Genomic DNA, 113,440 nt, shown 5'->3' on the forward strand with positions numbered 1-113,440 from the left:
CTGTCGTTCACGACGGCGGTGACGGTCGCGGTCGATCGCGGCATCGACGTGTACCCGTATCGCTGGCGTGACGAGTCCGCCGTCGGCTACGCCGAGCGGTACGGCGCGACGCTGGCGGTCGGGCGTTCCGCGGCTGGACCGGACGGCGTGAGTCTGTCGCCGGCGTCGATCCGGCGAGTGACCGGAATCACCAAGCTGGTGCTGCCGTCGCCGAACGGATCGACGATCGCGAAGCAGCTGAGTGATACCGGCGCGACGGTCGTCGCGGTGTCGTTGCGTAACCGGCGGGCCGCCGCGGACTGGGTCGCCGAACAGATCGCGCACGGCGCGGACCGGCGGCCCAGAGTGGTGGCGATCGCCGCGGGGGAGAGGTGGCGCGACGGGTCGCTCCGGCCGGCGGTCGAGGATCTCTGGGGCGCCGGCGGGTTCCTCAGCGCGCTGGGTGCCGACGGTCTCTCCCCGGAGGCGCGAGCGGCTGTGGCGGCGTACGACGCGGTCGCGGACGAGCTGACCGCCCTCTTGCACGAGTGCGCCGGCGGCCGGGAGCTCACGCAGTACGGCTTCGCCGAGGACGTGGCGATCGCGGCCGAGGTGGACACGAGCGATGTAGTGCCGGTGCTGGTGGACGGTAGACTGTTCCGGTCAACCTGAACCACACGAGGTTTCTGCCCGTTGACAGTGCCGACAAGCGGCGAGCGTCCCCGCTTCTTGTCGAACATGGACGGTTCTAGGCGGACGGACAGACCGGCGAAGCTGGACGCCCACGGTCGGGTCCCCGCCCCTTCGGGCAGCGGAAGGTCACACCGTGCCGGCTCTCACCGGACGGATCGGCGCGCCCACTTACGCAGCGGTACTGCGTACTCCCGGCGCCTGGAAGTTCTATTTCGCGGCGGCCCCGGCCCGGATCGGGATCGCGATGACGGGCCTCGGCATCGTCTGGCTGGTGCACGGATCGACCGGCTCGTACGCCGCGGCCGGCAGCGTCACCGGCGGCTTCGCCGTCGCCGAGGCGGTCGCCGGACCACAGGTCGCCCGGTTGATCGACCGATTCGGTCAGACCCGGATGCTGCCGTTCACCTTGCTCGCGCACGCGACGACGATGGCGCTGCTCATCACCCTCACGGTCACCGGCGCACCCCTGTGGGCGCTGGTCCTGACAGGTGTCCTCGCCGGTGGCTCACTGCCGCAGGTGAGCGCGCAGACGGGTGCCCGCTGGGCGTACGCGCTCCGCGAGACACCGCTGCTGTCGTCGGCGTTCGCACTGGAAGCCCTGAGCGTCGGTGTGGCGTTCATGGTCGGTCCCGGGCTGGTCGGCATCGTGAGTTCGTCGGCAACGCCGGCGGCCGGGTCGATGCTCGCCACGGGCCTGCTGCTGGCCGGTGGATTCCTGCTGGCGATGCAACGGGGTACCGCGCCACCGCCGACCACAGCGGGTCAGCACGAGGGAGCCAAGCGCCTGCTGCACAAGCGGTTTGCCGGCCTGGTGGGTACGAATGTCGGCATCGGCCTGTTCTTCGGCAGCATGCAGGTGTCCGTGACAGCTTTCGCGGTCTCCCGGGGGACACCCGGACTGGCCGGTCCCCTCTACAGCATCACCAGTCTGGTCAGCCTGTTCGCAGGATTCGCTTACGGTGCAAGGCGTTGGCGCACGGCCCCGGAGACGCAGTTCGTGATCGCGTTCGTCTGGCTTGCGGTCAGCTGCGTGCCATTGCTCGCGGTGCACACGCCACTGGCGGCTGCGCTCGCGTTGGCCCTGCCTGGCTTGGCCATCGCGCCGTTCCAGACGCTGTCCGCGGTGCTGACCGAGTCGGCGGTCGAGCCGGCGATCCTCACGCAGGCGTTCACCTGGATCAACTCGGGTGGTGCGGCCGGCATCGCGCTCGGGTCCGCGTTCGCCGGATGGGTCGTCGACGGCCACAGCGCGCAGTACGGGTTCCTGGTCGCGTTGGCGGCGGCAACCAGTGCGTTGGTGATGGCGTTGACGGTGAAGCTCAGCGGTAGGTGACCTGGCGTTCGGCGGCGGCGCGGGCCGCGTACTCCGCCGGCGTGAGGCCGATCTGCTGCTTGAACTCCTTGGAGAAGTGAGCCTGGTCGAAGTAGCCGAGCGACGCGGACAGCTCCGCGAGCTCGGCGACCTCGCCGTTGGCCAGCAGTTCCGCGCCGTCGTGCAGCCGGTACCGGCGGAGCACCCACTTGGGGCCGACCCCGACGTACCGCCGGAACAGCCGCTGCAGGGTGCGGATCGGTACGTCGAACCGCTCGGTGATCTCGTCGACGCGGGCCACCGAACGGTCGGCCGCCATCGTCGACACGATCTCCCGGACCAGCTCGTACGACGGGTCCGGCGGGGCCAGGTGGTCGCGTAGGAACGCCTCGAACACCGCGCGCCGCCGGACGTCGGACTCGGCCTCGAACACCAGGTCCGCGAGCCGGTCGCCGTCCGGGAAGACCGCGGTCAACGGCAGCACCTCGTCGCGGAACGAGCCGACGTCCAGCCCGGTGATCGCGCCGAACCCGCCGGCCCAGAACTTCACCCCGAACGCCCGCCCGCGCCCGGACAGCTCGCGCTCGAACTTCCGCGTGCAGACACCGTTCACGAACGCGCCGCCCGGCTGCTCGAACGTCACGTTCACCGCCGGGAACGGCAGCACCTCGGCCGTGTACGGCGCGTCCAGGTCCCACTCGACGATCCAGTACCACTCCACGAACCGCCCGGCCTCCGGCCCCGCCGCGAGCCGGCTGAGCGAACGATGCCGGGCCTGCTCGCGGGGGTGCAGGATGCCTCTCTCGCTGTCGGCTGGATGGGTCAAGGCTCCCTGTCGCTTTCTTACAAGACCGGCACGGCACCCAGCGCGTTGACTGGGAACATGACGAACACGGTAAACCCCATCCCCGACGGTTATCACTCGCTGGCGCCGTACCTCGCGGTCGCGGACGGTGCGAAGGCGATCGAGTTCTACCAGGAGGTGTTCGGCGCCGAGGTGGTCAGCCGGCAGGACATGCCGGACGGGCGGGTCGGGCAGGCCGAGTTGCGGTTCGGCAACTCGATGCTGCAACTCAGCGACGAGATGCCGCAGATCGGGCTGCGGGCGCCGAACGGCGAGTGGGTGCACTCGTCGCTGGTGCACTACGTGCCGGACGTGGACGCGACGTACACGAAGGCGATCGAGGCCGGGGCGAAGTCGGTGGCGGAGGTGCAGACGTTCATGACCGGGGACCGGTTCGGGACGGTGATCGACCCGTTCGGGCATCGCTGGGCGATCCTGACGAAGGTGGAGGACGTGACACCGGAGGAAGCCGACCGGCGGGTCAAGGAGTGGCTGGCGAGCAACCCGCAGGAACTCAAGGAATGAGCCTGTCTTCCTCGACAACAAGGAAGCGGCCCGCCGGAACCGTCCCCTGCGGCAGTTTCGGCGGGCCGCTGACTAAGAGTGTGCACGTGATCACGCTAAATGGCAACCCGTCAGTTGAGTGAACAGTGATTCCGGAGGTTGTGGACAAGCCCGAAACTCGGCACCCGCGGTCCGGTAGGCTTTGGTCGCAAGAGCCTGGATGCGTCGCCGGATGAATGTCCGGTGAACGTCTCCGGGCTTCACCGTTTCCAGTACCGGCCGCCACGGGGTGTGAGGCCGGTGCGTGATGAGGAGGGCTGAGATGCCCGCAATCGTGCTCGTCGGCGCCCAGTGGGGCGATGAGGGCAAAGGCAAGGCGACCGATCTGCTCGGCAACACGGGCGAGGTCATCGACTACGTGGTGAAGTTCAACGGCGGCAACAACGCCGGCCACACGGTCGTGATCGGGTCCGAGAAGTACGCGCTGCACCTGCTCCCGAGCGGCATCCTCACACCGGGTGTGACCCCGGTGATCGGCAACGGGGTCGTGGTCGACCTCAGCGTGCTGTTCGAGGAGCTCGACGCGCTGCAGGCGCGCGGAGTGGACCCGTCGCGGCTGGTGGTCAGCGCGAGCGCGCACGTGATCCCGCCGTACAACCGGACCCTCGACAAGGTCGCCGAGCGGTTCCTCGGCAGCCGCAAGATCGGTACGACGGGGCGCGGGATCGGCCCGACGTACGCCGACAAGATGAACCGGATCGGGATCCGGATCCAGGACCTCTACGACGAGAAGATCCTCGAGCAGAAGGTCACCGGTGCGCTGGAGCAGAAGAACCAGCTGCTGGTGAAGGTGTACAACCGGCGCGCGGTCGAGATCCATGAGGTGCTCGACGAGCTGCTCGGGTACGCGGACCGCCTGAAGCCGATGGTCGCGGACACCGGCCTGCTGCTGAACCAGGCCCTCGACGACGGCAAGACCGTGCTGATGGAGGCCGGTCAGGCGACCCTGCTGGACGTCGACCACGGCACTTACCCGTTCGTCACCTCGTCGAACGCGATCTCCGCCGGCGCCTGCACCGGCACGGGCATCCCGCCGACCCGGATCGACCGCGTGATGGCGGTCGTCAAGGCCTACACCACCCGCGTCGGCGAGGGCCCGTTCCCGACCGAGCTGCTGGACGCGGACGGCGAATGGCTGCGTACCCAGGGCGCCGAGTTCGGCGTCACCACCGGCCGGCCGCGGCGCTGCGGCTGGTACGACTCGGTGATCGCCCGGTACGCCGCCCGTGTGAACGGTGTCTCGGACTTCGTGCTGACCAAGCTCGACACACTCACCGGCCGCGAGCGGATCCCGGTCTGCGTCGCGTACGACGTGAACGGGGTGCGGCACGACGAAATGCCGATGACCCAGACCGACTTCCACCACGCGGCCCCGGTCTACGAAGAGTTCGACGGCTGGTCGGACGACATCACGGGCTGCCGTTCCTTCGAGGACCTGCCGAAGGAGGCGCAGACCTACGTGCGCGCGGTCGAGTCGCTCAGCGGGGCCCGGATCTCCGCGATCGGCGTCGGCCCGGAGCGCAGCCAGATCGTCCAGCTGTGAGCCTCGGCCTCCCCGTCGTCAGTTGCCGATGACGGGGAGGTCGCGGATGAACGGTGCGTTGCGGAGGTCGCCGAGCGACGGGCGGTGGATGTTCGGGGTCGCGATCGGCTTCCGCGCCCACGCGGCGCCCTGACCCTGCGTGGCCTGGTAGAACGTGAAGGCACCGATCGCCAGCAGTACGACGGCCATCAGCCCGGAGAACCAGTGCGCCCGGAACGTGTTCCGGGCCGTGATATGCGCGCCGCGGCGCAGCGAGCTGCCACCGGGGCCCCACCAGGAGCAGAACAGCCCGGTCAGAGCCGCCGTACCGAAGCCGATCGCCGACAGCGGCTGCCAGTCGAGTCCGTGCGCCGAGGCAGCGATGCCGGTGACGATGCCGCCGACGACGATCGCCGTGAGCAGCGGCAGGATCAGGCAGGGCAGCGTGATCAGTACGGCGGTGGCGAGCTGCAGCGGGCTGGCCGCGGCTGCGACGACACCGTCGGACCTGCCGGACCGGCCGCGCACCTGACGGCGTCGCATCAGCGCGGTACTCGACCGGTCGACCGTTCGCGCCAGGACCAGCAGGATGATCGCGACTGCCGTGCCGAAGCCGGGCGTGAACGCGATCAGCCCGGTCAGCGCGACCATGAAGCCGATGACGACCGCCGAACGGCGACCGGTCGGCGGTGACTTGACCGGCTTCTCAGGCTGCGGCTGCGACGGCTGCACCGGGCCAGGCTGTGACGGCTGCACAGGCATCAGCTGTGACGGCTGCTGGTACGGGACCGGCGGGCCGCTCTGGTACGGCGCCGGAGCGTACGGCCCAGGACCGTAAGACCCAGCACCGTAGGCCCCCGCGCTGTAAGGGTCCGGGGCGTACGGTGCGGCGGCATACGGTGCCGGCTCGGCGAGCGGAGGCTTGGCAGAGACCTCGCGAAGCTTGTCCCGGATCGGCGCGAACGCGGACAGCGGCGGGATCACCGAGGGCACGAGTTGGGCAACCTGAGTCGGCGTTGGCTCTTCGGCCGGCGGGGCCTCGGTCGGCATGAGCTTCGTGACCAGTCTCGTCGGCGGTACGGCGGCCACCGTCGGATCGGCATCGCCCTCCGCACGGGGCAGGAGCGCGTCGCGGCCCTCGGCGTACCGGCTGAGGCCCGTCATGATCTCGTCCTGCGTCGGACGGTCGGCCTTGTCGGGGGAGAGCGCGGCCGCGAGCAGGGGCTTCAGCCGCGGGTCCAGGCCATCCAGGTCGGCCTGTCCGGAGTGCACACGCGCCAGCACGGCCTCGAACGGGCCCTTGCCGAACGGGCGGCGTCCGGTCGCCGCGAACGCCACGGTGGCTGCCCAGCCCCACCAGTCGGCGGACTGCGACACCATCTCGCCCTCGATGAGCTCAGGCGCCAGATAGCCCGGCGTACCGATCACAAGACCGGTCTGGGTGAGCCGTAGGTCGTCGGCGGCCTGGGCGATGCCGAAGTCGATCATCACCGGCTTGCCGTTGCACATCATCACGTTGCCGGGCTTGAGGTCGCGGTGGATCACACCAGCCGCGTGGATCGCCTGCAGCGACTCAGCCAGGCAACCGGCGAGCGGGAGCCACTTACGCGGGGTCAGCGGACCACGGTCGTCCACCTGCTCGTCCAGCGGACGCCCAGGCACGAAACGGGTGACCAGGTAGGGCTGCTGGCCCTCCAGGTCGTGGTCGAGGATGCCGGCCACGCCAGGGTGGTTGACCTTCTGCAGTGTGGTCGCTTCGCGCTGCAAGCGGGCCCGTGCGATCGGGTCGTGCGCCACGTGCGATCGCAGTACCTTCAGCGCCACCTCCTGGCGCTCCGGGCCTTCGGCCAGATACACGACACCCATGCCGCCCTGTCCGAGCCGCCGGATCAACCGGTACGGCCCGACCCGCTCCTCCACCTCCTCTTCACGGGTGGAAGGCGGTCCCCCTGAGACTGACATGGCATCTACGGTACGTCCCCGGCAGACCAGACCGTCCTGATGACCTCAGAGGTAATCGTCCGGATTCAGTCTGTGCCCGAAGCTGGAGGCATGGGACAGAAATCGAAGGCTTACGCGATCGCCTACCTGCGCAACGTCCGGATGGGCGACGCCATCGTCGAGTACCTCGAGCGGATCGACGAGACGCTCGCGCCGTACGACGGTCATTTCATCGTGCACGGCGCCGCGCCCGAGCGGATCGAGGGCGACTGGGACGGTGCCCCGATCGTGATCGAGTTCCCGGACTACGACCACCTCAAGGACTGGTACGAGTCCCCCGACTACCGCGAGATCCTCCCGCTGCGAACCGGCAACTCCGACGGCGTGGTGATCTTCGTCGAGGGCGTCGACCGCACCCACCGCGCTACCGACGTACTAGGGCATGTCTCCTGATCCCACGCCTACTGCGGGGCACTCGGCACGGCACCTCGCCGCACGGGTGCAAAGGGAACGATGCTCCGCATCGACCCCTTCGCCCCCGCGCGCCGAGCTACCGCACCGAGCACCTCCTCGCTACGACGTGGGATCAGGAGACATGCCCTAGTGTCCTGAACCAGCCGAGGATCTGCGGATAGGCGAGCTCCGCGGTGCTGTTGTGGTCGACCGGGCCGACGTCGGTGATCGTGCTGGGGACGCCGAGCTTCGCGCGGCAGTTGACCGAATTGGCCGGCGGTACGTCGTGGTCCGCGGCGCCCGTGAAGAACCGGATCGGGACGCGCGGCGTCCAGTCGGTGCAGATCGTGTCGGCGGTGCGGAGCCGCTCACCGAGAGCTCCGGTGGGATGGGCGAGGCTCCGCAGGAACTCCGGGCGAACCAGCTTGCCCGGGTCGGCCGGGAGTGCGGCGGCGATCTCCTGCACGGTGTGGTCGCCGTCGAAGAGCGCGTCGACGACCTTGTCGTACGGTGGCAGGAATACCTCGGACGGGTCCTTGTACAGGTCCATCAGCCGGCTCCAGGACGTCAGAAAGTAGCCGAGGTACAGCGTCGCGACGAACGGGCTGACCCGGCCGTCGACCAGTGCCGGCAGTTCGACGCCGAGCAGGTCGAGCGGTCCGGCGACCGGCGCCATCGCGCGCAGTCCGAAGCCGGCGACCTGTCCGCGTTGCAGCGCCCGGCCGAGGCCGAGGGTGATCCGGCCGCCTTCGGAGAATCCGGTGACCAGTACGTCGGGCCGCACCGATCGGCCGCGGAGCGCGGTGAGTGTGCGAGCCGCGAGCAACTGGTCGGCGGCGGCGCTGACCTCGGACGCGGTGTCGCCGTACGGATGCCGGCCGGGGCCGACCCCGAGACCGAGCAGGTCGGGCGCGGCGACCGCGAACCCGGCACCGGCGAACATCAGGCTGCGCACGCGATCGGGTGCGGTGCGCAGTACCGAGGCGGTGGTGTTGCGGGTCGCGTTCGTACCGTGCAGGAACGTCACGAGATCCAGCCGCCGGCTGCCGTTCCGTGGCAGTGCGACGAGGCCGCTCGCCGTCGTCGGCTGACCTTGCGGCGTGATCGTGCGGTAGACGACCCGATACGCGTCGACACCGTACTTGGCCGGACCCGGCTTCATCCCTGTCGTCTGCAGGTACTGCGTCAACTCCGGCGCAGACAGGTGCTCCACAGGAGTCACGGACACGACCGAGCCGCGCCGGGCGTGCCCAGGCGGCTCGACAGCGGTGGCGGGCGTCGTCGTACCGGCGACCAGGACGGAGGCGCAGGCGCCCAGGGCTGTGAGCTTGGCGAGGTTCATTGATCCAGCGAACCGCTCTCCGTCGGCCGCCACGATGGTGCTACTTCCACCTCGGTGGTGGTGCTGGCATCCGCGACGGTGCTGGAGTTGACCGCTCAGGCAAGGTGGCCAGATCTTGATGCACAGAGGCTTTCCGGCCACTGGTCGGTCGAGCGTCCAGGCCGGTTGGCTAGGGGTATGCGAATCGAGATCTTGGTGTTCGACGGTGTGGACGAGATGGACGTGATGGGGCCGTTCGAGGTGTGGAGCCATGCTTCGCGGCGGCCTGGGTTCCACGTGGCGCTGGTGGGGCTGGACGGGCCGGCTGAGGTGACCGGGCAGCACGGGCTGCGGTTCAAGGCGCCGGAGGGGCTGGGGCGGCCGGACGCGTTGTTCGTGCCTGGCGGCGGATGGATGAATCGTGCGGAGAAGGGCAGTTGGGCCGAAGCGCGGCGGGGTGTGATGACGGCCCGGATCGCCGCACTGGCGCCGTCATTGCGGTGGATCGGCTCAGTCTGTACGGGGTCGATGCTGCTCGCCGAGGCCGGCCTCGTGGCGGGCCGGCCAGCCACGACGAACCGCGGCGCCTGGTCCGAGCTGGAGGCTTTCGGCGCTGCTCTGAAGACCAGCCGGGTCGTCGACGACGGCACGCTGATCACCGCGGGCGGCATCACGTCAGGGATCGACCTGGCGCTGTACGTCGTGGAACGTGAACTCGGCGCGGATGTCGCCGACGGGATCGCGGGCGCGATGGAGTACACCCGCGATCGGGACGTGTGGACCTCAGCCGGCGAGCTCCGGGTACGCCGCAGTTAGGTCCATCGCGGCGGCCGCCTTCGCGGTGCGGGCAGTGTCGTCTGCGAGGACCTCGTACGCGCCGCTCTCGATGCCGTCCAGCGCGGCCTTCGCGATGTCCTCCGGGCGGGACTTCGGCGCGGTCACGGCCGTCGTCATGTCGGTGTCGACGTACCCCATGTGCAGGCCGGTGACGCCGATGCCACGGTTCAGCAGTTCCAGGCGGATGGCGTTGGTCTGCAGCCAGAGCGCGGCCTTGGTGGCGGAGTACGCGCCGTGCCGGGCGATCCAGGACAGGGCCGAGTGCGCGTTGAGGATGTGGCCTCCGCCGTTCCGCTCGATGATCGGGACGAACGCCCGGGTGAGCTGCAGCGGGCCGAAGAAGTTCGCGTCGAAGACCGCGCGGATGTCGTCGATCGAGCTGTCCAGGTAGTTGTCCGGCGCGCCGGCGCCGGCGTTGTTGATCAGCACCGTGACGTCCGGCGCGGCCGCCGCGAGCGCGTCGACGGACGCTTGGTCGGTGACTTCGAGCGGCAGCGGGACGACCCGCGGGTCGCTGCTCGGCTTCGGCGCGCGGGCGGTCGCGTACACCTTTGCAACGCCGCGGGTCAGCAGGTCGTCGACGATCGCGCGGCCGATCCCGCGCTGCCCGCCGGTGACCAGGACGACGGCGCCTTCGAGTGATGTCATGGGGAACTCCTCAATGGAAACTGATCTGTTTCTAGCACCGTAAACCGATCGGTTTATGGATTCAAATTCAGCCGGTACCCTCGAAGGCATGAGCACTTCCGCGACTCCCCGTGAACGGCTGCTGGACGCCGCGGGCGAACTCTTCTACCGCGACGGCGTCAACATCGGAGTGGACGCGCTCTGCAAGGCGGCCGGGGTGTCGAAGAAGTCGATGTACCAGCTGTTCCGTTCGAAGGACGAGCTGATCGCGGAGAGTCTCGCGAGCCGCGGTCCGGGCTACCAGACGCTGCTCCGGCCGGGCGCGGAGGACGACCGGTCGCCGCGGGAGCGGATCCTCACCGTGTTCGAGCGCCAGGACGCGATGGTGGCTGAAGGCAACTACCTCGGCTGCCCGTACGTGAGCACCGCGGTGGAGCTGAAGAATCCGGAGCACCCGGGGTCCGTGGTGGCGCGGTACTTCAAGCAGCAGCTGACCGACTTCTTCCACCGCGAGCTGGCGCAGGCCGGCGCGGAGGACCCGGCCACGCTGGCGATCCAGCTGACGATGATCTTCGACGGCGCCAGCGCCCGGGCCGTGGTCCGCGCGCAGCCACTCGGCGGCATCGGCGCCGCAACCGCGGCCGCCCTACTGGACGCGGCCGGCGTGCGCGCGCCGGAGTTGGCTCTGCACTGATCCTGCGTGGAGTGGGACAAAAGCGCCTTTTGTTCCAGTGAGTTCCGGTACCGGCGGGGTCTTGACCCTGGCCGTCGTACGTCGTGAAACTGCCGTGGAAACCGCTGTCCTACCGCCCCCGAAGACAGGACACCGCCCATGCGAAAGCTCTCCCTCGTCCTGGCCGCCGCATTGCTGGCCGGGACCCTCAGCAGCCCGTCCGCCCAGGCCGCGGACGCGCCGGCAACGTTCACTCATCCCGGTGTCGGCGTCAGCCAGGCCCAGCTCGACTTCGTGCGCACCAAGGTGCAGGCCGGCGCCCAGCCGTGGACCGACGCCTTCAACCAGGCCAAGAGCAGCTCGTACGCATCCCTCTCCCGTACGCCGAAACCACGCGCGATCGTGGAGTGCGGTCCGTACTCGAACCCGAACTACGGCTGCACCGACGAACGTGAGGACGCGATCGCGGCGTACACCGATGCGCTGCTCTGGTACCTCACCAGGGACGACCGCTACGCGCAGAAGTCCATCCAGCTGATGGATGCGTGGTCGGCGACCATCCAGGACCACACGAACAGCAACGCTCCCCTGCAGACCGCCTGGGCCGGGTCGTCGTGGCCGAAGGCCGCGGAGATCATCAAGTACGAGTACGGCAACTGGCCGAACGCCGGACGCTTCGCCACCATGCTCCGGAACGTCTACGTGCCGAAGATCATCAACGGCTCGAACTCCAACGGCAACTGGGAGTTGAGCATGACCGAGGCGCTGCAGGGCATTGGTGTGTTCCTGGAGGACAAGGCGATCTACGACAAGGCGATCGCGCTCTACCGGCTGCGGGTGCCGGCGTACGTGTACTTGGAGTCGGACGGTGCGCTGCCGAAGACCGTGCCGAGCCAGAACCTCAACACCCGCGACAAGATCGTCAGCTACTGGCAGGGCCAGGGGACGTTCGTCACCGGTCTCACGCAGGAGACGTGCCGCGACTTCACCCACACCGGCTACGGCATCTCGTCGATCTCACACGTGCTGGAGACGGCCCGCATCCAGGGCGTCGACATGTACCCGGAGTTCGGTGAGCGGCTGCGGCAGGCGCTCGGCTTCCAGTCCAAGTGGGAGCGGAACCTGGAGCCCGTGCCGTCCTGGCTGTGCAAGGGCACGCTGAACCGGGGCCTCGGTCCGATCACCGAGGTGGGCTACAACGCACTGCACACGCGCCTGGGCATTGCGATGACGAACACCCAGGCCCTGACTGAGTCACGTCGCCCGGCTGGTTCCAACAACCTGTTCGTTGCCTGGGAGACCCTGACCCACGCGGAGAACCCGTCCTAGCAGTGCGCTTCGCCGCGCTTCCAGTAGCCCTGGAACGAGATGGCCGACTTCGGCATCCCGACCGCGTTCACGAGGTGGCGGCGTACCTCTTTGATCATCGACGATTCACCGGCGACCCAGGCGTAGTCCGGGTCGAACGGCAGAGCTGCTGACTTCACTGCGTCCACAAGGGATCCCTCAGTGACCCACGTGACGTCAGCAGCACCTGCCAACGGCCGTACGTCGGCCGCGTCGGGTACGGCGACGAACACCGTGGCATGTACGGCGGCAGGCAGCTCCTCCAGGATCCCGGCCAGTGCGGGGAGCGCGGTCTCGTCCGCTACGAGCAACCGGCGGACACTGGTCGCCGGTGGGACGTAGTCGACGCCGGAGTGCAGTAGACCCTTCGTGCTGGTCGTGTCGACCGCGAACGGCAGCAGCAGGCCTACCTGATCGCCCAGCTCGGCTTCACTCACCCAGGCCGAGGCGGGCCCGTTCACGCCGTGCAGGACGAACTCCACGTCCAGCTCGGCCACCTCAGGGCGCAATGCGCGCACGGTGTAGGTCCGCATGACGAAACGCTCGTCGACGGGCTGCGCGCACCAGTCGGCGTACCACTCGGGCCCGGCGGGTAGCCGGATCGCGCTGCCGTTCGGCGGGGAGAGCAGGACCTTGATGCGCTGGTCCGGGCCGGCGCTGACCGCCTCCGCGATCCGCGGTGCGACGAACGTCACGCGGCGCAGGTGCGGGCTCAGGTCGTCGACGGCCGCCACGGTGGCCAGGATCGAATCGAACACGATCGGTCGCTCGAGCACAGTCGTCATGGCTTGGGGTTTCTCCATAAACTTCGCAGGGGAGGAACGTGCGGACCCGAGGGCGGCCGGGTTATGGTGAGTCGTCTAGAGGTTAGCCTTACCTAAGAGGATCCCGAAAGTCCAATGCCCCCGCCCACTGCCACGGCCGACTCCGGCCCGGAGACCGCTGCCCCCTCGCGCCCTCGGCGGACCCGGCGGACCCGGCGGACCCGGCGGACCCGGCGGACCACTCTGGTCGCCGGCCTGCTCGGCTGCGCGGTCCTGCTGGTGCTCGTCTGTCTGCTCAGCATCGCGATCGGCTCCAAGCAGATTCCGCTGTCCACGGTGCTCGACGCGCTGCGGCACTACGACGAGACGAACACCGATCAGGTGATTGTCCGCTCGCTGCGCGTACCGCGGACCCTGATCGGCCTGCTGGTCGGCGCCGCGCTCGGGCTGTCCGGCGCGCTGATGCAGGGCGTGACCAGGAACCCGCTGGCCGATCCGGGCATCCTCGGCGTGAACGGCGGTGCCGCGTTGTTCGTTGTCGGCGGCATCTACTGGTTCGGGATGTCCTCGCTGACGTCGTACGTCTGGCTCGCGTTCCTCGGGGCGGCCGCCGCGTCGGTCGCCGTCTATCTGCTCGGCTCGATGGGCCGGGAGGGTGCTACGCCGGTGAAGCTGGCGCTCGCCGGTGCGGCGCTGACCGCGATGCTCGGGTCGTTGACGACGGCGTTGCTGATCGGCGACGTCGACACGTTCGACCAGTTCCGGTTCTGGTCGGTGGGGTCGTTCGCCGGTCGCGGCCCGGACATCGCGAAGCAGGTGGCGCCGTTCATCCTGGTCGGGATCGTGCTGGCGTTGTTCTGCGGGCGGGTGCTGAACGCGTTGTCGCTGGGGGACGACGTGGCGAAGTCGCTCGGCCAGCGGGTCGGACTCGCCCGCGCCTTCGTCGCGGTGGTCGTCGTACTGCTCGCCGGCGCGGCGACCGCGGCGGCCGGACCGATCGGATTCGTCGGACTGACCATCCCGCACGTGGCGCGGCTGGTGACCGGCCCGGACTACCGGTGGATCCTGCCGTACTCCGCTCTGTTGGCGCCGATCCTGCTGCTCGGGTCCGACGTGATCGGCCGCGTCGTCGCGCTGCCGGGCGAACTGCAGGTCGGCATCGTGACTGCAGTCCTCGGAGCACCCTTCTTCATCATCCTCGTACGCCGTCGGAAACTGGCCGACCTGTGACGGCCGAAGCAGTACAGGTCGTCGCCAGGGCTCGCGTAGCTCGGCAGGCTCGATCGGCGCTCGTCATCGCCGTACTCGCGGTCGTGGTGTTCGCGGTGTTCTGCGTCTCGTTGTCGCTCGGGGACTTCAAGATCCCGGTGGTCGACGTCGTGAAGACGCTCTTCGGCGGCGGCGACCACGCGACCGAGTTCATCGTGAACAAGCTTCGGTTGCCCAGAGCACTGACCGGACTGCTGGTCGGCGCGGCGCTCGGGCTGTCCGGTGCGATCTTCCAGAACATCGCCCGGAACCCGCTGGCCAGCCCCGACATCATCGGTGTGACGTACGGCGCCAGCGCGTTCGCCGTGCTCGGCATCGTGACGCTCGGACTGACGGGTGTCGCGGTGTCGGCGCTCGCGATCGCGGGTGCGGTGCTGACCGCGTTCCTGATGTACGTGCTCGCCTGGCGGCACGGGGTGTCGAGCTACCGGCTGATCCTGATCGGGATCGGCATCGGCGCGATCGCGACCAGCATCACGTCGTACCTGCTGACGAAGGCCCGGGTGGAGATCGCGCAGCAAGCGCTGGTCTGGCTGACCGGGAGCCTGAACGGGCGGGACTGGTCGAACGTACGGTCGCTGGCGATCACGTTCGTGGTCCTGCTGCCGTGCATCGTGTTCCTGGTGCAGCAGTTGCGGATCCTGCAGCTCGGCGACGAGACGGCGTACGGGCTGGGGCTGCGGGTCGAGGCGTCGCGGCTCGGGCTGATCGTGATCGCCGTACTGCTCGCCGCGGTGGCGACGGCGGCGGCCGGGCCGATCGGGTTCGTGGCGTTCGTGGCGCCGCCGATCGCGCGCCGGCTGACCCGGTCGCCCGGGCCGGCGATGATCACGTCCGGTCTGCTCGGAGCGCTGGTCGTGTCGGTGTCGGACCTGGTCGCGCAGCACGCGTTCGGCGACACCCAGTTGCCGGTCGGGGTGGTGACGGGTGTGGTCGGTGCGCCGTACCTGATGTTCCTGCTGGCCCGGGCCAATCGGGTCGGGAGTGGTGGCTGAGAATGGAGGAGAAGTCCGTGGAACACAGCTTGGCCGCCGACGGTCTAGCGGTCGGTTACGACCAGCGGGAGATCATCCACGACCTGTCGGTGCGGATCCCGACCGGGAAGATCACGGTCATCGTCGGCGCCAACGCGTGCGGCAAGTCGACGTTGCTGAAGACGCTGGCGCGGTTGCTGAAGCCGTCGCGCGGATCGGTGCTGCTGGACGGGAAGAGCATCCAGCAGATCCCGACCCGCGAGGTGGCGACCAAGCTCGGGCTGCTGCCGCAGTCGCCGACCGCGCCGGAGGGGATCACGGTCGCGGACCTGGTCGGCCGTGGGCGGTACCCACGGACCCGCTGGATCCGGCAGTGGTCCCGCGCCGACGACGAGGCGGTCGCGGCCGCGATGACCGCGACCGACGTGCTGTCGATCGCGGACCGGCCGATCGACGAGCTGTCCGGTGGCCAGCGGCAGCGGGTGTGGATCGCGATGGCACTCGCGCAGGAGACCGACATCCTGCTGCTGGACGAGCCGACGACGTTCCTGGACCTGACCCACCAGTTCGACGTCCTGGATCTGCTGGCCGACCTGAACAGGTCCGACGACCGGACGATCGTGCTGGTGCTGCACGACCTCAACCAGGCCTGCCGGTTCGGCGACCACCTGATCGCGATGAAGGACGGCGCGATCGTTGCCGAGGGCAACCCGTCGGAGGTGATCACCGAGGCCGTCGTCCAGGATGTGTTCGGCCTGGCCGTCAAGGTCGTCCCGGACCCGGTCGCCGGCACCCCGATGGTGGTCCCGATCGGTCGCCACACGACCCGTTCCGCCGTCGCGAGCCCGGCGGCCGCCGCCCTCGCCGCCAGCGCGGCCGCGAACGGAGTGTGCCGCCCCACCGATCGCTGAGGTTGTCCACAGACCGGCGGAAGGGCTCGGTTTCTGTCCGTCCGGCTGGTTATGGTTGCGGGCATGTTGTCAGCGCTCGGTTATCACCGGTCCGTCCTGGCGGTCGTCCGCCGGGTCGACGAGCGTGCGTGGACGGCGTTGCACGGCGGTCCGGAGGAGTCGCTCGACGACGTGCTGCTGCGGAACGCGTACCGCTTGGAGGCCGACGTGCATCCGGACGTCTTCCGTGCGGGTGAGCGGGCCGCGCGGGCGCTCGAGCTGGACGCGGGCGTCGACTACTACCAGGTGAGCGGCGAGCCGAATGCGTCCTACCTGCATCAGGCGGGCAAGGCAGTGGTCCTGTTCCAGGGTGCGTTGCTCGACCGGCTGGACGAGGACGAGTTGGCCGCGGTGATCGGGCACGAGTTGGCGCACCGGTTGTTGTGGCAGGCCGACGACGGTGCGTACCTCGCGGTCGATCGGCTGCTCGACGCGGCGGCCGGTGACGCCCGTACGCCGTCGCAGTACCTGGAGACGCACCGGCGGTGGTCGCTCGCGACGGAGCTGTTCGCGGACCGGGGTGCGTTGACGGCGTGCGGTGACCTGCGTACGGCCATCCGTGCGCTGCTGAAGCTGGAGACCGGACTGAGTACGGCGGACCCGGACGCGTACCTGCGTCAGGCGGAGTCGCTCGACCTCCGATCGGGCAGCCGCGGTACGTCGCATCCCGAGGCGGTCGGGCGTGCCTGGGCGTTGAAGAACTGGCTGGCCGGCGAGGACGTCGAGGCATTGGTGACGGGACCGCTCGACGTGGATGCGCCGGACCTGCTGGACGCGGGGCTGTTGCGGGAGTTGAGCCGGGACTTCGCCGCGGCGATCGCGCAGACCGAGGGCCTGCGGACGGACACGATCGCGACCGCGGCCGCCGGATTCGCGGATCCGCCGGGGCCGCTCGGCGTACCGGGGGGCGCGGTGCGCTTCGACGAGCCGTTGGCGATGCGTCCGGTGGACGGCGCGCCCTTGCCGCGGCCCAGACCGTTGGCTGCCTCAACGATCCGCTATCTGTGCTACCTGCTGCTGGATCTCGCAACCGCCGATCCGGACCTCGGCGACGCCGGCCTGGTCGCGTCCCTGGTCGTCGCCCGCCGTTCGGGTCTCAGCGGGTACGTCGATGTCGCCGACGACGAGCTCGGCTGGAGCGACAAGCACCGCGTGCGACTCGTCCAGGCAGCCGCGGAGGTGGTCGGATGAGCGCCGAGGATCTCGTCGCACTGGCCGTCTCGCAAGGTGGACTGGGCAACGACGCGCTGCTGGCGGCGGTGCTGCCGTTGTTCCACCAGACCGCCGCCGTGCACGAGCGCGGGCTGGTGGCGCCCTTGCGCGGGCTGGATCGGATCACGATCGACGAGCAGAGCCGGCTCGGGTTCGCGGCCGAGGACGCAGGGCGTCCGACGCTCGCGACGCAGCAGATCGACGCCCTGCAAGGGAAACGGCCGACCGCGGTCGAGGTGGTGGCGCATCGGCAGTCCGATCTCGACCTCGGCGCGGACGGCGGGCGCGCGCGGACCGTCGTACCCGAGACAATTGCCGCGCCGACGTTGGTGGCCGGCTGGCAGAGCTGGGAGCACGTGGTCGGGCACCACGATCAGCTCACCGACATCTTCAGCCTCGGACAGTTGCTGCTCGCGCTCGGATGCGGTCTGGATCTGTCCAGGGCCGCGGACGTCGCGACCCTGATCGATGCCCGGGGCAACCTGTATCAGCTGGACCCGGACCTGCATCCGGTGATCGTCTCGGTGGCCGCGCAGATGGCGGAGCCCGACCGGCACCGGCGGGCGCAGGACCTGCGGTCGCTGATCGAGCAGCTCGAGAACTACCGCGACCAGCCGCTGGACTTCGACGTCGAGGCGGTCGTCCGCGGCGTCGCGGACCGGCGTACCGCCGTGCTCGGTGCGCTCCGCGACCGGCTCTTCGACCTCTCCCGGCGCAATCGGCTGATCAACTTCCGCCCGACCGCGCAGACGCTGAACCTCACCGAGGTGTCGGTGCCGCTGATGCTCGACGTCCGGAACATCCGCCCCGAGCAGCTGTTCACCTGGCGCGACGACCTGGCCGGGCAGCTGTTGAAGAAGGCGCAGCCGCTCGGCAAGTGGATCCGGTACGACGAGGCGCCGTACGCCGCGAACACCCTGGACAAGCTGATCTCGACGGCGCGCCGGGACAAGGCCGACTACGGGTTGGACCAGTTGCGGCTGGTGCCGGCGTTCCTGCGCTGGCACGACCTGAAGAACGACCGCGACACCCGGCTCGCGTCGCCGCTGGTGCTGGCGAAGGTGGAGCTGACGAAGAAGCGCGGCGTCCGGGATTCGTACACGCTGCGGATCTCCGATCCGATCGCCGAGGTGAACCCGACGCTGCGGCACAGTCTGCGGCAGCTGTACGGGATCTCGCTGCCGGAGACCGTCGACCTGTCGGCGCCGGGCGCCCTCCGGGAGCTGCACGAGCGGTTGGCGAAGGAGATCCAGGCGACCGAGCCGGGACTGCGGCTGCACCTGCGGGAGAAGCCGCGGATCGATCTGGTGCGGCAGCGCGCGGTGACGCGATTGCGGACGTACAACCGGCGCCGGCATGGGAACCTGCCGACCGGGTTCGGCGGGAGGCAATACCCGTACTCGTACCGCCGGTCCGACTACCAGCCGCTCGGCGTGCAGATCTTCCGGACGCAGATCGCGCACCAGACGCTGCCGCTCGGGGTCGCGCTCGGCGAGGAGCCGCGGCGGCCGACGGCGATCGAGACCGACACGTACTCGCTCGACACCGACGGCGGGCCGTACTCCTGGGACGTCGACCTGTGCGCGGTCTCGTTGGCGAACTTCAACTACCGCACGCTCGGGCTGGTCCGGGACTACGACGAGCTGCTGACGGGTGCGGAGTCGGCGCCGTCGTTCGACCAGCTGTTCTCGGACCGGCCGCGGCCGGTGGGGAGCGAGCTGCCGGAGCTGCCGCCCGGCGAGCGGTATCTGGTGGTGCCGGCGGACGGGTCGCAGGTGGCGGCGATCGCGCGGGCGCGGCGGGGCGAGAGCTTCGTGATCCAGGGCCCGCCCGGGACCGGGAAGTCGCAGACGATCACGAACCTGATCGCGGACTTCGTCGCGCGCGGGAAGCGGGTGCTGTTCGTCTGCCAGAAACGGGCTGCGCTCGATGTTGTGCATGCCCGGCTGGCGAGTCGGCGGCTGGACGGGTTGTGCGCGCTGATCCACGACTCCCAGGGCGACAAGAAGGCGTTCGTTCACGGGCTGCGAGAGACGTACGACGCGTGGCTGCCGGCGAAGGACGATCTGGACGCGTTGACGGAGCGGCGTACGGCGTTGGTCGCTCGCGTTGAACGACTACTGGCGACGGTGGACGAGTTCGAAAGGCAACTGGCTGACGGCGAGCCCCGCCTCCGAGAGGTAGTCGACCGACTCGCCGAGCTAAGTCAGCACGCCTGGGATGCGAACGCCCGCTCCACCGACTCGATCGCGGGGCGGAACGTGCCTGCCTCGCATCTCCTCCCTTCTGTTGGGGAGTGGTGGGTGGCTCGTGCTGCGGTGCATGAGGTGGCGCAGGCCCTGGCTGCGGCTGAGCCGGCCAGCGGTGGCGTGCTGGCGCGGAGTTCTCTGGCGTACCTGGCGCGGTGGGACGAGGCGGATGTGGCGGGGGCGGCGCGGCGGCTGCGAGAGAAGTGGGATGCGGTCTCCGCGGCGTGGGAGCTAGAGGACGTCGCCGTACGGGAAACGCTGGAATTGGCACAGCTCGGGCGGCTGTTGGAGCCGTTGGCGCGGCTCGACAAGGAGGAGGCGATCGTTCCGCGGTCGACCGCGGCGCGGGCGTTGGCGGACGCGGCGGACGAGCGGGCGCGGCTGGTCAAGGCCGAGCGTGCCGCCTGGAAGGAGGCCGCCGGCTGGCGGGAGCCGCTCGACCCGGCCGATGCCCGCTCCGCACTGAAGGTTGCCCAAAGCAAGGAAGGTGGTGCGTTCTCGTTCCTCAGCGGCGACTGGCGACGGGTGAAACACCTGGTCCGGGACCGCTTCGACGCCACGACGCGCACCGTCCAGCCTTCCGTCACCGAGATCCTCACCGATCTCGTCGCCGCCCAGTCCGCCACCGCGGCCGTCGCCGAACACGCCGAGCAGACCCGCCACGACTGGGCCACCGACGCTCCGCGCGACCTGATCGACCAGCTCGCGGCAGCCCGCAAGGCCGTCCCCGACTGGCGCGCCGTCCTCGACGACACCGCTCGCCTCGCCCGCCTGGCCGACGTCCTCGACGACGCCACCGCCGCCGCTCGGGACCTGCTGGCCGACCACTGGGACACGCTGACCGTCGACGAGCTCCGCGACCTGGCGGATCGCCTGGCCGCCGAGAGTCCCGTCGTACGGGCGATCGGCCCGAAACTTCGGGACCTGGCCACGGCGCCGACGTCCGTGCTCACCGCCGTACGCCGGCTCGACGGCACGCCTGACCAGCTCGAGTACGCCGTGTGTGCGGCGGAGTGGGAACACGCCCGCTCCGCCGCCCCGTTGCAGCTCTCGTCGGCGCGCGTCGACGCGATCGTCGGCGAGCTGAGCATGGTGTACGACGACCTCGCCGACCTGAACGCGCAGGTCGTGGTCGCACAGGTCCGGCGCCGCTTCCTCGCCGAGGTCGCGCACTCCGAGCAGAGCGTCACCGGGATGTCGGCGGAGGACCGCGAACGCAAGAAGACGTTCGCGACCGGGCGCCGCGAGCTCGAGCACGAGTTCGGCAAGGTGATGCGCTACCGGTCGATCCGCGACCTGGCCTCCGGCCCGCCCGGAGAGGTGGTCGCGATGCTCCGGCCGGTGTGGCTGATGAGCCCGTCGTCGGTGTCCGACACGTTGCCGCTGACAGCTTCCTTCGACGTCGTGGTGTACGACGAGGCCAGCCAGATCCCCGTGGAGGAGGCGATTCCGGCGCTGCACCGGGCGCCGCAGCTGATCGTTGTCGGCGACCAGATGCAGCTGCCGCCGACGCAGTACTTCCGGGTGCAGAGCGACGACGCGGACGAGGAGCAGCTCGGCATCGCCCTGACCGAGGACAGCTTCCTCTCGATCAGTGCGCTCCGGCTGGCGTCGACGATGCTGACCTGGCACTACCGGAGCCGGTCCGAGGCGTTGATCTCGTTCAGCAACGCGGCGTTCTACCAAGGCAAGCTGGCGACCGTGCCGGACCGGTTGCCGCCGCACACCGCGCCGCCGTGGACACTGCGCTCGGACTCTCCCGCGTCGGACGTCTGCGAGAGCATCCTCGCCGGCAGCATCACTGCGGTGCGGCTCGTCGACGGTGTGTACGTGCGGCGCACCAACCCGGCCGAGGCGCGCTGGATCGCGTCGCTGGTGCGGGAGTTGCTGGTCCGCGAGACCGGGAAGAGCATCGGCATCGTGGCGTTCTCGGAAGCGCAGCAGGGGGAGATCGAGCGGGCGCTGGCCGAGCTGGCCGAGGGCGATCCGGAGTTCGCCGACCTGTACGAGGCGGAGCAGGTGCGGACACAGGGCGAGCAAGACGCCGGGCTGTTCGTGAAGAACCTGGAGAACGTGCAGGGCGACGAGCGGGACATCATCCTGATGAGCGTCTGCTATGCGGCCGGCCCGGACGGGCGGATGCTGATGAACTTCGGCCCGATCAACACCTCGGGTGGCGAGAAGCGGCTGAACGTGATCTTCAGCCGGGCCCGCGAGCACATGGTGATCGTGAGCAGTATCGAGCCTGACGCGATCACCAACACCTACAACGACGGCGCGAACACGCTGCGAAGGTTCCTCGGGTACGCAGCGGCCGTGTCGCGCGGAGACCAGCAGGCCGTGAAGGCCGCACTCGCTTCGTACAACCTCAGGACCGTCGGCGGGAAACGGCAGGCGACTCCGGTGGTCGAGCAGCTCGCGGCCGCGCTGGAAGCACGCGGCGTGGAGGTCGACGTGGCGGTGGGGGAGTCGGTGTTCCGGTGCGACCTCGCGCTGAAGCTTCCCGAGGACAGCGGGTACCGGCTCGCGGTTCTTGTGGACACGCCGGATCGCGTCGCGGCCGACACGTTGCTCGAGCGCCTCACCACGCACCCGAGCGCGTTGACGACCACCGGCTGGCGGGTCCACCACGTGCTCACCACGGACTGGACCCGTTCGCCGGAGGCCGTCGTCTCACAGCTGCTCGACGAACTTCATCGCCCGGTCGACTGAGCGTTCTCGATCAGGAGCTTGGCGGCCACTGTCGCGCCGTCGGTCTTGATGAGCCCGCTCACCTCGCGGGCTTGCTGGGTGGCGGCGAGTGCCGTGCCGAGCGCCGACGACAGCGAGTCGACGGTCGGTGCCTTGTCCGCGGCGCCGATGCCCAACGCGGCAACACGGGAGGCCCAGTACGGCTGGTCGGCGATCAGCGGCACAACAACCTGCGGTACGCCGGCCCGCGCGGCCGTGGTCGTCGTACCGGCGCCGCCGTGGTGCACGACCGCCGCAACTCGGGGGAACAGGGCCTGTTGGTTGACCTCGCCGATGACGAAGCTGTCGTCCGCGTCGAGTTCCGCCCAGCCGCGGCTGAGCAGTACGCGGCGACCGTGGGCGCGGGCTGCCTCGATCGTGGTCCGGGCGATGTCCTTCGGCGCGTACGACGCCATGCTGCCGAAACCGACGTACACCGGTGGCTCACCGGCGTCCAGGAAGGCCTGCAGGTCGTCCGGGAGCGGACGGTCGTCGGGCAGGATCCAGGCGCCGGTTTGGACGACGTCGAGGTCGGTCATGCCTGCCGACGGGCACAGGGTCGGGTCGGCGGCGAGCCAGGGGTGTTCGGTGAACACGTAGTCGCGGACGTTCGCGACCGGTGGCAGCCCGATCGCGGCCCGCTGCTCGTTGAGGGCCGGGCCGTACAGCTCGTTCACGCGGCGGGCGTCGTACTCCCACTGCTCACGTCGGTCGGTGACGTCGTCCGGGGTCGGCGTACCGGGTCGTGCTCCCGGTGCGTGGTGCTGGGACGGGATCCCGCCCAGGTGGAAGCCCGCCAGTACGTAGCCGATGCCGAGCTTCTCGGCGACGTCCCGCGCACCGGCCGGCATCAGCCCGGTCGCCACGATCGCGTCAGCGCCCGGTGCGACCCGCCCGAGCGTCTCGAACCGCGCCGCGACGAGCCGGGCGGCCATCTCGAAAGCAGGATGCTTCCCTGACGTCGATTTCGGCGCGGTGACCACCGAACGCACCGAGGGGCCGAGCGGCTCGATCGGTACGCCGGCCCGGGCCAGCAGCTCCTCGAAGTCACCTTCCGGTGGTGCACAGACTGTTGCCTCGGCCCCCAATTCCTGGAGCGCCACCGCAAGCCCCGCCAACGGCTCGACGTCCCCGCGGGATCCCCAGGTTGCCAGCACAAAACGCACGCGTTCATTCCTCTCGTAGGCCGACCAGCCCATCATTCTCCGAGAACGACCGGGGCTTGCGGCAAGTCCCCCGGCCCGCTATACGTTGGAAGTAGAGGGTGACGATCAGCCCGGCGAGGAGCGCGCCGAGGATGCCGAGGATCAGGTCGCCCAGGGTGTCGGTGTAGGCGGTCCGGAGCTCGGGAGAGGTGCGGACGAAGGCGGCGTACTCGCCCACCTCCCACACGACCGCGGCGGTGGTGCCGAAGCCGAGCGCGACGAAGACCGTGACGGCGCGGGAGAGATCGCGTGGCGCGAACGCCAGCAGGACGCCGGCGGTGAGGAACGCCCAGAGGACGAAGTGCATCGCGTCGTCCCACCAGTCGACGGTGTCGAACAGGTCGAGCCGGTTGCCGAGCAGGTCGATCGTCCACGGCAGCGTCATCAGCAGGTCTGCCGCCCACGGGAACGCGCGCCTGCCGCGTGCCCACCAGTACAGCGGCAGCGCGATCCCGCCGATCGGGTAGACGACCAGCCGCGCGGTCGAGGCCTTTCCCTTGATACCGCTCAGCTCCGGCCAGATCAGTGCCGCGAGCAACAATGCGAACAGCAGCACCTTCACCGCCAGAGCAGCCTTCTTCGTCATGCCCCACAGTCAACCGGTCCGCCGGCCTGGGCGGATGAGTACAACTACCGGACATGAATCAGCCGGCGGCGACCGTCGTGGTCGCCGCCGGCTGTCTGTTCGGGGTTCAGCTGACGCTGATCAGGTCCACCACGAAGATCAGGGTCTCCCCGGGCTTGATCGCGTTGCCCGCGCCGCGGTCGCCGTAGCCCAGGTGCGGCGGGATGACCAGCTTGCGCCGGCCGCCGACCTTCATACCCTGGACACCGGTGTCCCAGCCCTGGATGACCTGGCCGACGCCGAGCTGGAACGCCAGCGGGGCGCCGCGGTTGTACGACGCGTCGAACTCCTCGCCGGTGGAGTGCGCGACGCCCACGTAGTGCACGTTCACCCGGGAACCGGCCTTGGCCTCGGCGCCGTCACCCTCGGTGATGTCGGTGATCTCGAGATCCGCCGGCGGCGGCCCGTCCGGAAAGTCGATCTCTGGCTTCTCAGTCATGTCTCCAGCTAAGCAGAAAGTGCGGGGAAAGTTCCGATCGGGTTCCTGTTGGAGGTGATCGGGACGGTCTAGGCTCTCGAACACGAGGTCGACCAATGGGGGTGGGCCGAGGCGACGAGGAGTCCGACCATGCCCGAGCCGGTGACCCAGACTCTCGACGTACCTGGAGCGACGCTGACGTACGACGTCCGCGGCGACCTCGCGAACCGGCCGGTGCTGCTGATCATCGGCTCGCCGATGGCAGCCAGCGGCTTCCCGACGCTGGCCTCGCACTTCGAGGACCGGACCGTCGTCACGTACGACCCGCGCGGCGTCGAGCGGAGCGTCCGCACCGGCGAGCTGACCGAACTCTCGCCGGAGGACCACGCCTCGGACCTCGCCGCACTGATCGAACACCTGGACGTCGGCCCGGTCGACCTGTTCGCGAGCAGCGGTGGCGCGGTGAACGCCCTGGCCCTGACTGCCCGCCGCCCCGACCTGATCCGGCGCGTGGTCCCGCACGAGCCGCCGCTGGCCGGCATCCTCCCGGACCACGAGGCCGCCACGGCCGCGGTCGAGGACATCTACGCGACGTACCAGCGCGACGGCCTGGGACCCGGGATGGCGAAGTTCATCACGCTGGTGATGTACGACGGGGAGATCTCCGCCGACTACTCCCGGCAGCCTGCCCCGGACCCGGCGATGTTCGGCCTGCCGACCGAGGACGACGGCAAGCGCGACGACGCCCTGATCGGGCAGAACCTGCGCGGCTGTACGTCGTACCAGCCGGACTTCGAGGCGCTGGCGAAGGCGAAGGACCGGATCGTCATCGGTGTCGGCGAGGAATCGGAGAACGCTCTCGCGGGCCGCGGCGGCAAGGCGGTGGCCGAACGGCTCGGTCTGACACCGGTCGTGTTCCCGAGCGGCCACGGCGGCTTCCTCGGCAACGAATACGGCCAGCCCGGCAAACCGCTCGAGTTCGCAGCCAAGCTCCGCGAGGTCCTTGGGTAACCTAGCTCTCTGTGATCAAAGCCCTGGTTTTGGTGATCGGCCTGCTGACGTCTCCTACCCCCGAAACCTATGCGCAGTATTCCTTGATGTTCGAGAAGTCCGCGGGCCAGTACTTCGCGGGCGACACCGCAGCGGGCCAATGGGCCTGGACGCCGCTGTCGGCCACCGAGTCCGACATCTCGTGGGGTGATCCCAAGTCCTGGCCGCCTGCCTCCGCCGAACACTTCATCCACGACGGCGACTGGGTCCTCCTCGACGGCTACAACGACGGCGCCGGCCGGCCGCTCACGCAGGTCCAGCGCGTCACCTCCGAGAAGATCGGCGACGCCAACTGCACCAACCTGCAGCCGATCCCCTCCGCAGGCGGCCGCCAGCACTACGTGAAATGGACCATCCCCAGCACCGGCTACTGCCTGGACGCCACCGGCACCATCAAACCCCCGAACGGCTCCACCACAGTCAACTTCCGCCACCTGCAGAAGTGGTCGCCCCCGCACGCCTGCTCCAATCCCTACTTCACCGGCCAGACCTGCATCACCCAGTTCGAGCAGTGGTGGGACGACAACCAACACCCCTACTCCCTCCAGCTCTCCCGCACCCTGGAGCTCGCGAAGGGCCTAGGCATGTCCTTCACCAACCACACCACAGTCCCCCTGGAGTGGAACGCAACCGGCCGCTACTACTGGCACTACTGAATACCTAGGCACCGAACGCGAATCGGCCGCGATACCGTTGAGCGTGCGCATGACCGACGTCTTGTCGACCGAAGATATTGATCGCATCGCCGCTGAGGCGAGCGAGAGCGAGACGCCTGAGACGCTGGCGGCAGTCTTGGTCGCTGCGGTGGACGATGGCCGGTTGGCCGACGCCGCGGACGCCGGGTATGCGCTGAGTGTGGCGGCTGAAATCGCCACGGACACCGACGAGCCGGAGACCGCGATGGCGCTCGCGGAGCGCGCCATCGAGGCCTGCGAGCGATCCGGGGACAAATCGATCAGCTACCCGTTGGCCACTCGTGCGGACGCGCTTTCCTCGCCGGCCGTGACGAGGAGGCGGTGACACAGCTCGCTGCCCTGCGTGAACGGCTGACCGAGGACCCCGATGCAGCGATGCTCGTCGGTGAGGTTCTCGTCGCGAACGGGCACGCGGAGGTCGCGGAGGAATGGCTGACCGAGGCGCTCGACGTTGTTCTCCGGCGTCAGGACGAACTGGAGTCAAAGCCTTCGGATCCGGCGTACGACCATGTCGCGATGGTGTCGTTCGAAGTGCTGCAGGCCCGGCACGGTGTGCGGCATGAGCTCGGGCTTCCCCATGATGAGTACGACGATCTCGCGGACGAGCTGATGGAGGAGTTGGAGGACTCGCTGGACGACGGCGCGGTGGTCCTCTTCTTGCCGCAGCCCGAGTACGACGAAGCTCTACGCAGCTGGCCGGACCTCGCGGCCGATCACGGCGCAACCTGGGACGAGCATCGAGCAACCACAGAGCAAGAGCTCCGGATGCGAGCCGAGCACAGCGCAGGTGGCTTGGGCGTAATTCCCGGCACGGCCGACGCCCTGGCAGAGTTCGCGAGAACGGCCGGTAGCGAGCAGATCAACGCCGCCACGATCCAGGCCCACCGCGACTCCTTGGTCGACTCAGGCATCGCCCCAATACCTTGGCCGCCAGGCCGAAACGACCCCTGCTGGTGCGGCTCGGAGAGCAAGTACAAGAAGTGCTGCCTGCCACGCGTGTAGTGACGAGACGCGTCTAGCTGGAGCGGAGCGGCAGCCGCTCGCCGCTACCAGGCTGACTAGGTCGCTGTGCGAGCAGAAGACCGGCTCTCTCCCTCCTCAGAGCCGGTCTCCTGGCACTCGGGCTATTTCGACAACTTGCCCTCGAAGTGGCTGCCCTCGTAGTCCCAGCCCGGGGCGATCTCGAGCTGCAGCGTCGAGCTCGCGTTGGCCTTCGGGATCGCAAAGCCGTACCGGGCGGTCTTCTTCTTGCCGGGCAGGATCGAGCCTTCGAAGCCACCGCCGAGGTTCTGATCGGTGTCGAACACCGATTCGGCCTGGTCCCCGTTCGGCCCACTCGCGAGCTTCACGTCGACGAGCCCGGTGTCGAACGTGTTGCTGGAACCGTTCTGAAGAGTGACCGTGACGATGACGCCGACGTCCCCAGGCTTACCTCCGGCGGCATACTGGCCGATCCGGAACCGCTTCAGGCTGGTCACCTGAACCTTCATCCCGTCGCTGTACTCGAACCACTGCGTCGCCCCCACCTTCGCAACGCGATCGTCATCCGTCGGGGTAGCTGTCGGCTCCGCGCTCGCCGGTGGCTCGGTCGCTGCCGCGGAGGTCTGAGACACTGACGGCGACGAAGCCGTAGCGGGTGCCTCGGCCTTGGTAGCCGTGCTCTCCTTCGTCGCCTCGCCAAGACCATTCGCCAGTACGGCGGCGCAGCCGCCCACGAACACGACGAATGCCACCGCCACCACGATCACGACGTTGCGCAAGGCCCGACGCTTCTTAACAGGCGGCCCAGGCTGATATTGCGAGTTTTGCTGGTACTGAGACATTCGTGTCCCCCCAAATGTGCTGGATTGTTGATATCGGAAGCGCTAGCGGCTTGCCCGCATCGCGGCGAGCCCGGCGACCGTCGAGTGCAGATGTCGCAGTTCAGAGATCGTGGGCGAGAGTTCGTACGAGTGGTGGTGGCAGGCCTGGCTCAAGGCAGTCCACGCATACTCCGCCGTTCGGCTGAAGCCGGTCTCATCAAGCGCCTTCAGTACTGAGAGCCTCGATCGCATCCGGACCGGGAACGGCATAGGGGCGACGAGCTGTTCGCAATGGGCCTCGATCTCGTCCTCAAGCGCCTGCCTGGTAAGGAACGCGGCGATCCTGATCCGACGTGGAGTCGCTGCCTGCTCGCCGGCCAGGATCGCCCCGGCGTACTCCAGTTCGCTCGTCACTTCCGCTGCCCGAGGATGTCGTCGACCGTCCGGCGAAGATCCTCGATCGCGCCGTCGACAGAACCAGTCAACCCTTCGTGCACCGCCTTGCGGCAGATTCCCAGGGTCCGGTTGCGGTAGGCGGTTCGCTGCCAACCGTTCAAGCCGAAGGACTTGTCGCCGAACACCGCGAGGGCGACCTTGTTGCTTGTCGTCGACGCCGAGTCCCAAGTGGCTTCGACCTTGTGTCTGGACGTGCCCTTGCTGAGCTGTTTGAAGAAGTGCACCTCGTGCGCTGCGGCCTCGACCGCCAGCCGCACGTACCCCGGAAACGCCTTGGTGATCACCGTCTGAGGGACCGCTTTGTCCTTCAGCAGTTCCTGGGCGTCCTCGATGTAACGACGGGCTGGCGACTGACAGGGGACGACCTGGACCATGGAGTCGACGCCCCGTTCGACGTTGACGATCCTGGCCTCTGGCGCTGTACGGCGTACCGCCTGGGTCAACCGGTCATCATGCGAGAACACGATCACCTGTCGATCCTTCGCGTACTCGACCAGGATCTCGGCCAAGCCGTCTACCTTTGCCGGATCCATCGCCTGGACCGGGTCGTCCAGCACGACGAACCGCAGAGGACTCGCGGGCATAGCTGCCCTGGGCAGGAACAACGCCATCGCGATGGCGTTGAGTTCTCCCTGGCTCATCACTGGCAGTGCGTCGGCCGGCTCACCGTCGACACGGGCCGCGAGCTTGACTGTGCCACGGTTTCGCTGGCCCGACAGGGTGATCGCGTCGAGGTCGATGTTGCTTTCCTTGCGGAGATGGCTCCAGACCCACTTGGCCTTCTCTGCGAGTGGCTCGAGTCGCTGGTTGCGCAACTGCTCGGCGTTGGTCTTCAGCCAGCTCTGTGAGGCCCTCGCGTCGTGCAAGTCCTGGGCGCTCGCCTCGGCGGCGCCGCGAAGCTTGACCCACTCCAGTACATCCCCGACGAGGTCCCGCCAGGTATCGTCCCGCTCGCTGAGCGCGGCTGTCGCTTCGTCGCGAAGCCGGGTGAGGACGTCTACCACCGACGTGACTCTTACCGCCAGGTGCCGTGCAAACTCCGCATCTGCCTCGGGCGCTTCCCGCCACGCCTTCAGAACTGCTCGTGCCTCGGTGAGCGTCGGGAGGCCCAGTTCACCGTCCGCGGAGGACAGTTCCGGTACGTCGACCAGCGCGCGAGCGGCAGCGCGCCGTGCAGCGAGGTCTTCGCGGGCGGAACGAAGGGCGACGACAGACGCGCGATCCGCGGCCAAGTCGGCCTGAGCCCTTTCGTGCCAGTCGTTGTCCAGCACGTTGCCGCTGCAGACAGGGCAGACCTGGTCTCCGTGCTGGCTGTGGAACTGCAGCGCCATTTCGAGCAGCCGGCTCCGGGACTCTGTGTGGGTCGACGCGTCGTCGGCCAGCTCTGTCAACTGTTGCACAGCCCTCAGGAGCTCGTCGGACGCGGACTCGACGGCGTGCCTGTCCGGCACCGACATGTTCGTGATGCCGCGAAGCTGCTCACCGATCCCATCAGTCGCCGCGTCGCCGAGCGTCAGGTTTTTCACGAGGTCGAGGTCAGGCTTCTGCTTGCCGAGCTGACCAACTACGGCCTGCGCCCGGGCGTCGTCGACGTGCTCCAGCCTGCGCTTGAGAGCGCTTTTGGATGCGCTAGCCTTGTCCGAGGCGACCTTCAGGTGCTTGACCTGTGTGTTGAGCCGGTCGATTCCGTCGGCGATCCGGTCGAGTCCGAGAATGCTCTCCAGAGAGCGGTACAGGTCGGTCTGCGTTCCCTCCAGGCGCTGGCTGAGTTCGTCGTACGAGAGGATGGGGCGATACAGCTCGAGGGCTGTTCCCCAGCCGAGTGCGCCAACGCCCGACGTCCGGGTTTTGCCGTGCCGCTGCGTCCAAATCTTCGCGTCGTGCAGGCCGTCGTCCGTCGCCCACTCGACGCCGATCTCTGTACGGCCGTGGACCTCCTCGGCAAGCGCGATCCGGACCCGTGCGCTCTGTACGTGATGCAGGTTGCGCCATGAGTTCGTCCAGAACGCCTTCTTGCCTTTCCAGCGGTAGCTCTCACCCGTGAGTGCGAACTCGAGGGCTTCGGAGAAGCTCGACTTCCCGGAGCCGTTGCGTCCGGCCACGACGGTCAAGCCCGGACCGGGGTGCAGGTCGAGGCGCGCCTCCGCGCCGATCCCGCGAAACCCCGACACCGTGATGGATGTCAGGAACGCCCTAACAGGCTCCGCGTCCGTGCTCGCTGTCTTCGCCGATTTGCCCGTGGTGCTCGACTCGCCGTCGGTGCCGAACTCATCCGAGAGAGCCTCGTCACTGTCCATCGCAGCGAGAACGAGCATCTTCTGACGCTCGGTCAACGCTGGGTCCCGATCGGCCAAGGCCACGACGGTGTCAACCACCGACTCGTCGTCCCCCGGTGCAGCCTGCTGACCATCGGCCGTTCCGTCCGTCATCCTCGCAACCCCCTCGTCTTCGTGAACGGCACTATGACAGCATTGCCTGTGAACGATGTCAACAGACAATTTTCGATGGTGTGTGTACACGAGCCGTCTTCTCGACTAGGCTCATGCACGTAAACGGGACCAGGAGGTGGCGATGGAGCGACCGGATGCCGAGGGTGCTGAGGGCGCAGGCACTGTGTCGTCGGTTGGCATTGCGCGTCTTGCGGGCGTCGGTCGGGCCGCGGTGAGCAATTGGCGTCGGCGATATGCCGACTTCCCGGAGCCCGTCGGTGGAACGCCTACCAGTCCGTCGTTCGACCTCGCGGCGGTCGAGCGGTGGCTGATGGCGCAAGGCAAGTTGCCGGAGGTAAGCGCGCCCGACCGTGCGTGGCGGGAGATTGCGGCTGCGTCCGGTGGACCCGACCTTGGTGGGGCGCTCTGGCTAGCGGGCTTGATGCTGTTCCATCGATCGATCGCGGGTGATGCGTGGAGTGCTGTTCCGCCACCGAGTTCGCTCGCTGCATCGGCCGGCATGGTGAACCGTGAGGCCGAAGTGCTGTTTCGTGGCGAGTTGCCCGATGCCTGGCTGCCTCGACACTTGGTCGTGCTCTCTGCCGCCGCTGGAGTGGCTGGTGACCCAGCGGAGATCTTCGAACACTTCTACGCCTTGTATCTCAGGGCGAGAGGCGCGACCTCTGACTATGTGACGCCGGTAAGTGTTGCACGCCTGATGCTGTCCTTGACCGATGCTGCCAACAGCACCTCGGACCCGGCCCGACCAGTTGCAGATGTCATGGACCTCGCGTGTGGGATGGGATCGCTGCTGGTGGAGGCGGCCCGCGCCCATCACGACGTACGGATCCTCGGCCAGGATCTCGATCCGACTGCAGCCTGTATCGCGCAAGTCCGGCTCTTGTTCACATCGAAGGAGCAATCAGCCGTCATCCGGGTTGGGGATTCGCTGCGGACGGACGCGTTCCCGGGGGAGCGTGTCGATCTCGTCGTTTCGAATCCACCGTTCGGCCTGCACGACTGGGCTGACGACCAACTGACCTTTGATCCGCGCTGGGAGTACGGCGGTCTTCCACCGAGGACTGAACCCGAATTGGCGTGGGTGCAGGATGCGCTAGCTCATCTGCGCCCTGGTGGCCAAGCTGTCCTACTGATGCCGCCAGTAGCAGCGTGGCGTTCTGCCGGTCGCCGGATTCGCGGCGAGTTGTTACGCCGCGGCGTCGTTCGGGCCGTGGTCGCCTTGCCGTCGGGCCTTCTTCCCGCGACCTCGGTCGGGTTGCACCTCTGGGTGCTTCGGCGACCGGCGGATAGCCAGGTCACCGATCGTGTGCTAATGATCGACGCCTCTCGGCTGGAACAGCCAACAGCGGAGGCAGTGATCGAGCTCGCGGTTCCGGCCTGGCGGTCATACGAGCGTGAGCCCGCGTCGGTCAACGAACAGGCTGGGCTCGTGAAGCTTGTCCCGGTGATCGACCTGCTGGACGAGGAGGTCGACCTCACGCCTGCTCGACACCTAACGGTTGCCGAGGATGAACAACGTGATCCGACCGAGTTGTTGGCCTCAGGCGAACAGGTACTCAAGCGCCTGCGCGAAGTCGCCGAAAATATGCCGACTCTCATGCCTGCCATGCCGCCTGCATTGTCCGAGATTCGGGGGCTATCACTGGATGAGCTCGTGCGCACCGGAACCGTTGAGGTCGTTCGTGGGTACTCCCGGGTCAGTGTTGATGCCGAGAGCGCATCCGAGCCCGGCGTGACCGGCGGAGACGTTGTTCGCGGCAGTGGGCCGAGTGGCCGGGCGCCGGGGACGGCAATACGGATCGAGTCGGGCGACGTCCTCGTGCCGGCACTCGGGGCGTCTGTCGTCGCGCGGGTGGCGACGGCTGAACAGATCGGCGTACGGATCGGCCAGAATGTCAGCCTCATCCGAGTTGATGCGGAGAGGGTCGACCCGTGGTTCCTGGCGGGCATGCTGACCGCGCCGACCAACCGCCGCGAGGCAACGCGCCAGTCGTCCGGCACCAGCATCGTCCGGGTCAACCTGAAACGGCTCCAGGTCCCGCTATTGCCGGTCGAGCAGCAACGACGGTACGGCGAGGCCTTCAGGCGGCTGATCGAGTTCGACGCGATGGTGGAGCGGGCGGCCGGCGAAACCCACCGACTGGTGCAGGAACTTTCCATGGCGCTGACCCGCGGGAGCCTTGTTCCCGAGTGCGGTGCATGAGATGACAATGTGTAGTCGACGCACGTTCCGTTGTAACAGTGCGAAGCGTGTGGACGATCGAGTCGATGAGACGAAAGACCGGGGAGAGGGAATCCGTTGAGCGACACCACGCCGAAGAATCTGGCGAACTTCATCTGGCAGGTCGCAGACCTGCTGCGGGGGGACTACAAACGCTCCGACTACGGCAAGGTCATCCTGCCGTTCACCGTCCTCCGCCGCCTCGAGTGCGTCCTGGAACCGACGCGTGAGGCCGTCCTCAAAGAAGCCGGGAAGTGGGCCGATCGCAATGTCGATCTTGCTCGGTTCCTGACCAGGCAGTCAGGTCAAAGCTTCTACAACCTCACGAAGCTGTCGCTGACGTCGGTCGCGAACGCGCCCGACGATGCTGTCGCCAACCTGAATGCCTACGTCAATGGATTCTCGGCAAACGCGCAGGCCGTCTTCGAAAAGTTCCGGTTCGCCGAGCAGGTTGCCTATCTGGCGGAGGCCGGCCTTCTCCACTTGGTCGTTGCGCGCTTCGCCGACGTCGATCTGCACCCGAACGGCGTCTCGAACCACGAGATGGGCTACGTGTTCGAGGAGTTGATCCGGAAGTTCGCTGAAGACTCGAACGAGACCGCCGGTGAGCACTTCACACCCCGTGAGGTCATCAAGTTGATGGCCGGCCTTCTGATTGCCCCCGACCTCACCGATCTGCAGGTTCCCGGCATGAGCCGCAAGGTCTATGACCCGGCCTGTGGAACGGGCGGCATGCTGACTGCGGCGGAGGAGTTCATCCTGTCGCACAACTCGCAGGGGCAGGTCTTCTCGTTCGGTCAAGAGCTCAACCCGGAGTCCTGGGCTATCTGTCGCTCCGACCTGATGATCAAGAACCAGGATCCGGACAACATCAAGCTCGGCAACTCGTTCACCAACGACCAGCTGCAGCACGAGAAGTTCGACTACATGCTGTCCAACCCACCGTTTGGTGTGGAGTGGAAGAAGGCCCAAGCCGAGATAGTCGACGAGGCCAACGACCTCGGCATGCGCGGCCGCTTCGGCGCCGGCCTCCCGCGCATCAACGACGGGTCGTTGCTGTTCCTCCAACACATGATCTCGAAAATGCGCCCCGTAGGCGAGGGCGGCAGCCGACTCGCAATCGTCTTCAACGGCTCGCCACTCTTCACCGGCGCCGCAGAGTCCGGCGAGTCGAAGATCCGTCAATGGATCCTCGAGAACGACTGGCTCGAAGCGATCGTCGCGCTGCCGGACCAACTCTTCTACAACACCGGAATCTCGACCTACTTCTGGATCCTCACCAACCGCAAGGCCCCTGCCCACCGCGGCAAAGTCGTCCTACTCGACGCCCGCGATCACTGGGCCAAGATGCGGAAGTCGCTCGGTGACAAGCGCAAGTACATCACCGACGAGCAGATCGAGGAGATCCACCGCCTGTACGCCGACGCACTGTCGGTCGCCGACAACCCAGACCACGAGCTGCACGGAAAGGTGAAGGTCTTCCGCAACGAGGACTTCGGCTACCACCGCATCACCGTCGAGCGCCCCCTCAAGCTCCGCTTCGAGGTCACGGAAGAGGCACTCACCGACCTCGAACTCACCCTGAAGTCCGGCAAAACCACCTCGAAGTACGGCGATCGCGACGCCCTACTCGCCGCCCTCAAGACCCTCGTCGGCAACGAACCATCGTTCAATAAGACCGAATTCGCCGCCACCCTCCGATCCGCCCTATCCGACCTGAGCAAGTTGCCGGCACCCGTCGACAAGGCCGTATGGAACGCAGTGTCTGTCCGAGACCGAGAGGGCCAGATCCAACTCAAGAAGGGCCAACCCGAGCCCGACCCAGACCTCCGCGACTACGAGAACGTGCCCCTCGAGGAAGACATCGGCGCCTACCTGGAACGCGAGGTCCTCCCACACGTCCCCGACGCCTGGATCGACCACACCAAAACCAAGATCGGCTACGAAATCCCCTTCACTCGCCACTTCTACGTCTACACTCCACCCCGCCCCCTAGCAGAAATCGACGCCGAACTCCGCGAACTCGAATCCGAGATCCAAGAACTCCTGGGAGAGGTGACGTCGTGACGTCTGCCTGGAGCATCTTCGAGGGTTCGACTGACCTTCCTGCTGGTTGGGATCTGGTACGTATACGTGACGTGGCCTCGTTGACGAACGGTTACCCGTTCTCCTCCGACGACTTTGCGCCGAGTGGTGATCTGCCATTAGTTCGGATACGCGACCTGTTAACGAACTCCTTTGAAACGTTCGTCAGCGGCGAGTCTCCAAGAGATGCACGGATCGACGACGGCGACCTCATCATCGGTATGGATGGCGACTTCAATGTGCGACTTTGGAAGCGCGGTCCTGCCGCGTTAAATCAGCGACTTTGTTGTTTGCGTCCGAGGCAAGGAACCGATATCCGATTCCTCGCGTATGCCCTTCCGAGGGCTCTGTCTGTAATCAACGATCTGACGTTCTCGACAACGGTTAAGCATCTATCGTCTTCCCAGGTTCTCAGTGAGCGAATTCCGTGGCCCCAAGTGGAGGAGCAGCAGCGCATCGCTGACTTCCTCGATGACCGTATCTCTGAGATCGACAGATTGATGGCAGTTAAGGAGGCGACAGTCGCAAGACTGGATGAGCGACGGGTTGCTCTCATCAGCCAAAGATGTTTCAGGGGCGTTCACGGAGAGCCTCTGCGAGCCAGCGGCATCGGCCCGATCGGTGACATTCCCGAGAGTTGGCATGTTGCCCGGAACAAGCTCATCTTGCGAGAGATGGCTGACCTTTCGCGGCATGGCGACGAGGAACTGCTGAGTGTCTCGCATATTACAGGCATAACGCCTCGTAGCGAAAAGAATGTTTACATGTTCCTGGCGGAGTCGATGGAAGGGTACAAGAGGGTCAGGCCAGCCGACCTGGTCATCAACACTCTGTGGGCATGGATGGGGGCTCTCGGGGTCAGCAAGTTCTCAGGTATTGTCAGCCCCGCTTACGGAGTGTATGAATTCACGACGCAGGATGCTGTTCCCGAATATTTCGACCTACTCTATCGAACCCCAGAGTATGTGTGCGAGATGACCCGCTATTCAAAGGGCGTGTGGACTTCTCGCCTGCGTCTCTATCCTGAGGCGTTCTTGAGTTTGCGGGTTCCGTTGCCTTCACGAGCGGAGCAAATTGAGATCGTCACAACGATTGAGAAAGAGCTCGAGCCAGACAGGCACTTACGGGATGCGATCCTTCGCTCGATTAGGCTCCTGGAGGAGCGTCGGTCGGCGCTCATATCGGCTGCAGTCACGGGGCAGATTGATGTGACTACGGCGAGGGGAGTTGGGGTGGCGTGAGTCGGGGACATTCGGAGTTGGCGTTTGAGGAGGCTGTGGAGGGGGCTCTGCTTGCCTCTGGCTGGGTGAAGGGGTGGGCTGATACCTACGACCCGGAGCTTGGGCTCGATCCGGGGCAATTGTTGCCGTTTGTGCAGACGGTGCAGCCGGATGTGTGGGAGCAGCTGGTGCAATTCGCCGGCGGTCACCTCGATGTGGCTGAGAGAGACTTGGTCACGGTCGTCGCGAAGGCACTCGATCAGCGCGGTGTTCTTGATGTGTTGCGGAATGGGATCAAGGACCGTGGCGTCCGGATCCGGCTTGCCTACTTCCGGCCGGCCCATACCGTTGCCGATGATGCGCTTGTCGAGTACCAGCAGAACCGTCTGTCAGTTACCCGACAGCTGCGGTACAGCGCCGACTCGACCAAGGCGCTCGACCTCGGGTTGTTCGTCAACGGGATCCCGGTTGCTACGGCCGAGCTGAAGAACCCGCTCACCGGGCAGACTGTTGAGGACGCCAAGGACCAGTATCGGAGCGACCGCGACCCGAAGGAGTTGCTCTTCGCGCGGCGTGCGTTGGTGCACTTCGCCGTCGATCCTGAGTTGGTGTTCGTCACGACTCGCCTGCGCGGCAAGGACACCGTGTTCCTCCCGTTCAACCAGGGCACGGGCGGACCGGGGAACGTCGGTGGTGCGGGGAACCCAGTTGTCGAGGAGGACGGCTCCGGCTACAGGACGGCGTACCTGTGGGAAGAGACGTGGCAGTTCGACAACTGGCTCGATTTGCTCAAGCGGTTCCTTCATATTGAAGACCCGAGTACCTCGCGTTCACGAGGTCGAGCGAACGGTCGGAGCAGTGTTCATGACCGTCCGCTGATTTTCCCGCGCTATCACCAGTGGCATGCGGTACGTCGGCTCACCGAGCATGCCGCTCGTCACGGCTCCGGCAACAACTACCTGGTCATGCACTCGGCCGGGTCCGGTAAGTCGAACACGATCGGCTGGTTGGCGCATCGGCTGTCGACACTGCACGGGTCCGCCGACGTTGGCGCGCTGGATGATGACGCCGTACGTGGTGGACGAGTCGCCGCGAACGAGCCGGTGTTTCACAAGGTGGTCGTCATCACCGACCGCTCTGTTCTGGACAAGCAGTTGCAGGACACGATCTACCAGTTCGACCACACGCCGGGCGTCGTTGAGCGCATCACCGGGGTCGGTGGATCGAAGTCGAGCGAGGTGGCCAAGGCTCTGTCCAACACGGCGACGAAGATCGTTATCGTCACTGTGCAGACCTTCCCGTACGTCCTTGAAGGCGTCTCCAGCCTGGCGGAGAAGCGCATCGCGGTGATTGTCGACGAGGCTCACTCGGGTCAGTCCGGCGACTCGGTGACGAAGCTGAAGAAGGTGCTCCGAGGTCTCGGCGCGGAGGAGTCTGGCGACGATGAGGATCCCCTGACTTCGTCGGCGATGGCCCGCGGCCGTCATCCCAACCTGTCGTACTTCGCCTTCACGGCGACTCCCAAGGAGAAGACACTCCAGCTGTTCGGCATCGATGATGCTGTTGGTAACAAGCGAGCGTTCCACATTTACTCGATGCGGCAGGCGATCGAGGAGGGGTTCATCCTCGACGTGCTGCGGAACTACGCCACGTACAAAACCTACTGGCGGATCGCGAAGGACGGCGCCGAGGACATCGAGGTCAATCCGGACAAGGCAGGCAGCGAGTTGGCTCGCCTCGTCTATCTCGACCCGGCCACGATGCTGGCTCACGCCGAGGTGATCCTGCGGCACTTCCAGGCGAACACACGACGCCAGATGGGCAGTCGAGCCAAGGCGATGGTCGTGACGCGCTCGCGGGAAAGCGCGGTGCGGATGTACCAGGCGCTGCGCCAGAAGATCGACGACCTCAGTATCGCGGACCCTGGCCTACTCGTCGCGTTCTCCGGCAACCTGACGGTCGATGGCGTCGAGTACACCGAGCCTGGGATCAACGGTCTGTCCGAAAGCGAGTTGCCTGAGGCATTCGCCTACACCCGTGCGGACGATCCGAACGCCAGAGCGCGTACTGGAGAGAACGGCGGTGCTCCGCAGCGAACGGAATACCGGATCCTCGTTGTCGCCGACAAGTACCAGACCGGATTCGATCAGCCCCTGCTGACCACGATGTACGTCGAGAAGCCGCTGGCCAGCGTCGCCGCCGTACAGACGTTGTCGCGACTGAACCGCACGCATCCGCTGAAGAGCCAGGAGGACCTCTTCGTCCTGGACTTCGCCAACGAGGCGGAGGAAATCCAGAAGGCGTTCAAGCCGTATTACGAGGAGGCTGTCACCACCCCGGTCGATCCGAACCTGCTCTACGACAAGCAGCGAGCCGTCATGGACCATCAGCTCATCCTCGAATCGGAGCTGGAATCGTTCGCTGAGGCCTACCTCGCGTCCCAACCCGGCTCGGTGGTTGAGGACGGTGGACGGAGCTGGGAGCGCAAGCACGCGGACCTGTATCGGCACATTGATCCGGCGGCCGAACGGTTCGAACGGCTGGCATCGGAGGATCGCGAGGCGGCAGAGCTCTTCAGGGGTGATCTGTCGGACTACGTTCGCAAGTACGGGTTCTTAGCGCAGGTCATGCAGTTCACCGACGTCGACCTCGAGCGGCTGTACCTGTATGGCAAACACCTGCTCAATCGCTTGCCCGCGCGTCGTAACCCAAGCCTGGACATCGGCGACATCGACCTCACGCACCTGCGTGTCAGCAAGACCGGTGAGCATGACGTAGGCCTCGAGCCTGAGGGCGAGCAACTGTTGCCGGGGTTCAACGAAGGCGGCGCCGGCATCATGCGGGATCCCAAGACGGCACTGCTGTCCGAGCTGATCGAGGATTTCAACAATCGCTATGGGCTCGGTCTGAGCGAGGCCGACAAGCTCATGTACGAGGAGCGGGTGACCGCCGCGATCGAGGACCCCGACCTTCAGCAGGCTGCCCTTGCAAGCCGTAACGAGGGCGATTTCGAGATGCCGTTCAACAAGCGCTTCCAGGACATCATGGTTGAGCGGGCGGAGGCCGACACCAAGTTCACCGAGAAGTACTTCTCGGACAGCGAATTCCAGAGCCGTCTCACCCGGGAGGCACGTAAGGCCGCTTACCGGATGATCCGCCGTCGGCACAATGTGTCGGAGGGTGGCTGAATCGCTGCGCGTGGACGCGGAGGGTAGTCGGCGGCAGACTGTTCGGTGAAACCTGGGGAGGAGAAGCGTGCCTGAGCAGTCGAAGGTCATTGCCGGCCGTTATGAGCTGACCGCGCCGATCAAGCACGGAGGGATGGGGGAGGTCTGGCGCGGGTATGACACGGTGCTTGACCGCGACATCGCGGTCAAGCTGATCCGTCCGCAGATCATCGCGTCGGACGAGGACCGCGAGGAACTTGTCGGACGGTTTCGGCGCGAAGCTCGGGTAACGGCCAAGGTCGAGCATCCGGGCGTGCCTGCCGTGTACGACGCTGCTTTCGATGGGAGCACTGATCAACTCTTCATCGTCATGCAGTTGGTGCATGGCGTGTCTGTTTCCGATGTGCTCGCCGAACGGGGCGCGTTGCCTGTGCCCTGGGCCGCATCGGTTGGCGCCCAGATCTGCTCGGTGCTGAGCTATGCCCACGCGGTGCCGATCGTGCATCGGGATCTGAAGCCCGGCAACGTCATGATCGCGCGCGGTGGGGTCGTCAAGGTACTGGACTTCGGTATTGCTGCCTTGCTGCGCAACGACATCACCAAACTCACCTCAACTGGGCGGGTGGTGGGCACCAAACCGTACATGTCGCCGGAGCAGATCCGGAATCTCCCGGTCACGCCGCAGACTGACCTGTACGCGTTCGGCTGTCTCCTGCACGAGATGTTGAGCGGACAGCGGGTCTTCGACGCCGAGGATGAGATCGCGTTGATGTACCAACATCTCGAAGACGACCCGAAACCGCTGCGCGAGCTGGATCCTGAGATCCCTCGCGCCCTGGAGAAGCTCGTACTTGATCTTCTTGCCAAGCATCCCGCTGATCGTCCGGAGAACGCGTGGGCCGTGTACGACAGGCTCGCTCCGCTGCTCCCTGCGATCGACAGGAGCTCGCCTGACGCCGAGCAGCCCGCCGGCGTCATCCCGGACCCGACGCGGCCGTACCGGCGCCCGGCGGCACCGCGGCCGCAGCCCGCCGATCGGCCGCAACCGTCGATACCTGTGCCGTCAGCTCCCAAGATCGACAACGCTCAGATCGAACAGGCACTGGCCGAGGCCGAGTCGCTGATCGTAGACGAGCGTTTCACCCAAGCGTCCGACCTGCTGAGCGAGCTACTGCCGAGCGCGTCGTCGACGTTCGGGCCGGAGAACGCGGCCGTCCTCGACCTCCGAATTAGGTTCGCCGCAGCGTTGTTCCTCGGCGGCGACTACCGCAAGGCTGCACCAGAGTTCGACGGCCTGGCCACTACCGTAGCCAAGCTCGACGGACCTGAGAGCGAGGAAGTCCTGGAGTATCGGCGGCAGGCAGCCGTGTGTCGCATCGCCCTTGGCGAATCACTCCGTGCACTGACTGAGCTCGAATCGATCTTGGCTGTTTACGAACGTGTTCATTCGAACGGGCGCGAGTACCTCGAACTGCGTCTGAGCTTGGCCCGCCTTCGGCTAGGCGTCGGGCAGGATCAGCTCGCGCGCGAGCAGTTGCGTGAGCTGTTCCGGGACGCCCGAGATCGTTTGGGAGACGAAGACGATCTGACCGCCGAGATCGCCGCCCTACTTTCGCGCTTGCAGAACGAGTCCGATGTGTGAGCCCGGGCGCAGCACACCTCACGCTCACCCAACTGCGTACGCTCTCACTTCAGGAGTCGATGATGGATGACGATATTCAGTTGATTAGTGACGGCGAAGGTTTGGCGGTCATTGGGGATCCGATGGCTGTCGAGCGCTTCCTCGTTTCTGAGGGCCTGCCGTCGACGGAGCTCGGTCTGCCACGGCTCGGATCTGTGCTGAGCGCAGGGTCCGCGACTGCACAGGCCGGTTCTGAGATCGCGGCCAACTCTGGCCGCTGGGTGAAGCTGACCAAGGAGTCCGCACAGCGCATCCAAGAGCTCGGGCTGAGGAAGAACCCGAAGACGGGCCTCAGCACCGGCGCACTGAAGGGAAAGCACGGTCAGATCAAAGGATTCGTCGAATTTGCAAAAGGTCCGGGTGCGCTGCTGACCAACCCGGCGGTCCTGGCCGGGGCCGCGGGGATCATGGCACAGCTTGCGATGCAGCAGGCCATGAACGAGATCACCGAGTATCTGGCCACGATCGACAAGAAGCTCGACGACGTGCTCCGCGCCCAGAAGGACGGTGTGGTGGCCGACATGATCGGGGTTGATCTGGTGATCGAGGAGGCCATGACTATCCGGCAGGAGGTCGGCCGGGTCTCCGAGGTCACGTGGTCGAAGGTGCAGGCCACCACGATGACCATTGCACGAACTCAGGCGTACGCCTTGCGTCAGCTCGACGCGCTCGCGGAGAAGATCGAGAGTGAGACCAAGATCCCTGGGCTCGCCAAGAAGGTCCAGGAGGCGTGGCTCAAGGTTCAGGAATGGCTCGCCGTTCTGGCCCGCTGCTTCCAGCTCCAGGACGCGATCGCGGTGCTCGAACTCGACCGCGTGCTGGATGCGTCGCCCGATGATCTGGATCGGCATCGCCTCGGACTCCGGGCCGCCCGCAACAACCGTTTGGAGCTCATTTCACGGAGCACCGAGCATCTGATGGCCCGCATGGATGCGGCCGCCGGCACGGCCAACGCGAAGGTGCTGCTGCACCCGTCGGCCTCGCGGGATGTGGTGGATTCGAGAAACCACGTCGCGAACGCGGTCATCGATTTCCACGGGCGGCTGGGGATCGAGCGCGGTCGAGAGTCGTTGGAGGCGAGACGTTGGGTGGACGCGGCCACGGACGCGCGAGACAAGGCGCTCGATGCGGGTGTGGGCGGTATAGATGCCGCCAGACGCCTCGGTGGCGAGACTTTCGACCGGGCCAAGTCGACGACTGGCGGATTCTCCAACCGGATCGCCGAGCGAGCGCTACGTCGCCGCAGGGACGAGGCTCAGGACGAGCAAGACTGAGCGACGCCGACGTCCGCGGTGGGGACTACCATCGATCCAGTCTCCGATGGATCAGTCCAACCTGAGATGAGCGTTGATCTCCTTAACCCTTTCTGCGAGGAAGGGCTGTTCAACGACCTCGACGCCGGCAGCGTGCAGCAGCTCAGCTCCTTCGCAGTCGACGAAGATTGAGGGTTCTCGCCAGGCGAAAACAACTCGGGGGATGCCGGCGGTGAGGATGAGTTCGGTGCAGGTTCGGGGGCGGGAGGCTCGTTTACTGCACGGCTCGAGGCTGGTGTAGATGGTGGCGGTGCGGAGGCGGGAGTCGTCCGGCGGGATCTTGGTGAGTGCGGTCTCTTCGGCGTGGTCGTGGGGATCAGTTTCCCGGGAGTAGCCGGTGGCGAGGACATCGCCATCGCTGCTGACGATGATCGCGCCGACGCAGAAGGCCGTCGACGACGGCGGGCAGGAACGGGACAGGTCGATCGCCTGCACGAGCCAATGGCGATCGTCGACGTCAGGCATTGGCCGCATCTCCGGGGAGGTAGCGAAGGAGCACAACGTCGCCGATCTGCCTCACCTCGGCGAGCTGCATTCGGTTGGCAGGGTTCTGCGGGAAGGCAGCATCGCTTACGAAGCGTGGAGCCCTGCTGTCCCCGATGAAGAACGGGGCGACCACGAGGTGGATCTCGTCGGCGAGGCCTGCCGCCAGGAACTGAGTGTGGATCGTGCCGCCGCCCTCGACCATCAGACGTTTCACGCCGCGTCTGGCGAGATCGTCGAGGACAAGGCCGAGGTCCACCTCTGCGCCAACGTCGACGACATCGCTCACGCCCTCCACCGCTGCGTTCGCCTTGGCGACGGCAGCGGTTGGGACGTAGACGATCTTGTCGACGTCACCAGTGGCGAAGAACTTCGAGGCTGCATCGAAGTCTCCACTGGTGCTGAGCGTGACCTTGATCGGCGACTCGGTCTGGCCTGCTTCGACACGGCGCTGACGGCGGTCATCGGACCGAACGAGCAGTCGGGGATTGTCGCGGCGGATCGTGTTGGCTCCGACGAGGATGGCGTCGACGTCGGCGCGGACGTCGTCTACCCGGTCGAAGTCTTCGTCGTTGGACAGCAGGAGACGCTCGTTGGTGTTGTCGTCGATGTAGCCGTCGATTGAGGCCGCCACCGACAGCAGTACGTATGGGCGTTCGGTCACAAATGGTCTCCTTCGTCATTGCCGACAAGATCATCAATCATGTACACGAAATCATCCGTCATATGCTCGATTGCGGTCTGGCCGGCACTGCCGTCGAGCGCCGAGCAGCTGATCAGCCTCTCGCGGGTGCTCTCAGTCATCCAGTCTGAGAGGCCCGGCGTGCGGAGGCATTGAGGATAAATCGCCTCGGCCGAGCCGCCACTAGCACCTAATGGCAAGATCTTCTTCCCCATCAACGCAGCGATGTCCGCCTCCGCTTGAGTGCCACTTCTGCCGCCGACGGTCACGACGTACTCGGCGTCGAGAACCACGTTTCGACGGCCGAAGATCACTACAGCTCCGCGCGGACCTGGCGGTTGGTAATGATCCGCAATGTGAGTGATCACCTCGATGCCCACCCCGATCGGACCATGGTTCACCAGAAGCCGCCGGACCACGACCAGCCGAGCCATCGACCGCACGAAGGCGTCGATGACTTCGGGACTTCGTTCCGGTCGCTCGGCTCCCGCAGATGGCGATCCGAGTGCTCGTCGCATCCGAACCGTCGACTCGGGTACGGGTCGGTCCTGCAACGGAGCCCGAGTTTCTGACGAGCTCTCGCTCGTCGCGGACAGAGGAGACCAAGGTGTCCGCCGGTGCCAGACCCATCAGCATCCGTGCGTCGTCAGGCACCTGCAGTCCCTCTGCAATGCGGGTGAGCACGTTGATGTCTGATACCTGGCCATGACGCGTTCCTCGTATCCAGTTCGATACGTCTGAGCGATCGTGCTCGGTCAACAGCGCGACCTGCGTCTGAGTGCACTCGATGAAATAACCGAGATACGTGCGGAACAGTTCGGCGGCACTCTTCAAGCACTATATGCGTGCCTACCTGGCGAAGCCTGCCGAAGTGAACGAAGCTGTCATGAACGACGTGCAGCCCTAGGTATCCATCGGCGACACCGAATGGATCACCAGGAGGCAGTCGCTGGCCAATGTGATGGCCGCCCGGTCGTAGGCGGGATCTCGGGGTGTAGTCCAACTTCGGGGCCTGCTAGGAGCACCGAAAGGGGTGGTCCCGGATCCCGGAGCGCTGACGACGGCGACAGAGAGTACGAAGACTGGGGCACCGACTACGAATTCTTGGCTTGGATGTGGCACGAGCTCTATCAGGATGGACCGACTCCGCGCCGCGGCAACCAGTTCGGGGTGAGTGAACGGCAGGCTCGAACGCCGCAGGCCACCGGAGATCGCTGAGGTTCGGACGGCTGCTTCGCCGTCGCCGATGCCAGTCGTCGTCACCACGCTCTGCTCGGCTTAGGACGCCCGGGTGGGCCTTCATTCGCGAGCGCCAGCGAGCAACTCGTCGGCGGCAGCCGACAAGTCCGGGCGCCAGCCCCGGGGGCGGGTGGGAGCGCGCGGAGCGGGTGCGGGAGGGAGCGCAGCGACCGGAGCGCCGGCGGAGCACGCGGGGGGCTACCGCCTCACCTCCTGTCCACCGCCTCACCTCCTGTCCACCGCCTCACCTCCTGTCCACCGCCTCACCCCGTGGGACGTCTCGGGTTGACGGCGGCTGTTCGTCGGGGAGCACGCTAGGGTGGGCGTCCGTGAAGGTTTTGGTGATCGGGTCTGGTGGGCGCGAGCATGCTCTGGCCTGGGCGTTGGCTCAGGATGCGGAGGTTGAGCAGGTGGTGGCGGCTCCGGGGAATCCGGGGATCGCCGCGCTGCGGCCGGTGTACGACGGGCAGACCGTCGGGTGCCGGGACGTGGACGCCGAGGACCACGACGCGGTGGTCGCGCTGGCCCGGGAGTTGGACGCGGACCTGGTCGTCGTAGGGCCGGAGGCGCCGCTGGTGGCGGGGCTCGCCGATCCGCTCAGGGATGCCGGGATCGCCGTTTTCGGGCCGTCCCGGGAGGCCGCGCAGATCGAGGGGTCGAAGGCGTTCGCGAAGGACGTGATGGCGTGCGCGAGCGTGCCGACCGGCCGCGCGTACGTGTGCACCACGCCCGAGGAGGCGGCGACCGCGATCGACGCGTTCGGGCCGCCGTACGTCGTGAAGGACGACGGGCTCGCCGCGGGGAAGGGCGTCGTGGTGACGTCGGACCGCGAGGCGGCGCTGCAGCACGCGGCGGAGTGCGACCAGGTGCTGATCGAGGAGTACCTCGACGGTCCCGAGGTGTCGCTGTTCGCGATCACCGACGGTACGACGGTACTGCCGATGCAGCCGGCGCAGGACTTCAAGCGGCTCGGCGACAACGACGAGGGCCCGAACACCGGCGGTATGGGCGCGTACACACCGTTGCCGTGGGCACCGGACGACCTGGTCGCCGAGATCACCGAGAAGGTGCTGCAGCCGACGATCGACGAGCTCCGGCACCGGGGTACGCCGTTCAGCGGCCTGCTGTACGCCGGTCTCGCGCTGACGTCACGCGGTGTCCGGGTGATCGAGTTCAACTGCCGCTTCGGGGACCCGGAGACGCAGGCGCTGCTGCCGATGCTGAAGACCCCGCTCGGTGGCCTGCTGTACGCCGCCGCGACCGGCAAGCTCGCCGACCAGGGCGACCTCAGCTGGCGGAACGCGTCCGCGGTCGCGGTCGTGGTGGCCGCGAAGAAGTACCCGGCCAGCCCGCGGAAGGGCGACGTGATCGCGGGGATCGACCAGGCCGAGAACGACGACGTCCGCGTCTTCCACGCCGGTACGGCGATCGAGGACGACGAGCTGGTGACGTCCGGCGGCCGGGTGCTCGCGGTGAGCGCGGTCGGCAAGGACCTCGCCGAGGCACGGCAGCGCGCGTACGCGGCGGTCGGCCAGATCCGGATCAAGGGCTCCCAGCACCGCACCGACATCGCGCTCAAGGCCGAGCGCGGACAGATCACCGTTTGAGACACGCTCTGAGCCAGGACGCGACAGAACCGCCGGCCCAGGCGCGGTCGGCGGTTCTGTCTGTCTCGGGGTCGGAAGCCGTGGTCAGGCGGCGTGCGGCTGACCGGTCAGCCTCGGCATCACCTCGGTGTTCGCGGGCACGGTGCGCAGGTGCGCGTACCCGAGAGCCGAGAGGATCAGCAGCAGCCCGGCGGCCGCGAAGGCGGCGATCGCGGCGATGAAGGCGATCTCCCCCATCTTCCAGAACGCGTAGGCGTTCAGCAGCAGGCCGCGCAGGGTCTCACCGCGGAACACGGTCTGGACCTGGCCGGCGAGCTTGGCGTCGTTCGGGTTGGCGAGCGACTCGGCGGACAGTTGCGCGTAGGTCTTGCCGCCGCCGATCGACTGGATGTGGACGGCGATGTAGTGGTTGGCGTAGGCCTCGGCCTGGGCGCCGTTCACCAGTTGCTGCCCGGCGTACTGCGACAGGTACGGCTTGATCGCCGGGTCGTTGAGCGAGTCGCTGCCCGCCTTCGGGAAGTAGATCTGCTGGGCGGCGAGCTGATCGTGGACCTGGTTGTCGACGAAGTTGTGCGCCCACAGCAGCAGCGCGCCGGCGGCGACCATGACGATCGCGAGAACCAGCCCGGCGGAGGTGAGCAGCGCGTCGAACGTCTTGCGGCGCATGATGTCTTCCTTTCGGCCCGCGGTCTTCGGGGCCGCGGAGTGTGGATGGCCTGTACTCCGAGTGTTCGGCAGCAGCAGCCATCACCGACAGGCACCGAAAGACCTCCGCGCGAGGGTCCAAGTACCCCGCCTGCCAGGACCTCTAGGTGCCGGCCGACGGGCCGATCGAGCCGTCGAAGGTGTTGTCCCGGACCGGGTTGACCGGGTCGATCTTCGGCATCTCCGGCAGCGGGTTGGCCAGCATCTCCCGCAGCCGGTCGTCCGCGATCCCCGGTACGCCGAGCACCGCCACCCGGCGTACTCCGGTCCCCGGATGCGCGAGGAGTTCGCGGTACGTCGAGCTGAACCAGCGGAGGAACCGGAGCTGCCCCTTCGCGCGGACCGCCGTACCGAGGTCCGCGACCGCCGGTGTCGCCGCGACCGCGGTGAGGAACTCGGGCACGGTGAGGCCGCTCTCCGGCACCAGCGCGAGCGCCGCCGCCTCGACCGGGTACGTCGACTCGGTCCGGACGACCTTGACCCGCTGCCGCCGGTACGCGATCTCCAGCCGCCCGTCGCCGGCCAGCGTGACGAACACCACTACCGCGGCGCGCTCGGCGCCGCCGACCAGGTACGCGACCTCGTACGGCGTCAGCCTGTCCATCTGTTCATGGTGTCCTGTAAACAGGTCAGAATTCGATGGAACCGGATCAGTGGGTCGGGGGTGTAGGTGGGTATGGAGACCGAGGGGCTGCGGGAGTTCTACAGCGCCCACCAGCCGCGGCTGGTGGGTGTCGTCTCGCTGCTGACCGGATCGCGCGCCGAAGCCGAGGACATCGTGCAGGAGGCGTTCGTCCGGTTGGTGCCCCGCTGGGAGAAGGTGTCGCGGTACGACGCTCCCGAGGCCTGGGTGCGGCTGGTCGCGATGCGGCTGGCGGCGAACAGGCACCGGGACGGCAACCGGGTCAGCCAGCTGTTCCACCGGCTGCCCGCGGAGCACGTCCCGGACCATGCCGACGGATACTCGGGCGACCTCGAGCAGGCTCTCGCCGGCCTGCCGATGCCGACCCGCCAGGTCGTCGTCCTCCATTACGTCTGCGACCTGAGCGTGGCTCAGGTGGCGGACACGCTCGGGATCGCGGAAGGCACGGTCAAGTCGCGCCTCTCCCGCGCCCGGGACGCCCTGTCCGAATCTTTGCTGTTGAGGAGTGACGACCATGCCTGAGCTGCAGGAAGACCTGCAGGCGCTGGCCGACCGCCGCGCCGCCGAGTCCACCGGGGACTTCGAGTCGGTACTGGTCGCGGCCCGGACCCGCAAGCGCCGCCGGACCGCCGGCCTGACCGTGATCGGAGCAGCCGCGGTGGTCGCGGCGGTGGCCATCATCCCTACGCTCCGCCCTGCTGCTAACAACGCCCCGGTGGCCGGTAGCCCGGTTCCGACCAACGCGGTCGTGCCGCCGACGGTCGAGTCGCATCCGAACGCGCAGCAGCTGCCGAAGGTCGTCGGCCCGCTGGCGCTGCGGACGTCGACGGTGGCGCCCGGTGCCCAGTTCGTGGCGGGGCTCCCCGACAAGGTGGCGCGTGGCGCCGCGTTCTCGCTGTCCTCGGTCTCGCAGCCGGACAAGTCGCTGTACACGCTGGTGGCCAAGGTCGGTTCGGCCGCGCCGTACGCGATCCCGATGACCGGTGAGATGGGCGTCGCGATGCCGTCGTACAACGGCACGGGCCCGTTCACGCTGGCACTGCCGAAGGGCCTGCCGGCCGGTTCGTACCAGGTCTGCACGCTGTCCGGTGCCCGGCTCTGCAGTCTGGTGACGGTCAAGTAGTCGCCGTCTGGGAGAATGGGGCTCGTGACCAAGCCCCGGATCCCCAACGTTCTCGCCGCCCGCTACGCCAGTCTCTCGATGGCGGAGCTGTGGTCGCCGGAGCACAAGATCGTGCTCGAGCGGAAGCTCTGGGTCGCCGTACTGCGGGCCCAGAGCGCGCTCGGCGTCCCGGTGCCGGACGGTGTGGTCGAGGACTACGAGCGGGTGATCGACCAGGTGGACCTGGGGTCGATCGCCGAGCGTGAGCGGGTCACGCGGCACGACGTGAAGGCGCGGATCGAGGAGTTCAGCGCGCTCGCCGGACACGAGCACATCCACAAGGGGATGACCAGCCGTGACCTGACCGAGAACGTTGAACAGTTGCAGATCCGCGCCGGCCTCGAGCTGGTCCGGGACCGGGCGGTGGCGACCGCCGCCAAGCTCGGCCAGCTGGCCGCCGACCACGCGGCGCTGGTGATGACCGGGCGTTCGCACAACGTCGCCGCGCAGGCGACCACGCTGGGCAAGCGGTTCGCGTCGGCCGCGGACGAGCTGCTGGTCGCGATCGCGCGGGTCGAGGAGCTGATCGAGCGGTATCCGCTGCGCGGTATCAAGGGCCCGGTGGGGACGTCGCAGGACATGCTGGACCTGTTCGGCGGCGACGCGGAGAAACTCGCCACGCTGGAGACCACGATCGCCCAGCATCTCGGGTTCAACAACGCGCTGACCAGCGTCGGGCAGGTGTACCCGCGGTCCCTCGACTACGAGGTCGTGTCCGCGCTGGTGCAGCTCGCCGCCGGCCCGTCCAGCCTGGCGACGACGATCCGGCTGATGGCCGGGCACGAGCTGGTGACCGAAGGGTTCAAGGAGGGCCAGGTCGGGTCCTCGGCGATGCCGCACAAGATGAACACCCGGTCCTGCGAGCGGGTCAACGGCCTGACCGTCATCCTCCGCGGGTACGCGTCGATGGCCGGTGAGCTGGCCGGCAACCAGTGGAACGAGGGCGACGTCTTCTGCTCCGTCGTACGGCGGGTCGCGCTGCCGGACGCGTTCTTCGCGCTGGACGGGTTGTTCGAGACGTTCCTGACCGTGCTCGACGAGTTCGGGGCGTACCCGGCGGTCGTGGCGCGCGAGCTGGAGCGGTACCTGCCGTTCCTGACCACGACCAAGGTGCTGATGGCCGCGGTGAAGAACGGCGTCGGCCGGGAGACCGCGCACGAGGTGATCAAGGAGCACGCGGTCGCCACCGCGCTCGACCTCCGCAAGGGCCTCGCGACGAACGACCTGTTCCACCGCCTCGGCACCGACGGCCGCCTCGGCCTCACTGAGGAACAGATCGTCGGCATCGTCGGCGAGCCGCTGTCGTTCACCGGCGCGGCCGTCGCCCAGGTCGGCGCGGTCGTCGCGAAGATCGACGAGCTCGCCAAGCGCTACCCGGAGGCGGCCGCCTACACGCCGGGTGACATCCTCTAGTTCGTGTTCGCACCGCTCACCTGGTTTCTCGTCGCCTCGTCGCTGGCAGCGATGGTGTACGCCGTCGTGCTGGCCGCGCGGAACAAGCGGATCGACTGGCCCGTGCTCGGGGCGATCGGCGTCGTCGAGGTCGGGCTGCTCGCACAGCTGGTCGTCGGGATCGTCCAGTTCAGCGGTACCGACCGGGACGTGTCCGGGCCGTTCTTCATCGGGTACCTGATCGGTTCGCTGATCATCCTGCCGATCGGGGCGTTCTGGGCGCTGGCCGAGAGCAGCCGCTGGGGTGCGGGGGTGCTGGCGATCGCCTGCCTGGTGATCCCGATCCTCGAGCTCCGGCTGCACGACGTGTGGACGGCCTGAGATGGGCGATCCGGCAGCCACCAAGCACGGACCCGGGCGGATCCTGATCGCGGTGTACGGCGTGTTCGCGCTGGCGGCGACCGCGCGGGCCGGCGTACAGATCGCGACCAAGTTCCACGAGGCGCCGCTCGCCTACCTGTTGTCGGCCGTTGCCGCGGTCATCTACATCGCCGCGACGTTCGCGCTGGCGAAGGCGACGAAGGTGTCCCGCAAGGTGGCGACGACCGCGATCGTGATCGAGCTGGTCGGCGTGATCAGCATCGGCGCGTTCAGCTACGCCGTACCGGACGACTTTCCGGACGCGACCGTGTGGTCGCACTTAGGTCAGGGGTACGGGTTCGTCCCGCTGGTGCTGCCCGTGCTCGGCCTGCTCTGGCTCCGTCGCACCCGGTAACTGCCAGGAAACTGCCAGCCACGCGCAGGGGCTGACTCAGGTTCACCGGACAGCATCGGTGGCATGGAGATTCCAGGTCAGCCTCGGGTCGAGATCGTCGTACCCGTCAAGAACGAGGAGAACGACCTCGGCCCGAACATCCGGCGGCTCCGTGAGTTCCTCGACACCGCCTTCCCGTTTCCGGCCGAGGTCTGCATCGCGGACAACGGAAGTACGGACGCGACATATGAGATCGGCATGCTGCTCGCGAGCGAGCTGCCCGGGGTCCGGATCGTCCGGCTCGAGCAGTCCGGCCGCGGCCGTGCGCTGAAGCAGGTCTGGTCCGCGAGCACCGCCGAGGTGCTCGCGTACATGGACGTCGACCTGTCCACGAACCTGAACGCCCTGCTGCCGCTGGTCGCACCGCTGCTCGCCGGGCACAGTGACGTTGCCATCGGCACCCGGTTGGCGAAGAGCTCCCGGGTGGTCCGGCGGCCGAAGCGGGAGTTCATCTCGCGCTCGTACAACCTGTTGCTGAGGGCAATGCTCAGCGCGCACTTCTCGGACGCGCAGTGCGGCTTCAAGGCGATCCGCGCCGACGTGGCGCGGGAGCTGCTGCCGCTGGTCGAGGACACGAGCTGGTTCTTCGACACCGAGCTGCTGGTGCTGGCCGAGAAGGCCGGGCTGCGGATCCACGAAGTACCGGTGGACTGGATCGACGACCTGGACTCCCGGGTCGCGATCGCGAAGACGGTCGGCGAGGACCTGCGGGGGATCGCCCGGCTGATGCGCAGCCGGGTGGACCTGGAACCCGTCCGGCAGAAGTACGGACGGCCGCGGATGCTCGATCCGCGGACGGCGCTCGCTGCGCGGGTACTGCGGTTCTGCGCGATCGGCGTGCTGAGTACGGCGGCGTACGCGCTGATCTACCTGATCCTGCGGCAGGGCATGCCGGCGCAGGTGGCGAACCTGGTGGCGTTGCTGATCACCGCGATCGGCAACACCACGCTGAACCGGCGGTTCACGTTCGGCGTCCGCGGCGTGGAAGGCCGGTGGCGGCACCAGTTGCGCGGGCTGGTCGCGTTCGGGATCGGCTGGAGCCTGACCGCAGCGTCGCTGTGGCTGCTGCACACCGCGGTCACCTCGCCGCACCAAGCGGTGGAGATCACCGTGCTGACCGTCGCCAACCTGGCCGCGACCGTCGTCCGGTTCAGCCTCTTCCAGGCGTGGGTGTTCGACGACGACGCCCCCACGATCCCCACCTTCGAACCACCGGTTCTCGAGAACACCCGGAGCAACTGACGATGACCACGGTCTCCGATCCCGTCGAGGCGACACGGCCGCGCGCGATCACCACGCAGTACACCCTGAGCCGGGACAAGATCCTGTACGGCGGCCTGCTGGCGCTGACGGCGATCGCGTACCTGTGGGGTCTGTCCAAGAACGGCTACGCGAACGAGTACTACGCCGCCGCGGTCCAGGCCGGGTCGAAGAGCTGGAAGGCCTGGTTCTTCGGGTCGTTCGACTCGTCGAGCTTCATCACCGTCGACAAGACCCCGGCCTCGCTGTGGGTGATGGGTCTGTCCGGGCGCATCTTCGGCTTCAACAGCTGGAGCATGCTGGTCCCCGAGGCGCTGATGGGCGTCGCGAGCGTCGGCTTCGTGTACGTGTCGGTCCGCCGGTGGTTCTCCGCGAACGCCGGCTTGCTGGCCGGAGCGATCCTCGCGCTGACGCCGGTCGCCGTATTGATGTTCCGGTTCAACAACCCGGACGCGCTGCTGATCCTGCTGCTCTGCGCCGGTGCGTGGGCGATCACGCGGGCGATCGACTCGGTGCAGCACTCCGCGCGATGGATGATCCTGGCCGGTTCGCTGGTCGGGTTCGGGTTCCTGGCCAAGATGCTGCAGGCGTTCCTGATCCTCCCGGCGTTCGGCATCGCGTACCTGGTGGTCGGCAAACCCAAGCTGGGCAAGCGGATCCTGCACTTGGTCCTGGCGACGGTCTCGCTGATCGTGAGCGCCGGCTGGTGGGTCGCGATCGTCGAACTGCTGCCGGCGTCGGCGCGGCCGTACATCGGCGGCTCGCAGAACAACAGCATCCTCGAACTGACACTCGGCTACAACGGCCTCGGCCGGCTCAGCGGCAATGAGACCGGGTCGGTCGGTGGTGGAGGCGGCGGCAACGGTGGCGGCGGCATGTGGGGTGGCGCGGCCGGCGTACAGCGGCTGTTCGGTGGTGAGTTCGCCTCGCAGATCGCGTGGCTGCTGCCAGCGGCTCTGCTCGGCACCGTCGTACTGGTCGTTGCCGCAGGCAAAGCTCCGCGGACGGACCGGAAGCGCGCGTTCGCACTGCTGTGGGGCGGCTGGCTGCTCGGCACCGGGCTGGTCTTCAGCTACATGCAGGGGATCATCCACAGCTACTACATGATCGCGTTGGCGCCGGCGATCGGCGCGGTGATCGGTGCTGCGATGTCGGTGCTCTGGAAACGGCGTACAGAGTGGCTGCCGCGGGCCGTATTGGCAGGAGGAATCCTGCTGACGGCCGGGTGGAGCTTCGCACTGCTGAAGCAGACGCCGTCGTGGCAGCCGTGGCTGCGCTGGACGGTGCTGCTGACCGGCGTACTCGGTGCCGGGCTGTTGATGCTGTTGCCTGAGTTGAAGCTGCACCGTACGGCGGCTCGCCGGGCGGGGTTGTTCACGGCTGCGGTGCTCACGGTGACCGCTTTGGCTGGGCCGACGGCGTACTCCGTGGCCACGATCAACTCGGCGCACACCGGCGCGCTGCCCTCGGCCGGACCGTCCGGAGCCGGCGGAATGGGCCGGATGGGCGGTATGGGTGGTGGGCCCGGCGGTGGTGGCATGGGTACGCCGCCTGGTCAGACCGGCACCGGAACTGGCACCGGAACCGGCACCGGAACCGGCAGAGGCACCGGCGGGACTGGGACTGGTACTGAGGCTGGGACCATGCGCGGTGGTGGCATGGGCGGTGTCGGCGGATTCCTTGGTGGTGGTGGGATCAGCGGGGTCTCGAGTGAGCTGATCACGCTGTTGCAGCAGCGGGCGAAGGGGTACACCTGGGCCGCCGCTGCCGTGACCGCGAACGGTGCCGCTCCGATGCAGATCGCGTCCGGTGAGCCGATCATGGCGATCGGCGGGTTCAACGGGACCGACCCGGCGCCCTCGATGGCGGAGTTCAAGGAACTGGTTGCCCAGGGCAAGATCCACTACTTCGTCGGGAGTGGTGGCGGGATGGGCGGATTCGGGGGGCGCGGCGGCGATGGTACGTCCAGCGAGATCGCCAACTGGGTGAACCAGAACTTCAAGTCCCAGACCGTCGGTGGCACCACCGTCTACGACCTCTCGAGTGGAACAGGAGCATGAATATGAAGCAGTCCCCAGAAGCCCAATTCCAGGCCGCGAGAACCTCCCAAACCCCCGGCCAACCGAGCACACCCCAGGCGGGCGTACCCCAGGCGGGCGCACCTCAGGCGGGTGCGGGTTACGAGCCGGGTGATGCGCGGCCGGGCGTGGGGCAGCACGCGGGTCCCGCGCAGCATCCCGGCGCCGGGCAGTCGGGCGTCGGGCCCCAGGTGGGTGCGGGGCAGCAGGCTGCTGTCGCACAGCAGGCCGATGCGGTGGCCGGGGGTGCTGGGCGCAAGCGGCCCAGCAACTTGATGCTGGCTGGGGCCGGGTCGGTGCTTGCGGTGCTGGCGTTCCTGGGTGGGATGGCTGTGGGGCATTCGTGGGACGGGAGCAGCAACCAGCAGGGGCAGTTCGGTGGGCCGGGTGGTGGTCGCGGCGGCTTCCCGGGCAACAGGCAGGGCTTCGGCAACGGAACGGGCCAGAACGGGACTGGGCAGAACGGGACCGGGCAAGGGTTCGGGACGGGAAACGGGACTCAGCAGGGGAACCAGCAGGGGATCGTGCCAGGGAACGGGACCCAGCAAGGAACGCAGGGGCAGACGCAGACGAGCTGAACCTCGGCTGAACTAGACAGCCCGGCGGGCCTCGAGCGGACAACTCGGCCCGCCGGGCGTTGGTTTGGACGGGTGTCTAGGACACGAAGGGTTCACCTGACCGCCGGGTGGGGTAAGGATCGGGGCGTGGAATGGTCGAACGTCACCTGGTTCCTGACCGCGCTCGGCGCGGTCGTCGTACTGATCACGCGCGTCCGGCTCGGTGGGACTGTTGTCGACGGCACCGGTCACGGCGCCGGACGACACGGGTACTCGGCCATCCTGCTGCGGCTGCACACGATCGTCGGCGTGATCACGCTGATCGGCTGGGTCGTTGCCCTGGCCATCGGTCGCCGGGAGATCGCTCTGGTGATGCTGGCCGGCTGGTGGACACTGACCGTGGTCGGACTGTTGCTGCTCGCCCGTTGGTTGCCGAGCGGAGGCAAGCACTCGGAGGACACACAGAGTGATTCCTGGGGTTCCGGGGCGGGACTGTCCGTGCTCGGCCACGTCGGCATGCTGCTCGGCGTCTGCTACTTCACGTTCGTAGCCGTCACGGACCGTCTCTGAGTCCGGCGATCAGCGCCGTCACGGACCGTCGTACGGCGGCCTCGAACGCGGCCGGCGTCAGCGTCGCCCCGGTCCCCGCGACCCGGTCGTACATCAATCCGTCGAGCATCGCGGCGACCGGCCACGCCGCCCCTTCCGGATCGGGTACGCCGAGCCCGGCCAGCACCTGCGCCAGCATCGAGCGCAACTGCCGCCCGCCCTCGTCGATCGCGGCCCGCAGCTCGGGCTGACGGCTCGCCTCCAGCGACAGCTCGTACCGGGCGACCAGGTCGTCCGGCCGGTTCTGTGCGAGCCCGGCCGTCATCGCGACCATCAGCTCGACCGGATCCGCCCCGGGAGGCGGCATCCCGGTGACGTCCCGCGCGAGCATCCGCCGTACGCAGGCGGTCAGCAAGGCGTTCCGGGTCCGCAGGTAGTACGACGTGGACCCCGGCGGCAGGCCCGCCTCGGTGTCGACGGCCCGGTGCGTGAGCCCGCGCAACCCGCGGGTGGCGACCAGGTGGATCGCGGCGTCCGCGATCGCGTCCTGCCGGTCCGCCCCCCGTGGCACTGTCACGCCGGACAGTCTCGCACTTCCCAGCCGGACTCTACGGATGTAGAGTCGAGGATATGAGTACGGCGATCGTGGTCGGAGCGGGTATCGGAGGGGTGACCGCGGCCGTCGCGCTGCAGCGCCGCGGCTGGCAGGTCACGGTGCTGGAGCGGGCCGCGGAGCTGGGCGAGGTCGGAGCCGGGATCTCGGTCTGGCCCTCGGCGGTCGCCGTGCTCGAGGAGCTCGGGGTGAAGGGCGTCGAGAAGGTGTCGGTGCCGTCCAAGCCGGCCGGCATGCGCAAGCCCGACGGGCGCTGGGTGGTGAGCGCGGCGGAGCTCGGCGTGGAGATCCCGGTGATGATCCACCGGGCTCAGCTGCACGACCTGATCACCGCCGGGTTCGGCCCGGCGGTCACGGTCCGGACCGGGTACGACGTACGCACGGTCGCCCAGGACGCGGACGGCGTGACGGTGAACGACGAGCTGCGGGCCGATCTCCTGGTCGCCGCGGACGGGATCCGCAGCATGGTGCGCAGGACGTTGTACCCGCAGTACGCCGGACCGCGGTACGCCGGGTTCACGGCGTACCGCGGGATCGCGGACGTCGAGCTGGACGACGGCGGCGGCGAGACCTGGGGCCGTGGGCAACTGTTCGGGTTCGCGCGGCTGATCGACGGGCGGTACTACTGGTACGGGACCGCGAACCAGTCGGCCGGGACGACGAGCGAGCCGACCGTGTTCGAGAGCTGGCACGACCCGATCCCGCGGCTGATCGCGGGCAGCGAGAAGGTCCTGCAGAACGACATCTACGACCTGACGCTCCCGCTGGTGCCGTTCGTGCAGGGCCGGGTGGTGCTGCTCGGCGATGCGGCGCACGCGATGACGCCGAACCTGGGCCGCGGCGCCTGCTCCGCGATCGAGGACGCCGGCGCCTTGGACAGGCACCTCCGCGACGGCGACCTGCACACAGCGCTGACCGCCTACGACGCCGAGCGCCGCCCCGCCACCACCAAGCTGGTGAAACGCTCCCGCTCCCTCGGCCGCCTCGCCCAAACCGAGAACCCGCTCGTCTGCACTCTCCGCGAGGGCCTGTTCACCCTCGGCGGGAAACTGATGTCCCTGCGCGCCCGGAAGTGACCGGGTGGAAGAATCGCCTGCGTGACCACACCTCCGCAGGCCCCTGAGATTCCTGGTGCGAAGCACATCCACTCCGGCAAGGTCCGGGATCTGTACGAGCTGGAGTCCGGCGACCTGCTGATGGTGGCCAGCGACCGGATGAGTGCGTTCGACTGGATCCTGGAGACGCCGATCCCGGACAAGGGCAAGGTGCTCACCGCGATGAGCCTGTGGTGGTTCGAGCAGCTCGACGTACCGAACCACATCGTCTCCACCGACGTGCCGGAAGAGGTCGCCGGGCGGGCCGTGGTGTGCGAGAAGCTCGCGATGTTCCCGGTCGAGTGCGTGGCCCGCGGGTACCTGAGCGGCTCCGGCCTGCTGGACTACAACGCGACCGGCGCGGTCTGCGGGATCCCGCTGCCGAGCGGGCTGGTCGAGGGCTCCCGCCTGGAGACCCCGATCTTCACCCCGGCCACCAAGGCCGAGCTGGGCGAGCACGACGAGAACGTCTCGTACGACGCAGTGGTGGAAACGGTCGGCGCCGGCATCGCGGCCGCCCTGCGCGACACGACCCTCGACGTCTACGCGCGGGCCCGCGCGACGGCCGAGGAGCGCGGGATCATCCTGGCGGACACCAAGTTCGAGTTCGGCGCCCGCGCGGACGGCACGATCGTGCTGGCCGACGAGGTGCTGACGCCGGACTCGAGCCGGTTCTGGCCGGCCGACCAGTGGGAGCCGGGCAAGCAGCAGCCGTCGTACGACAAGCAGATCGTGCGGGACTGGCTGCAGTTCGAGTCCGGCTGGGACCGGAAGTCGGGTGAGGCCCCGCCGCCGTTGTCGGACGAGGTCGTCGAGCGGACGCGGGCGGCGTACATCGGCGCCTACGAGCAGCTCAGCGGCCGCACTTTCGAGGGCTAAAAAGCACTCACGCCGAGTGCGAGCAGGACGAAGCGGGCGCCGCGGCCGACCAGGACGGACAGGGTGAACACCCACGTCCGCATCCGGGAGGCCCCGCCGATCAGCGCGACGCCGTACAGCGGGGGAATGCCGACGAACGCGCTCAGCAGCGTGACCGGCGCTCCCCACCGGCTGTCGCTCATCGCGTCCAGCAACCGCTTGCTCAGATCGCGGTTCCACTGGACGAATCGCCCCCAGCGAGTGTCCAGGTTGACCGGCTTGGGCTCTTTCTTCGCCTTGCGGGCCGCGTAGTCCGGCCGGTGCCGGACGGCGAGGAACATCGCGACCTTGCCGATGGTCTGACCGATCGAGACGCCGATCGCGGCGACCACCGGGTTCAGGGCATGGGTGGCGCCGAGCGCGAGGACGTACGCCTCCGCGTTCATCACCGGTACGACGGCGGACCCGATGCCGAAGCCCACTGCCAGTGCCAGTTGCCAGACCCACATAACTCCGAGGCTAAGCGCAATCCAGGCCGTTGCCATGGAACCCAGGCCTACTTCGGGGAGGGGCCAGGGTTACTACCCATCAGTGCCCCTCCTCTGGTACGGCGGCCCGGCGGCCGCAGATGATCGTGATCAGCCGGTACGACGAGACGACCTTCACCACCAGCGCGGCCACCGCGATCGTGTACGGCAGCCACTGCGCACCGGTCTGACCGGCGACGACCAGTGAGATCACCACGGCCGCGGTGTTCATCGCCTTGGCGGGCTTGGACCAGTTCCAGAGGTAGATCGGCCGGTCGACCTTGTAGAAGTAGTTCGGGCTGAGCATCCACGGCCAGAGCAGGAACGAGAACGTCAGCATCGTGTCCAGTACGCCGAACTGGATCAGGTAGATCGCCAGCGGCCCGATGGTCGCGGGGTACGTCGCCATGAACGCCGCGGCCAGCAGGAACGAGCACGCCCGGTCGCAGACGATGTCGAACACGGCGCCGGACAGCGACTCCTCGTTCCGCCGGCGGGCCACCCAGCCGTCGAGGCTGTCGCCGAACCAGTACGAGAAGTACCCGATCACGAGCCAGGTCAGTTCGCCGGTGCGGAACGCATAGGTGGCGACCGCCATCGCGATCACGGTGCGGACCAGCGTGATCCGGTTCGGTACGCCGAGCAGGAGTGCCGGGCGGATCGCCAGGGGGAGTGTGGTCATCAGGCCGCCCTCAGGTTCTCGGGATCGAGTGCGTCCCGGAGTCGGTTGCGAAGCAGGAAGCCGGCGTCGGCTGCGATGCCCACCCACTCCAGCCAGTTCGGTGTCAGCGCGTTCATCAGGCAGTCCCCGTCTGCTCGGCGACGCGGTCCAGCGCGCTGTCCAGCCAGCGTAGATCGGCGTCCAGGTGGGCCACGGTGTACTCGCGGACCAGCGGGGAGGTCGGGTCGTCGTCGGCCGGCGCCTCGCGCAGCTCCCGGATCCGGCGCAGGTGGCTGGCGCGCTGGCGGGCGAGGAACCCGGCCGCGTCGCCGCCGGTACGGATCGCCGCCACGAGCTTCCGCAGTATCTCGTCCGCGCTGCCCCAGGCCGGCGGGACCGGGGCGTGCAGCCAGTCGGCGAGGTGGTCGCGGCCCTTCGCGGTGAGTGCGTAGACGGTCCGGTCCGGGCCGCCGCCGGCGGTCTTGTCGACGACCTCGACCAGTCCGTTCCGCTCCAGCCGGCCGAGCGTCGTGTACACCTGGCCGAACGCCAGCGGGCGGCTGTCCGGGAACCAGGCGTCGTGCCCGCGTTTCACGTCGTACCCGTGAGCCGGCCCCCCGGACAGCAGCCCGAGCACGAGCTCCGCTGTCGCCATGCGAAGGACTATACAGCGCGTGTATGTACTGAGTGAGTAGTCCGGATGCGGGAGTTCCGTGCCGCGGTCGGTAGGATTCAGGCGTCACCCCGCAACGAACCTGGAGTAGTCAGTGGCTCGCGTTGTCGTCGACGTCATGCTCAAGCCCGAGATCCTCGACCCGCAGGGCAAGGCGGTGCACGGCGCGTTCGGCCGGCTCGGCTTCGACGGCGTGGCCGATGTCCGGCAGGGAAAGCGCTTCGAGATCACCCTGGACGGTGAGGCGACCGAGGAGCGGGTCGCCGAGATCCGGAAGGCCGCGGACACCCTGCTGGCCAACCCGGTGATCGAGGACTACGTGCTGCACGTGGAGAGCGACCAGTGAAGATCGGAGTCGTCACCTTCCCGGGTTCGCTGGACGACGTGGACGCCCGGCGGGCCGCCGCGGTGGCCGGTGCCGAGGCGGTCGCGCTCTGGCACGGCGACGCGGACCTGCACGGCGTGGACGCGGTCGTGCTGCCCGGCGGGTTCTCGTACGGCGACTATCTGCGCGCCGGTGCCATCTCCCGGTTCGCGCCGGTGATGGAGACGATCATCGCGAAGGCGGGCCAGGGGATGCCGGTGCTCGGCATCTGCAACGGCTTCCAGGTGCTGTGCGAGTCGCACCTGCTGCCCGGCGCGCTGATCAAGAACCACCACCGCAAGTTCGTCTGCAAGGACCAGCCCCTGCGGATCGAGAACAACCGCACCGCGTGGACCAGCGACTACGACGCGAACCACGAGGTCACGATCGTGCTGAAGAACCAGGACGGTTCGTACGTCGCGGACGAGGCGACGCTGGACCGGCTGGAGGGCGAGGGGCGCGTGGTGGCGCGGTACCTCGGCAACCCGAACGGTTCGTACCGCGACATCGCGGGCATCACCAACGAGCGCGGCAACGTGGTCGGCCTGATGCCGCACCCGGAGCACGCCGTCGAGACACTGACCGGCCCGACCACGGACGGCCTGGGCTTCTTCACCTCGGTGCTGAAGGCCGTCGTCGCCGGCTGATGAGCTGGTCGGGGGCGCGACGGGTACTCCTCGGCGTCGCGGCGCTCGCCGCCGCCATCGGCGGCACCACCACCGCGGCGGACGCGGCTCCTTCGAGCCTGTTCGCGAAGGTCGTGGTCGTCGGGGTTCCCGGCCTGACCTGGAGTGATGTGCAGGCGTCGCCCGAGTTGACCGCGCTGGTGGACCAGGCGCACGTGGGGTCGATCTCGGTGAAGACCGCGGGGCCGCACACGTGTCCGATCGACGGCTGGCTGACGATCAGCGCGGGGACCCGGGCCTGGGGGAACGTGCCGGGCCAGCCGTGTGGTGAGCTGCCCGCGGTGACCGCCGGCAAGGTGGACAACTGGCAGACGTACGTCGACCGCCAGGCCGAACACCACACCGGCGCCCCGATCGGCCGACTCGGCCAGACCGGCTACCCGATCTGCGGCTTCGGCCCGGGTGCCGCGATCGCGCTCGCGAAGACCGACGGTTCCGTCGCCAACTGGCAGCCCACGTTCGACCCGTCCCGGCTGGCGAAGCCGGACTGCGGCGACGCGATCGTCGACGCCGGCGCGATGCCGCCGCGGGAAGGCCGGCCCGAGGCCCGGAAGAAGGTCGCGGACCTGGTCGCCCAGGCACGCGCGGCCGGTGGCTGGGTCCTGCTGGTCGGCATCAGCCAGGAAGTCCTGAACGCGCACAAGCAGACCCTCGTCGCGATGCAGCTCCCACCGGACAATGGTCCGCGCTGGCTGACCAGCGACAGCACCCGGCGTCCCGGGCTGATCCAGCTCACCGACATCACCGCGACAATCCTCAAGGGCCGCACACCGGCCACCGTGGACCCGGCAGGCGAAGCGACTGCAAGCCCGCTGGACGGCAGCGAGATCCACTTCACCGGTGACCTCCACACCGACGCGTCGGCCGTGATCGCTGACCGCTTGGGTGCCAACCAGCGCTACGAACAGCCCCGCCCGATGCTGTTCTTCGTTGCGCTGACGATCGTCGGCGCCGAAGTACTCGCCATGATCTGGTTCCTGGTACGCCGCTCGCCCGCGTCCCGCCGCGTCGCGGTCTTCACGCTCCTCGTCCAGGGCGGCTTCTACATCGCGGTCTTCCTGGCACAGGCCACGGTCTGGTGGCGCTGGCCGGCCCCCGGGTTCTCCCTGTACGCCGTGACGATCGGTATCAGTGTCCTGTCCGCGATCCTCGCCCAGGTGCTGCTCAAGAAGTACGCGTACTTCGGCCTCGCGCTGGCGGCGTACCTGCTGTTGCTCGTCGACGGCGTACTCGGGACACCGATGCAGCTGGGAAGCATGTTCGCCGACGGTCCTGTGATCGGCGGGCGGTTCTACGGCTTCGGTAACTCGACGTTCCCGGCGTTGGCTCTCGGGGCGCTCGTCACGGCCGGGTGGGCCGCGCACCGGCTGCTCGACAGGAGCAAGCTGCAGGCCGCGGTCGCCGTACTGGTCATCGGCGGCGCTGCGATCATCGTGGACGGCACGCCGGGCTGGGGCACCGACTTCGGCGGCATCCTGGCGCTCACGCCGGCGGTGCTGTTGATGGCCTGGTTGACCTGGCGTGGCAGCCTCTCCCTGCGCGCACTGATCACTGTCGGTGTGCTCGGCGTAGTGGCTGTCACGGCTGTCGCGTTCCTGGACTACCTGCGGCCGGCGGACCAGCGCACGCATTTCGGGACGTTCTTCGCCCGGGTGCTCGACGGCGACGTCGACGACGTGTTCATCCGCAAGCTGCAGATGGCCGTGATGTTCTTCCACGGTCCGACCGGCTGGGCGATGCTGATCGCGGTACTGCTGTGCGTGTGCGCCACGGTGTTCCCGGACCGCGTTCCGTCGCAGGCGTACCGCGACTTCTACCGGAGCAGCCCGATGGTCCGGCCGACCCTGCTGGCGCTGTCCGTGTGCGGCATCGTCGGCATGCTGCTGAACGACGCGGGCGTCGCCGTGCCCGCGATCATGGCCGGCTTCGCCGTCCCCATCCTGGTGGCCCACCTCCTGGCTTCCCACCGGCCAGCTACCGTTTCACCTGAGTCCCACCTAGTGCAGGAGTCCTGAGTTGTCGACCGACACCGTTAGCAACGCCAACAGCACGCCGGACGTCGAGCAGCCGTGGGCTGAGCTCGGACTGAAGCCGGACGAGTATCAGCGGATCCGGGACATCCTGGGCCGGCGCCCTACCAGTTGTGAGCTGGCCATGTACTCGGTGATGTGGAGCGAGCACTGCTCGTACAAGTCGTCGAAGGTGCACCTGCGCAAGTTCGGCGAGATCCCGCAGGAGACCCCGGCCGGGAAGATGCTGGCCGGCATCGGTGAGAACGCGGGCGTCATCGACATCGGCGAGGGGTACGCCGTCACGTTCAAGGTCGAGTCGCACAACCATCCGTCGTACGTCGAGCCGTACCAGGGTGCGGCGACCGGGGTCGGCGGCATCGTCCGGGACATCCTGGCGATGGGCGCCCGCCCGGTCGCGGTGATGGACCCGCTGCGGTTCGGTCCGCTGGACGCGCCGGACACCAAGCGCGTGCTGCCGGGGATCGTGTCCGGCGTCGGCGGTTACGGCAACAGCCTGGGCCTGCCGAACGTCGGCGGCGAGGTCGTCTTCGACCCGACGTACGCCGGGAACCCGCTGGTGAACGCGCTCTGCGTCGGCGTCATGCGGCACGAGGACCTGCACCTCGCGAACGCGACCGGCCTGGGCAACCAGATCATCCTGTACGGCGCGAAGACCGGCGGTGACGGGATCGGCGGCGTGTCCGTGCTGGCGTCGGAGACGTTCGCCGACGGTGGCCCGACCAAGCGGCCGGCCGTCCAGGTGGGCGACCCGTTCATGGAGAAGCTGCTGATCGAGTGCACGCTCGAGCTGTTCCAGGCGAACGTGGTCGAGGGCATCCAGGACCTCGGCGGCGCGGGGCTGTCCTGCGCGACGTCCGAGCTGGCCAGCGCGGGCGACGGCGGCATGCACGTCTCGCTGGACAAGGTGCCGCTCCGGGACGCGTCGCTCGCTCCGGAAGAGATCCTGATGAGCGAGTCGCAAGAACGCATGATGGCGGTCGTCACCCCGGACAACGTCGAAGCGTTCCTGAAGATCTGTGCGAAGTGGGACGTGCAGGCCGACGTGATCGGCGAGGTCACCGACACCGGCCGGCTCGAGATCGACTGGCACGGCGAGCGGGTGGTCGACGTACCGCCGCGGACCGTCGCGCACGAGGGACCCGTCTACGACCGCCCGTTCGCCCGGCCGGAGTGGCAGGACGAGCTGCAGGCGGACGGCGCCGAGAAGTTGCCGCGGGCAACCAGCGGCGCGGAGCTCCGGGACACCCTGCTGCGCTTGGTGGCATCTCCCAACCTCTGCGACAAGTCGTGGGTCACGGACCAATACGACCGGTACGTCCTGGGCAACTCGGTGCTCGCGCAGCCCGAGGACAGCGGCATGATCCGGGTCGACGAGACCAGCGGCCTCGGCGTCGCGGTGTCCACCGACTGCAACGGCCGGTTCGCCAAGCTCGACCCGTACACCGGCGCGAAGCTGGCGCTGGCCGAGTCGTACCGGAACGTCGCCACCACCGGCGCCCGGCCGGTCGCGGTCACCGACTGCCTGAACTTCGGCTCGCCCGAGGACCCGGCGGTGATGTGGCAGTTCGTCGAGGCCATCCGCGGCCTGGTCGACGCCTGCAAGGAGCTCGGCATGCCGGTCACCGGCGGGAACGTGTCGTTCTACAACCAGACCGGCGAGACCCCGATCCTGCCGACCCCGGTCGTCGGCGTGCTGGGCGTGATCGACGACGTGACCCGGCGTACGCCGATCGGGTTCACCGCCGAGATGGAGGGGCACCAGCTGTACCTGCTGGGGACGACGGAGGACGAGCTGTCCGGGTCCGAGTGGGCGCACGTCGTCCACGGGCACCTCGGCGGCCGGCCGCCGGCGGTGGACCTGGAGGCGGAGAAGCAGCTCGCCGACATCCTGATCAACGCGTCCCGGGACGGCCTGATCGACGCCGCGCACGACGTCAGCGACGGCGGTGTCGCGCAGACGCTGGTCGAGTCGGCGCTGCGCGGCGGCGTCGGTGCGCGGGTGTGGGCGCCGGACGGGCTGGACCCGTTCCTGTTCCTGTTCGCGGAATCGGCCGGCCGGGCGGTCGTCGCCGTACCGCGGACCGAGGAGGTGCGGTTCACCGACATGTGCACCGCACGCCGCTTCCCGCACGCGAAGATCGGCGTCATCACCGGCGACACTCTCGACGTGCAGGACCAGTTCGAGGTGCCGCTGACCGAGCTGCGGACGGCCTGGACCGCGACCCTTCCCGCGGTGCTGAACTGACCGACTTCAAGGGGTGACCCGGCCACTGCCCGGGTCACCCCTTCTGCTGGCAGCGGTTCTTTGTCAGCCGACCAGCGCCACGCGCTCGGTCGCCACGGTCAGGACCTGGGCGAGTCCGGCCTTGTCCTGGTGACGACCGGCAACGGTGAGCTCGATGTAGGCCCGCTTGCCGCTCTCGAAGGTGTCGACGAAGCGGGTGGTGACCAGGCGCTGACCGCGGGCGCCGTCGCGGTAGGTGTAGCTGATCTCGGTGTAGGCGACCCGTGGCATGGACCAGCCGACCTTCGACGGCGCGGTGCCGGCGGTGCGGGACACCAGCTTGAAGCCGGTCACGCCCTTCAGCGCGTGGATCCGCTGGTCGGCGGCGCGGCTCGTGCTGACCTTGCCGCCGAGCCCGCCGTTGACGCGGAGCATCCAGGTGTTCGAGCTGTCGGTGAACTTCGCCTGCTGCCGGCTCAGCTGGGTGAACTTCCACCCCTTCGGCGCGTAAACCGCGACGTTGCAGTTGCCGGGCACTCCCCAGCACTTGTAGGTGAACCGCAGGGCGGCCGCCTTGAGCGCGGGCTTGGCCTGGGCGGCGACCGCGACGGTCCGGGACGGGACGGCGGCGTCACTCGGTGCGATGCCCAGAAGCAGCCCCGCCGCGCTGAGGATCGCGGCGCCGGCGAGTACGCGTGCGGTGAGCTTCTTGTTCATGGTCGTTCCTTCGTGGTCAGGGGCTCCGTGCGGCCCGTCAGGATCAGAGATGGCTTGGCGGACGGCCGGGGTTGAGTGCCGAAAATGTGAGCAGCGTCTCCGTCGGGCAGACCAACTCGCCCGCCCGATCAAGCGTCTGAAGACGCCTTTCACGGCGTCTGGCACACTCGATGGACGAGGGTGAGGTGAGGCGGATGGCAGAACGGCGACCGGTGAAACCGGCCGACCTGATCGGGTTGGCGACGGCGGCCGGGCAGGAGGCGCGCGAGGTCGCGACCCGACGGCGGATGGTCAACATCCGCCTCACCGACGAGGAGCGGCACAGCTGTACGGACGAGCTGGCCGAGCAGTTCGCGATCGGCCGGCTGGACGAGGACGAGCTGCACCGGCGGGTGGATCTGCTGAACGACGCGGTGACACACGGCGACCTGATCCCGGTCTTCGCGGGCCTCCCGACCCCGTCGTTGTACAAGCCCGCGCCGCGGACACCGGGGAAGTGGCGATGGGCGGCGTTCATCGGCGCGGTGTGGATGGCGTTGCCGTTCGCGCTGGCAGGGCTGCTGTTCCTCGTGTTCGGGCGGGAGGTCGCGGCCGCGATCTTCGGGTTGCCCGCACTCGCCTGGGTGTTCTTCGCGTACCGCTGGGCCTCCCGCCCGAAGCGCGACGAGCAGCGGAAGCAGTCAGGCGCCTAGCGTCGACTCGCGCGTGATCAGGCGGGCGGGGAGTTCCAGTACGCCGCGGTGCCGCTTGCCTGCGATCGCCTGGAGCAGCAGGGACGCGGCGCGCCGGCCGAGGTCCTCGAGGCGGGGGTCGACGGTGGTGAGCGGCGGCCGACTGGCCATCGCCATCACCGACCAGTTGTCGTAGCCGGTGACCGCGATGTCGTCGGGGACCGCGTGGCCGAGCTCACGGAGCCGGTCGCAGACGCCGCGAGCGATCTGGTCGCTGCCGCAGCTGATCGCGTCCGGGCGCTGTCGCAGGATCACCTCGGTTGCCTGGCGCCCCCATCGTTCGCTCCACTCGCCGTACAGCGGCTCGCCGCAGAGGGCGTCGCCGGCGGCGCTGACGACCGCCTCGGCGCGGGCCGTGGCGGAGCGGTGGTTGACGGGACCGGTGATGTGCGCGATCCGCTGCCGGCCGAGACTCAGCAGATGCGTGATCGCGGCCGTCGCACCGCCGGCGTCGTCGACGATCACCGAGGCGTCGGTCGGGTTGCTCGACGGGGCGAGCGCGTACACGACCGGGAGCGGCACGTCGATCGGCGGCCGCGGTTCGGTACGGCGGCCCGTGACGACGAACCCGTCGACGCCGCGGGCGACCATCGAACGTAGGTATGTCAGCTCGCGGAGCGGATCGTCGCGGGTGTCGCACAGGACGGTGGCCAACTGGCCGGCGCTGAGCACGTCCTCGACGCCGCGCATGATCGGAATGCTGAATCGGCCGGTGCTGTCGGTGGTCACCAGCGCCACGGTGTACGTGCGGCCGGACGACAGCGCGCGGCCCCGGGCGTCCGGGGTGAACCCGAGCTGCTCAGCGGCACGGCGTACCCGGTCCCTGGTCTCCTGACTCAGCTGGCCGGTGTTGTTGAGCGCCTTCGACGCGGTCCCCGCGGACACGCCGGCGAGCGCGGCGACATCAGCCATTCGCACTGCTGGCGGCCTCATACACGTTTCCTCTCGGTCTGTTGCCGAAGCCTAGCAGGGCAACCTGGAGAACCTTGCTGACCTGCGCTTCAGTGTTGACCGAAGGAGGTTCTAGTCCTACGTTGTCAACGACGGAAAACGTGTGCGGTCTTTCCGTCGGTGTGATGTCCGCCCCCGTCACCCGAAAGGCACACCCATGTCCGATCCCACTCCCGAAGGACTGCCCCGACGTGACTTCCTCGGTGTCTCTCTCGCCGCGGCGGTGCTCGTGACGAGTTCCGCTACCGCCGCTCCTCCCTCCGGTCCGCCGGCGAGCCGCGGCGGGCACTACGTCCCGCAACGTGCACCGCTGCGCCCTGTCCCGTTCCAGAAGCTCCCGCCGGGCGCGATCGAGCCCCGCGGCTGGCTCGCGCAACAGCTCGAGTTGCAGGTCAACGGCCTCTGCGGGCGGTACGACGAGATCTCGGACTTCCTGGTCTACGACACGAACGGCTGGGTCGACCCTGCGCTGGGTGCGTGGGAGGAGCTGCCGTACTGGCTGCGCGGGTTCGGCGACCTCGGCTACGTCACCGGCGACACCGGCGTACTGACCAGGACGCAGCGGTGGATGGACGGGATCCTCGCCACCCAGGCGGCCGACGGATGGTTCGGTCCGGAGCGGTTGCGGACCTCGCTGGAGAACGGGCCCGACTTCTGGCCGGGCATGCCGCTGCTGGCGGCGTTCCGGTCCTGGTACGAGTACTCCGGCGACGAGCGGGTCATTCCGTTCATGACGAAGTACTTGCGGTTCCAGAACACGCAGCCGCCGGAAGTCTTCAACCGGTCGTGGGGTGCGTTCCGCTGGGGCGACAACATCGACAGCGCCTACTGGCTGTACAACCGCACCGGTGAGCAGTGGCTGCTCGATCTGGTGACGAAGATGCACAACGGGTCGGCGGACTACGTGCACGGCATCCCCACGTGGCACAACGTCAACCTCGCGCAGGGATTCCGCGAGCCGTTGCAGTACTGGCTGTTGTCCGGAGACGCCGAGCACCGGGAGGCGACGTACCGGAACTATGCGACGGTCATGGGCCTCTACGGGCAGTTCCCGGGCGGCGGGTACGCCGGCGACGAGAACTCGCGTCCTGGGTTCGGTGATCCGCGGCAGGGGTTCGAGACGTGCGGGATCGTCGAGCTGATGCACAGCTGCGAAATGCTCACCCGGTTCACCGGGGACGTCGCCTGGACGGACAGGTGCGAGGAGCTCGCGTTCAACTCGTTGCCGGCGTCGTACGATCCGCGGCAACAGGTGATGCACTACATCACGTGTGCGAACAGCGTGCAGCTCGACGACCATCCGAAGCACGGTCAGTTCCAGAACGCGTTCCCGATGGGCTCCTACAAGTACGGCGTGCACCAGTACAGGTGTTGCCCGCACAACTACGGCATGGGCTGGCCGTACTACGTGCAGGAGCTGTGGCTGGCCACTACGGACAACGGTCTCGCTGCGTCGATGTACGCCGCCAGCAAGGTCACGGCGACGGTTGGAACGGGTGAGACCGTGTCTGTCGTACAGGACACGGAGTACCCGTTCTCGGACACCATCACGTTCACCGTGCAGACACAGCGACCGGTGCGGTTCCCCTTCTATCTAAGGCGTCCCGGTTGGGCACATGACGCGTCGGTGAAGGTCAACGGGGAGCAGGTGCGCACGACTGGCGACTGGATGAAGGTCGAGCGCACCTGGCATCCGGGTGACCGCGTTGAGCTGAAGCTGCCGATGCGCACCACCACACGCGTCTGGAGCGACAACCACGACTCGGTGTCCGTCGACCGCGGCCCGCTGACGTACTCGCTGCAGATCGACGAGCGGTACGAGCGCATCGGCGGCTCGGAGGCCTGGCCGGAGCTGTCGGTGTACCCGGAGTCCCCATGGAACTACGGTCTCGTCGCGGGCGCCTCGTTTGACGTCGTACGCCGGGAAGGTGGCGACAACCCGTTCACACAGGACGGCGTACCGCTGGCACTCACCACGCAGGCCCAGCGGATCCCGCAGTGGGAAACGGACACCGAGGACGTCGTAGGGCTGCTGCAGCAGAGCCCTGCGCTTTCAGAGCAGCCCGTGGAGACCGTGACCCTCATACCGATGGGGGCGGCCCGGCTGCGGATCACGTCGTTCCCACAGGTGTCTGCGAAGGGTGAGGAGTGGATCTACCGCACCCGGATCACCGCGTCGCATGTGAACGACGGCGACTCGCTGGAGGCGCCCGACTCGGGCCGTACGCCGGAATCGTCCGCCGACACCTCGATCCCGCGCTTCACGTGGTGGGACCGCCGCGGGACGACGGAGTGGATCGAGTACGACCTGCGCGAGGTGCGGGAGCTGTCGAGCGTCTCGGCGTACTGGTACGACGACACCGGCTCCGGTCAGTGCCGCGTACCCGAGTCCTGGCGAGTCCTGTGGCTGGCCGGCGACACCTGGCGCGCAGTGGAGAACACCACGCCGTACGGCGTAGCGCCCGACCAGCTCAACACCACGACGTTCGCGCCAGTACGCGCGCAGCATGTCCGAGTGGAGGCCGCCCTACGCCCGACCTACTCGGGAGGATTGCTGCTTTTGACATTCGGCTGACCGCCTGGGTGCTGCGAGAATCACCTGTTGTGGCGAAGGATCCGTTCCTGGAGCAGGCGCTCCTGAAGCACCTGCAGTTCGCGCCGCTGAGTCGTGCGGAGCTGGTCCGTCGGACCGGCGCCGCCGACCAGCGCGTGCAGGCCGCCTTGGACGAGCTGGTCCGCCGGACGCACGTCGTACGGCGGCCGCAGGACGGTCTTCCGGAGGACTACGAGCTGACGCCGGCCGGCAGCGGGCAGCTGACGGCAGATCCCGAGGAACTGCCGTTCAAGGTCATGGGGAAGCTCTTCGGCGCGAGCGCCTCCGAGCTGAAGCTGGTTGCGGAGTCGGGGGACGAGCGGAAGCTGCTGCTGTCCGACGACGACAGGACGGTCTGCGCGAACGCCTTGGCACATCAGTTCGCCCTCGGCCGGATCGATAAGGACGAACACGCCCGGCGGACCGATCTGCTCTTCGCCGCCCGCGTCCGTGCCGAGCTGTACGCCGTGTTCGAAGGTCTCCCGCTACCTGAACTCGCCGATCCGGCCGCGGACCGGTCCTGGGTCCTACCGTTCGTCCTCAGCCTGGCCGTCCTCTTTGCCGTAGTTCTGGTGCTCTCGCAGTTGAACTAGCCTGTGGGCGTGGAGCCTGTGCTGAGGTTGGCTGTGGTGGGGGATGGTCCGGCGGTGGCTGCGTTGGCCCGGGCAGCGGTGGAGGTGCAGTTTCCGGCGTACTACGACGCCGTGCAGACGGCCAGTGCGGCCGAGCACATCACCACGCTGGACACTGCCCTGATCGACGACGGCACCTACTACGTGCTGGAGGCGGCCGGCGAGGTCGTCGCGTGTGGCGGGTGGAGCCGGCGGAACAAGCTGTTCAACGCCAGTACGGCGGGCGCCGACAGCCGGCTGCTGGATCCCGCGACCGAGCCGGCCCGGATCCGGGCGATGTTCGTCCGGGCGGACTGGACGCGCCGGGGGCTCGGGCGGGCGATTCTCACCGCCTGTACCGAGGCTGCGCGCGCGGAGGGGTTCACCCGGCTCGCACTGATGGCGACACTGCCCGGCGTACCGCTCTACAAGGCTTTCGGCTTCACCGAGGTGGAGGACGCCCAGCTACCGATGCCGGACGGGACCATGCTCCCCGGCGTCGCGATGGAACGACCGATCGAGGAGAACGCATGACCGCAGGTACTACTGTCACCGCACCGGACGGCACCGAGGTCGTGCTCGGTGAGATCGGCACCCGCGTGCTGCTGAAGAACTCACGGGTCCGTGTCTGGGAGGTAGAGCTGCAGCCCGGTACGGCGCAGGGCTGGCACCTGCACCACAACCCGTACGTCGTCCTCTGCCTGTCGACGTCGCCGTGTCACATGGACTGGCTGGACGGCAGCCCGGCCCGGCACCTGAGCGAGACCGTCGGCGGGTCGGTCTACCGGCCTGTCTCGCCGGTGCACATGCTCACCAACGACGGGGGCGCGTTGTACCTCAACCGCCTCATCGAGCTGCTGGACCTGGGCGAGGAGGCGTCCGGCGACCCGTACTTCGCGGTGTCCGGCGTACCTGCCGAGGCGGGCTTCGAGCAGGCCGGTGAGATCCCCACGAAGGTCGTGGTCGACGAGGACGACGTACGCGTCCAGCACCTGACGCCCGAGGCGGGCGAGTCCTACACCTGGCACACGGGCGCATACCCGGCTGTTGTCGTCGACCTGGACCTGTCGAGCCCGGACGTGACCTACCTGGAGCCAGGGCAGTCCTACACCCTTCCTGCGAAGCCGGAGCGCACCTCGGGCTTCAACCTGGTCGAGCTGCGCTACTACAGCAAGCCTCGCACCTGAGCCGCGTCCCGGGCTGCCAACGCTGCGGCGGTATCGACCTGACTCAGGTCGGCCTGCCGTAGGCGGGCCTTCACCAGGGGCACCTGCGGACCGACAGCGCTCAGCTCGGTCACACCGAGAGCTGCGAGCAGTACGGCGGCCTGCGGGTCGCTGGCGAGGTCACCGCAGACAGCCACGCGTACACCCGCCGTACGGACCACGTGGTCGATCAGCTGGAGCACCGCGGGGTCCAGGCCGTCCGCGAGTGGCGCTACGGCGGCGTTGGTGCGATCAGCGGCCGTCGTGTACTGCGTGAGGTCGTTGGTGCCGATGCTGACGAAGTCGAGGTCCTTCGCGAGGGTGGCGACGCGGAGGGCGGCCGCCGGAACCTCGACCATGATGCCGACCTCGAGGTTGTCCCGCGGGCCGAGCTCGTGCAGCGCCCAGTCGACCTCGTCGGCGGTCGTCACCATCGGGAACATCACGTGCACCGGCGTCTCGGCCGCCGTACGCCGGATGGCCGCGAGCTGATCGCGGAGCAGCTCCGGCCGACGGCGGAACACGCGCAGGCCGCGTTCGCCCAGGAACGGGTTCGGCTCGCGCTCCTGCGGGAGGAACGGGAGCGGCTTGTCGCCGCCGATGTCCCAGGTGCGGATCGTGATCGGCTTGTTCCCGAGCGCCCGGGCGATGTCGAGGAACACCTCGGCCTGCTCGTCGGCGCTCGGCGCCGTACGCCGGTCCCCGAACAGCACCTCGGTCCGCACCAGGCCCGACCCGTCCGCGCCCCGCACCTCCACGGCGTCCTGCACGACGCCGACATTCACGAGTACGTCGACGGTCCGCCCGTCGCGGGTCGTCGCCGGCAATGCCGCGTCCGCGATCGCCCGCTCGCGCTCACCCAGCCGCTCGGCAATCGTCGCCCGCACCGCGGCCTCGTCGGGCGCCGTGTCGAACACCCCGGTCCGGGCGTCGAACGCCACCACGGTCCCGGCCCGCACCGCGACGTCCCCGATCCCGGTCACCAGCGGAATCCCGCGGGACCGAGCCACGATCACCCCATGCCCGGTCGTCCCCGCCGCCCGCACCGCGATGCCCGCGACCTCGGTCGCGTCAACCGTCGCTGCCGTGGCCGCGTCCAGCTCAGGTACGACGAGAATTCCGTGCGCGGATGTGTCGTCGGTGACGCCGGCCAGCAGTCGCAGCACGCGGTCCCGCACCGCGCGGACGTCCTGCGCTCGTTCTTGCTGGTACGGATCGTCCAGCGACTCGAAGGTAGCGGCCAACCCGTCGTAGGTCTGCTTCCACGCGACCGGCGCCGACGTACCGCCCGCGATCGCCGCGCGGACTTCCGCCAACAGCGCGCGATCGTTCAGCAGTGCGAGGTGTGCCTCGAAGATCCCGCCACCGTCGACCAACGCCCGCAGCTCGTCGCCCGCGACCCGAACCGCGTCGTCCAACCGTGCACCTTCGTTGTCCCCGGCAACATAGCCGCCGAGATCAACCGAAGCGTCGACAAGCACGGCAGGCCCGATCGCCACATCCAGTCCGGATCCTCCTGTCAAGGGAGGCGCGACCACATCACCGAAATTGTCCGCAGCAAGCTCTTCGACCGCCGCCAGCACCTCGGCAGCCTGTGGCCCGCTGGCCCCCACCCGCAACCGATGTCCCTGTTGCGCATTCAGCGTCGCAACCATGCTCAAACTGCCGGCATCGACCGGACCCTTCCCGGTGTCGAGATCGGTCAGCGAGACTACAGCGTCAAATCCGTTGACCAGACCAACCAACCGGGCAGCCGGCCGGGCGTGCAAGCCGTGCTCGTTCCCGACCACGACCTCAACGCTGTGATCAGAAGCAGCAACCGCTTCCGCAGCAACAGGCGCCGCATCCCCGAGATGGTCCTGCTTACCGACCAGGCCCCGTGCGGCCTCCGCCGCAACGGCATCCAGCGAAGCGCCTGTGGACGCCGTCACCACGGCCGCCACCAGGCCCTCGACCAGCGGGGCGCTCGTCAGCCGGACATGCTCGGCGACGGAGGGATCGACGAACTCCAGCGCCATCTCGGCACTCAGCACCGCCGACCCGAGGTCCAGCAGCACCAGTACGCCGTCCGGGCTGTCCGCGGTCCCGAGCGCCTCCGCGACCGCCATCGCGTCGGTCCCGAACGTCGTCGCGTCCAGCCCCGCAGCCACCGCGATCACCGGACGCTTGTCCTCGGCAACCATTTCGGCAGCGAGGCCGACCGCAGCGTCGGCCAGCGCCCGGCTGTGCGACACCACCACGATCCCGATCATGAGAGCGTGCGCGCCGCGGACTCCAAGATCAGCGTCGTACTGGTCGCTCCCGGATCCTGATGCCCGGCGCTGCGCTCACCGAGGTAGCTGGCCCGACCCTTGCGGGCCACCATCGGCACGGTCGCGTCCCGTCCCTGCGCGGCCGCCTCCGCCGCGGCGCCCAACGCCGTACCGAGATCCGCCCCGCCGGCCACGGCGTCGTCGTACGCCGTCAACGCCGGCGCCCACGCGTCGTACATCGTCTTGTCGCCGAGCTCCGCCTTGCCCCGGGCGAGGACACCCTCGACGCCGGCATGCAGGGCCTTCCCGACCGTCTCGGGCAACGGATCGACCCCGGCCAGCGCGGTCCCGAACCGCAGGAAGAACGTCCCGTACAGCGGCCCGCTCGCCCCGCCGACCTTGCTGACCAGCGTCATCCCGGCCTTCTTCAGCAACTCGTCGACCGACCCGAACGACGTACCGTCCAGCACCTCGACGATCGCCTGGAACCCGCGATCCATGTTGGCCCCGTGGTCCGCATCCCCGATCGCCGAGTCCAGCTCGGTCAGGTACGCCGCGTTCTCATGCAGACTCTGCGCGGCATCACGCAGCCAGTTGACGAAGGAATCGACTCCCATGCTCACGCGCCCCAGCGTAGGCCGGGGGTGTTCACCGGGGCGTCCCAGAGACGTACCAGTTCGTCGTCCACTTTCAGGAGTGTGACGGAGCAGCCGGCCATCTCGAGCGAGGTGATGTAGTTGCCGACCAGGGAGCGGGCGACCGTGATACCGGCCCGGTCGAGGAGCTGGGCGACCTCGTTGTACATCACGTACAGCTCGATCAGCGGCGTACCGCCCATGCCGTTGACGAACGCGATCACCGAGTCCCCTTGGGTGTAAGGGAGATCGGAGACCACCGGGTCGACCAGCAGTTCGGCGATCTCGCGGGCCGGGGCCAGCGGGAGGCGTTGCCGTCCGGGCTCGCCGTGGATGCCGATGCCGACCTCCATCTCGTTCTCGGCGAGGTCGAACGTCGGCTTGCCCGCGGCCGGGACCGTGCACGACGTGAGCGCCATGCCCATGCTGCGGCCGTTGTCGTTGACCCGCTTCGCCAGGTCCGCGACCTCCTGCAGCGGACGGCCCTCCTCGGCGGCGGCGCCGACGATCTTCTCCAGCAGTACGGTCACGCCGACGCCGCGCCGGCCCGCGGTGTAGAGGCTGTCCTGGACGGCGACGTCGTCGTTCGTCACCACCGACAGCACCTCGGTGCCGGCGTCGGCCGCGGCCAGCTCGGCGGCCATCTCGAAGTTCATCACGTCGCCGGTGTAGTTCTTCACGATGTGCAGTACGCCGGCGCCGGCGTCGACGGCCTTCGTCGCGGCCATCATCTGGTCCGGCACCGGGGACGTGAACACCTCACCCGCGCAGGCCGCGTCCAGCATCCCGGCCCCGACGAATCCGCCGTGCATCGGCTCGTGCCCGGACCCGCCGCCGGAGATCAGCCCGACCTTCCCGGGTCTCGGGGCGTCCTTGCGGTAGACGATCCGGTTCTCCAGGTCGACCCGCAGCCGGTCCGGGTGCGCCGCCGCCATCCCGCGCAGCGCTTCACTCACGACATCGGCCGGGTCGTTGATGAGCTTCTTCATGCCCCCAATCTGAGCACACGACCGCCCGGAACGGGAGACCTTCCGTCAGGCGGCCTCGACCTCGGAGAGCAATGGGATCGTCCGGATCGGCTTGCTCGCCGTGAGCATGACGGCACCCACGCCGAGCAGGGCGCCGAACACCAGCAGCGCGTTGCGCGCGCCCAGCACCGAGAGGAAGACGCCGCCGAGGAACGGCGCCAACGGGCCGGCGGTGTTGGACATGAACATCATCGCGCTCTGCGCCCGGCCCTGGAGGTGGTCCGGCGTGATCAGCATCTGGTACCCGAACAGGCCGGAGTTCAGCGCCGGCAACAGGAACATCGCGAGCGCCGGCAATACGATCAGGAGCGCCGGGTGCGTGGTCGCAGCGGTCGCCGCGAAGGTCACCGTGACCACCCAGCCGGCGACGATCGTGATCTTCCCGGTGCTGTACGTCGCCAGCAGCCGGGGTGCCGCGAACGCGCCGAGCAGCCCGCCGACCCCCATCGCCGTCTCCAGCAACCCGATCACCGACGGCCGTACGCCACGCTGCTGCATGCTGAGGATCAGCACCAGGATGGTGCCGTTGGCGGCGAAGTTGAGCAGCGTCGCGGTGACGGCGATGATCCGCAGGTCGCGTTGGCGCAGCAGCCAGGCCAGTCCGGAGCGGATCGCCTTCAGGATCGGCTCGTGCGTACCGCCCTCGGGCTTCGCGGCAGGCAGCGGGTGCCGGATCGTCGTCAGCATGATCGCCATCACCAGGTACGACACCGCGTCGGCAGCGACCGGGATCGCGCGACCGATCGAGAACAGCAGGCCGCCGAGCGGAGCCCCGGCGAGACCTGCCAGGTTCTGCCGGCCGTGCGCGGCGGCGAGCGCCGTACCGATGTCCTCCGGAGCGACGATCTGGCGCAGCGCGCCGGACTCGGCCGGCATGAACAGGGCGTACCCGGCGCCGTTGAGCAGGCCGACCAGCAACAGGTGCGGGAGGGTCAGGTGCCCGAGCCACGCGGCGACCGCGACCGAGCCGAACAGGACGGCACCGAGGAAGGTGTAGCCGACCAGGATCCGCCGTCGGCTCCAGCGGTCTGCCAGCGCACCGCCCGGCAGCGCGACCAGGAGTGTGCCGAGCGAGGACGCCGTACCGACCAGACCGGCCTGCACCGGCGAACCGGTGATGGCCAGGCCGAGCAGTGTGAAGACGAACGAGCTCATCGCGGAGCCCAGCGAGCTGACCGTCTGACCGGTCAGCAACTTCAGATAATCGCCGTTGTGCAGCAACCCCCGGGCGGACATAGCTCGGAGGGTATGCCTGGATCAGTCCAGATATCAGACCTGATCCATTGCACGTTGATGCAAATCAAAGACCTGCACCCACCCCACCGCCCTGGTCGGTCAGTCCTTCGGGCGGAGCAGCGGGCGCACGACCTCGCGGGCGTCGTGGATCCGGGACTTGACCGTGCCCAGCGGGGCCCCGACCTCGGCGGCGATCTCCTCGTACGACAGCCCGTAGACGTCCCGCAGTACCAGCGGGGTGACCATCTGCGGACGGTCCCGCTCGAGGGTCTCCAGCGCCTCCAGGAGGTCCAGGCGGGTGCCGGCGATCACGCTCGTGGTGCGCGGGTCCGGCTTTTCCATCTGCTCCGGGTTATGGGCGGCCTGCGCGGAGCGTTTCAGCTTGCGGTACGTCGAGCGGGCGGAGTTGGCCGCGACGGAGTGCACCCACGTGGAGAAGCTGCTGCGACCGGAGTACGTGTTGATCTTGGTCGCGATGTTCAGCAGGGCCTCCTGCGCCGCGTCCTCCGCGTCGGCGGAGTACGGCAGGACGCTCCGGCAGATCCGCAGGACGCGCGGATGCACCTGCCGGAGCAGGTCGTCCATCGCGTTCTTGTCGCCCGCCTGCGCTGCCTCCGCCAGGGTGGCGAGGTCGTCGGTCGGGCTGGTGCTCTCGCTCATCTGCGCCTTTGCTCTCGACGGGCCCCGGTAAGGGACACTCCAATGACCCATAATGCCTTGTATGGGGGTCCCAACCAGACTCGGTCGGTACGTCGTGCGCCGACGCCTGGGCTCAGGCGGTTTCGCGACGGTCTGGCTCGCGCACGACGAGCAGCTCGACGCCGAGGTGGCGATCAAGGTGCTGGCCGACAACTGGGGCCATGACGACTCGGTCCGGCACCGGTTCCTCGAGGAGGGCCGGTTCCTGCGCCGGGTCGAGTCCGAGCATGTCGTCCAGGTGCACGACGTCGGCGAACTCGAGGACGGCCGCCCGTTCCTCGTGCTCACGTACGCCGACCGCGGCACGCTGGCGGACCGCCTGAAACAGCAGCCGCTGCCGTTGCCCGAGGCGGTCGACGTCGTCGTCCAGGTCGGCCGCGGCCTGCAGGCGCTGCACCGGCGCGGGCTGCTGCACCGCGACGTGAAGCCGGCCAACGTACTGTTCCGCAGCACCGACGACGGCGAGCGGGCGGTGCTGTCCGACCTCGGCCTCGGCAAGTCGCTCGACGAGGTGTCGCGGATCACCATGCCGGGCGGGACACCGTCGTACGTCGCCCCGGAGCAGGCGCTGGGGGAGCGGCTCGACCAGCGCGCCGACCAGTACTCGCTGGGCGCCGTGGCGTACGCCGCTCTCACCGGGCGGTCGCCGCACCAGGTGGACGGGCTGGGCGCGGCCAGCCGGGTGCAGGTGGCGCCGCCGCCGAGCTCACTCGGGTTCGAGCTGCCGGAGCAGGTCGACGCGGCGATCGTCCGCGCCCTGGACCCGGACCGCGAGAAGCGCTGGCCGGACGTCCAGTCGTTCACCAAGCAGCTCGTCGGCGCGCTCGACGAGAACACCCGCGACTTCCCGCTCGCCGAGCGCGAGACCGTCCAGGTCGCCGACAAGCCCGAGGACGACGCGGACAAGACCGCCCTGAGCGACGAGAACCAGCCGACGGTCGTGAAGACGGTGGAGCCGTCGGAGGTCGCGGAACCGGTTGAGCCTGCTACTGAGGCGGCACCCGTCGTACCTGCGAAGAAGAAGCGCCGGCGCGGGCGTTGGGTGGTCGCCGCACTGCTCGCGCTCGTGGTGGGCGCCGGGGCCGGGTACGGCGGCCAGTGGTACCTGTCCAACCGCAAGGTGATCCCGGTCGGCGTGAAGGGCTTCCAGGTGAACCTCCCGCGTGCCTGGGCGCACTCCATGGCCACGTCGACGTGGACCGTGCCGGGCGGCAACGGCACCGCTCCGGCGTTTCGGGTCAGCGAGGACGCGAACTGGTCGGGCCAGACACCGGGAGTGTTCGTCGGCGTCTCCAGCACCAAGCTGGCGCTGCCGGACAGCAGCCAGTGCGAGAACGTCGGGTCGCCATCGCCTCCGCACACGGTCCGTGGACACTCGGTCACGGACCGGGTTTCCACCAACTGCTTCGGTGCGGATATCGTGCTGCTCCAGCGAGTCGTCGATCACGGGGACGGCAGCTCGCTACTCGTTCAGGTGGTCGTGCCCGGGGCCGACTCGGTCCGCGCCACCGAGATCGCTGACACGGTGCAGTACACCCCCTAGGACGTCCCCATGCGTTTCCCGACCGAACGGCTCCGGCCTTCGCCGGCGCTGATCCAGTCCGTACGCCAGAAGTTCTACCGAATCCGCTCCACGATCTTCCGTACCATCTGGCCCGTCGACTGAGGCCCCGGCACGGTCAGCCAGGTGATGCCCAGGGCAACCGCCCACAGGCCGCCTCCCAGCCAGCCCAGCACGTGCAGCCCGCTGACGAAGCTGGGCGCGTGGCCGACCACACCGCCGTACACCCCGATGCCAAGGGCCCCCACGGCCTGCCGGCTGGTGTTGTTGACTCCACTGGCGAAGCCCGCGCGGTCTGCTGGCAGTGCGGCGATGGCTGCATGCACCACGGCAGCCGTCAGGAACCCCATACCGATGCCTAGGCCCAATTGGACGGGTATGACGGCCGCGTAACTGCTGTGGTCGTTCACCTGGAGCAGACAGAGCGACCCGGCGACACCTAACGCCAGTCCTATGGTCATAGGGAGCCGTGGGCCGAAGCGGGCGGTGATACGGCCGGAGATCGGTCCGAGTACTGCTAGCGGGAGGAAGAGTGGGATGAGTTCCAGGCCGGCCCGGAACGCCTTCTGGGAAAGGTGCTCCTGCAGGTAGAGCGTCAGCACCAGCACCGTGCCGAGGCCGACGAAGTTCATCAGCCCGGCGACCACATTGGCGCCGACGAAGTCCTTACCGATCCGCAGCCTCGACGTACGGCGTTCCTGGTGAGGCTGCCGCTGCGGTATCAGCCGCCACGCCAGTGGGAGCCCGACCGCGATGATCGGCAGGTTGATCAGGAACACGGCCCGCCAGCCAAGCCCGGCTACCAGAGCACCGCCGAGCAGAGGGCCGGAGGGCAGCGCCAGGGCGCCGGCGCCTGACCAGATACCGACAGCGCGTGCTCTTGCGGCGCTGTCGACGTACAGGTCTGTTATGACGGCAAGCGTGCCCGGCAGCAGCAGTGCCGCGCCTACGCCCTGTACTGCTCGGGCAGCGACCAGGAACTCGATACTTGGCGCCAGACCGCACGCGAGCGAGGCCCCGCCGAACACAGCGAGCCCTGTGAGTACGACGCGTCTGTGGCCGACCCGGTCGCCCAACGCTCCGCAAGGGAGCAGTAGGCCGGCCAGGGCGATCATGTACGCCGCTACCACCCACTGTTGCCCCGCCAGACTGGTGACGAGGTCGACACGGATCGTCGGCAGTGCCACGTTGACGACGGTCACGTCCAGCTGAATCAGGAAGATACCGACGCACAGCAGTGCAAGGAGCATGCTTCCCAAGTTCCCATCTCAACGCTTCGGGCGCGGTCGAAATGTGCCGGTGTCAGCATGGAGGCATGGACGGAGACGCGGATGTAGCACGTGTGGCAGCCCTGATGGCCGAGCCCGCACGCGCGAAGGTCCTGATGGCGCTGGCTGACGGCAGAGCACTCCCTGCCTCGCTATTGGCGTCAGAAGCGGGCGTGTCGCCGCAAACGGTCAGCGCGCACCTCCACAAGCTCCTGGACGGCGGTCTGGTCACAGTGGAGCGTTCCGGCCGCCACAGGTACTACGGCCTCGCCGGACCCGAGGTAGCCGCGGCCGTAGAAGCCCTGGCCCGCCTGGCCAAGCCCCAACCGATCACGTCTCTCCGCCAGAGCACCCGAGCCGCAGCCCTCCGAGAAGCCCGCACCTGCTACGACCACCTGGCCGGAAGGCTCGGCGTTGCACTTCTCGAAGGCCTGGTACGCCGAGGTGCCCTGATCCGCACCGACGGAGGCCAAGGCACCGAACGCCGCCCCACCGACCCCCTGGCCCAACAACTCCCCGACGGCCCGTACGCCCTGGGCCCCAACGCCACGGAGGTCTTCGCCGAGCTAGGAGTAGACGTAACGGCGCAGCCCACCCGCCGCCCGCTGCTGAGGTTCTGCGTCGACTGGAGCGAACAACGCCACCACCTAGCAGGCCAACTGGGCGCCGCCACCACCCAAGCCCTCTTGACCCGCAACTGGCTGCACCGCCGCCCCAACCAACGCGCTGTCGACCTCTCCGACGCCGGCCGCCGGGCGCTGGCGGCGGTCTTATGACGCAGAGAGCGGGCTGTCGCGGCGCTCGACGCTCTTCGTGGCGTGGTCCAGGACGTCCTGCAGTGCGCCCTTGTCCTGCGGGAGCCCGGTCGAACTCATCTCCACTGCGCAGTTGCCGCTGTCGTCGGCAACCCACCGGACGATGACGTACCGCAGAACGCCCTCCGGTGACTGGTCCGGCGGCGGCACGTACGTGTAGGAGATCGTCGCGTAGTCGGTGTCCACTTCGTGCGACAGCAGGTTGAGCATCTGGTCGGCCGAGAGACGGTTCAGTTCCGCGATCCGGACCTGCATCGACACTGCCGGCGGTCGCTTGATCGTGAAGCCGCCCTCGATCCGGATCCACCGCTTGCCGGTCGGATCGGTGAACCGCCCGGTCTTCGGTGGGTACGGCTGCGTCAGCCCCCAGCCGTCCGGCACCCGCAGAGTGATCCGGGACTTGACCACGCCCTTCACGGAGAACGTCTGGCTCCGGTAGCTGAGGTCCCCCGCCTCCAGCGCCGGCGAGTCGTCGTACGTCACCTTGCGCGGCGTCGGGGCCGTGGTCGGCGTGGGCGACGTACTCACGGAACTCCTCGGCAACGGCGCCGCCGTACCCGCCAAGCTCGGCTCAGCGGTGAGGAACAGGCCGGCCCCGTATCCGCCTGCCCCACCCGCCGCGGCAAGGCCCAGCAACCCGGCGCCCAGCATCGTGCGCCTGGTGACAGTCCTCGCCATGCCCCCACCTCCCCAGATCTCCCTAAGAGAAGACACCTGAGCACCCTCTCAGGTTGCACCGGGGAGGTAACAATTCCGTGAAAGACAGCTCCTAATCGTTCTCGCTGACCGAGGCGGAGGCCTTCTGGAGGATCTCCTTGAGGGCCGGGGCGTCTTCGGGGATGCCGGTGATGCTCATCGAGATGTCGGCGAGCTCGCCGCTGATCGCGATGAAGCGGACGATGACGTAGCGCAGGGTGTCGCCGGGGATGAACGTGTAGATCAGCGTGCCGACCGCCCGGGAGCGGCCGTCGTCGCCGGTGATCACGTCGTTGCTCTGCTCGACGATCCGGACGTCGTTCTCCGGGGCTTGGCTCTTCCGCAGGTCGATGATCAGCTGGGCGATCGCGTCCTTCGGCGTCTGGGTGGCCGGCTCGAGCGCCTGGACGCGCACCCCGTGTTGCCTGTCCTTGTCCACGAACTTGACCTCGTCCGTCCGCTTCGGGTCCCGGGTCAGCCCCCAACCCTGCGGTATGTCGATGGACAGCTGGACGGGCTGCTGCTCCTTCGGATGTACGGTGAACGTGCGGTTGGCGTAGTCGAGGCCGGGCTGCAGCGGGTCGGCGTTGTTGGGGACCGGGGTCTTCACCGGGAGGGAGGGCTCGGTCGGAGTCGGTGTCGGGGTGGGGGAGGGGGACACCGTGCCGAGCGGACCGGCGGTGCCGGAGGCGGTGGGGCCGGGGGTGTTCCAGCGGTCGCCGGCGTAGTAGCCGCCGCCGACGCCGAGGGCCAAGGCCAGCAACAGCAGGCCGACCAGGAGGACTCGTCTCACGCGGGCACCGGTCCACGAGTGGGCGTCACGGACTCGCCGGACCGCGGCACGACGCGCGTCGTACCGGCCGGATGCGGGAAGGCGGTCGCGGGCACGGGGTCATCTTCTCAGGCGACCGAGGCACGGGCCCAAAACCCCGGCGGCCGGCCCGGAGTCGTTTTCACACCGGTATCGACTGAATCCTTTCAACGAGGCCTTGACACCCTCCCGGGCCGTACGTACCGTCCCGGTGACAAAAGTAACACGATCCTGCGGTTACTTCACATCCCTGGCCGGTATCTCGGCGCTCAGGAGGAACCATGGCACTCGATCGGTCCGTCAGCCGTAGGCGGCTCCTGCAGTTCGCCGGCGGGGCTACCGTCGCGACCGCGCTCGGCGGCGCGCTGGCGGCGTGCGGCGGGAGCAGCGGCGGTACGTCGTCCGGCGGCACGCTGAAGGTGATCGGCGTCGGCGACCAGGAGCCGGGCCTGCGCAAGGTGCTCGGTTCGTACAAGGCGGCGCACTCGGGCTTCGACTTCAACCTCTCGTTCGCGCCGGCGGACCAGGTGCAGACCGCGCTCCGTACGCAGCTCGCCGGCGGCAACGCGCCCGACGTACACGTGGTCTATCCGGGCAGCGGCAGTGCGATGTCGATGGTCCAGCTGAGCAAGGCCGGGCTGCTCGCGGACCTCAGCGGCCAGTCGTGGACGCAGAAGGTGCCGGCCGGGTTCAAGGGTGCGTTCCAGAACGACGGCAAGACGTACATCTTCTCGCCCGGGTCGAGCATGCTCGGCGCGATCTACAACAAGAAGGCGTTCGCGACCGCGGGCGTCGAGCCGCCGACCACCTGGTCCGAGCTGCTCGCGGTCTGCGAGAAGCTGAAGCAGAAGGGCATCGTGCCGATCGCCCTCGGCGCGCAGACCCCGTGGATCACGCAGCTGATCCCGTACGCGCTGGTGCCCGGCACGGTCTACGCGAAGACGCCGGACTTCGACGACAAGATGAGCGCGGGCCAGGCGTCGTTCGCGGACTCGGGCTGGGTCGACGCGATGAACAAGTACCTCGAACTGCAGAAGAAGGGGTACTTCAACGACAACCCGAACGGTACGACGTACGAGCAGGCCACCTCGATGGTCGCGACCGGGAAGGCGGCGATGGCGGTCCAGGTGTCCGCCGTACTGTCCGCGTTCCGCGCCGCGGCGACGACACCGGACGACCTGTCGATGTTCCCGTTCCCGTCGACGGATGTTGCCGCCGACAACTGGATCCCGGCCGGCGTGGTGGTCGGCATCGCGGTCAGCGCGAAGAGCAAGAAGGCGGACGAGGCGAAGAGCTTCGTGGAGTACTGCGGCCAGCAGGACAACCTGAACGCCTGGGCCGAGGCCGTCTCCTGCGTCCCGCTGTACGGCGACGCCAAGGTCGACCCCGCCCTCACGTCGTTCCTCCCCCTGCTGAAGGCGAACAAGGCCGTCCCGTTCATGGACCAGCGCTGGCCGAACGCCGAAGTACAACCGACCCATTTCGCCGTGGTCCAACAACTCCTCGGCGGCAAGACCACCGTCCAGGACGCCCTGAAGAAGATGGACGACGCATACAAGAAGGGCGCATGACGGCTTCGGCGGTGCAGGTGCGAGTGGCGGCCAAGCGCACCAGGCGGCGTGGGCGGATTGCGCCGCCGTGGTGGTTTGCGGTGCCGGCTGTGCTTGTGTATGCGCTGGTGGTGTTGTACCCGAGCATTGCCGGGGCGGGATCGGCGTTCACGGACTGGTCGGGCGTGGGGAGCGCCAAGGCATTCGTTGGGATCGCCAACTTCAAGCAGCTGGTGCGCGATGATCAGGCGCTGGGGGCGTTGCGGAACACGCTGCTGCTGACAGTGGCGATCGTCGTGGTGCAGAACGGGATCGGGCTGCTGCTCGCGCTCGGTGTGCACACGCGGATCCGGAGCCGGATGGTGCTCCGGCTGGTGTTCTTCGCGCCGGTCGTGGTGAGTCCGGTGATGGTTTCCTTCCTGTGGAAGTTCGTCTACAACCCGGCGCCGGACGCGGGGCTGAACGCCGCGCTCGGGGCGGTCGGACTCGGCGGGTTGCGGCAGGACTGGCTGGGGAATCCGTCGCTCGCGCTCTGGTCGGTCGCGTTCACGGTGATCTGGCAGTGCGCCGGGTACTCGATGGTGATCTTCCTCGCCGGGCTCGAAGGCGTACCGGCCGAGCTGCACGAGTCCGCGATGGTCGACGGTGCCGGCACGGTCGCGCGGTTCCGGCACATCACCTGGCCGCTGCTCGCGCCGGCCGTGACGATCAACGTGATGCTGTCGACGGTCGGCGGGCTGACGTTGTTCACGCAGATCATCGCGATGACGAACGGCGGGCCGGGGTACGCCACCGACACGTTGTCGACCGTGCTGTACAAGCAGGCCTTCGTCTACGGGAAGTTCGGCTACAGCACCGCGGTCGCGCTGGTGCTCGCGATCTTCGTCGCAGCGGTCACGTTCCTGCAGATCGGGTACCTGAGGTCGAGGGAGACGACAGCATGAAGTACCGCCCACGCACGTTCCTGCTCGAGGTCGTGATGATCGTGGTCGCGATCGCGTTCCTGTTCCCGGTGTACGTACTGGTGACGCTGGCCTTCAAGGACCCGCAGCAGATCGCGAACAAGCCCCTCGGACTGCCGTCACCACCGAGCGTCGGCAGCTTCGGCGAGGCGTGGCGCGAGGCGGGACTCGGATCGGCGCTGCTGAACAGCACCCTGATCACGGTCGCGAGCGTCCTACTGCTGATCGCGGCCGGCTCCCTCGCGGCGTACTTCCTCGCCCGTACGGCGACCCGCCTGAGCTACGGGCTCTACATCCTGTTCCTGGTCGGGATCATCCTGCCGTTCCAGCTCGGGATGATCCCGCTGTACAAGCTGGTCGACGACCTCGGCCTGCTCGGGACGTACCAGGGGATGATCCTCTTCTACACCGGGATCCAGTTGCCGTTCACGGTGTTCCTCTACACCGGCTTCATCCGCTCGCTGCCGGCCGACTACACGAACGCAGCACTCATCGACGGTGCGTCACATCTGCAGGCCTTCATGCATGTGATCTTCCCGCTGCTTCGACCGATCACCGGCACGGTCCTGATCCTGAACGCGGTCCAGATCTGGAACGACTTCTTCACCCCGCTGCTGTACCTGGGCGGCTCCGGCCGCGAGACCGTTCCGGTCCGGGTGTTTGCCTTCGTCAACCAGTACACGTCGAACTACGGCCTGGTCGCGGCGGGCCTGATCCTGGCCGCGCTCCCGATCCTGCTGTTGTTCCTGATCCTGCAGCGGTACGTCATCCGCGGCTTCGCCTCCGGCCTCAAGGGCTGACCGATGTAACGCGGACCCTCCCGGTCCCGATAGACGAGCAGGTGCGCCGTGGCGTCGATGGAGCACACTGGGAGGGCTCCGTCGACGCCGTACGGCGCACCTCGAGCGTCCAGGGCATGTCTCAGTAGACCTCGATGCGGTCCAGGCTGATGACCGCGCTCGTCGAGGACGGGTTCTTGTCGCCGGTGACGCGGACGCGGACCGTGTGCGGACCGGAGGGCAGCGTGGGGCTGATGTACATCAGCTGTTCGCCGACCCGGATCGAGCTGTAGTAGTCGACGCGCTGCTCCGGACCGCCGTCGACCGAGATCGCGGCGATGCCGTTGCCGGTGTCGGCGACGCTCAGCAGCGCGACGCGGGTGCCGGTGAAGCTGATCGTGGCGGTCGCGTTCGGCTCCCAGCTCCAGTGGTCGTTGCCCCAGAAGCACTGGTTGCCGCAGCCCGACCCGGAGCTCCAGGCGCCGGTGTAGGCAACGGCGGCGTCGGTGTCGTTGATCCAGTAGTTCGACGAGCCCGGGTCACCCGACGGCAGGTTCTGCGTCGCGCCGGCGGCCAGCGGGCGGCCGAGGTTCGGCGTACCGTCCGCGTTCCAGGTGATCTTCTGGATCCGCGTGGTGCGGAATGAATACGTATACACGCTGGTGTTCTTGCCGTGGTACGCGATCCAGTCCTCGGTGCCGTCCGGTGACTTGAAGAATGAGTGGTGCCCGGGTCCCCAGACGCCGGTGTCGTCGTTGCGGGAGAAGATCGGGCCGGCGTGCTGCACCCAGTTCGACGCGACCATCGGGTCGGCGCCGTTCGCGATGCTCTTCATCCACAGTTGGTAGTCCGGCTTGCCGGTGTCGCACGTCGAGTAGGTCAGGAACGTGCGCGTCGCGCCGTACAGCGGGGTGGGGCCCTCGCGCACCTCGCTGCACCCGCCGTCGGCCGGGATCGCGACCCGGTTGCCGGTGGACGTCCACGGGTTGCTCATCCGGACGATGTACAGCTGCGCCGGGCCGCCCTGGCCGCGGCCCGGGCCGGTCCAGACGAAGTACTGCTGCCCGTTGATCGTGAACGGTTCGCCGTCGATCGCGTACTCGCCGAAGTCGGCGATCTTCGCCTTGAAGCTGTACGGCCCGAGCGGGTCGTCGCCGGCCGACTCGAGGACGTACATCCGGTGGTTGGCGTCCACGCCGTCGGAGGCCGTGTAGTAGATGTACCAGCGGCCGCCGACGTGCCGGAACGCCGGCGCCCACATCTGCGTGTTCCGGCTGGGGTCGGAGTCCCGCCAGACGACCTGTTCGGGCTGGACGAGCAGCGTCGCGGCGCTGGTGGACGACCAGATCCCGATCCGGTCGCCGCGGGTGGTCGCGACGTAGTACTTCCCGTTGTAGAACATCATCGACGGATCGGCCGACGGGTTCACCGGGTTCCGGAACGTCTGCGACGTCACTGCTTTCTCCTGGATCTCGGCGGCCGGTGCGGTCGGCGCGAGTACGCCGAGCAGTAGTACGGCGGCTGCGGCAACACGGAGCAGTCTCATGGGCATGCACCTCTCGAAACCTGGGGGCGGACCGGTCTCGCTTTCGGTTGTACCGGCTACTTCCAACGTTGTAAACCTTTTGCACAGGAACCGCGGTCCAGGAGCCGGCGTCGTACCGCACATGAAGCTCAAGGTGCGGGTCGTGCACTACCGGCACGACTGCTGGTACGCCGACATCGACGACGCCGAGGACCGGCAGCCGGACGACCCGTTCTGGTACGCCGACTGCCGCACGCAGGCCGAGGCGATCATCCTCGCCTGCTCGCAACTCGCCACCCTCACCACGGCCACCACCACCCCGTGCCGCCTGAGCGAGACCCCTGCCCAAGTCGCCTAGCCTGGCCCCGGCCCAGCTGGACCAGCGGCGTCGGCGCTGTGGATAACTTCAGTAGGCTGTGGATATGTGGGTGATTGCTGTGGACAACGACAATGCAAGCTGTGGATTGTTGGTGCGGATGCACGTGCAGTCCGGCTGGTGAGAGAGCGGTTGTCGCGGGGGTGTTTCGGTGGTGGGATGAGGCCGTGCGCCGGATGAAACTTTACGAAGATTTGTGCGTGACATCCGGTGCGTCGGATCGTTGATCCGTCAGGTATGGATCGACGGCAGCGGATCGCTGTTCACTCGAAGGGACCCGCTCGTGCACAAGTTCAACTCACCGCCTGACTGGCCCGAGCCGCCGACTGACGAATGGCGTCCGCCGGTCGGCTGGCAACCTGACCCGGCCTGGCCGGCGGCCCCGAAGGGCTGGCGGTTCTGGCTGAGTCGCAGCGGGCGGCGCAGCAGTGGGCCGATCGGTGCCTACGGCGCCGTGGATGCCGGCCGCCTCGAGCTCGCCACCGTCGATCCGGGCCTGCTGCTGATGCATTCCTGATCGACCGCAAGGACCTTCGGCTCCCGTGCGCCTCGGCGTCCGGGAGCCGACTTGTGTCCGCCTTCGGCCAGGGGCTGGCGTACTCTTATCGCGATCTGGTGTTATGTTACCAGCGCAGATAACACTCACCCTGGAGGCGGTACGTGGGCTGGATCGGGCTCGACCTCGGCACGCAAAGTGTGCGGGCCGTGCTGGCCGACGCCAAGGGGCAGGTGCTGTCCCGGGCGGCGCGACCGCTGACCAGTCACCGCGACGGCGTCCGGCACGAGCAGGATCCGCAGGAGTGGTTGACCGCCGTCGACGCGGTTCTCGCCGAGGTCGGCACCCGTGGCGTCGACGGTATCGCCATCTGCTCCACCTCCGGCACCTTCCTGCTCACCGACCGCTCCGGCCGAGCGGTCACCCCGGCCCTGATGTACGACGACGCCCGCGCGGCCGCCCGCCGCGAGCAGATCGTCGACGCGGACCCCGACCGCTGGGCGATCAGCATGCAGCCGACCTGGGCGCTGCCGAAGATCCTCGACCTGGACCTCACCGACCGCCGCGTCGCCCACAGCGCCGACTTCGTCGCGGCCCATCTCGTCGGCGGTCCGGTCGCGACCGACACGAGCCACGCCCTCAAGAGCGGCTACGACCTGGTCGCCGAGTCCTGGCCGACGGCCGCGTTCGGCAAGCTCGGCCTGCCGCTCGAAGCCTTCCCCGAGGTTGTTCGCCCCGGCTCCGAACTCGGCCGCACGCCCGACGGCATCCCGGTCTTCGCGGGGATGACCGACGGCTGCGCCGCCCAGATCGCCGCCGGCGCGCTCGCCCCCGGCGCCTGGAACTCGGTCCTCGGTACGACGCTGGTCCTCAAAGGTGTCAGCGTCGACCTGATCAGCGACCCGACCGGCGCGGTCTACAGCCATCGGCACCCGGATGGCGGCTGGCTTCCCGGCGGTGCCTCCAGCTCCGGCGCCGGCGTACTCACCGAACTCCTGCCCGGCGCCGACCTCGACGCCCTGGATCACGCGGCCTACCCCGTTGATGCCGTCACCTACCCGCTCACCAAGACCGGCGAGCGGTTCCCGTTCGTGGCGCCGCAGGCGGAGCGGTTCACGCTGGGCCGCACGCCTGACGAGCTGCATACGTATTCAGCGGTGCTGCAGGGGGTCGCGTTCGTCGAGCGGCTCGCGTTCGAGCACCTGGAGAGGCTTGGCGCGGACCCGGTCCGGTCGGTCTCGCTGACAGGCGGCGCGACCCGCAGCGGGTACTGGAACCAGTTGCGCGCCGACGTTCTCGGCGTACCGGTAGAACTTCCGGCCGTTCCGGATCCGGCGTACGGGATGGCTGTGCTCGCGGCGTCCGGCGGCCACGACCTTGCCGGTACGGCGCGACGGATGGTGCGGGTGGACCGGGTACTCGAGCCGCGCGGGGAACGACTCGACGATCTGTACGGCGACTTCGTCGCGGAGCTCGACCGCCGGGGGTACCGGGGATGAGAACGACGATCGTGCTGGCCCGCCACGGGCGGACCGAATGGCACCACGGCAACCGGTACACCGGCTCGACCGACCTCCCGATCGACGAGGTCGGCGGCCGGCAGGCGCAGCTGCTCAAGGAGTGGGCGCTCGACTATGCACCGGACGCGTTGTGGTGTTCGCCGATGCTCCGGGCCCGGCAGACCATCGCGCCGTTGGCCGAGGCGCTGCACCTCGAGCCGACGCTCGACGCCCGGCTGCGTGAGGTCGACTTCGGTTCCGCCGAGGGCAAGATGCTCGGCGAGCTGCCGCCCGCGGTCGGCAAGGCGTTCGAGCTCGACCCTGTGCGCGACCACTTCCCCGGCGGCGAGGATCCGGTCGCGGCGGCCGACCGGGTGCACGAGGTCTTCGACGAGATCGGGCGCCGGCACCAGGGGCAGAAGGTGTTCGCGGTCGCGCACAACACGCTGATCCGGCTGCTCGTCTGCAGGGTGCTGGGGCTGCGGCTGAACGACTACCGCAGACTGCTACCTGCGCTCGGTCCCGCGGCGTTGGTGCGTTTCCGGTGGCAGGACGGCACAGTGGGTCTCGAGGCGTACAACGTTCCTCCTCTACGTTTGGAGACCCTGGCATGACATCGGATGTCGACGGCGACACCGCCGAACTCAGCCGTCCCGCGCGCCGCCAGGCCGAGATCGCGGCGTACGTCGTGAAGCACGGCTCGGTGTCGGCGAACGATCTGGTCGAGGCGTTCGGCGTGAGCGTGATGACCGTGCATCGCGACCTGGACGAGCTCGAGCGGCAGGGCGTGGTCCGCAAGTACCGCGGCGGCGTCAGCGCGCAGCCGACGAGCGTCTTCGAGAGCAACGTGGCGTACCGGCTGAACACCGCACACGCCGAGAAGCTCGCGATCGCCCGGCACGCGCGGACGATGATCGAGCCGGGGATGTCGGTGATGCTCGACGACTCGACCAGTGCGCTGGCGCTGGTGGACCTGTTCGAGGACATCACGCCGTTGACCGTGGCAACGAACTTCCTGCCCGCGATCACCAAGCTGGCGCAGCTCCGCGACATCACGCTGCTGGCGCTCGGCGGGATCTACTCCGCAACCCACGACTCGTTCGGCGGGATGCCGTGCGCGGAGGCGGTCGAGGCGCTGCACACCGATCTGCTGTTCTGCTCGGTCTCCGCGGTGTCGCCGACGCACGCGTTCCACCAGGAGGAGGAGATCGTCCTGGTGAAGCGGGCGATGCTGCGCTCGGCGAAGACCAAGGTGCTGATGGTCGACCACGGCAAGCTGCAACGCACCGCGCTGCACCGGCTCGCCCCGCTGGCCGACTTCGACATCGTGATCGTCGACGAGAAGACCCCGAAGGACCTGATCGACGCACTGCGCGACCACGGCGCGACCGTGGAGGTCGCCGAACTCTAGGAGGGGGAGTGCATGGACGTCGGCGTCGACGTAGGCACCACCGTTACGAAGGCCGTCGCGTTCGACGACGCCGGCCGCCCGCTCGCCGTGGCCTCGCGACCGACCACGCTCGTGCACCGCGGTACCGGGCGATTCGAGCACGAGACCGCCGAGGTAGTTGCTTCGGTCAACGAGGTGGTCCGCGAGCTCGCGGCCTCCGTCGGTACGCGGCCCGGCGTACTGGCGATCACCGCACAAGGTGACGGCCTGTGGCTGGTCGACGCCGAAGGTGGGCCCGTGCGCCCGGCGATCTCCTGGCTGGACGCGCGGAGCAGCCCGATCCTCGAGCGGTGGACCGTGGACGGAGTGGCGGAACACGTGTTCCGACGTTCCGGAAACCGGATGTTCCCGGGGGCTTCCGGGCCGTTGCTCGCGGCGGTGCTTGCCGAAGAGCCGGAGGTGCTCGAGGCGGCAGGGACGGCGGCGTACTGCAAGGACGTGGTGATGCAGGCGCTGACGGGAGTGCGGGCGACGGATGTCTCCGACGCGTCGGCACCCTTCCTCGACCCCAGGACCGGGCAGTACGACGACGAGGCGCTGGCAGCCACGGGGCTCAGCTGCGTACGGAATCTGCTCGCGCCGGTGGAAGCAGCGGGACCAACCGGTGAGCTGCGCGACGACACGAGTGGCATGGCCGCGGGCACGCGGGTATCTGCCGGCCCGTACGATCTGCCGGCGGCGGCCGCGGGGGCCGGTGTGACCGAGGTAGGCGATGCGCTGCTGACCGTCGGTACGACGTTAGCCTGCCAGGTCGTCACCCGGGATCTTCCCGTCGACGACGAGCCGGCCGGCCTGTTCCTCGGCACCTGGACGCCAGGTGTCTGGCTGCGCGCGATGCCGGCAATGGTCGGTACGGCGGCACTCGACCGGGTGCTCGCACTCGTTGGCGCGACCACCGATCAACTGCCGGCACTGCTCGCGGACAGCCGGCCCGGCGCCGCCGGCGTGACCGTACTGCCCTACCTGTCGGAGGCCGGCGAACGCGCCCCGTTCGTCGACACCCGAGCCCGCGGCACGATCGACGGCGTCTCGCTCTCGACGACGACGGCCGACCTGGTCCGCGCCACCTGCGAGGGCATCGCGTACGCAGCCCGGCACTGCCTCGAAGCGGCGGGCTGGACGGGCCGGGTCACGGTGTGCGGCGGTGGGGCCCGGAGCAGCGAATGGACGCAGATCCTCGCCGACGTGCTGAACGCACCCCTGCACACCGCCGAGGCCGAACAGGTCGCCGCCCGCGGCGCGGTGATCTGCGCCCGCCGCGCGACCGACCCGGACAGCGCAGGCCCGGAATGGATCGCCGAGACCCGCCAGGTCGACCCGGATCCGGCCCGCGTCGCGTTCTACGCCGAGGGCTACGCCCACTACCTCCGCCGGATCGAGGCGGCCCGCCCGCGCTGGTCCGACCCCGCACCAACGTTCACAGGAGATCGATGAGAACCGTCAAGACGCTGCTCGCCGGCGACCACTTCGTCCGCAACGACCTGCTCGCCGCCGCGTTGCGGACGATCCCGGACGTCGCGTTCGACTTCCGGGAGGTCACGCTGCCCTGGCCGCTGACGCCGTACGGACGGGTGGCCGAGGTAGACGAGGCGAGTGACGCGGAGGACGAGCTGATCGAGGCCCTGGCCGGTGTCGAGCTCGCCGTCACACAGATGGGACCGTTCACCGAACGCGTGCTGGACGCCGCGCCGGACCTCCGGTACCTGGTCGTCTGCCGTGGCGGGCCGGTGAACGTGAACGTCGCCGCCGCCGCGCACCGGGGGATCGCCGTGGCGTCCACGCCCGGCCGCAACGCGGTCGCGGCCGCCGAACACGCGGTCGCGTTGACGATGGGTGCCCTGCGCAACCTTCCGCGGTTGCAACGAACCCTGGAGCAGGGCGAGTGGCGCTCCGACCTCTACGCGTACGACGAGTGCGGCGGCGAGCTCGACGGCTCGACGGTCGGCCTGATCGGGTACGGCGCGATCGGCCGGCGGGTCGCCCGCGTGATGCTCGCCTTCGGCGCCCACGTCCTGGTGTCGGACCCGTACGTCGAGCAGGCGCCGGACGGCATCGAACTCGTCGGACTCGACGAACTGCTGCGCCGATCCGACGTGGTCAGCCTGCACGCACGCCTCACCGACCAGACCCGCGGCATGATCGGCGCCGAACAACTTGCGGCGATGCGGCGCGGCGCCGTACTGGTGAACACGGCACGCGGCGGTCTGCTCGACTACGACGCGACCGTGGACGCGCTGGAGTCGGGGCAGTTGGGCGCCGCGGCGTTCGACGTGTTCCCCGCCGAACCGGTGCCGGCGGGGGCGCGGCTGCTGACCGCGCCGAACGTCGTGATGACGCCGCACCTGGCCGGCGCGACCCGGCAGACCGCCCAGCGCGCCGGATCGATCGCCGCCGCGGCGGTCGCGGCTTTCCTCGAAGGAAAGGACCCTGCGGGACTGTGCTGATGCGACGCCTCCGGCGCCGCGAGTGCGCGGGTAAGGCGGGCACAGGGCGCGGATCATGAAACTTGCTACCTCGAGTACCTGGACCGAACTACTTCTGCTGCTGATCGCGTTCGTGCTGTCGATGGTGATCGGCATCGAGCGCCAGGTGCGGCAGAAGAGCGCCGGGATGCGGACTCACACGCTGGTCGGCACCGGCGCCGCGCTGTTCACCTTGGTGTCCGGCTTCGGGTTCAACGCCGTGCTCGGCACCGAGGTGAACCTCGACCCGTCCCGGATCGCGGCGCAGATCGTCTCCGGTGTCGGCTTCCTCGGCGCGGGCGTGATCTTCATGCGCCGGGACGTGGTCCGCGGGCTGACCACGGCGGCGACGATCTGGATGACCGCCGCGATCGGAATGGCCTGCGGCGCGGGAATGCCGGTCCTCGCAGGGGCCGCGACCGTGCTGCACCTGGTCGCGGTCGGCCCGTTCGCGCGGCTCGGGCGGTTCCTGCCGTCGCCGGACCGGCGGCGCGTCGTGACGGTGCGGTACGAGGACGGTTCCGGCGTACTGCGGTCGATCCTGGGAACCGCGACGTCGATGGGGTTCCAGGCGTCGGTGCTCGGCACCGAGGTCCATCGCGACGGCGGGCGTCCGCAGATCCGGGCGGCGATGCGGTTCTCCGGGCGGGTCCCGTTGCAGGATCTGGTGCTGGCGTTGAACGATCTGGACGGCGTGACCGGCGTACGGCTGCGGAACGACGACGATGATTGATCACGATGTGATTTCGCTGTGAAAATCACAGACTTTCTCTATACCTAACCATCATTCGGTGATAATTTCACCGGCATGTCCACCGCTGCGAACCCCGTTGACCTCCGCGAACTGGCCGTCAGGCTGGCGATCGCGGCCGGGGAGGAACTGCTCGCCCGGCAGCGCGGGGTGTCGATCGACGCGGCCGGTGTCGAGACCAAGAGCTCCGCGAGCGACCCGGTCAGCGCGGCCGACCGCGCCTCCGAGAAGCTGATCGTCGACGGCATCGGCGCGGCTCGGCCGGGTGACGGAATCCTCGGCGAGGAAGGGACTTCGCGGCCGTCGGCGACCGGCCTGACCTGGGTGATCGACCCGCTCGACGGCACCGTCAACTACCTGTACGGCCGCGCCGACTGGAGCATCTCGATCGCCGTCGAGGACGCCGACGGCGCAATCGCCGGCGCCGTCCACCAACCCCGCACCGGCACCACCTGGTCCGCAACCCGCTCCACCGGCGCCTACCGCTCCGACCCACCGGCCGACCCGGCCGACCCGGCCGACCCGGTGAACCCGGTGAACCCGGTGAACCCGGTGAACCCGGTGAACCTGGCCGACCTGAGCGTCGAGGTGAGCGCCGAGGCGGCCGGCCGAGCCCGTCGCGAGTCGGCGCCGGGCGCGCGGCGTCTTGGTCCGCCGCGGGAGCGGTTGTTGGAGACGGCCTTGGTCAGCACGGGTTTCTCCTATCTTCCCGAGCGCCGCGCCGAGCAGGCCGCCGTACTGCAGGACGTGTTGCCGGCCGTGCGTGACATCCGCCGCGGCGGATCCGCCGCCCTCGACCTGTGCTCGGTCGCCGACGGTACGGCGGACGCGTACTACGAGCACGTCATCCAACCCTGGGACGTCGCCGCCGGCGCGCTGATCGCCCGCGAGGCCGGTGCCACCGTCGTACGGGCGTTCCCCCAAGGCATCCTGGCCGCCGTACCGTCGGTGGCCGAACCGTTGCTGGAGCTACTCAACAGGAGGTCGGTGTGACGGTAGTGGACCTGCCGGCCCGCGCTCATCCGGACGAACAAGCGGTTGCCGGCAGCAATGATCAGCTGAAACGCCGGCGGCGCCGCGAGTACGGTCTGTTCGCGTTGCTGGTGGCACCGAACCTGCTGGTGATCGCGGTGTTCGCGTACTGGCCGATCATCTACAACGCGTTCCTCAGCCTGACCGACTGGAACATGATCGCGGCCCGCCCGAAGTTCGTCGGACTGGTGAACTACGGCCGGACCCTGACCGATCCCGCGTTCCACAAGACGCTCTGGGTGACGCTGCTGTTCACCGGCCTGATCGTGGCCGGCAGCCTGGTGATCGGGCTCGCGCTGGCGTTCCTGTTCAACCTGCCGCTGAAGGGACGCGGCGCGGTCCGGACGATCGCGTTCGCCCCGCACATCCTGTCCGGCGCTGCGGTCGCGACCATCTGGGCGTTCATCTTCGACCCCGGGTACGGCCTGATGCGGGCGCTGGTCGAACCGCTCGGCGGCGAGCCGCCGGACTGGCTGAACAACTCCGACTGGGCGCTGCCCGGCCTGGTCATCGTGTACCTGTGGAAGAACGTCGGGTTCGCCGCGCTGATCTACCTCGCCGGGCTGCAGGGCTTGCCGAAGGAGCTCGACGAAGCCGCCGCGATCGACGGCGCCTCGACCTGGACCCGGTTCCGGTCGATCAAGCTCCCGTTGCTTGCCCCGATCACCTTCTTCCTGCTGATCACCACGGTGATCGGCACGTTCCAGGCGTTCGACGTGATCGCCGTACTGACCGGCGGTGGCCCTGGTGACGCCACCACCACGCTCAGCTGGTCGATCTACAACGAAGGCTTCCAGGCGTTCAACGCGGGCCGCGCGGCGACGCTGTCGATCATCATGTTCGTCATCCTGCTGCTGGTCACCGCCGTGCAGGCCCGGGTGATGGAGAGGCGGGTGCACTACCGATGAAGGCACGCGCGATCCAGTACGTCGTACTGGTCGGTGTGGCGGCCGTGTTCCTGGGACCGCTGTACTGGTTGCTGTCCACGGCGTTCAAGGACCCGGCCCAGATCTACCAGTGGCCGCCGGCCTGGTGGCCGCACCTGACCTGGGAGAACTTCAGCCTGGCGTGGAAGGCCGCGCCGTTCGACCGGTTCTTCCTGAACTCCACGATCATCACGGTCGTCGGTACGGCGCTGAAGGTGGTGAACGCCGTACTGACCGCGTACGCCTTCGCCTACCTGCGGTTCCCGGGCAAGAAGTTCCTGTTCTTCGCGGTGCTCGGCGCGATGATGGTGCCGGGCCACGTGACGCTGCTGCCGAACTACCTGACGGTCGCGTCGCTCGGCTGGATCAACACGTACGCCGGCCTGATCATCCCGGGTATCGGGTCCGCGTTCGCGACCTTCCTGATGCGCCAGCACTTCCTGACGTTGCCCACCGAGGTGACGGACGCGGCTGCGGTCGACGGTGCGGGACATCTGCGCACGTTGTGGCGAGTGGTGCTGCCGATGTCGCAGCCGATGCTCATCACGGTCGTGGTGATCACCGCCGTCGAGGAGTGGAACAACTTCGTCTGGCCGCTGATCGTCACGAACACCGCGTCGATGCGGACGCTGCCCGTCGGGCTCCTGATCCTCAAGGACGAGGAGGGCCTGGCGGCCTGGGGCACGATCATGGCCGGCACCCTGCTGGTGCTCGCGCCGATGCTGGTGATCTTCCTGATCGCCCAGCGGTACATCGTCGGCGGGATCACCGCGGGAGCTCTGAAGGGATGAGCATGAGGCGCAGGATGTTCTTGGGGCTCGCGGCCGGTACGACGCTCGCGGGCTGCGGGTACCGCTCGGTGGACGCGATCTACTCGCAGCCGGCCGGTAAAGTGCCGGCGCAGTACGCCAACCGCACCCGGGTCGTGTTCTGGTCGCCGTACGGCGGCGCGAACGGCAAGGCGGTCGACAAACTCGTTGCCAAGTTCAACGATGCGCAGGACGACGTGTTCGTCGAGGTGCAGTTCCAGGGCAGCTACGACGACGTCGCGCAGAAGGTCGCGGCCGCCCTGGTCGCGAAGCAGGCGCCGGACGTCGCCGTACTGTCGGACGTCACGTGGGAACGGTTCTTCCTGAACGACGCGCTCGAGCCGCTGAACGGGTACTTCGACGACGGTTTCGGCCCGGGTGTCTACCAGGAGAAGCTGTTCGGCGAGTACGTCGTCAAGGGTAAGAGCTGGGCGGTGCCGTTCGCCCGCAGTACGCCGATCCTCTACTACAACCGGGACGCGTTCGAGAAGGCCGGACTGCCGGACCGGGCGCCGCGGACCTGGAGCGAGCTGCGGTCGTGGGTGCCGTCGCTGGCCAAGGTGCAGTCCGGCGGGCGGTCGATGCGGACGATCGCGTTCGCGAAGATCGACGGCGACTGGCAGTTCCAGGGGAACGTGTGGCAGTTCGGCGGTGCGTACTCGCACGGGCTGGATGTGACCATCGACCAGGCCGGGGCGGTCGCGGCCGGCGAGTGGCAGCGGTCGATGGTGCACGACCTCGGGGCGGCGTACATGGCGAGCAGCCCGAGTACGGACTTCGCGAACGGGCTGGTCGGCGTGATCCAGGAGTCGACCGGCGGCATGAAGACCATCACCAGCAAGGCGAAGTTCAAGGTCGGCGCCGGGTTCATCCCGTCCGAGGTGGCGTCCGGGCTGGCCACCGGCGGCGGCGGGATCGGGATGCTGCGGAACATCTCCGACGAGCGCAAGCAGGCGGCGGCGACGTTCCTGCGGTTCCTCGCCCGGCCGGAGAACTCGGCGTGGTGGACCACGCAGACCGGGTACCTGCCGGTGGTGAACAAGGCGCGCGAGGACCCCGAGCTGAAGAAGCTGATCGGCGAGCAGCCGAACTACGGAGTGGCGATCGCGCAACTGCAGAACGCCCGGCAGCAGGACGCGATCCGGCTGTACGGGCGGAACGCGAACGTGCAGATCTACACCGGGCTGCAGCAGATCTACGCGGACAACGCGAAACCGCAACAGGTGTTCGGCTCGGTCGCGAAGCGGCTGAACGCGATCGGCGACGAGGTCAGACGGCAATACGAGGAGAAGGTGCTGTGATCATCACCGGCCACCGGGGCGCGCTCGGGACCGAACCCGAGAACACGCTGCGATCGTTCCGCCGGGCGGTCGCGGACGGCTGCGACGAGATCGAGCTCGACCTGCGGGTGAGTGCGGACGGCGAGCTCGTCATCATGCACGACGCGACCGTCGACCGGACGACGTCCGGGTCGGGGGAGGTTTCTTCGCTGACGCTCGCCGAGTTGCGGGCGCTGGACGCGGGCGACGGCGAGCGGATCCCCACGTGGGCGGAGACGGTCGCTGCCGTCGACGTACGGATCCAGGCCGAGGTGAAGGCGGAGGCCGCCGTACCGTTGCTCGCCCAGTCGTTGAAGTCGGATCCGGCGCTGGCGGCGCGGACCATCGTCACGTCGTTCGACCCGGAGATCCTGGTCGCGGTCCGGGAGCTGTTCCCCGAGGTGGAGACCGGTCACATCTTCGGTCGCACGCCTCCGGTGGCCGAGGTGATCACCCGGACCCGGGCCGCCGGCGCCACCTGGTCGATGTGCGGCATCGCCGACCTCACCGCTGCCGGTGTCGCGGAGCTGAAGGCCGCCGGCCTGAAGGTCACCGCCTGGCCGGTCCCCGACGCCTCAGCGCTGTCCACCGCCACCGCCCTCGGCGTCGACGGCATCACCACCGACAACCCCCACCTGCTCCACACAACCTGACCCCGGACTCCCTGCCGCCGCACGCGGCGTTAGACAGGTCACACATTCCAACGTCTGAATTTGTTCTTCCGTGGAACATAAATGTGTGATTGCCTATTCCGCATGGGAATCAGCATCGGTGTGGTCGGAGCGGGCCAGTTCGCCCCCTCGTTCCTGCGGTTGTGGTCGGCGCACCCGGACGTGTCCGAGGTGCGGCTGACCGACGTCATCCCGGAACGGACAGCGGAGATGGCCGCCAAGCAGGGCATCAAGGTGACGCACGCGTCGTTCGAGGAGATGCTCGAGTCGGACGTCGACGCGGTCGCGATCTTCACGCAGCGCTGGCTGCACGGGGAGATGGCGATCAAGGCGCTCGAGGCCGGGAAGCACGTGTACTCCACGGTCCCGATGGCGATCGAGGCCGACCAGATCGCCCGGATCATCGAGCTGGTGAAGGAGACCGGCCTCACCTACATGATGGGTGAGACCAGCTTCTACTACCCGTCCTCGGTGTACTGCCGGCAGAAGCTCGCCGACGGCGCGTTCGGCCGGGTGTTCTACTCCGAGGGCGACTACGTCCACGACATGGACCTCGGGTTCTACGCCGCGTACCAGTACTCCGGCGGCGAGGACTGGAAGAAGACCGCGTCGTTCCCGCCGCTGCTCTACCCGACGCATGCCGTCGGCAACGTTCTGTCGGTGACCGGTCAGCACGCCACCCACGTGTCGGCGATCGGCGTCAAGGACGACCGCGGCGACGGCGTCTTCGACAAGGACGTCAGCCAGTTCGACAACGACTTCTCGAACGCGACCGCACTGTTCAAGCTCGCCGACGGCGGCATCATGCGCACCAACGAGATGCGCCGCGTCGGGTACCCGTCGCACATCCGTGAGTCCCGGCTGCGCGTGTTCGGCACCGAGGGCAGCTTCGAGCAGCTCGCCACCACGACGGTCTGGCAGAACAAGCAAGGCGTCGAGGACGTCAGCCACCTGATGGAGACGAAGCCGACCGGCGACGACGCCGACCTGGCGAACGTCGACCCGGCGCTGCGGGACGCGTTCCGCTCCGGACTCTCCCCGGTGCACGACCGCTCCCGGCTGCCGAAGGAGTTCGACGGCCTGCACAACGGCCACGAGGGCTCGCACCACTTCCTCGCCGACGACTTCGTCCGCGCGGTCGCCGACAAGACCCTGCCGCCGATCAACGCCTGGGTCTCCGCCCGCTACACCCTGCCCGGGATCTTCGCGCACCAGTCCGCCCTGCAGGGCGGCGTACAGCTGGAGATCCCGGACCACGGCGACGCCCCTGAGTGACATAGCGACAGGACATGGTCCAGCCCGCGAGGATCCGCCGCGCGTAAGCACCCGGCGGATCCGCCGAGCAAGAGGACCATCTCCTGTCGTTCGGTACGGTGGACCATGGCTCTCGACCTCTTCGCCGGAATTTCCGTCCGTGACTACGAGACCGCCGTTGCCTGGTACGAGAAGCTGTTGGGCGCGCCGCCGAGTTTCCTGCCGAACGACGTCGAGGCGGTGTGGGAGCTCGGCGATCACCAGTACCTGTACATCGAGGTCGTCCCGGAGCATGCCGGGCATGCGCAGCACACGCTGTTCGTCGAGGACTTCGACGGGACGTTGAAGGGGATCGCCGAGCGCGGGATCGAGCCGGACGTGCGCGAGACCTACGAGAACGGCGTACGGCATGCGACCTTCCACGACCCGGACGGGAACGAGGTCTCGTACGGCGGCGCGCCGTTGGAGTGATGTTCAGGTAGGAGACGCTCGGGTCGGGTTGCGGCGTACCCGGGGTGAACGTAGGAACGTCCTATGACCCTGCGACGCCTGGGCCTGTCCGCCCTCTGCCTCTCCCTGACCCTCGGTGGTACGACCGCGATCGCCACCCCGCCGACCGCCCGGCTCCCGCTCGGGCCGGCGAACCTGACCGAGACCCGCGACACCCGCACCCTGCAACCGGGCGTCACGCTCACGACCATCGTCCGCGGCCACGCCGACAGCAGCGCCGGCTGGACGGTCGAGATCGCGATCCCGTCCTCCTCGCCCGACCCGGACACGCCGGCCGCCGCGCTCTCCGACCAGGCCGGCGCCGACAAGGCCGCCGCCAAGCTCCGTGCGGCCGGACTGGACCCGCGCGTCGAGGACGTGCCGACGCCGAAGCTCGCCGACGCCGGCGGGAACAGCCTCGGGTACCGCGTCCGCGTCGGCCTGTTCGGGACCAAGGCCGAGGCCGACGCGCTGCGCGCCAAGGTGATCGCGGCCGGTCTGAACGGCTCCAGCCTGTACACCGGCTGGGACGGCGAACCCGACGACATCGCAGCCTCGACCGGCCCGTGGCACGTGCAGGTACTGACGATCGACCCGAAGACGTTCCGCGGCACGCTCGACGCGACGTACGGCCCGGACATCGAGCGGCGCGAGACCACCAGCGAGCTCGCGACCCTGGCCGGGGAAACCGCCGCGGTGAACGCAGGCTTCTTCGTCCTCGACCCCAAGTCCGGCGCACCCGGCGACCCGGCCGGCCTCGGCGTGTACGACGGCCGCCTGCTCAGCGAACCCACCAACGGCCGCCCGGCCCTCGTCCTCGGCCCGAGCGGTACGTCGGTCGGCCGCTTCACCTGGCGCGGCTCCGTCGGCAAGCTCCCGCTCGACGGGCTGAACCGGTACCCGGGCCTGATCCGCAACTGCGGCGGTACGGCGGACGACCTGCCGACGTCGAAGCCGATGCACGACACGACGTGTACCGATCCGGACGAGCTGATCGCCTTCGACCCGTCGTACGGCGCTGCGACCCCGACCGGTCCCGGTGCCGAGGTGGTGCTGGATCGCCGCGGCATCGTCACCGAGATCCGGTCCGCCCGCGGCGGCACGATCCCCGCCGGCGGCCGTGCCGTCCAGGCGACCGGCAACCTCGTCGCCCCGCTGCTGGCCACCGCCCGTCTCGGCGAGCCGCTCCCGATCCGCGCGACCCTGCTCGACGACCGCGGGCGACCGGTCCCGCTGACCCGCCGTACGACGATCGTGAACGGCGGCCCCGAACTCGTCCGCGACGGCCGCGTCAACGTGACCGCCGCCGCCGACGGCATGGTCCAGGCGACGCCGAGCTTCTACTACGGCTGGGTCCACAAGCGAAACCCGCGCACCATCGCCGGCGTCGACGACCACGGCCGCACCGTCCTGATCACCGCCGACGGCCGCAACGTCAACAGCCTCGGCCTCTCGATCTCCGAGGCCGCCGCGGTCGCCAAGTCCTTCCACCTCACCCAAGCCATCAACCTGGACGGCGGCGGCTCCACCACCATGGTCGCCAACGGCACCGTCCTCAACACCCCCTCCGACACCACCGGCGAACGCCCCGTCGGCGACGCCCTCGTCATCACCAAGTAGTTGTTGTCCGGGTGGGAGCGCACGTACGTGCAGAGGTGGCAAGCCCCCGCGTGCTCCGCAGCCGCTAGCTTCGTCGCTCCGCTCCTCAGACGCGCCTGCTCCGCGCGCTCCCACCCGCCCCGGGCTGGCGCCCGGCTCTTGCGAGCTGCCGCTCGCGGATGACTGCATAAGCGGAGGCAATGCGTAGGCTGCGCTTGCGTGGAAGCGCAGCGGGCGGTAACGGGTCAACGCTGACGTGATACGTCGCGCCGCCTCGCGCGATGCGAAGGCGCCACCCCGGCACCCCGGTACCACTCACCACGGCAGGCCTTATGCACCACCTCTGCATATGCAGTCGCCCGGGGGTGGGTGGGAGCGCGCGGAGCGGACGCGTCTGAGGTGCGGAGCGACGAAGCTAGCGGCTGCGGAGCACGCCGCGGGGCTTATCACCTCCACCCGGGTTTCCTACTCGCGTACGGCGATATCGTCCAAGGCAGACCACGGGAGGACTCGCGCCGTGATCGTGCGGCGGTCTTCGAGGGCGGCTCGGAGTAGGCGGTGGATGCCGTCGAGGATTGTCACGCGGTTGTCGGGGCGGCGTACGACGTCGATCGGGTGGCTGAGGTCGGCCGCCAGGGTGCGTTCGTACTGGGCGTGGTACGTGGCAGGGTCCGCGGCCACTTGGCGGGGCGTGACGTGGAACGGGCCGTCGTACGCCCAGAACGGCAGGTCGAGGTGGTGTGCCAGGTCGGCGACCGGGAGTTCGACGACTGGGAGGTCGAGGGCGTGGAGGCGGTCCAGGGACCAGTGGAAGTCGAGGATGTACGCCGTGAGCTCCGGCGGGATGGGGAGCGGGAACGGGCGCCGGGTTGCCGCGGTGGTGGGCGGCGGGGCGTCGGTCATTCGTAGATTCTGCGGAGGCGGAGTGTCATCGAGTTCTCGATGTGCTGGGTCATCGCGGTCTCGGCGCGGACCGGGTCGCCGGAGGTGATCGCCTCGACCAGCATGTGGTGTTCGCTGAGGACTTCGGGGCCGATGTCGCGGTTGTAGTGCAGCCGGAAGATGTGCAGGTGGCAGTGGGTCCGCTCGAAGGCCAGCCGCACCTGCTCGCTCCCGGACAGCGACGCGATCAACGAGTGGAACCGGTTGTCGTGCACGGTCAGTGACTTGTACCCGGCGTAGTCGATCGAGGTCGGCTCGACCGCGGTGGCCAGCTCGGCCTGCAACTGCTCGACTCCTTCGGGAGAGATCAACTCGGCCGCCCGCCGAGCAGCCCATGGCTCGAGCAGCAGCCGGAACCGGTACAGATCGTCGAACTCCTCGAGCGACAGCAGCGGTGTCGCGCGGTAACCCTTCAGCGGCTCCTTGACCGCGAGCCCTTCCGACTCCAGCCGGGCCAGAGCCTCCCGGACCGGCGTGGACGACACCTGGAACTCGCGGGCCAGCCCGTCGATCGAGATCCGCGCTCCGGGACGGATGACGTGGTCCATCAGCATCGTCTTGATGGCCTCGTACACGTCGTCGGCGAGCATCTGCCGCCGGAGCAGCCGCCGGTCCACCGGCGCCACTGGCTCGGTCATCAGGTGTCTCCGGATTCTGGTCGCGGGCTTGACCCCACCGGTCAGGTTTCGGCAGGGTAACACTGGTAATCATGCATCATGCACGATTTCGGCCCGGCCTAGCTATGGGGAGTCACGAACGATGGTGAGGTTCGAACAGATCGGCGTGCTGCCCGAGCCCGGGGACAATGTCGCGATCGCCTCCCGGCGGCTGGACGCCGGCACCGAGGTGGAGCTCGGCGGTACGGCGGTCACGCTGCCGCACACCGTGCTCGAGGGGCACCGCTTCGTGGTCGCCCCGGTCGCGACCGGCGAGGCACTGACCTCGTGGAACACCGCGTTCGCGCGCGCGTCCCGCGACCTGGTGCCGGGCGATTACGTCTGTACGCCGACCAGCCTCGCCGCGGTGACTGCCCGTGGTGTGGAGGGGCTGCCGGCGGAACCGAGCGCGACCAACGAGCCGCTCGACCCCTACGAACTCGACGAGGATGCGCTCAACTTCGGCGCCCAGGTGACGAGCCACGAGCAGCCCGGCACGTTCCTCGGCTACCCGCGCGAGCAGGGCCCGGCCGGCACCCGGAACCACGTCCTACTGCTGGCCACGAGCTCCCGCAGCAGCGGGTTCGTCACCGAGCTCGCGCGGCGCTTCGACGGCGCGGCAGCCGGTGACGGCGTCGCACCGGTCGCGCACACCGAGGGTGGCGAGGACGAGGTACCGAACAACCTGCACTTCCTGCTCGCCACGCTCGGCGGCTTCGCGCTGAACCCGAACGTGGGCGCGGTGCTGATCGTCGACACCGAGGGCGATGTCGTCTCCGGCCAGAAGATCAAGGAGTTCCTGGCCGAGAACAACTATCCGTCGATCAAGGTGCCGCACGCGTACTTCACCCGCAGCGGCGGTTTCGAGCACGACCTGGCGGCGGCCGGTGCGCTGATCGAGCCTTGGCTGCCGATCGTGGATGCCCAGCCGCGCGTCGAGGTGCCGCTCGCCGACCTCAAGATCGCCCTGCAGTGCGGTGGAAGTGATGCGTTTTCCGGAATTTCCGCGAACCCGCTCGCCGGTCAGGTGAGCGCGGAGATCATCCGCCACGGTGGTACGGCGGTGCTCGCGGAGACCGACGAGCTGATCGGCGCCGAGCCGTACGTGCTGAAGAACGTCCGCGATCTCGCCACCGCGAAACGTTTTCTCGCCACGATCAAGTCGTTCAAGGAACGCGTCGGCTGGCACGGGCACACCGCCGAGGGCAACCCGTCCGGCGGCAACGTCTACCGTGGGCTCTACAACATCGTGCTGAAGTCGATCGGCGCTGCCCGCAAGTTGCCGCGTGAGGTGCGGCTTGACCACGTGATCGACTACGGCGAGCCGCTGCCCGGCGACGGCTACATCTTCATGGACAGCCCCGGCAACGACCTGGAGTCGGTGGCCGGCCAGATCGGCAGCGGCTGCAACCTGATCTTCTTCACCACCGGCAACGGCTCGATCACCAACTTCCCGTTCGTCCCGACGCTCAAGTTCGTCACGACGACCGCGCGGTACGAGCGGTTGCACGCCGAGATGGACGTCGACGCCGGCAAGTACCTGACCGGTATGTCGATGGCGGACCTGACCGCGGAGACGTTCGACCTCGTCGTACGGGTGGCATCCGGAGAGAAGAGCGCGGGCGAGCGCGCCGGGCACAGCCAGGTGTCGATCTGGCGGAACTGGAAGCAGACCGGCCCACGCGAGGGCATCTCGATCAGCACCGACGGGCGAATGGCGCGCAAGCTCGCCGACCTGCCGGTCGAGGACCGCGACGCCCCGCTCGACGGGCTGCCGCACCGCGGCCTGACCTCCGACGGCCGCACGCTTGCCGGCCTTCTGAAGGTCGACGACCGCCTCGTCCCGGAGGCCGTCGGCCTGATCCTCCCGACCAGCCTGTGCTCCGGGCAGATCGCGTTGCGGATCGCGGCGCAGGCCGAGCTGGAGAAGTGGGCCGGCGACGCGGTCACCCGGATGGTGGCGCTTCCGCACACCGAGGGCTGCGGCAGCAGCGGTGGCGCGTCGGAGGAGACGTTCGCGCGCATCATGCTCGGCTACCTGCTGCACCCGAACACCCGGATGGCGCTGCTCCTCGAGCACGGCTGCGAGAAGACGCACAACGACTACTTCCGCTCGCGGCTGGTGGAGGCGGGCGCGGACCCGGCGCGGTTCGGCTGGGCGAGTATCCAGGCGGACGGCGGCCTCGACGCGGTCGGCGGGAAGGTCAAGGACTGGTTCAGCAGCTTCGACCTGCCGGCTCCGATCGAGCAGGACGGTGACCTCGGCGCGCTCACGGTCGGCCTGGAAGCACGCGGCCCGTTGCCGGACGAGACCGCCGAGGCGCTGGCGCTGATCGGGCAGGAGATCGTCGGCTCCGGCGGTTCCGTCGTACTGTCGTCGCGTGGTGCCCTGCTGGCGCACGACGGCTTCCGTACGGCGGCGTTCGGAAGCGACGAGGCGGCCGGGCCGACGGTCGCGCACGGTCAGCGGCTCGCGGCGCCGGGGTGGCACGTGATGCGGATGCCCGGTACGGACTGGATGGAGACGGCGACCGGCTTCGGCGCGACCGGCGTACAGCAGATCCTCGCGCATGTTGCCGGCGGCACCTTGTCGGCGCAGCGGTTCGTGCCGGTCGTCGAGTTCAGCAACGACCCGGAGACGGTGGCGGCGTACGGCGACGACCTGGACGCGGTGGCCACCGGTGACGCGGCCGAGCAGGCCCGGATCGGGCTGGACACGGTCGCCGCGGTCGCAAGCCGGCGGCTCGTCCCCAAGGCGGTTGCCTCCGGCAACATAGGTTTCCAGATCACCCGCGGTTTGCTCGGGACGTCGATGTGAGAGGCATGTCCATGCACTTGGTCCGTTATCTGTCCCCGGTCGACGGCCGGCCCGTTCCCGGTGTCCGCACCGGTGACTCGGTGGCTCCGCTCGAAGGGGTGAACTCCTTCGCCGAACTGCTCCGGCTGCCGCTCGACGAGTTGCAGGCCGCGGTCGGCAAGGTCGGCGCGGAGGTGCCCGTCGACGGGCTGAAGTTCCTGCCGCCGATCGACGGCCGCGGCGAGGTGTGGTGCGCGGGCGTGACGTACGAGCGGTCCCGCGGCGCGCGGATGGAGGAGAGCAGCGAGCAGTCGGTGTACGACAAGGTCTACACCGCCGACCGGCCCGAGCTGTTCCAGAAGGCGCCGGCCTGGCGGGTCGTCGTCGACCGCGAGCCGGTCGGGATCCGCTCCGACTCCGGGCACGACGTACCCGAGCCGGAGCTCGCGGTCGTTGCCAACAGTCACGGCGAGATCGTTGGCTTCACCATCTGTAACGACATGAGCTCGCGGTCGATCGAAGGCGTGAACCCGCTGTACGTGCCGCAGGCGAAGCTGTTCGCCGGCGGGTGCGCGCTGGCGTCGGGGATCCGCCCGGTGTGGGAGGTCGCCGACCCGAAGGCACTCGGGATCAACCTGGTGATCCGGCGCGGCGAGGACGAGGTGTTCAGCGGTACGACGTCCACCGAGAAACTCGTCCGCGACCTCAAGGACCTGATCGACGCGCTGTTCCTGCCGAACGACTTCCCCGACGGCGTCATCCTCGCCACCGGCACCGGCATCGTCCCCGAACTCGACTTCGCCCTCGCCGAAGGTGACGTCATCACGATCACCATCGACGAACTGGGCACCCTCACCAACCCGGTGGCGGTCGGCACCGAACCGTTCGCGTTCCTCGCAACCGACAACCTGGAAGGAATCCGATGACGCAGGACACCACGCCCGCCGAGCTCGAGCAGGCGCTCGCCGCCGCGGCTGCGGCCGCACCCGCCTTCGGGGCAGCCGAGCCGGCCGTACGCGCCGGGTGGATCCGTGCGGTGGCGGACGCGCTGGACGCCGCCTCCGGTGAACTGGTGCCGATCGCGATCCGCGAGTCTTCCCTCCCCGAGGCCCGTCTGACCGGCGAGGTCGCCCGCAGTACCGGGCAGCTGCGGATGTTCGCGGACGCGCTCCAGGAGGGCTCGCTCCTCGAAGTCACCATCGACACCAAGGACCCGCAGGCAAAGCCTGTCCCGCGCCCGGACCTGCGCCGCGTCCTCGTCCCGCTCGGCCCCGTCCTGGTGTTTGCCGCCAGCAACTTCCCGTTCGCGTTCAGCGTCTGCGGCGGCGACACCGCCTCGGCGCTGGCCGCGGGCTGCCCCGTGATCGTCAAGGCGCACCCGGGCCACCCGGAGCTGTCGGTACGGACGGCCGAGGTGATGATCGACGCGCTGAAGCAGGCCGGCGCCCCGGACGGCACGTTCGGGCTGATCTCCGGCTTCGACGTCGGCGTCACCGCGCTCAAGGACCCGCGGATCACCGCCGCCGGATTCACCGGCTCGGTGCCGGCCGGCAAGGCACTGCACGAGATCGCGGTCAGCCGCCCGGAGCCGATCCCGTTCTACGGCGAGCTCGGCAGCCTCAACCCGGTGTTCGTCACGCAGGCCGCGATCGATGCCCGCGGCAAGGACATCGCGAGCGGGTACGTCGGCTCGTTCACGCTCGGCGTCGGCCAGTTCTGCACCAAGCCCGGCCTGCTCTTCCTGCCGAGCGGCCACGGCCTGCAGGACCAGCTCGTCGAGGCGACCGGCAGCGTTGCCGAAGCCCCGATGCTGAACGACCGGATCAAGGACGGCTTCACCTCCGGCCTCGACCGGCTGGAGAAGGTCGACGGCATCCACGTCTGGTCCGCCGGCGCCGCGACCCTGCTGCAGACCACGGTCCCCGAGCTGCTGGCCCGCCGCGACGAGATCCTCGAGGAGTGCTTCGGCCCGGTGTCGATCGTCGTCGAGTACGCCTCGCCGGACGAACTGCACGCGGCGATCGAGGCGTTCGACGGCAACCTGACCGCGACCCTGCACGCGGAGGACTCGGACGCCGACCTGGCCCGTGACCTGCTCCCGAAGCTGACCGCGCGCGCCGGGCGCGTGCTGTGGAACGGCTGGCCGACCGGCGTCGCCGTGTCCTGGGCCCAGCACCACGGCGGCCCGTTCCCGTCGACGGTCGGGTCGATCCACACCAGCGTCGGCGTCACCGCGGCCCGCCGGTTCCAGCGCCCGGTCGCGTACCAGGACGCGCCCGACGCCGTACTGCCCGACGTACTCAAGGACTCGAACCCGGCCGGGATCACCCGCCGGGTGAACGGAACCGTGACCACAGACGAGGTGACGCGATGAGCGACGAGCCGACTGTTGACGAGCCGGACCAGCCGATCGGCCGGCGGAGCTTCGACCACTGGTTCGGTGAGAAGGGCCGCAACGGGTTCATCCACCGGTCGTGGATGAAGTCGCAGGGCTTCACCGAGGAGGTGTTCGACGGCCGCCCGGTGATCGGGATCTGCAACACCTGGTCCGAGCTCACCCCGTGCAACGCGCACCTGCGGCGGCTCGCCGAGTCGGTCAAGCGCGGCGTCTGGCAGGCCGGCGGGTTCCCGGTGGAGTTCCCGGTGATGTCGCTCGGCGAGACGCTGCTGCGACCGACCGCGATGCTGTTCCGGAACCTGCTCAGCATGGACGTCGAGGAGTCGCTGCGCGGCAACCCGATCGACGGCGTCGTCCTGCTGACCGGCTGCGACAAGACCACTCCCGGCTCGATCATGGGCGCCGCGAGCGTCGACCTGCCGACGATCGTGGTCACCGGCGGTCCGATGTTGAACGGTAAATTCCGCGGCTGCGACATCGGCTCCGGTACGGCGGTGTGGCGGTTCACCCAGGACCTCAACGCCGGCCGGATGTCCGCGGAGGACTTCGCCGCGGCCGAGGCCGGGCAGTCCCGCAGCAACGGGCACTGCATGACGATGGGTACGGCGTCCACGATGGCCTGCATGGCCGAGGCGCTCGGCCTGCAGCTGACCGGGTCCGCGGCGATCCCAGCGGTCGACTCGCGGCGGTACGTCGTCGCGCAGAAGTCCGGGCAGCGGATCGTCGAGATGGTCAAGGAAGACCTGAAGATCAGCGACGTGCTGACCCGGGACGCGTTCGCGAACGCGGTCCGGGCGAACGCGGCGATCGGCGGCTCGACGAACTTCGTCATCCACCTGCTCGCGATCGCCGGCCGGGTCGGCGTCGACGTGACGCTGGACGACATCGACGAGTGGGCCCGCGGCGTCCCGTGGCTGGTCGACCTGCAGCCGTCCGGGAAGTACCTGATGGAGGACTTCTACTACGCCGGCGGGCTGCCCGCGGTGCTGAAGGAGATCCTGCCACTGCTCAAGACCGAGGCGATCACGGTCACCGGCCGGACGATCGGCGAGAACGTCGCGAACGCCGAGCGGATCGAGGCGACGTACCCCGGCGCGGCGCCGGGCAGCCAGACGTACGCCGTCATCCGGCCGGTCGGCGATCCGCTGGGCAGTGGCGCGGGAACCGCCGTACTGAAGGGGAATCTCGCGCCGGACGGTGCGGTCATCAAGCAGTCGGCCGCCTCCGAGCGGCTGTTGCGGCACCGGGGGAAGGCGCTGGTGTTCAGCAGCATCGAGGAGTACGACAAGGCGGTCGAGGACCCGGACCTGGACGTCGATGAGGACACCGTGCTGGTCCTGCAGAACGCCGGGCCGCGCGGGTACCCGGGGATGCCGGAGGTCGGCAACATGACGATCCCGCGGAAACTTGCGGAAATCGGTGTCGACGACATGGTGCGAATCTCGGACGCCCGGATGAGCGGCACGGCGTACGGCACCGTGGTCCTGCACGTCACCCCCGAGGCAGCCGTCGGCGGTCCGCTCGCGCTGGTCCGCACCGGCGACTGGATCGAACTCGACGTACCGGCCCGGCGCTTGCACCTGGACGTCTCCGACGAGGAACTCGAGAAGCGCCGCGCCGACTGGCAACCACCCACACCCCCGACGGATCGCGGCTGGGCCCGGCTCTACGTGGACCACGTGACCCAGGCCAACCAAGGCTGCGACCTCGACTTCCTCGTCGGCCGCACCGGGTCCGCCGTGGGCCGCCAGAGCCACTGATGGACTGGGGACCGTTCGAGGCGATCCGTGGGCTGCGGCCCGCGGGGACACTTCCTCAGGTGACTCCGATCCGGCGGATCCTCACGGATCTGCCGGTATCGGTGGATCCGTACGCCGACGCCCTGGCGGCACTTGCTCCCCTACAGGAGCGGGTGCGCCCGGGGGCGCGGATCGCGGTGACCGCCGGCAGTCGGGGGATCCGGGACCTGGTGCCGGTGGTGAGGGCAGCCGTGGACTGGCTACGAGAGGCCGGCGCCGAGCCGTTCGTGACGCCCGCCATGGGCTCGCACGGAGGCGCTACCGCCGACGGCCAGCGGGAGATGCTCGAAGGACTGGGCATCACCCCGGAAACCGTTGGCTGCCCGATCGAGGCAACCATGGAAACCGTTGTCGTCGGTACCTTGCCCGACGGCACCGAGGTCCACCACGACGCGATCGCTGCGAAGGCCGACGGGGTGTTGCTGGTCAACCGGATCAAACCGCACACCGACTTCCGCGGGCCGATCGAGAGCGGTATCGCGAAGATCCTCGCGATCGGACTCGGCAACCACCGCGGCGCCGCTTCCCTGCATGCCGGCGGCATCCCGTCCCTCGGCGGCAACATCGAGGCCGCCGCCCGGATGATCGTTGCGCAAGGCAAAATTCTCGGCGGCCTGGCGATCCTCGAGAACGCCGAGGACCGCACCGCCTCGGTCGAACTGCTGGATCCGGAAGGTATCGCGGAAACGGCAGAAAACGCTCTACTGCAAAGAGCGTCCAGTCTGCTCGGCCGGCTGCCGTTCGATCAGCTCGACGTGCTGGTGATCGACGAGCTCGGCAAGGACAAGTCCGGCGCCGGCATGGACACCAACGTGATCGGCCGCTGCTGGGTGCACGGCATCCCCGAGTTCGGCTCGCCGGACATCGCCGCGATCAGCGTGCACTCGCTGACCCCGGCGTCCCACGGGAACGCGTCCGGCCTCGGTCTGGCCGACGTGATCCCGGCGCGGCTGCTCGAGCAGATCGACTTCAAGGCGAGTTACGTGAACGCGTTGACCTCGGGCGCCGGCGGTGCGCGACGTTCGCGGCTGCCGATGGTGATGGAGGACGACGAGGCCGCCGTACTCGCGGCCGTGACGATGTGCGGACGGCGGCACTGGTCCGAGCTCCGGCTGGCCCGGATCAAGGACACCCTGTCGCCGAACGAGCTGATGGTGACACCGGCCCTGCTGACCGAGGCGGCCGAACGATTCGACCTGGAGATCACCGGTACGGCGCGCGACCTGACGCCGGCCGGCCGACTCGGACCCTGGAGCGAGAGATGAACCTTCGCGAAGCACGTGCCCTGCTCTCCGACCGCGGCTTCCGGCCCGGCGAAACGTCGACGAAGACGTTTTCCGACGGTTCGCCGTACAAGGTCGAGATCCCGTCCTGCGAGGGCCCGCGGGTGATGACCGCGGTCCTCGAGGAGGCGAAGGACCGCGGCGTCACGGTCGACCGGGTGTCGCAGGGCAGCGGTGTGATGATGCTGACCGACGGCGAGATCGAGGAGATGCTGTCGCTCGGTGCGTCCGAGGGCGTCGAGGTGTGCCTGTTC

At 68.4% G+C, this 113,440-nt stretch carries 103 protein-coding genes and 1 pseudogene (2 of these 104 only partly in view); 70 read left to right on the forward strand and 34 right to left on the reverse strand.

Annotated features, from left to right (window positions below):
* Both AB0M51_RS18310 and AB0M51_RS18315 read left to right on the forward strand, forming a co-directional pair.
* Positions 1 to 651, forward strand: partial view of a 2-phosphosulfolactate phosphatase gene (locus AB0M51_RS18310; protein WP_363749637.1) — the 3' portion only. It extends 102 nt beyond the left edge of the window; only the last 651 of its 753 coding nucleotides appear in the window; its start codon lies off the left edge, out of view; it ends in the stop codon at positions 649 to 651.
* 154 nt (positions 652 to 805) lie between these two features.
* Positions 806 to 2,005, forward strand: coding sequence for an MFS transporter (locus AB0M51_RS18315; RefSeq protein WP_363749638.1), 1,200 nt, complete (start codon positions 806 to 808; stop codon positions 2,003 to 2,005).
* Here AB0M51_RS18315 and AB0M51_RS18320 read toward each other — a convergent pair.
* Positions 1,992 to 2,810 carry a helix-turn-helix transcriptional regulator gene (locus AB0M51_RS18320; RefSeq protein ID WP_344194388.1) on the reverse strand — a complete coding sequence of 273 codons (819 nt, stop codon included), beginning with the start codon at positions 2,808 to 2,810 and terminating at the stop codon, positions 1,992 to 1,994. The genes AB0M51_RS18315 and AB0M51_RS18320 overlap by 14 nt on opposite strands.
* Positions 2,811 to 2,867: 57 nt before the next feature.
* Between AB0M51_RS18320 and AB0M51_RS18325 the strand changes: the two genes are divergently transcribed.
* Positions 2,868 to 3,353, forward strand: coding sequence for a VOC family protein (locus AB0M51_RS18325; protein WP_344194390.1), 486 nt, complete (start codon positions 2,868 to 2,870; stop codon positions 3,351 to 3,353).
* 301 nt (positions 3,354 to 3,654) lie between these two features.
* Entirely contained in the window at positions 3,655 to 4,935 is a 1,281-nt protein-coding gene (locus AB0M51_RS18330) for an adenylosuccinate synthase (protein ID WP_363749639.1), read from the forward strand.
* 18 nt (positions 4,936 to 4,953) lie between these two features.
* Here AB0M51_RS18330 and AB0M51_RS18335 read toward each other — a convergent pair whose 3' ends face one another.
* Positions 4,954 to 6,876 (reverse strand): protein kinase, encoded by a 1,923-nt coding sequence (locus AB0M51_RS18335; RefSeq protein ID WP_363749640.1) that lies wholly within the window; start codon positions 6,874 to 6,876, stop codon positions 4,954 to 4,956.
* A 90-nt stretch (positions 6,877 to 6,966) separates the two neighbouring features.
* On the opposite strand from AB0M51_RS18335, the gene AB0M51_RS18340 reads away from it, so the two are divergent.
* Positions 6,967 to 7,308 carry a DUF1330 domain-containing protein gene (locus AB0M51_RS18340; RefSeq protein WP_363749641.1) on the forward strand — a complete coding sequence of 114 codons (342 nt, stop codon included), beginning with the start codon at positions 6,967 to 6,969 and terminating at the stop codon, positions 7,306 to 7,308.
* 133 nt (positions 7,309 to 7,441) lie between these two features.
* On the opposite strand, the gene AB0M51_RS18345 is transcribed toward AB0M51_RS18340, so the two are convergent.
* Positions 7,442 to 8,650, reverse strand: coding sequence for a hypothetical protein (locus tag AB0M51_RS18345; protein ID WP_363749642.1), 1,209 nt, complete (start codon positions 8,648 to 8,650; stop codon positions 7,442 to 7,444).
* A 177-nt stretch (positions 8,651 to 8,827) separates the two neighbouring features.
* Between AB0M51_RS18345 and AB0M51_RS18350 the strand changes: the two genes are divergently transcribed.
* Entirely contained in the window at positions 8,828 to 9,445 is a 618-nt protein-coding gene (locus AB0M51_RS18350) for a DJ-1/PfpI family protein (RefSeq protein WP_363749643.1), read from the forward strand.
* On the opposite strand, the gene AB0M51_RS18355 is transcribed toward AB0M51_RS18350, so the two are convergent.
* Positions 9,413 to 10,114 (reverse strand): SDR family oxidoreductase, encoded by a 702-nt coding sequence (locus tag AB0M51_RS18355; protein ID WP_363749644.1) that lies wholly within the window; start codon positions 10,112 to 10,114, stop codon positions 9,413 to 9,415. The two genes, AB0M51_RS18350 and AB0M51_RS18355, sit on opposite strands and share 33 nt — an antisense overlap.
* A gap of 88 nt (positions 10,115 to 10,202) precedes the next feature.
* Between AB0M51_RS18355 and AB0M51_RS18360 the strand changes: the two genes are divergently transcribed.
* Entirely contained in the window at positions 10,203 to 10,787 is a 585-nt protein-coding gene (locus AB0M51_RS18360) for a TetR/AcrR family transcriptional regulator (protein WP_344194403.1), read from the forward strand.
* 138 nt (positions 10,788 to 10,925) lie between these two features.
* On the forward strand, positions 10,926 to 12,095 hold the full coding sequence (locus tag AB0M51_RS18365) for an alginate lyase family protein (RefSeq protein WP_344194405.1): 1,170 nt from the start codon (positions 10,926 to 10,928) through the stop codon (positions 12,093 to 12,095).
* Here AB0M51_RS18365 and AB0M51_RS18370 read toward each other — a convergent pair.
* On the reverse strand, positions 12,092 to 12,898 hold the full coding sequence (locus tag AB0M51_RS18370; RefSeq protein WP_344194407.1) for a siderophore-interacting protein: 807 nt from the start codon (positions 12,896 to 12,898) through the stop codon (positions 12,092 to 12,094). The two genes, AB0M51_RS18365 and AB0M51_RS18370, sit on opposite strands and share 4 nt — an antisense overlap.
* Before the next feature lie 114 nt (positions 12,899 to 13,012).
* Here AB0M51_RS18370 and AB0M51_RS18375 point away from each other — a divergent pair, with 114 nt between their 5' ends.
* The 5 genes from AB0M51_RS18375 (at position 13,013) to AB0M51_RS18395 (ending at position 22,243) form a co-directional block, all read left to right on the forward strand.
* Complete coding sequence (locus AB0M51_RS18375; protein ID WP_344194409.1) at positions 13,013 to 14,107, forward strand: iron chelate uptake ABC transporter family permease subunit; 1,095 nt, start codon at positions 13,013 to 13,015, stop codon at positions 14,105 to 14,107.
* Positions 14,104 to 15,141 (forward strand): iron chelate uptake ABC transporter family permease subunit, encoded by a 1,038-nt coding sequence (locus tag AB0M51_RS18380; RefSeq protein WP_344194411.1) that lies wholly within the window; start codon positions 14,104 to 14,106, stop codon positions 15,139 to 15,141. The genes AB0M51_RS18375 and AB0M51_RS18380 overlap by 4 nt, the downstream gene beginning before the upstream one ends.
* A 2-nt stretch (positions 15,142 to 15,143) precedes the next feature.
* Positions 15,144 to 16,031 carry an ABC transporter ATP-binding protein gene (locus AB0M51_RS18385; protein ID WP_344194413.1) on the forward strand — a complete coding sequence of 296 codons (888 nt, stop codon included), beginning with the start codon at positions 15,144 to 15,146 and terminating at the stop codon, positions 16,029 to 16,031.
* A 63-nt stretch (positions 16,032 to 16,094) separates the two neighbouring features.
* Positions 16,095 to 17,261, forward strand: a complete 1,167-nt coding sequence (locus AB0M51_RS18390) for a M48 family metalloprotease (RefSeq protein WP_344194415.1) — start codon at positions 16,095 to 16,097, stop codon at positions 17,259 to 17,261.
* A complete protein-coding gene (locus AB0M51_RS18395) occupies positions 17,258 to 22,243 on the forward strand; it encodes an AAA domain-containing protein (protein WP_363749645.1) in 4,986 nt (1,661 codons plus the stop codon). The genes AB0M51_RS18390 and AB0M51_RS18395 overlap by 4 nt, the downstream gene beginning before the upstream one ends.
* On the opposite strand, the gene AB0M51_RS18400 is transcribed toward AB0M51_RS18395, so the two are convergent.
* From AB0M51_RS18400 to AB0M51_RS18410, 3 genes are all read right to left on the reverse strand, one after another.
* Positions 22,225 to 23,427 (reverse strand): glycosyltransferase, encoded by a 1,203-nt coding sequence (locus AB0M51_RS18400; RefSeq protein WP_363749646.1) that lies wholly within the window; start codon positions 23,425 to 23,427, stop codon positions 22,225 to 22,227. The two genes, AB0M51_RS18395 and AB0M51_RS18400, sit on opposite strands and share 19 nt — an antisense overlap.
* Positions 23,428 to 23,431: 4 nt before the next feature.
* On the reverse strand, positions 23,432 to 24,052 hold the full coding sequence (locus AB0M51_RS18405; RefSeq protein ID WP_363749647.1) for a hypothetical protein: 621 nt from the start codon (positions 24,050 to 24,052) through the stop codon (positions 23,432 to 23,434).
* A 106-nt stretch (positions 24,053 to 24,158) separates the two neighbouring features.
* Entirely contained in the window at positions 24,159 to 24,530 is a 372-nt protein-coding gene (locus tag AB0M51_RS18410; RefSeq protein WP_344194423.1) for an FKBP-type peptidyl-prolyl cis-trans isomerase, read from the reverse strand.
* Between the two features lie 129 nt (positions 24,531 to 24,659).
* Between AB0M51_RS18410 and AB0M51_RS18415 the strand changes: the two genes are divergently transcribed.
* From AB0M51_RS18415 to AB0M51_RS18430, 4 genes are read left to right on the forward strand one after another with little or no spacing between them, the layout of a single operon-like run.
* A complete protein-coding gene (locus tag AB0M51_RS18415) occupies positions 24,660 to 25,520 on the forward strand; it encodes an alpha/beta hydrolase (protein WP_344194425.1) in 861 nt (286 codons plus the stop codon).
* A gap of 11 nt (positions 25,521 to 25,531) precedes the next feature.
* Positions 25,532 to 26,215, forward strand: coding sequence for a hypothetical protein (locus AB0M51_RS18420; protein WP_344194427.1), 684 nt, complete (start codon positions 25,532 to 25,534; stop codon positions 26,213 to 26,215).
* A gap of 49 nt (positions 26,216 to 26,264) precedes the next feature.
* Positions 26,265 to 26,579 carry a hypothetical protein gene (locus AB0M51_RS18425; protein WP_363749648.1) on the forward strand — a complete coding sequence of 105 codons (315 nt, stop codon included), beginning with the start codon at positions 26,265 to 26,267 and terminating at the stop codon, positions 26,577 to 26,579.
* A gap of 50 nt (positions 26,580 to 26,629) precedes the next feature.
* Positions 26,630 to 27,256: an SEC-C domain-containing protein gene (locus tag AB0M51_RS18430; RefSeq protein ID WP_363749649.1), complete on the forward strand. Its 627-nt coding sequence runs from the start codon at positions 26,630 to 26,632 to the stop codon at positions 27,254 to 27,256.
* A 122-nt stretch (positions 27,257 to 27,378) separates the two neighbouring features.
* Here the strand turns inward: AB0M51_RS18430 and AB0M51_RS18435 are convergent, their stop codons facing one another.
* Genes AB0M51_RS18435 through AB0M51_RS18445 form a run of 3 tightly spaced genes read right to left on the reverse strand, consistent with a single transcriptional unit; the run spans position 27,379 to position 30,941 of the window.
* Positions 27,379 to 28,077 (reverse strand): DUF4352 domain-containing protein, encoded by a 699-nt coding sequence (locus AB0M51_RS18435; protein ID WP_363749650.1) that lies wholly within the window; start codon positions 28,075 to 28,077, stop codon positions 27,379 to 27,381.
* A 42-nt stretch (positions 28,078 to 28,119) separates the two neighbouring features.
* On the reverse strand, positions 28,120 to 28,470 hold the full coding sequence (locus tag AB0M51_RS18440) for a hypothetical protein (RefSeq protein ID WP_363749651.1): 351 nt from the start codon (positions 28,468 to 28,470) through the stop codon (positions 28,120 to 28,122).
* Positions 28,467 to 30,941 carry an AAA family ATPase gene (locus AB0M51_RS18445; RefSeq protein ID WP_363749652.1) on the reverse strand — a complete coding sequence of 825 codons (2,475 nt, stop codon included), beginning with the start codon at positions 30,939 to 30,941 and terminating at the stop codon, positions 28,467 to 28,469. The genes AB0M51_RS18440 and AB0M51_RS18445 overlap by 4 nt, the downstream gene beginning before the upstream one ends.
* Positions 30,942 to 31,083: 142 nt before the next feature.
* Between AB0M51_RS18445 and AB0M51_RS18450 the strand changes: the two genes are divergently transcribed.
* The 6 genes from AB0M51_RS18450 to AB0M51_RS18475 all read left to right on the forward strand — a co-directional run bounded on the left by AB0M51_RS18450 (position 31,084) and on the right by AB0M51_RS18475 (position 42,610).
* A complete protein-coding gene (locus AB0M51_RS18450) occupies positions 31,084 to 33,165 on the forward strand; it encodes an N-6 DNA methylase (RefSeq protein ID WP_363749653.1) in 2,082 nt (693 codons plus the stop codon).
* Positions 33,166 to 33,261: 96 nt separating this feature from the next.
* The gene (locus tag AB0M51_RS18455) at positions 33,262 to 35,250 is read left to right on the forward strand and encodes a class I SAM-dependent DNA methyltransferase (protein ID WP_363749654.1); all 1,989 of its coding nucleotides are present in this window, start codon (positions 33,262 to 33,264) and stop codon (positions 35,248 to 35,250) included.
* Entirely contained in the window at positions 35,247 to 36,509 is a 1,263-nt protein-coding gene (locus AB0M51_RS18460) for a restriction endonuclease subunit S (protein ID WP_363749655.1), read from the forward strand. Before AB0M51_RS18455 ends, AB0M51_RS18460 begins: the two co-directional genes overlap by 4 nt.
* A gap of 17 nt (positions 36,510 to 36,526) precedes the next feature.
* Positions 36,527 to 39,676 (forward strand): type I restriction endonuclease, encoded by a 3,150-nt coding sequence (locus tag AB0M51_RS18465; RefSeq protein WP_363749656.1) that lies wholly within the window; start codon positions 36,527 to 36,529, stop codon positions 39,674 to 39,676.
* A 67-nt stretch (positions 39,677 to 39,743) separates the two neighbouring features.
* Positions 39,744 to 41,297: a serine/threonine-protein kinase gene (locus tag AB0M51_RS18470; RefSeq protein WP_363749657.1), complete on the forward strand. Its 1,554-nt coding sequence runs from the start codon at positions 39,744 to 39,746 to the stop codon at positions 41,295 to 41,297.
* Between the two features lie 62 nt (positions 41,298 to 41,359).
* Positions 41,360 to 42,610 carry a hypothetical protein gene (locus AB0M51_RS18475; RefSeq protein ID WP_363749658.1) on the forward strand — a complete coding sequence of 417 codons (1,251 nt, stop codon included), beginning with the start codon at positions 41,360 to 41,362 and terminating at the stop codon, positions 42,608 to 42,610.
* A gap of 51 nt (positions 42,611 to 42,661) precedes the next feature.
* Here the strand turns inward: AB0M51_RS18475 and AB0M51_RS18480 are convergent, their stop codons facing one another.
* The 3 genes from AB0M51_RS18480 to AB0M51_RS18490 are packed head-to-tail and all read right to left on the reverse strand — an operon-like array spanning position 42,662 to position 44,248.
* Positions 42,662 to 43,114: a deaminase gene (locus AB0M51_RS18480; RefSeq protein ID WP_363749659.1), complete on the reverse strand. Its 453-nt coding sequence runs from the start codon at positions 43,112 to 43,114 to the stop codon at positions 42,662 to 42,664.
* Complete coding sequence (locus AB0M51_RS18485) at positions 43,107 to 43,796, reverse strand: dihydrofolate reductase family protein (RefSeq protein WP_363749660.1); 690 nt, start codon at positions 43,794 to 43,796, stop codon at positions 43,107 to 43,109. The genes AB0M51_RS18480 and AB0M51_RS18485 overlap by 8 nt, the downstream gene beginning before the upstream one ends.
* Positions 43,793 to 44,248, reverse strand: coding sequence for a hypothetical protein (locus tag AB0M51_RS18490; protein WP_363749661.1), 456 nt, complete (start codon positions 44,246 to 44,248; stop codon positions 43,793 to 43,795). The genes AB0M51_RS18485 and AB0M51_RS18490 overlap by 4 nt, the downstream gene beginning before the upstream one ends.
* A 1,134-nt stretch (positions 44,249 to 45,382) precedes the next feature.
* Between AB0M51_RS18490 and purD the strand changes: the two genes are divergently transcribed.
* Positions 45,383 to 46,660, forward strand: a complete 1,278-nt coding sequence (gene purD, locus AB0M51_RS18495) for a phosphoribosylamine--glycine ligase (RefSeq protein WP_344194429.1) — start codon at positions 45,383 to 45,385, stop codon at positions 46,658 to 46,660.
* Between the two features lie 84 nt (positions 46,661 to 46,744).
* Here purD and AB0M51_RS18500 read toward each other — a convergent pair whose 3' ends face one another.
* Together AB0M51_RS18500 and AB0M51_RS18505 are read right to left on the reverse strand one after the other, a co-directional pair.
* Entirely contained in the window at positions 46,745 to 47,326 is a 582-nt protein-coding gene (locus AB0M51_RS18500; RefSeq protein ID WP_344194431.1) for a hypothetical protein, read from the reverse strand.
* A gap of 142 nt (positions 47,327 to 47,468) precedes the next feature.
* Positions 47,469 to 47,969 (reverse strand): TIGR04222 domain-containing membrane protein, encoded by a 501-nt coding sequence (locus tag AB0M51_RS18505; protein ID WP_344194433.1) that lies wholly within the window; start codon positions 47,967 to 47,969, stop codon positions 47,469 to 47,471.
* 72 nt (positions 47,970 to 48,041) lie between these two features.
* Between AB0M51_RS18505 and AB0M51_RS18510 the strand changes: the two genes are divergently transcribed.
* The 8 genes from AB0M51_RS18510 to AB0M51_RS18545 all read left to right on the forward strand — a co-directional run bounded on the left by AB0M51_RS18510 (position 48,042) and on the right by AB0M51_RS18545 (position 55,841).
* Positions 48,042 to 48,530, forward strand: coding sequence for a SigE family RNA polymerase sigma factor (locus AB0M51_RS18510; RefSeq protein WP_344194435.1), 489 nt, complete (start codon positions 48,042 to 48,044; stop codon positions 48,528 to 48,530).
* Entirely contained in the window at positions 48,523 to 49,131 is a 609-nt protein-coding gene (locus tag AB0M51_RS18515; protein WP_344194437.1) for a hypothetical protein, read from the forward strand. The genes AB0M51_RS18510 and AB0M51_RS18515 overlap by 8 nt, the downstream gene beginning before the upstream one ends.
* 15 nt (positions 49,132 to 49,146) lie before the next feature.
* Complete coding sequence (gene purB / locus AB0M51_RS18520; RefSeq protein WP_344194439.1) at positions 49,147 to 50,583, forward strand: adenylosuccinate lyase; 1,437 nt, start codon at positions 49,147 to 49,149, stop codon at positions 50,581 to 50,583.
* A gap of 3 nt (positions 50,584 to 50,586) precedes the next feature.
* Positions 50,587 to 50,943, forward strand: a complete 357-nt coding sequence (locus AB0M51_RS18525; RefSeq protein ID WP_344194441.1) for a hypothetical protein — start codon at positions 50,587 to 50,589, stop codon at positions 50,941 to 50,943.
* 1 nt (position 50,944) lies between these two features.
* Positions 50,945 to 51,337, forward strand: coding sequence for a hypothetical protein (locus AB0M51_RS18530; protein WP_344194443.1), 393 nt, complete (start codon positions 50,945 to 50,947; stop codon positions 51,335 to 51,337).
* A gap of 63 nt (positions 51,338 to 51,400) precedes the next feature.
* Positions 51,401 to 52,618 carry a bifunctional glycosyltransferase family 2/GtrA family protein gene (locus AB0M51_RS18535; protein WP_344194445.1) on the forward strand — a complete coding sequence of 406 codons (1,218 nt, stop codon included), beginning with the start codon at positions 51,401 to 51,403 and terminating at the stop codon, positions 52,616 to 52,618.
* Positions 52,619 to 52,620: 2 nt separating this feature from the next.
* Positions 52,621 to 54,696: a glycosyltransferase family 39 protein gene (locus AB0M51_RS18540; RefSeq protein ID WP_363749662.1), complete on the forward strand. Its 2,076-nt coding sequence runs from the start codon at positions 52,621 to 52,623 to the stop codon at positions 54,694 to 54,696.
* A 722-nt stretch (positions 54,697 to 55,418) separates the two neighbouring features.
* Complete coding sequence (locus AB0M51_RS18545; RefSeq protein WP_344194451.1) at positions 55,419 to 55,841, forward strand: hypothetical protein; 423 nt, start codon at positions 55,419 to 55,421, stop codon at positions 55,839 to 55,841.
* Here AB0M51_RS18545 and AB0M51_RS18550 read toward each other — a convergent pair.
* Positions 55,825 to 56,397: a TetR family transcriptional regulator C-terminal domain-containing protein gene (locus AB0M51_RS18550; RefSeq protein ID WP_344194453.1), complete on the reverse strand. Its 573-nt coding sequence runs from the start codon at positions 56,395 to 56,397 to the stop codon at positions 55,825 to 55,827. The genes AB0M51_RS18545 and AB0M51_RS18550 overlap by 17 nt on opposite strands.
* A 53-nt stretch (positions 56,398 to 56,450) precedes the next feature.
* Between AB0M51_RS18550 and AB0M51_RS18555 the strand changes: the two genes are divergently transcribed.
* Together AB0M51_RS18555 and AB0M51_RS18560 are read left to right on the forward strand one after the other, a co-directional pair.
* Positions 56,451 to 57,509, forward strand: a complete 1,059-nt coding sequence (locus tag AB0M51_RS18555) for an FAD-dependent monooxygenase (RefSeq protein ID WP_363749663.1) — start codon at positions 56,451 to 56,453, stop codon at positions 57,507 to 57,509.
* A gap of 21 nt (positions 57,510 to 57,530) precedes the next feature.
* Positions 57,531 to 58,406 (forward strand): phosphoribosylaminoimidazolesuccinocarboxamide synthase, encoded by an 876-nt coding sequence (locus tag AB0M51_RS18560; protein WP_344194457.1) that lies wholly within the window; start codon positions 57,531 to 57,533, stop codon positions 58,404 to 58,406.
* On the opposite strand, the gene AB0M51_RS18565 is transcribed toward AB0M51_RS18560, so the two are convergent.
* From AB0M51_RS18565 to AB0M51_RS18575, 3 genes are all read right to left on the reverse strand, one after another.
* The gene (locus tag AB0M51_RS18565; RefSeq protein ID WP_344194459.1) at positions 58,403 to 58,894 is read right to left on the reverse strand and encodes a hypothetical protein; all 492 of its coding nucleotides are present in this window, start codon (positions 58,892 to 58,894) and stop codon (positions 58,403 to 58,405) included. The two genes, AB0M51_RS18560 and AB0M51_RS18565, sit on opposite strands and share 4 nt — an antisense overlap.
* A 79-nt stretch (positions 58,895 to 58,973) precedes the next feature.
* Entirely contained in the window at positions 58,974 to 59,594 is a 621-nt protein-coding gene (locus tag AB0M51_RS18570) for a CDP-alcohol phosphatidyltransferase family protein (RefSeq protein WP_363749664.1), read from the reverse strand.
* A gap of 115 nt (positions 59,595 to 59,709) precedes the next feature.
* Positions 59,710 to 60,228 (reverse strand): PadR family transcriptional regulator, encoded by a 519-nt coding sequence (locus AB0M51_RS18575; RefSeq protein WP_363749665.1) that lies wholly within the window; start codon positions 60,226 to 60,228, stop codon positions 59,710 to 59,712.
* Positions 60,229 to 60,340: 112 nt separating this feature from the next.
* On the opposite strand from AB0M51_RS18575, the gene purS reads away from it, so the two are divergent.
* From purS to purL, 4 genes are read left to right on the forward strand one after another with little or no spacing between them, the layout of a single operon-like run.
* Positions 60,341 to 60,592 (forward strand): phosphoribosylformylglycinamidine synthase subunit PurS, encoded by a 252-nt coding sequence (gene purS / locus AB0M51_RS18580; RefSeq protein WP_344194465.1) that lies wholly within the window; start codon positions 60,341 to 60,343, stop codon positions 60,590 to 60,592.
* Positions 60,589 to 61,257: a phosphoribosylformylglycinamidine synthase subunit PurQ gene (gene purQ / locus AB0M51_RS18585; RefSeq protein WP_344194467.1), complete on the forward strand. Its 669-nt coding sequence runs from the start codon at positions 60,589 to 60,591 to the stop codon at positions 61,255 to 61,257. The genes purS and purQ overlap by 4 nt, the downstream gene beginning before the upstream one ends.
* The gene (locus tag AB0M51_RS18590; protein ID WP_363749666.1) at positions 61,257 to 63,311 is read left to right on the forward strand and encodes a hypothetical protein; all 2,055 of its coding nucleotides are present in this window, start codon (positions 61,257 to 61,259) and stop codon (positions 63,309 to 63,311) included. Before purQ ends, AB0M51_RS18590 begins: the two co-directional genes overlap by 1 nt.
* Before the next feature lies 1 nt (position 63,312).
* The gene (purL, locus tag AB0M51_RS18595; RefSeq protein WP_363749667.1) at positions 63,313 to 65,574 is read left to right on the forward strand and encodes a phosphoribosylformylglycinamidine synthase subunit PurL; all 2,262 of its coding nucleotides are present in this window, start codon (positions 63,313 to 63,315) and stop codon (positions 65,572 to 65,574) included.
* 63 nt (positions 65,575 to 65,637) lie between these two features.
* Here the strand turns inward: purL and AB0M51_RS18600 are convergent, their stop codons facing one another.
* Complete coding sequence (locus tag AB0M51_RS18600; RefSeq protein ID WP_344194475.1) at positions 65,638 to 66,270, reverse strand: hypothetical protein; 633 nt, start codon at positions 66,268 to 66,270, stop codon at positions 65,638 to 65,640.
* 194 nt (positions 66,271 to 66,464) lie between these two features.
* On the opposite strand from AB0M51_RS18600, the gene AB0M51_RS18605 reads away from it, so the two are divergent.
* Entirely contained in the window at positions 66,465 to 66,962 is a 498-nt protein-coding gene (locus AB0M51_RS18605) for a DUF1707 domain-containing protein (protein WP_344194477.1), read from the forward strand.
* Here the strand turns inward: AB0M51_RS18605 and AB0M51_RS18610 are convergent.
* A complete protein-coding gene (locus AB0M51_RS18610) occupies positions 66,951 to 67,913 on the reverse strand; it encodes a LacI family DNA-binding transcriptional regulator (protein WP_344194479.1) in 963 nt (320 codons plus the stop codon). The two genes, AB0M51_RS18605 and AB0M51_RS18610, sit on opposite strands and share 12 nt — an antisense overlap.
* 196 nt (positions 67,914 to 68,109) lie before the next feature.
* Here AB0M51_RS18610 and AB0M51_RS18615 point away from each other — a divergent pair, with 196 nt between their 5' ends.
* Genes AB0M51_RS18615 through AB0M51_RS18630 form a run of 4 tightly spaced genes read left to right on the forward strand, consistent with a single transcriptional unit; the run spans position 68,110 to position 72,343 of the window.
* Positions 68,110 to 70,527, forward strand: coding sequence for a beta-L-arabinofuranosidase domain-containing protein (locus AB0M51_RS18615; protein ID WP_344194481.1), 2,418 nt, complete (start codon positions 68,110 to 68,112; stop codon positions 70,525 to 70,527).
* Between the two features lie 29 nt (positions 70,528 to 70,556).
* A complete protein-coding gene (locus AB0M51_RS18620; protein ID WP_344194483.1) occupies positions 70,557 to 71,138 on the forward strand; it encodes a DUF1707 domain-containing protein in 582 nt (193 codons plus the stop codon).
* A gap of 9 nt (positions 71,139 to 71,147) precedes the next feature.
* Entirely contained in the window at positions 71,148 to 71,690 is a 543-nt protein-coding gene (locus tag AB0M51_RS18625) for a GNAT family N-acetyltransferase (protein WP_344194485.1), read from the forward strand.
* A complete protein-coding gene (locus AB0M51_RS18630) occupies positions 71,687 to 72,343 on the forward strand; it encodes a hypothetical protein (RefSeq protein ID WP_344194487.1) in 657 nt (218 codons plus the stop codon). Before AB0M51_RS18625 ends, AB0M51_RS18630 begins: the two co-directional genes overlap by 4 nt.
* Here the strand turns inward: AB0M51_RS18630 and AB0M51_RS18635 are convergent.
* From AB0M51_RS18635 to AB0M51_RS18660, 6 genes and pseudogenes are all read right to left on the reverse strand, one after another.
* On the reverse strand, positions 72,322 to 74,151 hold the full coding sequence (locus AB0M51_RS18635) for an HPr family phosphocarrier protein (protein ID WP_344194589.1): 1,830 nt from the start codon (positions 74,149 to 74,151) through the stop codon (positions 72,322 to 72,324). The two genes, AB0M51_RS18630 and AB0M51_RS18635, sit on opposite strands and share 22 nt — an antisense overlap.
* Before the next feature lie 81 nt (positions 74,152 to 74,232).
* Positions 74,233 to 74,613, reverse strand: a pseudogene (gene dhaM, locus AB0M51_RS18640) (dihydroxyacetone kinase phosphoryl donor subunit DhaM); the annotation flags it as partial.
* Entirely contained in the window at positions 74,610 to 75,230 is a 621-nt protein-coding gene (dhaL, locus tag AB0M51_RS18645; protein ID WP_344194591.1) for a dihydroxyacetone kinase subunit DhaL, read from the reverse strand. The gene dhaL and the pseudogene dhaM, both read right to left, overlap by 4 nt.
* Before the next feature lie 2 nt (positions 75,231 to 75,232).
* Positions 75,233 to 76,237, reverse strand: a complete 1,005-nt coding sequence (gene dhaK, locus AB0M51_RS18650) for a dihydroxyacetone kinase subunit DhaK (protein WP_344194489.1) — start codon at positions 76,235 to 76,237, stop codon at positions 75,233 to 75,235.
* A gap of 45 nt (positions 76,238 to 76,282) precedes the next feature.
* Positions 76,283 to 77,512, reverse strand: a complete 1,230-nt coding sequence (locus AB0M51_RS18655; RefSeq protein WP_344194491.1) for an MFS transporter — start codon at positions 77,510 to 77,512, stop codon at positions 76,283 to 76,285.
* Positions 77,513 to 77,611: 99 nt separating this feature from the next.
* Positions 77,612 to 78,172, reverse strand: coding sequence for a sigma-70 family RNA polymerase sigma factor (locus tag AB0M51_RS18660; protein ID WP_344194493.1), 561 nt, complete (start codon positions 78,170 to 78,172; stop codon positions 77,612 to 77,614).
* A 61-nt stretch (positions 78,173 to 78,233) separates the two neighbouring features.
* Between AB0M51_RS18660 and AB0M51_RS18665 the strand changes: the two genes are divergently transcribed.
* The gene (locus AB0M51_RS18665) at positions 78,234 to 79,754 is read left to right on the forward strand and encodes a serine/threonine-protein kinase (RefSeq protein WP_344194495.1); all 1,521 of its coding nucleotides are present in this window, start codon (positions 78,234 to 78,236) and stop codon (positions 79,752 to 79,754) included.
* A gap of 74 nt (positions 79,755 to 79,828) precedes the next feature.
* On the opposite strand, the gene AB0M51_RS18670 is transcribed toward AB0M51_RS18665, so the two are convergent.
* Positions 79,829 to 81,022: an MFS transporter gene (locus AB0M51_RS18670; protein ID WP_344194497.1), complete on the reverse strand. Its 1,194-nt coding sequence runs from the start codon at positions 81,020 to 81,022 to the stop codon at positions 79,829 to 79,831.
* 65 nt (positions 81,023 to 81,087) lie between these two features.
* Here AB0M51_RS18670 and AB0M51_RS18675 point away from each other — a divergent pair, with 65 nt between their 5' ends.
* A complete protein-coding gene (locus tag AB0M51_RS18675; RefSeq protein ID WP_344194499.1) occupies positions 81,088 to 81,816 on the forward strand; it encodes a helix-turn-helix transcriptional regulator in 729 nt (242 codons plus the stop codon).
* Here the strand turns inward: AB0M51_RS18675 and AB0M51_RS18680 are convergent.
* Positions 81,811 to 82,533 (reverse strand): hypothetical protein, encoded by a 723-nt coding sequence (locus tag AB0M51_RS18680; protein ID WP_344194501.1) that lies wholly within the window; start codon positions 82,531 to 82,533, stop codon positions 81,811 to 81,813. The two genes, AB0M51_RS18675 and AB0M51_RS18680, sit on opposite strands and share 6 nt — an antisense overlap.
* A 91-nt stretch (positions 82,534 to 82,624) precedes the next feature.
* Positions 82,625 to 83,344 (reverse strand): hypothetical protein, encoded by a 720-nt coding sequence (locus AB0M51_RS18685; RefSeq protein WP_344194503.1) that lies wholly within the window; start codon positions 83,342 to 83,344, stop codon positions 82,625 to 82,627.
* A gap of 299 nt (positions 83,345 to 83,643) precedes the next feature.
* On the opposite strand from AB0M51_RS18685, the gene AB0M51_RS18690 reads away from it, so the two are divergent.
* The 3 genes from AB0M51_RS18690 to AB0M51_RS18700 are packed head-to-tail and all read left to right on the forward strand — an operon-like array spanning position 83,644 to position 86,674.
* Complete coding sequence (locus AB0M51_RS18690; protein WP_344194505.1) at positions 83,644 to 84,933, forward strand: extracellular solute-binding protein; 1,290 nt, start codon at positions 83,644 to 83,646, stop codon at positions 84,931 to 84,933.
* A complete protein-coding gene (locus AB0M51_RS18695; RefSeq protein WP_344194507.1) occupies positions 84,930 to 85,856 on the forward strand; it encodes a sugar ABC transporter permease in 927 nt (308 codons plus the stop codon). The genes AB0M51_RS18690 and AB0M51_RS18695 overlap by 4 nt, the downstream gene beginning before the upstream one ends.
* On the forward strand, positions 85,853 to 86,674 hold the full coding sequence (locus AB0M51_RS18700; protein ID WP_344194509.1) for a carbohydrate ABC transporter permease: 822 nt from the start codon (positions 85,853 to 85,855) through the stop codon (positions 86,672 to 86,674). Before AB0M51_RS18695 ends, AB0M51_RS18700 begins: the two co-directional genes overlap by 4 nt.
* A gap of 121 nt (positions 86,675 to 86,795) precedes the next feature.
* Here the strand turns inward: AB0M51_RS18700 and AB0M51_RS18705 are convergent, their stop codons facing one another.
* On the reverse strand, positions 86,796 to 88,199 hold the full coding sequence (locus tag AB0M51_RS18705) for a family 43 glycosylhydrolase (RefSeq protein WP_344194511.1): 1,404 nt from the start codon (positions 88,197 to 88,199) through the stop codon (positions 86,796 to 86,798).
* Positions 88,200 to 88,320: 121 nt separating this feature from the next.
* On the opposite strand from AB0M51_RS18705, the gene AB0M51_RS18710 reads away from it, so the two are divergent.
* The 16 genes from AB0M51_RS18710 (at position 88,321) to AB0M51_RS18785 (ending at position 103,332) form a co-directional block, all read left to right on the forward strand.
* Positions 88,321 to 88,536 carry a hypothetical protein gene (locus AB0M51_RS18710; RefSeq protein WP_363749668.1) on the forward strand — a complete coding sequence of 72 codons (216 nt, stop codon included), beginning with the start codon at positions 88,321 to 88,323 and terminating at the stop codon, positions 88,534 to 88,536.
* Between the two features lie 301 nt (positions 88,537 to 88,837).
* Positions 88,838 to 89,071 (forward strand): hypothetical protein, encoded by a 234-nt coding sequence (locus AB0M51_RS18715; RefSeq protein ID WP_344194515.1) that lies wholly within the window; start codon positions 88,838 to 88,840, stop codon positions 89,069 to 89,071.
* Positions 89,072 to 89,214: 143 nt separating this feature from the next.
* Positions 89,215 to 90,549: an FGGY-family carbohydrate kinase gene (locus tag AB0M51_RS18720; protein ID WP_363749669.1), complete on the forward strand. Its 1,335-nt coding sequence runs from the start codon at positions 89,215 to 89,217 to the stop codon at positions 90,547 to 90,549.
* Positions 90,546 to 91,163 carry a histidine phosphatase family protein gene (locus tag AB0M51_RS18725; RefSeq protein WP_344194519.1) on the forward strand — a complete coding sequence of 206 codons (618 nt, stop codon included), beginning with the start codon at positions 90,546 to 90,548 and terminating at the stop codon, positions 91,161 to 91,163. The genes AB0M51_RS18720 and AB0M51_RS18725 overlap by 4 nt, the downstream gene beginning before the upstream one ends.
* Positions 91,160 to 91,960 carry a DeoR/GlpR family DNA-binding transcription regulator gene (locus AB0M51_RS18730; protein ID WP_344194521.1) on the forward strand — a complete coding sequence of 267 codons (801 nt, stop codon included), beginning with the start codon at positions 91,160 to 91,162 and terminating at the stop codon, positions 91,958 to 91,960. The genes AB0M51_RS18725 and AB0M51_RS18730 overlap by 4 nt, the downstream gene beginning before the upstream one ends.
* A gap of 12 nt (positions 91,961 to 91,972) precedes the next feature.
* Positions 91,973 to 93,433: an FGGY-family carbohydrate kinase gene (locus AB0M51_RS18735; protein ID WP_363749670.1), complete on the forward strand. Its 1,461-nt coding sequence runs from the start codon at positions 91,973 to 91,975 to the stop codon at positions 93,431 to 93,433.
* On the forward strand, positions 93,430 to 94,443 hold the full coding sequence (locus AB0M51_RS18740) for a 2-hydroxyacid dehydrogenase (protein ID WP_344194525.1): 1,014 nt from the start codon (positions 93,430 to 93,432) through the stop codon (positions 94,441 to 94,443). The genes AB0M51_RS18735 and AB0M51_RS18740 overlap by 4 nt, the downstream gene beginning before the upstream one ends.
* 55 nt (positions 94,444 to 94,498) lie before the next feature.
* Positions 94,499 to 95,194 carry an MgtC/SapB family protein gene (locus AB0M51_RS18745; RefSeq protein ID WP_363749671.1) on the forward strand — a complete coding sequence of 232 codons (696 nt, stop codon included), beginning with the start codon at positions 94,499 to 94,501 and terminating at the stop codon, positions 95,192 to 95,194.
* Positions 95,195 to 95,269: 75 nt separating this feature from the next.
* Positions 95,270 to 96,205, forward strand: coding sequence for an inositol monophosphatase family protein (locus AB0M51_RS18750; protein ID WP_363749672.1), 936 nt, complete (start codon positions 95,270 to 95,272; stop codon positions 96,203 to 96,205).
* Positions 96,202 to 97,152, forward strand: coding sequence for a sugar ABC transporter permease (locus tag AB0M51_RS18755; RefSeq protein ID WP_344194531.1), 951 nt, complete (start codon positions 96,202 to 96,204; stop codon positions 97,150 to 97,152). The genes AB0M51_RS18750 and AB0M51_RS18755 overlap by 4 nt, the downstream gene beginning before the upstream one ends.
* Positions 97,149 to 97,961 (forward strand): carbohydrate ABC transporter permease, encoded by an 813-nt coding sequence (locus AB0M51_RS18760; protein ID WP_363749673.1) that lies wholly within the window; start codon positions 97,149 to 97,151, stop codon positions 97,959 to 97,961. Before AB0M51_RS18755 ends, AB0M51_RS18760 begins: the two co-directional genes overlap by 4 nt.
* Positions 97,962 to 97,963: 2 nt before the next feature.
* Positions 97,964 to 99,280, forward strand: a complete 1,317-nt coding sequence (locus tag AB0M51_RS18765) for an ABC transporter substrate-binding protein (RefSeq protein ID WP_344194535.1) — start codon at positions 97,964 to 97,966, stop codon at positions 99,278 to 99,280.
* Positions 99,277 to 99,951: a glycerophosphodiester phosphodiesterase family protein gene (locus AB0M51_RS18770; protein ID WP_363749674.1), complete on the forward strand. Its 675-nt coding sequence runs from the start codon at positions 99,277 to 99,279 to the stop codon at positions 99,949 to 99,951. Before AB0M51_RS18765 ends, AB0M51_RS18770 begins: the two co-directional genes overlap by 4 nt.
* A gap of 102 nt (positions 99,952 to 100,053) precedes the next feature.
* Positions 100,054 to 101,244 carry a Gfo/Idh/MocA family oxidoreductase gene (locus tag AB0M51_RS18775; RefSeq protein ID WP_363749675.1) on the forward strand — a complete coding sequence of 397 codons (1,191 nt, stop codon included), beginning with the start codon at positions 100,054 to 100,056 and terminating at the stop codon, positions 101,242 to 101,244.
* Between the two features lie 105 nt (positions 101,245 to 101,349).
* Positions 101,350 to 101,694, forward strand: a complete 345-nt coding sequence (locus AB0M51_RS18780) for a VOC family protein (RefSeq protein WP_344194541.1) — start codon at positions 101,350 to 101,352, stop codon at positions 101,692 to 101,694.
* A 63-nt stretch (positions 101,695 to 101,757) separates the two neighbouring features.
* A complete protein-coding gene (locus AB0M51_RS18785; protein ID WP_363749676.1) occupies positions 101,758 to 103,332 on the forward strand; it encodes a phosphodiester glycosidase family protein in 1,575 nt (524 codons plus the stop codon).
* 444 nt (positions 103,333 to 103,776) lie between these two features.
* On the opposite strand, the gene AB0M51_RS18790 is transcribed toward AB0M51_RS18785, so the two are convergent.
* Both AB0M51_RS18790 and AB0M51_RS18795 read right to left on the reverse strand, forming a co-directional pair.
* Positions 103,777 to 104,214 carry a hypothetical protein gene (locus AB0M51_RS18790; RefSeq protein WP_344194545.1) on the reverse strand — a complete coding sequence of 146 codons (438 nt, stop codon included), beginning with the start codon at positions 104,212 to 104,214 and terminating at the stop codon, positions 103,777 to 103,779.
* On the reverse strand, positions 104,211 to 104,891 hold the full coding sequence (locus tag AB0M51_RS18795; protein ID WP_344194547.1) for a GntR family transcriptional regulator: 681 nt from the start codon (positions 104,889 to 104,891) through the stop codon (positions 104,211 to 104,213). The genes AB0M51_RS18790 and AB0M51_RS18795 overlap by 4 nt, the downstream gene beginning before the upstream one ends.
* A 121-nt stretch (positions 104,892 to 105,012) precedes the next feature.
* Here AB0M51_RS18795 and AB0M51_RS18800 point away from each other — a divergent pair, with 121 nt between their 5' ends.
* The 6 genes in view from AB0M51_RS18800 to AB0M51_RS18825 are tightly spaced (at most 59 nt apart) and all read left to right on the forward strand, a layout consistent with a single transcriptional unit that may run on beyond the window.
* Positions 105,013 to 107,727, forward strand: a complete 2,715-nt coding sequence (locus tag AB0M51_RS18800) for a UxaA family hydrolase (protein WP_344194549.1) — start codon at positions 105,013 to 105,015, stop codon at positions 107,725 to 107,727.
* Between the two features lie 5 nt (positions 107,728 to 107,732).
* Positions 107,733 to 108,632: a fumarylacetoacetate hydrolase family protein gene (locus AB0M51_RS18805; RefSeq protein WP_344194551.1), complete on the forward strand. Its 900-nt coding sequence runs from the start codon at positions 107,733 to 107,735 to the stop codon at positions 108,630 to 108,632.
* A complete protein-coding gene (locus AB0M51_RS18810) occupies positions 108,629 to 110,080 on the forward strand; it encodes an aldehyde dehydrogenase (NADP(+)) (protein WP_344194553.1) in 1,452 nt (483 codons plus the stop codon). The genes AB0M51_RS18805 and AB0M51_RS18810 overlap by 4 nt, the downstream gene beginning before the upstream one ends.
* A complete protein-coding gene (locus AB0M51_RS18815) occupies positions 110,077 to 111,864 on the forward strand; it encodes an IlvD/Edd family dehydratase (RefSeq protein WP_344194555.1) in 1,788 nt (595 codons plus the stop codon). Before AB0M51_RS18810 ends, AB0M51_RS18815 begins: the two co-directional genes overlap by 4 nt.
* A gap of 59 nt (positions 111,865 to 111,923) precedes the next feature.
* On the forward strand, positions 111,924 to 113,168 hold the full coding sequence (locus AB0M51_RS18820; RefSeq protein ID WP_344194557.1) for a DUF2088 domain-containing protein: 1,245 nt from the start codon (positions 111,924 to 111,926) through the stop codon (positions 113,166 to 113,168).
* Positions 113,165 to 113,440, forward strand: partial view of a U32 family peptidase gene (locus AB0M51_RS18825; protein WP_344194559.1) — the start only. Its footprint extends 591 nt past the window's final position; 276 of the gene's 867 nt are visible here — the first part of the coding sequence; it begins with the start codon at positions 113,165 to 113,167; the stop codon falls past the right edge of the window. Before AB0M51_RS18820 ends, AB0M51_RS18825 begins: the two co-directional genes overlap by 4 nt.

It is taken from the genome of Kribbella sp. NPDC051137, assembly GCF_040682535.1.
Lineage (GTDB): Bacteria > Actinomycetota > Actinomycetes > Propionibacteriales > Kribbellaceae > Kribbella > Kribbella karoonensis.

Bases quoted from the DNA above. Each gene is read 5' to 3' on its own strand.
- AB0M51_RS18500 (WP_344194431.1), bottom strand. From the start codon at position 47,326: ATGCGCCGCAAGACGTTCGACGCGCTGCTCACCTCCGCCGGGCTGGTT.
- AB0M51_RS18350 (WP_363749643.1), top strand. From the start codon at position 8,828: ATGCGAATCGAGATCTTGGTGTTCGACGGTGTGGACGAGATGGACGTG.
- AB0M51_RS18355 (WP_363749644.1), bottom strand. From the start codon at position 10,114: ATGACATCACTCGAAGGCGCCGTCGTCCTGGTCACCGGCGGGCAGCGC.
- AB0M51_RS18415 (WP_344194425.1), top strand. From the start codon at position 24,660: ATGCCCGAGCCGGTGACCCAGACTCTCGACGTACCTGGAGCGACGCTG.
- AB0M51_RS18565 (WP_344194459.1), bottom strand. From the start codon at position 58,894: ATGTGGGTCTGGCAACTGGCACTGGCAGTGGGCTTCGGCATCGGGTCC.
- AB0M51_RS18375 (WP_344194409.1), top strand. From the start codon at position 13,013: ATGCCCCCGCCCACTGCCACGGCCGACTCCGGCCCGGAGACCGCTGCC.
- dhaL (WP_344194591.1), bottom strand. From the start codon at position 75,230: ATGGGAGTCGATTCCTTCGTCAACTGGCTGCGTGATGCCGCGCAGAGT.
- AB0M51_RS18805 (WP_344194551.1), top strand. From the start codon at position 107,733: ATGTCCATGCACTTGGTCCGTTATCTGTCCCCGGTCGACGGCCGGCCC.
- AB0M51_RS18340 (WP_363749641.1), top strand. From the start codon at position 6,967: ATGGGACAGAAATCGAAGGCTTACGCGATCGCCTACCTGCGCAACGTC.
- AB0M51_RS18555 (WP_363749663.1), top strand. From the start codon at position 56,451: ATGAGTACGGCGATCGTGGTCGGAGCGGGTATCGGAGGGGTGACCGCG.
- AB0M51_RS18335 (WP_363749640.1), bottom strand. From the start codon at position 6,876: ATGTCAGTCTCAGGGGGACCGCCTTCCACCCGTGAAGAGGAGGTGGAG.
- AB0M51_RS18730 (WP_344194521.1), top strand. From the start codon at position 91,160: ATGACATCGGATGTCGACGGCGACACCGCCGAACTCAGCCGTCCCGCG.
- AB0M51_RS18750 (WP_363749672.1), top strand. From the start codon at position 95,270: ATGTCCACCGCTGCGAACCCCGTTGACCTCCGCGAACTGGCCGTCAGG.
- AB0M51_RS18530 (WP_344194443.1), top strand. From the start codon at position 50,945: ATGGGCGATCCGGCAGCCACCAAGCACGGACCCGGGCGGATCCTGATC.
- AB0M51_RS18790 (WP_344194545.1), bottom strand. From the start codon at position 104,214: ATGACCGACGCCCCGCCGCCCACCACCGCGGCAACCCGGCGCCCGTTC.
- AB0M51_RS18675 (WP_344194499.1), top strand. From the start codon at position 81,088: ATGGACGGAGACGCGGATGTAGCACGTGTGGCAGCCCTGATGGCCGAG.
- AB0M51_RS18775 (WP_363749675.1), top strand. From the start codon at position 100,054: ATGGGAATCAGCATCGGTGTGGTCGGAGCGGGCCAGTTCGCCCCCTCG.
- AB0M51_RS18480 (WP_363749659.1), bottom strand. From the start codon at position 43,114: ATGCCTGACGTCGACGATCGCCATTGGCTCGTGCAGGCGATCGACCTG.
- AB0M51_RS18795 (WP_344194547.1), bottom strand. From the start codon at position 104,891: ATGACCGAGCCAGTGGCGCCGGTGGACCGGCGGCTGCTCCGGCGGCAG.
- AB0M51_RS18405 (WP_363749647.1), bottom strand. From the start codon at position 24,052: ATGACGAAGAAGGCTGCTCTGGCGGTGAAGGTGCTGCTGTTCGCATTG.
- AB0M51_RS18435 (WP_363749650.1), bottom strand. From the start codon at position 28,077: ATGTCTCAGTACCAGCAAAACTCGCAATATCAGCCTGGGCCGCCTGTT.
- AB0M51_RS18385 (WP_344194413.1), top strand. From the start codon at position 15,144: ATGGAGGAGAAGTCCGTGGAACACAGCTTGGCCGCCGACGGTCTAGCG.
- AB0M51_RS18365 (WP_344194405.1), top strand. From the start codon at position 10,926: ATGCGAAAGCTCTCCCTCGTCCTGGCCGCCGCATTGCTGGCCGGGACC.
- AB0M51_RS18390 (WP_344194415.1), top strand. From the start codon at position 16,095: ATGTTGTCAGCGCTCGGTTATCACCGGTCCGTCCTGGCGGTCGTCCGC.
- AB0M51_RS18810 (WP_344194553.1), top strand. From the start codon at position 108,629: ATGACGCAGGACACCACGCCCGCCGAGCTCGAGCAGGCGCTCGCCGCC.
- AB0M51_RS18605 (WP_344194477.1), top strand. From the start codon at position 66,465: ATGGCAGAACGGCGACCGGTGAAACCGGCCGACCTGATCGGGTTGGCG.
- AB0M51_RS18780 (WP_344194541.1), top strand. From the start codon at position 101,350: ATGGCTCTCGACCTCTTCGCCGGAATTTCCGTCCGTGACTACGAGACC.
- AB0M51_RS18395 (WP_363749645.1), top strand. From the start codon at position 17,258: ATGAGCGCCGAGGATCTCGTCGCACTGGCCGTCTCGCAAGGTGGACTG.
- AB0M51_RS18475 (WP_363749658.1), top strand. From the start codon at position 41,360: ATGGATGACGATATTCAGTTGATTAGTGACGGCGAAGGTTTGGCGGTC.
- AB0M51_RS18680 (WP_344194501.1), bottom strand. From the start codon at position 82,533: ATGGCGAGGACTGTCACCAGGCGCACGATGCTGGGCGCCGGGTTGCTG.
- AB0M51_RS18765 (WP_344194535.1), top strand. From the start codon at position 97,964: ATGAGGCGCAGGATGTTCTTGGGGCTCGCGGCCGGTACGACGCTCGCG.
- AB0M51_RS18505 (WP_344194433.1), bottom strand. From the start codon at position 47,969: ATGGACAGGCTGACGCCGTACGAGGTCGCGTACCTGGTCGGCGGCGCC.
- AB0M51_RS18670 (WP_344194497.1), bottom strand. From the start codon at position 81,022: ATGCTCCTTGCACTGCTGTGCGTCGGTATCTTCCTGATTCAGCTGGAC.
- AB0M51_RS18815 (WP_344194555.1), top strand. From the start codon at position 110,077: ATGAGCGACGAGCCGACTGTTGACGAGCCGGACCAGCCGATCGGCCGG.
- AB0M51_RS18785 (WP_363749676.1), top strand. From the start codon at position 101,758: ATGACCCTGCGACGCCTGGGCCTGTCCGCCCTCTGCCTCTCCCTGACC.
- AB0M51_RS18725 (WP_344194519.1), top strand. From the start codon at position 90,546: ATGAGAACGACGATCGTGCTGGCCCGCCACGGGCGGACCGAATGGCAC.
- AB0M51_RS18330 (WP_363749639.1), top strand. From the start codon at position 3,655: ATGCCCGCAATCGTGCTCGTCGGCGCCCAGTGGGGCGATGAGGGCAAA.
- AB0M51_RS18705 (WP_344194511.1), bottom strand. From the start codon at position 88,199: ATGAGACTGCTCCGTGTTGCCGCAGCCGCCGTACTACTGCTCGGCGTA.
- AB0M51_RS18665 (WP_344194495.1), top strand. From the start codon at position 78,234: ATGGGGGTCCCAACCAGACTCGGTCGGTACGTCGTGCGCCGACGCCTG.
- AB0M51_RS18735 (WP_363749670.1), top strand. From the start codon at position 91,973: ATGGACGTCGGCGTCGACGTAGGCACCACCGTTACGAAGGCCGTCGCG.
- AB0M51_RS18430 (WP_363749649.1), top strand. From the start codon at position 26,630: ATGCTCGTCGGTGAGGTTCTCGTCGCGAACGGGCACGCGGAGGTCGCG.
- AB0M51_RS18515 (WP_344194437.1), top strand. From the start codon at position 48,523: ATGCCTGAGCTGCAGGAAGACCTGCAGGCGCTGGCCGACCGCCGCGCC.
- AB0M51_RS18325 (WP_344194390.1), top strand. From the start codon at position 2,868: ATGACGAACACGGTAAACCCCATCCCCGACGGTTATCACTCGCTGGCG.
- AB0M51_RS18710 (WP_363749668.1), top strand. From the start codon at position 88,321: ATGAAGCTCAAGGTGCGGGTCGTGCACTACCGGCACGACTGCTGGTAC.
- AB0M51_RS18760 (WP_363749673.1), top strand. From the start codon at position 97,149: ATGAAGGCACGCGCGATCCAGTACGTCGTACTGGTCGGTGTGGCGGCC.
- AB0M51_RS18615 (WP_344194481.1), top strand. From the start codon at position 68,110: ATGTCCGATCCCACTCCCGAAGGACTGCCCCGACGTGACTTCCTCGGT.
- AB0M51_RS18660 (WP_344194493.1), bottom strand. From the start codon at position 78,172: ATGAGCGAGAGCACCAGCCCGACCGACGACCTCGCCACCCTGGCGGAG.
- AB0M51_RS18600 (WP_344194475.1), bottom strand. From the start codon at position 66,270: ATGAACAAGAAGCTCACCGCACGCGTACTCGCCGGCGCCGCGATCCTC.
- purB (WP_344194439.1), top strand. From the start codon at position 49,147: ATGGGGCTCGTGACCAAGCCCCGGATCCCCAACGTTCTCGCCGCCCGC.
- AB0M51_RS18700 (WP_344194509.1), top strand. From the start codon at position 85,853: ATGAAGTACCGCCCACGCACGTTCCTGCTCGAGGTCGTGATGATCGTG.
- AB0M51_RS18695 (WP_344194507.1), top strand. From the start codon at position 84,930: ATGACGGCTTCGGCGGTGCAGGTGCGAGTGGCGGCCAAGCGCACCAGG.
- AB0M51_RS18510 (WP_344194435.1), top strand. From the start codon at position 48,042: ATGGAGACCGAGGGGCTGCGGGAGTTCTACAGCGCCCACCAGCCGCGG.
- AB0M51_RS18745 (WP_363749671.1), top strand. From the start codon at position 94,499: ATGAAACTTGCTACCTCGAGTACCTGGACCGAACTACTTCTGCTGCTG.
- dhaK (WP_344194489.1), bottom strand. From the start codon at position 76,237: ATGAAGAAGCTCATCAACGACCCGGCCGATGTCGTGAGTGAAGCGCTG.
- AB0M51_RS18370 (WP_344194407.1), bottom strand. From the start codon at position 12,898: ATGACGACTGTGCTCGAGCGACCGATCGTGTTCGATTCGATCCTGGCC.
- AB0M51_RS18490 (WP_363749661.1), bottom strand. From the start codon at position 44,248: ATGGCTCGGCTGGTCGTGGTCCGGCGGCTTCTGGTGAACCATGGTCCG.
- AB0M51_RS18410 (WP_344194423.1), bottom strand. From the start codon at position 24,530: ATGACTGAGAAGCCAGAGATCGACTTTCCGGACGGGCCGCCGCCGGCG.
- AB0M51_RS18610 (WP_344194479.1), bottom strand. From the start codon at position 67,913: ATGGCTGATGTCGCCGCGCTCGCCGGCGTGTCCGCGGGGACCGCGTCG.
- AB0M51_RS18425 (WP_363749648.1), top strand. From the start codon at position 26,265: ATGACCGACGTCTTGTCGACCGAAGATATTGATCGCATCGCCGCTGAG.
- AB0M51_RS18655 (WP_344194491.1), bottom strand. From the start codon at position 77,512: ATGTCCGCCCGGGGGTTGCTGCACAACGGCGATTATCTGAAGTTGCTG.
- AB0M51_RS18360 (WP_344194403.1), top strand. From the start codon at position 10,203: ATGAGCACTTCCGCGACTCCCCGTGAACGGCTGCTGGACGCCGCGGGC.
- AB0M51_RS18590 (WP_363749666.1), top strand. From the start codon at position 61,257: ATGAGCTGGTCGGGGGCGCGACGGGTACTCCTCGGCGTCGCGGCGCTC.
- AB0M51_RS18450 (WP_363749653.1), top strand. From the start codon at position 31,084: ATGGAGCGACCGGATGCCGAGGGTGCTGAGGGCGCAGGCACTGTGTCG.
- AB0M51_RS18535 (WP_344194445.1), top strand. From the start codon at position 51,401: ATGGAGATTCCAGGTCAGCCTCGGGTCGAGATCGTCGTACCCGTCAAG.
- AB0M51_RS18540 (WP_363749662.1), top strand. From the start codon at position 52,621: ATGACCACGGTCTCCGATCCCGTCGAGGCGACACGGCCGCGCGCGATC.
- AB0M51_RS18575 (WP_363749665.1), bottom strand. From the start codon at position 60,228: ATGGCGACAGCGGAGCTCGTGCTCGGGCTGCTGTCCGGGGGGCCGGCT.
- AB0M51_RS18630 (WP_344194487.1), top strand. From the start codon at position 71,687: ATGACCGCAGGTACTACTGTCACCGCACCGGACGGCACCGAGGTCGTG.
- AB0M51_RS18740 (WP_344194525.1), top strand. From the start codon at position 93,430: ATGAGAACCGTCAAGACGCTGCTCGCCGGCGACCACTTCGTCCGCAAC.
- AB0M51_RS18570 (WP_363749664.1), bottom strand. From the start codon at position 59,594: ATGACCACACTCCCCCTGGCGATCCGCCCGGCACTCCTGCTCGGCGTA.
- AB0M51_RS18800 (WP_344194549.1), top strand. From the start codon at position 105,013: ATGGTGAGGTTCGAACAGATCGGCGTGCTGCCCGAGCCCGGGGACAAT.
- AB0M51_RS18690 (WP_344194505.1), top strand. From the start codon at position 83,644: ATGGCACTCGATCGGTCCGTCAGCCGTAGGCGGCTCCTGCAGTTCGCC.
- AB0M51_RS18445 (WP_363749652.1), bottom strand. From the start codon at position 30,941: ATGACGGACGGAACGGCCGATGGTCAGCAGGCTGCACCGGGGGACGAC.
- AB0M51_RS18345 (WP_363749642.1), bottom strand. From the start codon at position 8,650: ATGAACCTCGCCAAGCTCACAGCCCTGGGCGCCTGCGCCTCCGTCCTG.